Annotated in this window: 103 protein-coding genes, 1 other RNA gene and 1 riboswitch (2 of these 105 cut by a window edge); of the genes, 18 read left to right on the top strand and 86 right to left on the bottom strand. The window is 37.9% G+C overall.

The annotated features are described in order from the left end of the window. The 16 genes from AA0017_RS07935 to AA0017_RS07860 all read right to left on the bottom strand — a co-directional run. Positions 1 to 668: the 5' portion of an ABC transporter substrate-binding protein gene (locus AA0017_RS07935; protein ID WP_413380717.1), read on the bottom strand. 313 nt of this gene lie to the left of the window's left edge; the window shows 668 of its 981 coding nt (coding positions 1-668); it begins with the start codon at positions 666 to 668; the stop codon falls past the left edge of the window. 241 nt (positions 669 to 909) lie between these two features. Then, positions 910 to 1,305: RNase P RNA component class B (rnpB, locus tag AA0017_RS07930), an RNA gene on the bottom strand. A 70-nt stretch (positions 1,306 to 1,375) separates the two neighbouring features. Next, positions 1,376 to 1,762 (bottom strand): reverse transcriptase-like protein, encoded by a 387-nt coding sequence (locus AA0017_RS07925; RefSeq protein WP_413380715.1) that lies wholly within the window; start codon positions 1,760 to 1,762, stop codon positions 1,376 to 1,378. Positions 1,763 to 1,827: 65 nt separating this feature from the next. Further along, positions 1,828 to 2,139, bottom strand: coding sequence for a cell division regulator GpsB (gpsB, locus tag AA0017_RS07920; protein ID WP_003323694.1), 312 nt, complete (start codon positions 2,137 to 2,139; stop codon positions 1,828 to 1,830). Positions 2,140 to 2,254: 115 nt separating this feature from the next. Then, positions 2,255 to 2,809 carry a DUF1273 domain-containing protein gene (locus AA0017_RS07915; protein ID WP_413382473.1) on the bottom strand — a complete coding sequence of 185 codons (555 nt, stop codon included), beginning with the start codon at positions 2,807 to 2,809 and terminating at the stop codon, positions 2,255 to 2,257. Positions 2,810 to 2,913: 104 nt separating this feature from the next. Further along, a complete protein-coding gene (locus AA0017_RS07910; RefSeq protein ID WP_413380712.1) occupies positions 2,914 to 3,306 on the bottom strand; it encodes a spore coat protein in 393 nt (130 codons plus the stop codon). A gap of 300 nt (positions 3,307 to 3,606) precedes the next feature. Next, positions 3,607 to 4,905 (bottom strand): ribonuclease H-like domain-containing protein, encoded by a 1,299-nt coding sequence (locus AA0017_RS07905; RefSeq protein ID WP_413380710.1) that lies wholly within the window; start codon positions 4,903 to 4,905, stop codon positions 3,607 to 3,609. Positions 4,906 to 4,910: 5 nt separating this feature from the next. Further along, complete coding sequence (locus AA0017_RS07900; protein WP_413380708.1) at positions 4,911 to 7,193, bottom strand: DEAD/DEAH box helicase; 2,283 nt, start codon at positions 7,191 to 7,193, stop codon at positions 4,911 to 4,913. Between the two features lie 248 nt (positions 7,194 to 7,441). Continuing rightward, complete coding sequence (locus tag AA0017_RS07895; protein ID WP_413380706.1) at positions 7,442 to 8,077, bottom strand: pyridoxamine 5'-phosphate oxidase family protein; 636 nt, start codon at positions 8,075 to 8,077, stop codon at positions 7,442 to 7,444. 74 nt (positions 8,078 to 8,151) lie between these two features. Further along, the gene (locus AA0017_RS07890) at positions 8,152 to 9,435 is read right to left on the bottom strand and encodes an aminotransferase class I/II-fold pyridoxal phosphate-dependent enzyme (RefSeq protein ID WP_413380704.1); all 1,284 of its coding nucleotides are present in this window, start codon (positions 9,433 to 9,435) and stop codon (positions 8,152 to 8,154) included. A 297-nt stretch (positions 9,436 to 9,732) separates the two neighbouring features. After that, positions 9,733 to 10,926, bottom strand: coding sequence for a cytochrome P450 family protein (locus AA0017_RS07885; protein ID WP_413380702.1), 1,194 nt, complete (start codon positions 10,924 to 10,926; stop codon positions 9,733 to 9,735). Positions 10,927 to 11,314: 388 nt separating this feature from the next. Then, the gene (locus AA0017_RS07880; RefSeq protein WP_413380700.1) at positions 11,315 to 11,818 is read right to left on the bottom strand and encodes a cytochrome P450; all 504 of its coding nucleotides are present in this window, start codon (positions 11,816 to 11,818) and stop codon (positions 11,315 to 11,317) included. A 51-nt stretch (positions 11,819 to 11,869) separates the two neighbouring features. Continuing rightward, positions 11,870 to 13,057, bottom strand: coding sequence for a serine hydrolase domain-containing protein (locus AA0017_RS07875; RefSeq protein WP_413380698.1), 1,188 nt, complete (start codon positions 13,055 to 13,057; stop codon positions 11,870 to 11,872). Positions 13,058 to 13,100: 43 nt separating this feature from the next. Beyond that, positions 13,101 to 14,054, bottom strand: coding sequence for an NAD(P)H-binding protein (locus AA0017_RS07870; RefSeq protein ID WP_413380696.1), 954 nt, complete (start codon positions 14,052 to 14,054; stop codon positions 13,101 to 13,103). Between the two features lie 34 nt (positions 14,055 to 14,088). Beyond that, a complete protein-coding gene (locus AA0017_RS07865; RefSeq protein WP_413380694.1) occupies positions 14,089 to 15,546 on the bottom strand; it encodes a DHA2 family efflux MFS transporter permease subunit in 1,458 nt (485 codons plus the stop codon). Between the two features lie 345 nt (positions 15,547 to 15,891). Next, the gene (locus AA0017_RS07860) at positions 15,892 to 16,410 is read right to left on the bottom strand and encodes a TetR/AcrR family transcriptional regulator (protein ID WP_413380692.1); all 519 of its coding nucleotides are present in this window, start codon (positions 16,408 to 16,410) and stop codon (positions 15,892 to 15,894) included. Positions 16,411 to 17,137: 727 nt separating this feature from the next. Here AA0017_RS07860 and tnpA (AA0017_RS07855) point away from each other — a divergent pair. The 3 genes from tnpA (AA0017_RS07855) to tnpC are packed head-to-tail and all read left to right on the top strand — an operon-like array spanning position 17,138 to position 19,436. Beyond that, positions 17,138 to 17,455 carry an IS66 family insertion sequence element accessory protein TnpA gene (gene tnpA / locus AA0017_RS07855; protein ID WP_413378284.1) on the top strand — a complete coding sequence of 106 codons (318 nt, stop codon included), beginning with the start codon at positions 17,138 to 17,140 and terminating at the stop codon, positions 17,453 to 17,455. Continuing rightward, positions 17,452 to 17,808: an IS66 family insertion sequence element accessory protein TnpB gene (gene tnpB / locus AA0017_RS07850; RefSeq protein WP_413378286.1), complete on the top strand. Its 357-nt coding sequence runs from the start codon at positions 17,452 to 17,454 to the stop codon at positions 17,806 to 17,808. The genes tnpA (AA0017_RS07855) and tnpB (AA0017_RS07850) overlap by 4 nt, the downstream gene beginning before the upstream one ends. A gap of 47 nt (positions 17,809 to 17,855) precedes the next feature. Beyond that, positions 17,856 to 19,436, top strand: a complete 1,581-nt coding sequence (gene tnpC / locus AA0017_RS07845) for an IS66 family transposase (RefSeq protein WP_413382470.1) — start codon at positions 17,856 to 17,858, stop codon at positions 19,434 to 19,436. A gap of 330 nt (positions 19,437 to 19,766) precedes the next feature. Here the strand turns inward: tnpC and AA0017_RS07840 are convergent, their stop codons facing one another. The 14 genes from AA0017_RS07840 to AA0017_RS07775 all read right to left on the bottom strand — a co-directional run bounded on the left by AA0017_RS07840 (position 19,767) and on the right by AA0017_RS07775 (position 39,475). Continuing rightward, on the bottom strand, positions 19,767 to 20,201 hold the full coding sequence (locus AA0017_RS07840; protein WP_413380690.1) for a hypothetical protein: 435 nt from the start codon (positions 20,199 to 20,201) through the stop codon (positions 19,767 to 19,769). Positions 20,202 to 20,402: 201 nt separating this feature from the next. Next, a complete protein-coding gene (locus tag AA0017_RS07835) occupies positions 20,403 to 23,165 on the bottom strand; it encodes a VWA domain-containing protein (RefSeq protein ID WP_413380688.1) in 2,763 nt (920 codons plus the stop codon). After that, positions 23,149 to 24,954: a BatA domain-containing protein gene (locus tag AA0017_RS07830; protein WP_413380686.1), complete on the bottom strand. Its 1,806-nt coding sequence runs from the start codon at positions 24,952 to 24,954 to the stop codon at positions 23,149 to 23,151. The genes AA0017_RS07835 and AA0017_RS07830 overlap by 17 nt, the downstream gene beginning before the upstream one ends. Before the next feature lie 33 nt (positions 24,955 to 24,987). Continuing rightward, a complete protein-coding gene (locus AA0017_RS07825) occupies positions 24,988 to 25,851 on the bottom strand; it encodes a DUF58 domain-containing protein (protein WP_413380684.1) in 864 nt (287 codons plus the stop codon). Next, positions 25,848 to 26,846: an AAA family ATPase gene (locus tag AA0017_RS07820; RefSeq protein ID WP_413380682.1), complete on the bottom strand. Its 999-nt coding sequence runs from the start codon at positions 26,844 to 26,846 to the stop codon at positions 25,848 to 25,850. The genes AA0017_RS07825 and AA0017_RS07820 overlap by 4 nt, the downstream gene beginning before the upstream one ends. A gap of 15 nt (positions 26,847 to 26,861) precedes the next feature. Continuing rightward, positions 26,862 to 28,436 (bottom strand): hypothetical protein, encoded by a 1,575-nt coding sequence (locus tag AA0017_RS07815; protein WP_413380680.1) that lies wholly within the window; start codon positions 28,434 to 28,436, stop codon positions 26,862 to 26,864. Positions 28,437 to 28,466: 30 nt separating this feature from the next. Continuing rightward, positions 28,467 to 29,333: an ABC transporter permease gene (locus tag AA0017_RS07810; protein ID WP_413380678.1), complete on the bottom strand. Its 867-nt coding sequence runs from the start codon at positions 29,331 to 29,333 to the stop codon at positions 28,467 to 28,469. Continuing rightward, positions 29,330 to 30,259: an ATP-binding cassette domain-containing protein gene (locus AA0017_RS07805; RefSeq protein ID WP_413380676.1), complete on the bottom strand. Its 930-nt coding sequence runs from the start codon at positions 30,257 to 30,259 to the stop codon at positions 29,330 to 29,332. Before AA0017_RS07805 ends, AA0017_RS07810 begins: the two co-directional genes overlap by 4 nt. Beyond that, a complete protein-coding gene (locus AA0017_RS07800; protein ID WP_413380674.1) occupies positions 30,256 to 32,649 on the bottom strand; it encodes a hypothetical protein in 2,394 nt (797 codons plus the stop codon). The genes AA0017_RS07805 and AA0017_RS07800 overlap by 4 nt, the downstream gene beginning before the upstream one ends. Positions 32,650 to 34,488: 1,839 nt before the next feature. Beyond that, a complete protein-coding gene (locus AA0017_RS07795) occupies positions 34,489 to 35,037 on the bottom strand; it encodes an N-acetyltransferase family protein (RefSeq protein ID WP_413380671.1) in 549 nt (182 codons plus the stop codon). Positions 35,038 to 35,114: 77 nt separating this feature from the next. Then, positions 35,115 to 37,154, bottom strand: coding sequence for a penicillin-binding transpeptidase domain-containing protein (locus AA0017_RS07790; RefSeq protein ID WP_413380668.1), 2,040 nt, complete (start codon positions 37,152 to 37,154; stop codon positions 35,115 to 35,117). Between the two features lie 276 nt (positions 37,155 to 37,430). Beyond that, positions 37,431 to 38,033, bottom strand: a complete 603-nt coding sequence (locus AA0017_RS07785; RefSeq protein ID WP_413380665.1) for an alpha/beta hydrolase — start codon at positions 38,031 to 38,033, stop codon at positions 37,431 to 37,433. A 24-nt stretch (positions 38,034 to 38,057) separates the two neighbouring features. After that, positions 38,058 to 39,038, bottom strand: a complete 981-nt coding sequence (locus AA0017_RS07780; protein ID WP_413380662.1) for a ring-cleaving dioxygenase — start codon at positions 39,036 to 39,038, stop codon at positions 38,058 to 38,060. Beyond that, complete coding sequence (locus AA0017_RS07775; RefSeq protein WP_413382467.1) at positions 39,038 to 39,475, bottom strand: MarR family winged helix-turn-helix transcriptional regulator; 438 nt, start codon at positions 39,473 to 39,475, stop codon at positions 39,038 to 39,040. The genes AA0017_RS07780 and AA0017_RS07775 overlap by 1 nt, the downstream gene beginning before the upstream one ends. 177 nt (positions 39,476 to 39,652) lie before the next feature. Between AA0017_RS07775 and AA0017_RS07770 the strand changes: the two genes are divergently transcribed. Together AA0017_RS07770 and AA0017_RS07765 are read left to right on the top strand one after the other, a co-directional pair. Further along, positions 39,653 to 40,468, top strand: a complete 816-nt coding sequence (locus tag AA0017_RS07770) for a PRC-barrel domain-containing protein (protein WP_413380659.1) — start codon at positions 39,653 to 39,655, stop codon at positions 40,466 to 40,468. A gap of 364 nt (positions 40,469 to 40,832) precedes the next feature. Then, positions 40,833 to 42,374: an AbgT family transporter gene (locus tag AA0017_RS07765; protein WP_413380656.1), complete on the top strand. Its 1,542-nt coding sequence runs from the start codon at positions 40,833 to 40,835 to the stop codon at positions 42,372 to 42,374. Between the two features lie 129 nt (positions 42,375 to 42,503). On the opposite strand, the gene cspD is transcribed toward AA0017_RS07765, so the two are convergent. Continuing rightward, positions 42,504 to 42,704 (bottom strand): cold-shock protein CspD, encoded by a 201-nt coding sequence (gene cspD / locus AA0017_RS07760; protein ID WP_413380653.1) that lies wholly within the window; start codon positions 42,702 to 42,704, stop codon positions 42,504 to 42,506. Between the two features lie 1,037 nt (positions 42,705 to 43,741). Beyond that, complete coding sequence (locus AA0017_RS07755; RefSeq protein ID WP_413380650.1) at positions 43,742 to 43,897, bottom strand: hypothetical protein; 156 nt, start codon at positions 43,895 to 43,897, stop codon at positions 43,742 to 43,744. Between the two features lie 119 nt (positions 43,898 to 44,016). On the opposite strand from AA0017_RS07755, the gene AA0017_RS07750 reads away from it, so the two are divergent. Next, the gene (locus AA0017_RS07750; protein ID WP_413380647.1) at positions 44,017 to 44,574 is read left to right on the top strand and encodes a hypothetical protein; all 558 of its coding nucleotides are present in this window, start codon (positions 44,017 to 44,019) and stop codon (positions 44,572 to 44,574) included. A gap of 139 nt (positions 44,575 to 44,713) precedes the next feature. On the opposite strand, the gene tnpA (AA0017_RS07745) is transcribed toward AA0017_RS07750, so the two are convergent. Together tnpA (AA0017_RS07745) and AA0017_RS07740 are read right to left on the bottom strand one after the other, a co-directional pair. Continuing rightward, positions 44,714 to 45,175 (bottom strand): IS200/IS605 family transposase, encoded by a 462-nt coding sequence (gene tnpA / locus AA0017_RS07745; RefSeq protein ID WP_413382362.1) that lies wholly within the window; start codon positions 45,173 to 45,175, stop codon positions 44,714 to 44,716. A 281-nt stretch (positions 45,176 to 45,456) separates the two neighbouring features. Further along, complete coding sequence (locus AA0017_RS07740; protein ID WP_413380644.1) at positions 45,457 to 46,140, bottom strand: YhcN/YlaJ family sporulation lipoprotein; 684 nt, start codon at positions 46,138 to 46,140, stop codon at positions 45,457 to 45,459. A gap of 256 nt (positions 46,141 to 46,396) precedes the next feature. Here AA0017_RS07740 and AA0017_RS07735 point away from each other — a divergent pair, with 256 nt between their 5' ends. After that, a complete protein-coding gene (locus AA0017_RS07735) occupies positions 46,397 to 46,549 on the top strand; it encodes an aspartyl-phosphate phosphatase Spo0E family protein (protein ID WP_413380641.1) in 153 nt (50 codons plus the stop codon). A 106-nt stretch (positions 46,550 to 46,655) separates the two neighbouring features. After that, a riboswitch (Lysine riboswitch) is annotated at positions 46,656 to 46,839 on the top strand. A gap of 133 nt (positions 46,840 to 46,972) precedes the next feature. Further along, positions 46,973 to 47,860 (top strand): 4-hydroxy-tetrahydrodipicolinate synthase, encoded by an 888-nt coding sequence (dapA, locus tag AA0017_RS07730; RefSeq protein WP_413380639.1) that lies wholly within the window; start codon positions 46,973 to 46,975, stop codon positions 47,858 to 47,860. A gap of 265 nt (positions 47,861 to 48,125) precedes the next feature. Here the strand turns inward: dapA and kapB are convergent, their stop codons facing one another. The 6 genes from kapB to gltB all read right to left on the bottom strand — a co-directional run bounded on the left by kapB (position 48,126) and on the right by gltB (position 56,676). Next, on the bottom strand, positions 48,126 to 48,500 hold the full coding sequence (gene kapB / locus AA0017_RS07725; protein WP_413380637.1) for a sporulation phosphorelay system protein KapB: 375 nt from the start codon (positions 48,498 to 48,500) through the stop codon (positions 48,126 to 48,128). 365 nt (positions 48,501 to 48,865) lie between these two features. Continuing rightward, a complete protein-coding gene (locus AA0017_RS07720; protein ID WP_413380635.1) occupies positions 48,866 to 49,117 on the bottom strand; it encodes a hypothetical protein in 252 nt (83 codons plus the stop codon). A 109-nt stretch (positions 49,118 to 49,226) separates the two neighbouring features. After that, positions 49,227 to 49,568: a hypothetical protein gene (locus AA0017_RS07715; RefSeq protein WP_413380632.1), complete on the bottom strand. Its 342-nt coding sequence runs from the start codon at positions 49,566 to 49,568 to the stop codon at positions 49,227 to 49,229. 201 nt (positions 49,569 to 49,769) lie between these two features. After that, positions 49,770 to 50,405 (bottom strand): YpjP family protein, encoded by a 636-nt coding sequence (locus tag AA0017_RS07710; protein ID WP_413380629.1) that lies wholly within the window; start codon positions 50,403 to 50,405, stop codon positions 49,770 to 49,772. Between the two features lie 116 nt (positions 50,406 to 50,521). Further along, positions 50,522 to 52,009, bottom strand: coding sequence for a glutamate synthase subunit beta (locus AA0017_RS07705; RefSeq protein ID WP_413380627.1), 1,488 nt, complete (start codon positions 52,007 to 52,009; stop codon positions 50,522 to 50,524). A gap of 74 nt (positions 52,010 to 52,083) precedes the next feature. Further along, positions 52,084 to 56,676 (bottom strand): glutamate synthase large subunit, encoded by a 4,593-nt coding sequence (gene gltB, locus AA0017_RS07700; protein WP_413382464.1) that lies wholly within the window; start codon positions 56,674 to 56,676, stop codon positions 52,084 to 52,086. 610 nt (positions 56,677 to 57,286) lie between these two features. On the opposite strand from gltB, the gene AA0017_RS07695 reads away from it, so the two are divergent. From AA0017_RS07695 to AA0017_RS07685, 3 genes are all read left to right on the top strand, one after another. Beyond that, a complete protein-coding gene (locus AA0017_RS07695; RefSeq protein WP_413380625.1) occupies positions 57,287 to 58,306 on the top strand; it encodes a toxic anion resistance protein in 1,020 nt (339 codons plus the stop codon). Between the two features lie 33 nt (positions 58,307 to 58,339). Continuing rightward, positions 58,340 to 59,245: a hypothetical protein gene (locus tag AA0017_RS07690; RefSeq protein ID WP_413380623.1), complete on the top strand. Its 906-nt coding sequence runs from the start codon at positions 58,340 to 58,342 to the stop codon at positions 59,243 to 59,245. 239 nt (positions 59,246 to 59,484) lie between these two features. Continuing rightward, a complete protein-coding gene (locus tag AA0017_RS07685; protein ID WP_413380621.1) occupies positions 59,485 to 60,456 on the top strand; it encodes a DUF2777 family protein in 972 nt (323 codons plus the stop codon). A 262-nt stretch (positions 60,457 to 60,718) separates the two neighbouring features. Here the strand turns inward: AA0017_RS07685 and AA0017_RS07680 are convergent, their stop codons facing one another. The 3 genes from AA0017_RS07680 to AA0017_RS07670 all read right to left on the bottom strand — a co-directional run bounded on the left by AA0017_RS07680 (position 60,719) and on the right by AA0017_RS07670 (position 62,773). Continuing rightward, a complete protein-coding gene (locus AA0017_RS07680) occupies positions 60,719 to 61,153 on the bottom strand; it encodes a GNAT family N-acetyltransferase (RefSeq protein ID WP_413382461.1) in 435 nt (144 codons plus the stop codon). Positions 61,154 to 61,404: 251 nt separating this feature from the next. Continuing rightward, positions 61,405 to 61,614: a hypothetical protein gene (locus AA0017_RS07675; protein ID WP_413380619.1), complete on the bottom strand. Its 210-nt coding sequence runs from the start codon at positions 61,612 to 61,614 to the stop codon at positions 61,405 to 61,407. A 16-nt stretch (positions 61,615 to 61,630) separates the two neighbouring features. Further along, a complete protein-coding gene (locus AA0017_RS07670; protein ID WP_413380617.1) occupies positions 61,631 to 62,773 on the bottom strand; it encodes a conserved virulence factor C family protein in 1,143 nt (380 codons plus the stop codon). Positions 62,774 to 62,965: 192 nt separating this feature from the next. On the opposite strand from AA0017_RS07670, the gene AA0017_RS07665 reads away from it, so the two are divergent. After that, the gene (locus tag AA0017_RS07665) at positions 62,966 to 63,688 is read left to right on the top strand and encodes a metallophosphoesterase family protein (RefSeq protein ID WP_003323254.1); all 723 of its coding nucleotides are present in this window, start codon (positions 62,966 to 62,968) and stop codon (positions 63,686 to 63,688) included. Positions 63,689 to 63,845: 157 nt separating this feature from the next. On the opposite strand, the gene AA0017_RS07660 is transcribed toward AA0017_RS07665, so the two are convergent. The 5 genes from AA0017_RS07660 to ilvA form a co-directional block, all read right to left on the bottom strand. Then, the gene (locus AA0017_RS07660) at positions 63,846 to 64,277 is read right to left on the bottom strand and encodes a BrxA/BrxB family bacilliredoxin (RefSeq protein ID WP_413380613.1); all 432 of its coding nucleotides are present in this window, start codon (positions 64,275 to 64,277) and stop codon (positions 63,846 to 63,848) included. 13 nt (positions 64,278 to 64,290) lie between these two features. Beyond that, positions 64,291 to 64,638 (bottom strand): thioredoxin family protein, encoded by a 348-nt coding sequence (locus tag AA0017_RS07655; RefSeq protein ID WP_413380611.1) that lies wholly within the window; start codon positions 64,636 to 64,638, stop codon positions 64,291 to 64,293. Positions 64,639 to 64,780: 142 nt separating this feature from the next. After that, positions 64,781 to 65,698 (bottom strand): ribonuclease Z, encoded by a 918-nt coding sequence (rnz, locus tag AA0017_RS07650; RefSeq protein ID WP_413380609.1) that lies wholly within the window; start codon positions 65,696 to 65,698, stop codon positions 64,781 to 64,783. 190 nt (positions 65,699 to 65,888) lie between these two features. Continuing rightward, entirely contained in the window at positions 65,889 to 67,022 is a 1,134-nt protein-coding gene (gene tnpB, locus AA0017_RS07645; RefSeq protein WP_413380607.1) for an IS200/IS605 family element RNA-guided endonuclease TnpB, read from the bottom strand. Between the two features lie 222 nt (positions 67,023 to 67,244). Then, on the bottom strand, positions 67,245 to 68,492 hold the full coding sequence (ilvA, locus tag AA0017_RS07640; protein WP_413380605.1) for a threonine ammonia-lyase IlvA: 1,248 nt from the start codon (positions 68,490 to 68,492) through the stop codon (positions 67,245 to 67,247). Positions 68,493 to 68,865: 373 nt separating this feature from the next. On the opposite strand from ilvA, the gene AA0017_RS07635 reads away from it, so the two are divergent. Next, positions 68,866 to 69,075, top strand: a complete 210-nt coding sequence (locus tag AA0017_RS07635) for a hypothetical protein (RefSeq protein ID WP_413380603.1) — start codon at positions 68,866 to 68,868, stop codon at positions 69,073 to 69,075. Between the two features lie 47 nt (positions 69,076 to 69,122). On the opposite strand, the gene AA0017_RS07630 is transcribed toward AA0017_RS07635, so the two are convergent. The 3 genes from AA0017_RS07630 to AA0017_RS07620 all read right to left on the bottom strand — a co-directional run bounded on the left by AA0017_RS07630 (position 69,123) and on the right by AA0017_RS07620 (position 71,338). Beyond that, the gene (locus AA0017_RS07630) at positions 69,123 to 69,503 is read right to left on the bottom strand and encodes a YppE family protein (protein ID WP_413380601.1); all 381 of its coding nucleotides are present in this window, start codon (positions 69,501 to 69,503) and stop codon (positions 69,123 to 69,125) included. 123 nt (positions 69,504 to 69,626) lie between these two features. Next, positions 69,627 to 70,163: a chromosome-anchoring protein RacA gene (gene racA / locus AA0017_RS07625; RefSeq protein ID WP_413380599.1), complete on the bottom strand. Its 537-nt coding sequence runs from the start codon at positions 70,161 to 70,163 to the stop codon at positions 69,627 to 69,629. 197 nt (positions 70,164 to 70,360) lie between these two features. Beyond that, complete coding sequence (locus tag AA0017_RS07620; RefSeq protein ID WP_413380597.1) at positions 70,361 to 71,338, bottom strand: DUF2515 family protein; 978 nt, start codon at positions 71,336 to 71,338, stop codon at positions 70,361 to 70,363. A 154-nt stretch (positions 71,339 to 71,492) separates the two neighbouring features. On the opposite strand from AA0017_RS07620, the gene recU reads away from it, so the two are divergent. Beyond that, positions 71,493 to 72,095, top strand: coding sequence for a Holliday junction resolvase RecU (gene recU / locus AA0017_RS07615; RefSeq protein ID WP_413380595.1), 603 nt, complete (start codon positions 71,493 to 71,495; stop codon positions 72,093 to 72,095). A gap of 70 nt (positions 72,096 to 72,165) precedes the next feature. After that, positions 72,166 to 74,793, top strand: a complete 2,628-nt coding sequence (locus tag AA0017_RS07610) for a PBP1A family penicillin-binding protein (protein WP_413380593.1) — start codon at positions 72,166 to 72,168, stop codon at positions 74,791 to 74,793. 427 nt (positions 74,794 to 75,220) lie between these two features. Here the strand turns inward: AA0017_RS07610 and AA0017_RS07605 are convergent, their stop codons facing one another. The 7 genes from AA0017_RS07605 to AA0017_RS07575 form a co-directional block, all read right to left on the bottom strand. Next, positions 75,221 to 78,817, bottom strand: a complete 3,597-nt coding sequence (locus tag AA0017_RS07605; RefSeq protein ID WP_413380591.1) for a dynamin family protein — start codon at positions 78,815 to 78,817, stop codon at positions 75,221 to 75,223. A 40-nt stretch (positions 78,818 to 78,857) separates the two neighbouring features. Then, on the bottom strand, positions 78,858 to 79,349 hold the full coding sequence (locus tag AA0017_RS07600) for a YpoC family protein (RefSeq protein ID WP_413380589.1): 492 nt from the start codon (positions 79,347 to 79,349) through the stop codon (positions 78,858 to 78,860). A gap of 1 nt (position 79,350) precedes the next feature. Further along, positions 79,351 to 80,001 carry an endonuclease III gene (gene nth, locus AA0017_RS07595; protein ID WP_413380587.1) on the bottom strand — a complete coding sequence of 217 codons (651 nt, stop codon included), beginning with the start codon at positions 79,999 to 80,001 and terminating at the stop codon, positions 79,351 to 79,353. A 25-nt stretch (positions 80,002 to 80,026) separates the two neighbouring features. Beyond that, on the bottom strand, positions 80,027 to 80,731 hold the full coding sequence (locus AA0017_RS07590; RefSeq protein ID WP_413380585.1) for a DnaD domain-containing protein: 705 nt from the start codon (positions 80,729 to 80,731) through the stop codon (positions 80,027 to 80,029). A 755-nt stretch (positions 80,732 to 81,486) separates the two neighbouring features. Then, a complete protein-coding gene (gene asnS / locus AA0017_RS07585) occupies positions 81,487 to 82,779 on the bottom strand; it encodes an asparagine--tRNA ligase (protein ID WP_413380583.1) in 1,293 nt (430 codons plus the stop codon). Between the two features lie 114 nt (positions 82,780 to 82,893). After that, positions 82,894 to 83,376: a DUF5590 domain-containing protein gene (locus tag AA0017_RS07580; protein WP_413380581.1), complete on the bottom strand. Its 483-nt coding sequence runs from the start codon at positions 83,374 to 83,376 to the stop codon at positions 82,894 to 82,896. A 13-nt stretch (positions 83,377 to 83,389) separates the two neighbouring features. Further along, entirely contained in the window at positions 83,390 to 83,560 is a 171-nt protein-coding gene (locus AA0017_RS07575) for a YpmA family protein (RefSeq protein WP_413380579.1), read from the bottom strand. A 122-nt stretch (positions 83,561 to 83,682) separates the two neighbouring features. Between AA0017_RS07575 and AA0017_RS07570 the strand changes: the two genes are divergently transcribed. Beyond that, positions 83,683 to 83,838: a hypothetical protein gene (locus tag AA0017_RS07570; protein WP_413380577.1), complete on the top strand. Its 156-nt coding sequence runs from the start codon at positions 83,683 to 83,685 to the stop codon at positions 83,836 to 83,838. Positions 83,839 to 83,892: 54 nt separating this feature from the next. On the opposite strand, the gene AA0017_RS07565 is transcribed toward AA0017_RS07570, so the two are convergent. The 13 genes from AA0017_RS07565 to AA0017_RS07505 form a co-directional block, all read right to left on the bottom strand. After that, positions 83,893 to 85,212: an amidohydrolase gene (locus AA0017_RS07565; protein ID WP_413380575.1), complete on the bottom strand. Its 1,320-nt coding sequence runs from the start codon at positions 85,210 to 85,212 to the stop codon at positions 83,893 to 83,895. A gap of 6 nt (positions 85,213 to 85,218) precedes the next feature. Next, entirely contained in the window at positions 85,219 to 88,035 is a 2,817-nt protein-coding gene (gene dinG / locus AA0017_RS07560; RefSeq protein WP_413380573.1) for an ATP-dependent DNA helicase DinG, read from the bottom strand. A 36-nt stretch (positions 88,036 to 88,071) separates the two neighbouring features. Beyond that, on the bottom strand, positions 88,072 to 89,037 hold the full coding sequence (locus AA0017_RS07555; RefSeq protein ID WP_413380571.1) for a tetratricopeptide repeat protein: 966 nt from the start codon (positions 89,035 to 89,037) through the stop codon (positions 88,072 to 88,074). A 64-nt stretch (positions 89,038 to 89,101) separates the two neighbouring features. Then, a complete protein-coding gene (panD, locus tag AA0017_RS07550) occupies positions 89,102 to 89,485 on the bottom strand; it encodes an aspartate 1-decarboxylase (RefSeq protein ID WP_413380569.1) in 384 nt (127 codons plus the stop codon). Between the two features lie 2 nt (positions 89,486 to 89,487). Beyond that, complete coding sequence (gene panC, locus AA0017_RS07545; protein ID WP_413380567.1) at positions 89,488 to 90,345, bottom strand: pantoate--beta-alanine ligase; 858 nt, start codon at positions 90,343 to 90,345, stop codon at positions 89,488 to 89,490. A gap of 4 nt (positions 90,346 to 90,349) precedes the next feature. Beyond that, entirely contained in the window at positions 90,350 to 91,180 is an 831-nt protein-coding gene (gene panB / locus AA0017_RS07540) for a 3-methyl-2-oxobutanoate hydroxymethyltransferase (protein ID WP_413380565.1), read from the bottom strand. Positions 91,181 to 91,431: 251 nt separating this feature from the next. Further along, entirely contained in the window at positions 91,432 to 92,415 is a 984-nt protein-coding gene (locus tag AA0017_RS07535) for a biotin--[acetyl-CoA-carboxylase] ligase (RefSeq protein ID WP_413380563.1), read from the bottom strand. Further along, entirely contained in the window at positions 92,412 to 93,545 is a 1,134-nt protein-coding gene (locus AA0017_RS07530; RefSeq protein WP_413380561.1) for a CCA tRNA nucleotidyltransferase, read from the bottom strand. The genes AA0017_RS07535 and AA0017_RS07530 overlap by 4 nt, the downstream gene beginning before the upstream one ends. Before the next feature lie 14 nt (positions 93,546 to 93,559). Next, a complete protein-coding gene (gene bshA, locus AA0017_RS07525) occupies positions 93,560 to 94,684 on the bottom strand; it encodes an N-acetyl-alpha-D-glucosaminyl L-malate synthase BshA (RefSeq protein WP_413380559.1) in 1,125 nt (374 codons plus the stop codon). A 15-nt stretch (positions 94,685 to 94,699) separates the two neighbouring features. Then, positions 94,700 to 95,398: a bacillithiol biosynthesis deacetylase BshB1 gene (gene bshB1 / locus AA0017_RS07520; RefSeq protein ID WP_413380557.1), complete on the bottom strand. Its 699-nt coding sequence runs from the start codon at positions 95,396 to 95,398 to the stop codon at positions 94,700 to 94,702. Then, the gene (locus AA0017_RS07515; protein WP_413380555.1) at positions 95,391 to 95,807 is read right to left on the bottom strand and encodes a methylglyoxal synthase; all 417 of its coding nucleotides are present in this window, start codon (positions 95,805 to 95,807) and stop codon (positions 95,391 to 95,393) included. Before AA0017_RS07515 ends, bshB1 begins: the two co-directional genes overlap by 8 nt. A 22-nt stretch (positions 95,808 to 95,829) precedes the next feature. Beyond that, complete coding sequence (gene dapB, locus AA0017_RS07510) at positions 95,830 to 96,630, bottom strand: 4-hydroxy-tetrahydrodipicolinate reductase (RefSeq protein ID WP_413380553.1); 801 nt, start codon at positions 96,628 to 96,630, stop codon at positions 95,830 to 95,832. Continuing rightward, entirely contained in the window at positions 96,627 to 96,953 is a 327-nt protein-coding gene (locus AA0017_RS07505) for a nucleotide pyrophosphohydrolase (RefSeq protein WP_413382458.1), read from the bottom strand. The genes dapB and AA0017_RS07505 overlap by 4 nt, the downstream gene beginning before the upstream one ends. A 155-nt stretch (positions 96,954 to 97,108) precedes the next feature. Here AA0017_RS07505 and AA0017_RS07500 point away from each other — a divergent pair, with 155 nt between their 5' ends. Together AA0017_RS07500 and AA0017_RS07495 are read left to right on the top strand one after the other, a co-directional pair. Then, on the top strand, positions 97,109 to 97,981 hold the full coding sequence (locus AA0017_RS07500) for a YitT family protein (protein WP_413380551.1): 873 nt from the start codon (positions 97,109 to 97,111) through the stop codon (positions 97,979 to 97,981). Between the two features lie 290 nt (positions 97,982 to 98,271). Continuing rightward, positions 98,272 to 99,489, top strand: coding sequence for an IS110 family transposase (locus AA0017_RS07495; RefSeq protein WP_413376313.1), 1,218 nt, complete (start codon positions 98,272 to 98,274; stop codon positions 99,487 to 99,489). 671 nt (positions 99,490 to 100,160) lie between these two features. On the opposite strand, the gene AA0017_RS07490 is transcribed toward AA0017_RS07495, so the two are convergent. From AA0017_RS07490 to trpB, 15 genes are all read right to left on the bottom strand, one after another. Beyond that, positions 100,161 to 100,835, bottom strand: a complete 675-nt coding sequence (locus AA0017_RS07490) for a zinc metallopeptidase (RefSeq protein WP_413382455.1) — start codon at positions 100,833 to 100,835, stop codon at positions 100,161 to 100,163. A 128-nt stretch (positions 100,836 to 100,963) separates the two neighbouring features. After that, a complete protein-coding gene (ypjB, locus tag AA0017_RS07485; RefSeq protein ID WP_413380549.1) occupies positions 100,964 to 101,761 on the bottom strand; it encodes a sporulation protein YpjB in 798 nt (265 codons plus the stop codon). Positions 101,762 to 101,832: 71 nt separating this feature from the next. Continuing rightward, positions 101,833 to 102,435 (bottom strand): DUF1405 domain-containing protein, encoded by a 603-nt coding sequence (locus tag AA0017_RS07480; protein WP_413380547.1) that lies wholly within the window; start codon positions 102,433 to 102,435, stop codon positions 101,833 to 101,835. Between the two features lie 381 nt (positions 102,436 to 102,816). Further along, positions 102,817 to 103,599, bottom strand: coding sequence for a c-type cytochrome (locus AA0017_RS07475; RefSeq protein WP_413380545.1), 783 nt, complete (start codon positions 103,597 to 103,599; stop codon positions 102,817 to 102,819). Positions 103,600 to 103,651: 52 nt separating this feature from the next. Continuing rightward, entirely contained in the window at positions 103,652 to 104,323 is a 672-nt protein-coding gene (qcrB, locus tag AA0017_RS07470) for a menaquinol-cytochrome c reductase cytochrome b subunit (RefSeq protein WP_003323144.1), read from the bottom strand. Positions 104,324 to 104,326: 3 nt separating this feature from the next. Continuing rightward, complete coding sequence (locus AA0017_RS07465) at positions 104,327 to 104,839, bottom strand: ubiquinol-cytochrome c reductase iron-sulfur subunit (protein WP_003323145.1); 513 nt, start codon at positions 104,837 to 104,839, stop codon at positions 104,327 to 104,329. 144 nt (positions 104,840 to 104,983) lie between these two features. After that, positions 104,984 to 105,451 (bottom strand): YpiF family protein, encoded by a 468-nt coding sequence (locus AA0017_RS07460; RefSeq protein ID WP_413380542.1) that lies wholly within the window; start codon positions 105,449 to 105,451, stop codon positions 104,984 to 104,986. Between the two features lie 304 nt (positions 105,452 to 105,755). Beyond that, positions 105,756 to 106,301 (bottom strand): ReoY family proteolytic degradation factor, encoded by a 546-nt coding sequence (locus tag AA0017_RS07455; RefSeq protein WP_413380539.1) that lies wholly within the window; start codon positions 106,299 to 106,301, stop codon positions 105,756 to 105,758. Between the two features lie 135 nt (positions 106,302 to 106,436). Continuing rightward, the gene (locus AA0017_RS07450; RefSeq protein WP_413380536.1) at positions 106,437 to 107,696 is read right to left on the bottom strand and encodes a tetratricopeptide repeat protein; all 1,260 of its coding nucleotides are present in this window, start codon (positions 107,694 to 107,696) and stop codon (positions 106,437 to 106,439) included. Positions 107,697 to 107,731: 35 nt separating this feature from the next. Then, on the bottom strand, positions 107,732 to 108,631 hold the full coding sequence (locus AA0017_RS07445) for a hypothetical protein (RefSeq protein ID WP_413380534.1): 900 nt from the start codon (positions 108,629 to 108,631) through the stop codon (positions 107,732 to 107,734). A 1,127-nt stretch (positions 108,632 to 109,758) separates the two neighbouring features. Then, positions 109,759 to 111,048 carry a 3-phosphoshikimate 1-carboxyvinyltransferase gene (gene aroA / locus AA0017_RS07440; protein ID WP_413380531.1) on the bottom strand — a complete coding sequence of 430 codons (1,290 nt, stop codon included), beginning with the start codon at positions 111,046 to 111,048 and terminating at the stop codon, positions 109,759 to 109,761. Between the two features lie 17 nt (positions 111,049 to 111,065). Further along, entirely contained in the window at positions 111,066 to 112,163 is a 1,098-nt protein-coding gene (locus tag AA0017_RS07435) for a prephenate dehydrogenase (RefSeq protein WP_413380526.1), read from the bottom strand. A gap of 107 nt (positions 112,164 to 112,270) precedes the next feature. Then, positions 112,271 to 113,374, bottom strand: coding sequence for a histidinol-phosphate transaminase (gene hisC, locus AA0017_RS07430; RefSeq protein WP_413380523.1), 1,104 nt, complete (start codon positions 113,372 to 113,374; stop codon positions 112,271 to 112,273). Between the two features lie 43 nt (positions 113,375 to 113,417). Continuing rightward, a complete protein-coding gene (gene trpA, locus AA0017_RS07425) occupies positions 113,418 to 114,230 on the bottom strand; it encodes a tryptophan synthase subunit alpha (RefSeq protein WP_413380520.1) in 813 nt (270 codons plus the stop codon). Further along, positions 114,211 to 115,343, bottom strand: the 3' portion of a protein-coding gene (gene trpB / locus AA0017_RS07420; protein ID WP_413380518.1) for a tryptophan synthase subunit beta. The gene runs 79 nt beyond the window's last position; only the last 1,133 of its 1,212 coding nucleotides appear in the window; its start codon lies off the right edge, out of view; its stop codon occupies positions 114,211 to 114,213. Before trpB ends, trpA begins: the two co-directional genes overlap by 20 nt.

Raw genomic sequence — 115,343 nt, 5'->3', positions numbered from 1 at the left:
TCTGTAATGATATAAAAGACATCGACATCACCTACTAATGATGCAGCTGCTTGTTGGACTTCAGCCGCTGTTGCCACCGATCTTGTGACAATCGAAAGACTCGTTCCTTCCACAGCCTCTTCAACTAAATTAATTTGGGCGACTGAGTTTGCCTCACCCGCGTTATAAATCATTCCGACACGCGAATTTGAAAAATATTCTTCAATGAAGCTGACCGTAAATTGAATTGTATCCGGATGTAAGTCGACCACTCCTGTAATATTTTCACCTGGTTCATTCATTGCTGTGACTAACTCACCTGCTACAGCGTCAGTAACGGAAGTGAAGATAATCGGAATATTATCTGTTGCTTGTAAAGCACTTTGGGCACTTGGTGTGGAGTTTGCAAAAATTAAATCGACATCATTAGATACGAGGTTACTTGCAATCGCTGCGTTATTATTTGGATCGCCTTGTGCCGTATTATAATCATAGTCAACATCTAAACCAGCATCTTCAAGAGCTTGCTTAAACCCTTCATAGGCGGCATCAAGGGATGGATGTTCGGCTATTTGTGTGGCTCCTACCTTAAAGGTCTCTCCATCGCCACTACTTTCTGAAGTACCACAGGCTGCTAAGGTCATTCCTAGTAAAGTAATTGCTGTCCATTTTTTCCATGACTGTTTCATCTTTCAGACCCCTTTTTTATAATTTTCTAATAGTTATGTATTATCTTAAAACAATAAATGAGGAAAGTAAATAGAAAAATTTAACCCTTTAAAGCGGTTTTCGACAAAATAATATTAGATTAATATAAATATTCTGATATTATGTTAGAGGAAAATTTAGAACTCAAATCAATTTTAATGGAAAATAAAAAACCCCTTAAAAAAGGAGTTTCCAATATCGCTACTATTCATCTCATAAGTGTTTGATAAGCCATGTTCTGTACCTTTGTACTACAAACGGTGATGAACCTCGTACTCCGGTGGTAACCATCTATCTACAAGGAATTTTCCTTGTTCTTCACATTCGTTCATTTCCGAATTAGAAGATGCCCCTACCATATTTTGGGTTTCTCGCTCGAGGGGTTTACCTCGTTCCACTCTCATTGTTTCCAATCAGACTACGTCACTGTGGCACTTTCAAGGACTTCACACCATATCTTTAAAAAGACTTAGGTGTTTATCCTGCCGTTAGTCCAGGTTGATAAGACCCAAACTACCCTAGCTTATGAATTCGCTAGGCACGAACACTACAAGCATCTCAGCTTGTGCGAGCATGGACTTTCCTCTACACAATAAAGTGCAGCGATTACCTAAACACTTATTTGTTGTATGCGACCTTATTTATTATACATGCACTTAACGATTAAATCAATATCTAATCTTATCCGTTATCTTTTAATGGCTTTCTTCGCTAATTTATCCGCATTTTTATTCGCCTTACTTGGAATCCATTTTATAAAAAACAGATCAAATTGTTCAATTAATTTTAATGCCTCATTTAAATAAGATTGATATTTTTTATTTTTCACGAAGCCTTTTTCAATCGCTTGATCGATGAGTTGCGAATCGGTTCGAAAAGAGGCTACTTTTATACCTTTTTCGATACAAAGCTTTAAAGCAATGAGTAGAGCTTCATATTCCGCCTCATGATTGGACATCGCCTGCAAAGGAAATGAGTACTCTTCAATTGTTCCATTTTTAAAATTGATAAAAACACCTGCACCAGACGCACCAGGCTCCCCGGCACTTGCTCCATCAATGTACACTTCTACCAAAAGAATTTCCCCTTTTCAAAATAAAATAAGAAAAAGAGATTAGGATCTCTTCTTCTTTAACAAGCTTATTCGTATAATTTACTTCCAAAGACCTCTTTTTCTAAATTAGAAAGTCTTTGTAAAATATCGTAATTAGTACTTCCGACAGATGGTGTTGTCGCTTGTCTTGTCGGTCTTTCACTGGCTGTTTTTACTTGCATTTTTAATTGCGCATTTTCTTTTTCTAAGCGCTCGATAATCGTTTGAAATGCTTCATAATCTTGAATAATCGAATCTAAAAACTTGTCAACCTCATCTTGATTGTAACCACGCATGCTAGATTTAAAATCTTTATTTAAAATCTCATTTGCTGTAAAACGAATTTCATTACTACTCAAAGTCATCCACCCCTAGGAAATACATTAATAGTTATATTTTTTCAAAACTTATCTAGAATGTCAATTTGAAATCTCCATTTTAATTTAAATTAAGAGGTTTTTTATCATTTTTTTGTTATTGTTCTGAATTATATTGTTCATCTTCTATGATTACATTTAAATCATCTGGGGTTATCACAGAAAGGTAAAACTCTCTTTTTTCTCTTTCTCGCTTTGCTGCCTCTAAATAATATTTTGGGGAGCCTTGTTTTTCTTCGTCATATAAGACGATTAATCCTTCAACTTTTTGAATAATAAATTCGTTTTTTTGTTTGAGTTGGTGTGGACTTTCATATGGACGCTTCGTAATACTATCCACAAAATCCGCTTTGGCGATAATTTCGCGATAATAGGATTGTGTCGCTTCCTTCCACCCTGACTCTTGTTCTAAAAAAGGAGTCAATACCGCAAGTTTGAGGTGTGGACTCTCTTCTTTCAAGGCGAATACCTCTTCAGCGACCCAAAGCTCAACACCGAGCTGTCCGCTTATAATGACCCATTCAAGCCCTTCCTCTATTAAAGAAAGGAGTCTATGCCTAAATGCCTTTCTTATATATGTAATCCCAATATGCTTTTGATCAAAAATACCTAATTCAAATGCTTTGTAGCCAGTAACGGCAACTGTTTTTATCAAAATCATGCCTCCTTTAAAAGGGAAGAAGCGGGCTTATTGCCCACTTCTTTGACTGAAGACAAACGAGCCTTACCGTTTGCTGTAAATAAGTTCGTTATCCTTTAGCGATTACAGCCGCAACCGCCACCGTGCTTATGTCCCCACTGAGGGCCAAAGCCTGCAACTGGACCACCGAAACCAGGAGACATAGCACCTGCTACTGGACCACCAAAACCAGGAGACATAGCACCTGCTACTGGAGCACTTGGACCACCTACAAATTGTTGGTTTGTAACAGTTTGTTGTTGTGAAGTCGTATGTGGGAAGCTATGCACATGTTTATAAACATGGTTTGTAACATTTGTTGTGTGTGTTGGATGAACTTCTGGTACGATATATTCACAAGTTTTTTGAACGATGTTTTGTTGCGTTGGGTGCACCACCGCTGGCATTACTTGTGTAGTTGTTGGCTTCTGACATACATTTGCTGGTTTGTGACAATGATGATTCATCATTATTAATTCCTCCTTTTTATTTGAGTCACTAATAAACTATGATGAAAGCCAATTAGTTGTACTAGTTGTTTCGTCTATTTCTAGGTAGAAACTTACCAAAACAATCTAAATGGGTATAAAACCATTAGCAAAAATGTAAATAATGTTCTCGCTCTTAACACAAGATGACAAACAGCCAGATGAGCAGACAAAAACAGACAATAACCGCCTTTTAAATCTGTTGGATTTTGTAGACAATCCTCATTTTATGCGCTTGCTCGGGAAATAATCGTCGTCCTAATGACGTTCCTCGGAAATATTTTAATTTTTTCCCTTTAATAATTTTATTTCCAACCTTTGTTTTCTTTTTTGCAGTTCCATTATTAATTTACTTATTTTTTGGTTAGATATAAAACTTTTTTCTTCTAATACCTTCAATGCTTGATTGGTAAGTGTTAAAGCCCCTTGTACATCCTTCTCAAATCGCTCCTTTAATTTAGCTGCTTCGATTAGGCAATCGATTTGATAAGGTTTAAAGTCAATTAAAGCGAGGAAACACTTTAGTGCTGATCGTTCATTTTTTTGCTTTTTCTGGATAAGTCCATACTGATACAAGCTTGCCTTTGCAAGATGAATATCCTCTTCCCTTTGGCTCAATTGCCAAAACATTTCGGCTGACCGTTCATTGTTCCCAATGTATGCGAACCACCTCGCTATTTCGTACTCTTCCTTGTTTTGAATCGTGCTCTTATCTGGAGATGTAATTAAGTTACTTAAATGAATATACAAAGTAATTAAACTTAAAACATCTCGTTCATGATGTCCAATAATCCCTTCTAAATAGAGCGGATCTTGTTCATTTAAATAATCAAAATACATCATAGGAGCTAAATAACCAGGAGTGTCTTGCTCTCTTTTTAAATCAAGAATTTCTTCTTCAATAATCGCTAATTTACAAGATGGAAGGCTATCTTTCCATAACCTTCTGGCCGCATGTAGTAAATCAAAATGACCGACTTTAGGAAGCATAGGAACTTGTTCTCGAACAAAAGTATGTCTCGTTTTTACTTTTGGCCAATCAAAAGCTTTTCCATTATAAGTAACAAGCTTTTTATTTGAACCAAGATCATGTAAAAAATAATGATAAAAGGCTACTTCTGCTTCTGGTCCAGGTAAAATATACTGCTTGACAATTACATTGGAACCAATCACTTGACTAAACCCAAGCAAAAAAATCGAATGGCCCGCACCACTACTTAACCCTGTCGTCTCTGTATCAAAAAAGAGTAGGTTTTCTATGTCCGTATCGGCACTTGAAAGTGGGTGCGGTGTGTTAAATTGATTCCATTGCGTGAGCGCTTTTTCTAAATCAGAAAAAGGGTAAAGTCCATGTTGTCGTTCAATTGGATAAACAGTCTCCCTAATAAAAATATGCTGACCGTCAAACCAGTATGGCTTTGCTCCAAGCTTTTCCCATTTTCCAAATAAGTCTTGTTCGTTTTGAGAAGGCAGAGAATGTTCGGTAATAGGTGATTCGAGCACTGACTGTTTGTCAGCTGACGTTAATGATTCGTTTAAGCTAAGATGAGATTTCATCCTGTTTAATTTATTTTTTAACACGGTCATCACATACCTTTGGATTTTTCAAGTTCATGAATTAATGACAAGACGACTCGTTTTGAATTGTGGCTATTCGTATTAGAAGCCCCAACACACGCGGGACAACCAGCTTCACATGGGCAAAGCTCAATTAATGACTTCACTTGTTCTAAGATAAAGTCGATTTTTTTATATACCTCTTTCGCAAGTCCAATACCACCTGGGTAACGGTCATACATAAAAATGGTCGGCAATTCTGAGTGGTCTGCTTTAACTTGTGGAATGACATGTAAATCAGAACGATCACACATAACGAATACTGGGGCAACATGTTGAAAAACGTTCGCTAAACCCATAAGCGCTTGTTCAAGTAGATCTTCTCCGTATTTTTCTAGCAGCTGCACAGAGAAACTTAACCACATGGCATTTGTATGAAGCTCTTCTTCTGGTAAATGAATGGGGCCAGATCCGATGTTTTCAAAAGTTGTTAGCTTAATCTTTTTAAAAATCGTCGCTTTGGCGTTGACCATCACATCTCCAAAAGAAAGGCTGGCATAGTCTTCTTTTTTCGTTTCATCCTCTTCTAATACTTTAAGATTGACAGCTAAATTCGCATCGGTAAAGTATTCCACACCAACTTGACGAACAAAGGCTTTTTTCTCTTCCCAATCTAAGTATTCGACTTGATATTGAATACCTTGATGTAAATAAATCGCTTCATCATGGAGAAGAGTCATCGCACTAAAACGATCCATCTCCCCAATAACGTTCGGCTTGGCTTGTTCAGATTGATCAATAATTATGACATTTTCTTGGGAAGCTGAACGGAGACTAATTCCGTGTGCTGGAAAAGCATCATTCATCCAATACCATTTATCAACTCTTTGATGTAACACTTGCTCTTCTGCTAAAAATTCAAGGATCTCCTGGGTTTCAACCCCATCAAATGTTTCCCCTTTTTTAAAAGGAAGTTCATAAGCCGCACATTTAATATGGTCAACCAATATAATCAAATTGTCCGGGTTAAGTCTGGCTGATTCGGGTGAACGCTCAAAAAAGTAATCAGGATTCGAAATAACATATTGATCAATCGGGTTTGAATTGGCCACCATAATAATAAGCGACTCTGTATGTCTTCTCCCCGCTCGACCAGCTTGCTGCCAAGCACTCGCTATGGAACCTGGATAGCCATTCATAATACAAACTTGTAATTGGCCAATATCGACCCCTAATTCAAGAGCATTTGTGCTGACGACACCAATAATGTCTCCATTCCGTAATCCTTGTTCAATCTCCCGTCTTTGTTTTGGCAAATAGCCCCCGCGATAACCACGAATCGATTTCGGTCCGAGCTCTTTTTGTGTTAATTGCTGCAAATGGCTAAGAATCAATTCAACACGAACTCTTGATTTTGCAAAAATTATCGTTTGAATTTTATTTTCTAGAAAATGTTTTGCCAACGAATTCACTTCAAATGTAGAACTTTTTCTAATATTTAATGCTTGATTTACAATTGGTGGATTATAGAAAAGAAAATGTTTTTTACCACGCGGAGCCCCGTTATTGTTAACGAGCCTCACCTTCTCTCCAATAAGCGTTTCCCCTAATTCCTTTGGATTGGCAATTGTGGCCGATGTCATGATAAACACTGGATTACTTCCATAATAGTTCGCAATTCTTTTCAAACGACGAATGACGTTGGCAACATGACTACCAAATACGCCACGATACGTATGTAATTCATCTATAATGACATATTTTAAGTTCTCAAAAAAAGAAACCCATTTTGTATGATGGGGCAAAATAGCCGAATGGAGCATATCTGGATTAGTCATGACGACATGTCCTGCTTTTCGAACAGCTTGACGAATATTAGGTGCCGTATCACCATCATAAGTAAAACATTTCACAGCTACACCCATTTCTTCTATTAGTTCATTTAATTCACTTTTTTGGTCTTGGGCTAATGCTTTTGTTGGAAACAAATAAAGAGCACGACTTTCTTCCTTTTTCAAAATTTGTTGTAAGACCGGAAGATTATAACAAAGGGTTTTTCCAGAGGCTGTTGGTGTGACTGCGACAAAATGTTCATTACGTGATGCGTATTCAAAGGCAGAAGATTGGTGTGTATACAATTCGGAAATTCCACGATTGATTAAGGCCTTTTGAATTCTTTCATCTATTAATTCTGTAAAAGCGATTGTTTTCGCTTCTTTTCCTTCGATTTGATGCCAATAAGCAATTTGTTCTTTAAAGCCTTCGTGTTCTTTTAAGTTCTTAATTAATTCCTCTAATGTTTGTTTAAACAAAAGATTCACCACTTCCTGTCATTCTTTCTAACTATCGATTGACGTATCAAAGATATTCTTTATAATGCTTTTATTGTAGCGAATGTTTGTTTGTTTTTCTAGTCATGTTGCTAGATTTATAGAATTAGTTTAATGTTTTTGTTTTTTTATGGTTTAAATTTTTATAAACATTATGGTACGTGAAATTATTTATTCCGTTCAAAACAAAAAGCACCTATCGAAATAAAATGCTCTTTGTTTTTATGTACTTAATATAGGCGATTTTCATAACTTTCCTTTAATCTTTTGGCTACATTTTCTTCTGTATAATCTTGTTTTTTTACATGGGCTGCTAATACTTTTGCAGCATTAGGTAACTCTTCTTTATCAAACCAAGTTTCTGACTTCCATAAACTTGAACGTTTTATCGCTTTTGCACAATGAATAAAACATTCTTCCACTTCCACAGCAATAGCCATTTCTGGGACTTTATTACGAACGGCCATCATTTCTAAATAGTTTAAGTCCCTAATAATCGTAGCTTTCCCGTTTATTCTTAATGTTTCACCCAGTCCAGGAATTAAGACAAGTAAACCAATTTGAGGATTGGATAAAATATTCGTTAAAGAGTCCATTCGTTTATTTCCAGGTCTTTCAGGGATTAACAGTTGTTTGTTGTTTAAAACTTTTATAAAACCTGGTCCATCTCCTCGTGGCGAAACATCATTTTCCCCGTCTTGATTGGATGTAGCGACTAAAACGAATGGTGATTGCTTGATAAATCGAACGCAATGTTCGTCTAAAGAATCACGCACTTTATTTTTGACGAGCTCACTAGGCTCTCCCGAAAACTCACGCAATTGCTGTGACGTTGTGATTAAATCGTTGAAAATAACCCTTTCCATTTAAACTTATCCCCCCGTCATAAAAAAGCTGTCTCAAAGGCTGATAACGCCTTTAAAACAGCCTCCTTGCAAATTTATGCTGCTAACTTCTTTTCGATTGAAACAATTTCTACACAAAGGCAGAAAATTTCAATCGCTACTTCTAGCTCGTCTAAACTTGGGAATGTAGGGGCTATCCGAATATTACGGTCATATGGATCTTTTCCATATGGATACGTCGCTCCTGCACCTGTTAAGGTTACGCCTGCTTCTTTTGCTAAAGCAACCACTTGTTTCGCACAACCTTCTAACGTATCAATGCTAATAAAATAACCACCAACAGGGCTTAACCAAGTTGCTATTTCTTTTCCACCTAAAAACTTTTCAAAAAGTTCGATTGTTTTATCAAACTTCGGTTTAATCAGTTCAGCATGTTTTTTCATATGTTCTTCTAAAGAACCTTCTTTTTCAAAAAAGCGAACATGACGTAGTTGGTTCATTTTATCTGGACCAATCGTTTGAATACTTAATTCGCTTTTGATTTTTGTCACGTTGTCTGGACTTGCGGCCATTGCTGCGACACCGGCACCTGGGAACGTTACTTTTGATGTCGAAGCAAAAAGGAGTACACGGTTCTCATTCCCTGCTTCTACACAAGCATCGTAAATATTTTCTAACTTGTCATGAACAAGCGTTAAATGATGAATGGCATAAGCGTTATCCCAGAAAATCCGAAAATCATTTGCTTTTGTTTCCATTTTCGCTAAACGGGTCACGACTTCATCTGAGAAAGTATTTCCCATTGGGTTGCTATATTTAGGAACGCACCATATTCCTTTAATCGCCGCGTCTTCTTTCACAAGTTCTTCTATTTTATCCATATCTGGACCATCTTCTAATAAATCGACCGTAATCATTTCGATTCCAAATAATTCACAAATCGCAAAATGACGGTCATAGCCTGGACTTGGGCAAATGAATTTGACTTTTTCTAATTTTGACCATGGTTTTTCACTATCAACAACCCCAAAAAGCATCGCTCTAGCAATCGTATCATGCATCATCGTTAAACTTGAATTCCCACCGATAATAACTTCAGCTGGTTGTACGCCTAAAATCGGGGCAAAAAATTCCTTTGCTTCCGCTAAACCATCAAGACCTCCGTAGTTTCGAACATCTACACCTGAGTCTGTTTTAAGTAAATCTTCTGACGTTACTAAATCAAGCATCGGTCTAGATAAGTCAACTTGTTCAGGGCATGGCTTTCCGCGTGACATATCTAACGCCAGTTCTTTTTCTTTGTACGTTTCATACCTCTTTTTTAATTGCTGCAATTGTTCTTCTAATTCTGTTTTGTTTAATTGATTTACTTCGGTCACATCAATCTTCTCCTTCTCAAATACATTGAAATGAGTCTCCGTATCCATTTTAAAATAAAATAGAGAAAGATGCTACAGGCAAACCCGAGATTTATAGACTGATTTACAAAATGGGTATTCGTTGACCGGCGTAACCCTTTATTACTTAGCTTCTGATTTCATTTACTAGTCTGAAATTAATTCGTGATGAAAACTCCGACTTCCGGGAATTAGATTGCTTATTAACTCGAATTGGTAATGAAAACTCCAAAAATAAATAATCAATGTCTTCATCTCTCTGGACAATAAAACGTTGGACTAATTTCGGTTCAGGAAAAGCGGGATTTCCTTTACGCCCCGAACAATCATACCAGGTCTCCATTCCAGTTCTTCTATGTCTCCTTGAAGCTCGAAATGGGGATAGCAGCGCAGCAATGAGTTAATTGCAATTTCACCCTCCAAACGTGCTAGAGGAGCTCCTAGACAGAAATGAATACCTTGTCCAAAGGCTAAATGCTTGCTTTTCTCCCTCAGAATATTGAACATTTCGGGGTCCTCAAACTGCTTCGGATCCCGATTGGCGGAATTCAATGCAACTATAACTAAATCTCCCTTTTTCATTAGTTTTCCTTTGAACTCAAAATCCTCTCGTGCCCAGCGAGAGGAGCTGAATTCAACAGAACCATCGTAACGAAGCATTTCCTCAATAGCGCCGTGAATGAGGTCTGGTTGTTCAATTAACAATTTGCGTTGATCTGTATACTCCAATAAAGCCAGTACACCATTGCTGATCAAGTTGACTGTGGTTTCATGACCTGCAATGATCATCAACGTAACCACACCGTATAATTCCTCTTCAGTTAAACGATCACCTTGATTTTCTGCAATGACCAACTGACTGATCATATCATTACCTGGATTTTTACGAACGATAGCAAACCATTCTCTAAGATACTCTATAAATTCATTCATATACTGTTTTGCTTCTTCACTAAGTTCACTGTTTACGGCTTCAATAATAGTGTTGGACCAAATTCGGAACTTATCCTGGTCTTTCGCAGGCACGCCGAGTATTTCACTAATCACTATTATTGGTAGTGGAAATGCATAATCGTCGATAAGATTTATTTGATCCTTGGTAGACATAGCTTCAAGTAGTTTATCTGCAATATCTTGAATACGACTCCTCATGCCTGCAATTCTCTGTGGGGTAAAGCCTTTCTGTACCAACCCACGAAGCCTTTGATGATCTGGCGGATCAGCTAAAAGCATATTTTTTGAGAAAACGCTGTCGTGTTCATACCCTACTTTAGTCATGTCTTTAATAAATCTTGGATCCTTTAGTACAGTAACCGCATCATCATAACTGCTAATAAGCCAACCAAACTGGCCATTCGGAAACATAAGTTTTATGATAAAATCACTTTTTCTTAATTGTTCGTAAACTGGATATGGATTATTTATAAATTCATCTGTAAATATGGTATTTATCGAATCTTCATTTGCTTGCATTTTACGTGGTCCCCTCTCAATCAGGATATAGATTTACTTTACATTCAAACTTGTATTGTTTATCTAGACACTAAACTCAATGTTTTTATGATTGCTGCGTTTTCCTCTAAGTTAAACCTTCAGTCATCTCTCTATCACGGATAACTCTAAACTTCTTTGATTCTGATTCGATAACGCCCGAAGCGTACAGGAAACAACTTTTCCACTTCAAAATTCTGTTAGCATACAAAAATTCCGATGTTGGCGGTACTCCAATAAACAAATAATCAATGTCTTCATTCTCTCTGGACAGTGAAACGTATGGACTACTTTCGGTTCAGGAAAAGTGGGATTTCCTTTACGCCCCAACAATCATACCTGGTCTCCATTCCAGTTCTTCCGTGTTCCCTTAATACTCGAAATGGGAATAGCGGTGCAGCAATGAGTTAATTGCAATTTCACCCTCCAAACGTGCTAGAGGAGCTCCTAGACAGAAATGAATACCTTTTCCAAAGGCTAAATGCTGGCTTTCCCCCCTTAAAATATTGAATATTTCGGGGTCCTCAAACTGCTTCGGATCGCGATTGGAGGAATTCAATGCCACAATAACTAAGTCGCCTTTTTTCATTGGAGGTGCTTTGAACTCCAGATCCTCCCCGGCCCAGCAGGAGGTGCTGAACTCAACAGGACCATTGAAACGCAGCATATCCTCAATAGCACCGTGAATAAGGTTTGGTTGATCCATCAGCAGCTTGCATTGCTTCGGATACTCCAATAACGCAAGCACATCATTACCGATCAAGTTGACTGTGGTTTCATGACCTGCAATGATCATCAACGTAACGCTTCCGTATAATTCCTCTTCAGTTAAACGATCACCTTGATTTTCTGTAATGACCAACTGACTGATCATATCATTACCTGGATTTTTACGAACTTCAGTAAAAGCTCTTGTTTTGAACGGCTATTTCAAATGTTGGTAAACTGCCGATTCAAATTCCAGGCATCCTAAGTATGAGGATGGATCTTGATAGGGGAACATTTGAGTCGCCCAAAAACCACCAATACCATTTTCGCGATCAATCCAGTAATAAAGATTGGCTAAACCTGCCCACATCAATTGACCAGCTGGACGTCCTGTTGGGAGGGGCTTTTCATTTACTTGGAATGTGTACGACCACGATTTTTGAAAACCTGGGAAGAACTCTCCATCATTTACCAATGTTGGATCAGATGAGACCCATCCGCCACTCGTTAAATCTCCTAGCCCGTTTTGAGTCATTTTGGAAACAGTTTCCGGATTTAGAACACCTGAACCCTCATTAAGAATCATTCTTATAAATCTCATGTATTCCCCTATACTCGCATATAACCCGTGCCCACCCATGTCCATTTCAGGAGTCTGAGGCAATAAGATGTGTGGATTAGGTGTAAGTTGGCCATCTTGGTCACGAGTGTGTATAGTGGCACGTCTCTCCATCATTGATGACGAAAGCACAAAACCAATATCTGACATATTCAGAGGGGTAAATACTTCCCTTTTCATTGCTTCTCCCAATCTCATGCCGTACACATTCTCAACAACCTTGCCAACCCAGTCAATGTTGGCCCCATAGTTCCATCTTTCACCCGGTTCAAATAGCAATACACTTTTGACGGAATCAAAAGAGCTTGTCATAATGGATGGCATCTCTTTAACTTGCCGATATTTTCGATCTTCGGGGCTGAAAAATTCATATCCAAAGCCTGCTGTATGAAGCATTAGCATATTTATGGTAATATCCGTCTTTGGTTTCCTTAATCTAGGTTGCCCATCTGGATCAAACCCTTTGAGAACCATAATATCGGCAATTTCTGGAACATATTCCTTAACGGGGTCATCAAGACGAACCTTTCCTTCCTCTACCAATTTCATCAGCACTGTACCTGTTAATGCTTTAGTCGTTGATAATAAGGAAAATACAGTGTCGGTAGTCATAGACTGCTGGGTACTGGAATCACGAACACCTACGGCTCCCTCATAAATATTTCCTTCTCGGTCTGTTACCATGGCAACAACTCCAGGAACACCTCCTGCTCTTTTCACAGAATTGGCAAGAATACGATCGAGTGTGTTCTTTAGTGTTTCATTCCGAATTTCTTTAGTCGTCATTAGTTTTTCTCCTCCATTTTCAATCGGGCTTGTAATGTCCAACCTAATTTTTACCTTGTATATAAAAATGTAACGTATTCTTAATTCCTTGCCTGTAAGAAGTAGTAGGTATGGGGCCGATGCGTTTCTCATATTTGTCTCCGCTCAAAACAAATCCTTCCTTCGTAAGGTACATGATTTCAACTACTTCTCTCATAAATGAATTAATCAATCCCATACAACGAACCATATTTTTAGTTAAAGGAATAACCATTTTTCGATTTCCAGTTATCTCACGAGCTATCTGGATAATTTCTTGTCCTGAAATCACCCCCCCTCCAGGTATATTCCAGTTCTCTCCGTATGAATCATCTTTCTCCGCTATATTGACAATCATTTTGCCTGCATCAGGCAAATAGACATATTCCCTTGGCGTTTTCAAGTCCCCAAAAAAGAAGGATAGTTTTTGAGCAGCCATTCCTTCTAAAGTTGGCTGTAAGTAAGAGCCTTGGGAGGTTGCCCCATAGTAATCTGGAAGTCTCACAATTAATGCTTTAGCATTTTTCCATTTGTCACTAAATATTAAATTCTCATATTCTACCCTTAACTTTCCCTTTTTGGTATGGGGTTGCTTAGGATGATTTTCGTCCCCCTTACCAGTTTGATATCCATAGACGTAAATCCCATCAACAACAACGATTTTAGCTCCTAATATCTCTGTAGCTTTCATCGCACTTTCCCCAAACAAGAAAAGTTTTTCTCTCATATCTTGATAGGAAACACCAGAACATAGAAATATAATCTCTGAGCCTTCTGCTGCTTCTACAATTTCTTCATAATTAAATATGTCACCTACCTTGTAGGACAACTTCTGATCATAATGATGTTTTTTCATTAACTCTTTTAGTTTTGTTTCAGTGCGCGCAAAAGCAATGACCTGGACTTTCTTAGCTAGTAACTCAGTTATTATCACTTGCCCCGTAGCACCTGTGGCTCCTAAAACAATCGCTTTTTTCAATTTAATACCCCCTTTATTAGTGATTAATCAATAATTAATTTAGTATATTAATTTTTGCTGATTTAGTCTGTACTAGTTGCTTACGTTGAACAAAAGTGACTAATACTGCTCCAGCGATAGCAAAAACGGCCGCTCCAATGAATACCCAGCTTAATCCCCCAGTAAGCGCATCAGCCGAATTATGGCCAGAAGAAGCAAGCGTTTCTGTGCGAATGGCAGAAAGTACAACAAGGATAGTAATACCTACAGCACCACCGAATTGTTGGCTTGAATTAACTAGACCACCTGCAAGTCCTTCTTCTTGTTTGGCAACTCCAGTGACTGCTAGCGCTGTTGTAGCAACAAGTGCTCCGCCAAGACCTATCCCTAAGACAATGGTAGGACCAAGTAAGTGAACAGCAAAGGATGCATTGCTAGGTGCAAATGAAAGCCAGATTAATCCTACGGCAAATAGTAGTAGAGAAACCACTAACGCTCTTTCTGTACCGAATTGATTCATAGCGACCGGAATAAGTCCAGCGCTAACAACTAACGCTCCGACTAATGGTAGCTGAGCTAATCCCGTTGTAAGCGCATCGTATTCTAAGACACTTTGCATATAAACAGAAATACCAAAAAACAGTCCAATAGTTGCCCCACCAAGCAACAGCATAGCTAAGTTTCCTCTCGTTACTGATGTATTTTGAAAAATACTAAAAGGCAGAAGAGGTTCCTTGATCCGTTTTTCAATAAAAACAAAAGATATAAGTAATACAATCCCTACCACAGCAAGAGACACCATCGTTATAACACTCACTTGATTAGCTGCTGAAAGAGCGGTAACAAGAGCTGCCAATCCCGCTGTAACCGTCACAGCGCCTAATACATCTGTTTTCTGATTCTGAGAAGGTGAATCTTTTGTTATGAGTTTAGGTATTGCAACAATGACAAGAATACCTAAAGGAACATTGATAAAAAAGATTGCTGCCCATCCCAAAAAGGAGGTTAAAATACCACCCAGTAGAACCCCCACGCCACTTCCAAGACCTGCTACCACACCCCATATTCCTAATGCTTTGGCTCGTTCTTCTGGCTCAAAGAAAAGTAGTGTAACTAGTGCAAGGGCGGATGGTGCTAAAAATCCCGCTGAGGCGCCTTGTATTGCACGTGAGAATAACAACCATTCAACGGAAGAAGACACCCCTGCTAAAGTTGAACCTACAATAAAACCTATCACCCCAATCATAAAAATGCGTCTATGGCCAAATCTGTCTGCTAAACGACCACCCAATAAAAGCAATCCGCCCATTGGAACAATATAAGCTGTGATCACCCACGTCAACGTATCCGTACTTAGAAGAAGATCATTTCCTATTGATGGCAGAGCAATATTCACTATCGATGAATCTAATACGACTAAAAATTGAGCTAAAGCTAGAAATATAAGTGCTAGCCACCGTTTAGAGCTACGATGATTTAATTTTTGATGATGATTATTAACTACATTATTCATTCTTTCACGCTCCTATTTTATATTTATTGATTGAACACTAACTATAATGCATGTTATCAAAGATGTCTCCTGATAAAAGGGGGTTAACCAGCATTATCGCCACCTGCAGCTTACTCTAGGTTTTGACAGTGCATCATCTAAAGTCTAGGATTTTCAAGTAAATATGCTGTTTCATATGTCTCGCCTCCTCAATTAGTAAGGTATCCATATAAATCTTTTGTTTAATTTATTGAAGAAAGTAATAGAACAATAAAAATTCTAATCTATAATCTTATATCTTAATAGAATTGTAATTGATTAATCAATAACATCTGTATAAAAATAAATACCGTTTATATCGGTTATTTATTTTTGAAAGCTATCAAAAAATTCAGGAAGGTCTAGAAAATATGTGATATTACACATCATTCCCATTGCAATTGAGACTGTAGCATTTCGCTCTGCGTTCTCTATACCTGCTTGTTTAAATCTTTCTAAAATTTTATTCCTCATTTGGACTAATCCAGATTTCGTTACATTTTGAATAGCTTCTTCTGTAATTGAAATTCCTATTACTTGCAAAGCAACTTCGTTAGGATGTGATACCATTAATTCTTCATAGGCTTCCACGATCTTTATCCCCAGTTCTTCCGAATTCGCTTGTACATTATCAATTGTTTGAATGATCCTTTCAAACGCCCTCCCTAAAACAGCTATAAATAATTCTTCCTTGGTTCGATAAAATCTAAACACATAAGGTTGCGATATCCCGGCTTTTTCTGCAATATGTGCGGTCGTTGTATTATAATATCCCCTCTTTGCAAATACTTCTAAACCTGCTTCAAGGATCTCTTCCTTACGATTTTTTGATGTACTTCTTGCCAAATATAACACCTCTTAAATTAGTTATTGATTAATCACATAATATCTAATTTAGATCTTTAATGCAAGCATTAATTTTTAAACTTCAGCCCACACGCCTGAAGGTGGTAAATGATATAAAGATTGACCACGTCTAATTATTAATCAGATTTGAGAAAAGAATTAGCACATTAAATGAAGTCATTCATGGGTTGTTCTAATTTGCCCCCTCTTACACGATTCCATAAAGCATACCTTGCCCCATTCTTTATCTTATTCTTGGTATGTTAGCAAACCCATTTTGTACTTTATAGGCCAGATTCGAAATGGTTTGATGATTCAGATCTGTAAAATCATGTTACTCGAGTACGCTGATCATTCTACTTATGATAAAGGTAACAATAAAAGGGTCCATTCCATGATTTCGATCCTGTTCATCCACCTTTTCCAATACTTTCTCAATGATTGCGTTTTTCATAAAACATAAACTGTATGAAAGGCTTGCAGATTTAAGAAAAGACTTATTCATCCGATGAAGACGAGTTCCTCAGCGAGCAAGAACTTCTTTATTATAAAATCGATCAAAAGATGTTGGAATGCTCATTACCACGGCTCTCTCTGTTTCTGTAGGTGGGCACGGATTTTTCAATCATGTTTCATTGGATTCAGCGTAAGCGTCAAATAATACCCACATTCCAATAACCCTGGTCCCATGCGATACTTTAATCAATAATGATGAAAGGGTGTCGCTATGAAGCGTAAAGAAAAACACGATTTGTGGAAAAAACGCATGGAGGCATACGAAGACAGCGGGGAGACGATACAAGAATGGGTATCTAAACAAGATGACATTACAGAATATCAATTCCACTATTGGCGAAAGAAGATCAAGGCAGAAGTAAACTCAGATTCAAGTGATGAGGCAAGCCAGATTTGGACATCTTTTGATGTCCCTACCTTCCCCACCACATCCATTGAAGTGAGAATAGATGACCTGTCTGTCTATATTCCTGAAAATGTGAGTGAAGACCATTTATCTCGTGTACTACGCGTGCTGAGACATGGATGATCAATCAACGCTCCATTGATAAAGTCTACCTTGCAAAAGGAAATACAGACTTACGAAAATCCATTGATGGCCTCGCGGCTATCGTACAAGAAAATTTTCAATTAGATCCATTTTCCCCGTGTTTATTTGTTTTCTGTAATAGACAACGAGATAAGATCAAAATCCTTCACTGGGAACATAATGGATTTTGGCTCTATTATCGCCGTTTAGAAAAAGGTACGTTCCCTTGGCCAGAAGATTCATCTTCTTCTCCGCAAATGATTAGCCATCGTCAGTTCCGTTGGTTACTTGACGGCCTTTCAATTGATCAAAAATCAGCACATCCAAAAGTTACTGCACAACGTGTCATTTAATGAATAAATGATAAGCAAATGGATGAGAGGTAATGTATAATGAAGCTATGAAAACAACAGAAACCACCTCTCAACCTACAACTGAAGATTTAGAAAAACGTGTCTCATCACTTGAGGAACAAAACGCAGAGCTGACGGCAAAAATTAAATGGTATGAAGAACAATTCCGTCTCAGTAAGCAACGCCAATTTGGTACTTCAAGTGAGAAGACAAATGCTGATCAGTTAGAATTGCCTCTTTTTAATGAGGTAGAAATTACGGCTGACCCATCGATTGAAGAACCTACGGTTGAAACCATTACGTACGAACGTAAAAAAACCAAAGGTCAACGTGATAGTAAACTTGAGAACCTTCCGAAGGAAGTTATTGAGTATCGATTACCTGAAGAAGATCAGGTTTGTTTGTGCTGCAATGGAAATCTACACGAAATGTCGACGGAGGTACGTCGTGAATTAAAAGTTATTCCAGCGGAAGTGAAGGTCATTGAACATGTTCAACATGTCTATGCGTGTCGCCATTGTGAACGCGAAAGTACAGAGACTCCTATTGTTAAAGCTTCCATGCCTAAATCAGTATTCCCTAAAAGTCTAGCTTCGCCATCTGCGATGGCCTACATCTTAAATCAAAAATATGTAGAAGGACTTCCATTGTATCGTCAAGAACAACAATTCGCTCGTTTAGGTGTCTCTTTGTCACGCCAAACATTAGCTAATTGGGTTCTTTATGGTGCTAATACATGGTTAAACCTCATCTATGATCGAATGTATCAATTTCTGATGAAGCTTGATATTGTTCATGCGGATGAAACGACGCTGCAAGTGCTACGAGAGCCAGATCGACCATCAACGGCAACTTCTTTTTTATGGTTGTATCGTTCGGGACAGGAAGGTCCCCCAATTGTATTGTTTGACTACCAGCAAACACGAGCAAGTAAACATCCTAGAAAGTTTTTATCCCCTTTCCGAGGGTACTTACATGTAGATGGATATGCTGGATACAATGGAATTCCAAACGTAACGTTAGTTGGTTGTTGGGCACACGCTCGTCGAAAATTTGATGAAGCTTTAAAGGCCTTGCCTAAAGAACAACAGTCGAAAGATGTCACAGCCAAAGAAGGCTTGAAATTCTGTAACCAACTCTTTGCGATTGAACGAGAAATCAAAGGTTTATCATTCTCTGACCGCCATCAAGTACGTCTAGAAAAAAGTCGACCACTTCTTGACGCTTTTTCAGCATGGCTTCGCATGCAAACGCCAAAAGTGTTACCAAAGAGTGCACTCGGAATAGCGATCAAATACTGCCGTAATCAATGGGATAAGCTAGAGGCTTTCTTAGAGGATGGTAGACTAGAGATTGATAATAATAGAAGTGAGAGATCCATTAAGCCGTTTGTAATCGGCAGAAAGAACTGGATTTTTGCCAACACTCCGAAAGGAGCAAAGGCAAGTGCTGTCACTTATAGTATTGTAGAAACAGCCAAAGAAAATGGCCTCAATCCTTATCAATACTTAATGCACTTATTTGAGGAGCTTCCCAATATTGATGTGAGTGATGAAAACGCCATTGATCAATTGCTTCCTTGGTCAAACAGTCTTCCGGCTCACTGTCGTATTCAACATGATAAGTAGATTATAAGTTAGTCCCCATCTCTTTAATAGGTGGGGACTATTTGACGCTTACGATTCAGCTCGGAATGTTACTCGATTAGGTGAATTTACTGCAAATAAGGCCCTTAAATAAAAACTAACCAAAGCAAAAGCCAAATTCCATAACGTACAGGTATTTGGCTTTTCTTATGTCGAATTTTTCTTAAAAATGTTGGCGGTACTCCAGCTTTGAGGAATTAGAGTGCTTATTAACTCGGATTGGCAATGAAAACTCCGGCTTCGACGAATTACGGTACGAATCACTTCAAACAAAAAAACATGGCACAAAACCGTCCATGTTTTCAAAAGTCTTTATGCATGCTCACTTAATTCTTCTACTAACTCCGCTAATAGTCGTTTTACTTTTTTGACTTTTAATCGTTCGCCTTGCTGGATGTACCAATGTAACCGTCCCAATTCATTGTCAATATCCGTTTGAATGTCCATTTTCGGTCGGTCTTTTTTTGCTTTTTTCTTGATCGCCTTTTTAGTTGCATCTTTAGTAGATTTCTTTAAAGCTTTTTCTACCGTTGAACTTTTTAAATCAACATCAATTAGCTCCATTGAACCACTACGTTTAATAAAGGTTAGTTTATTGTTCACTTCCTTGTTGTAAATATTTAAGATCATTTTCCCTTCATTAAAGCCCCAAAAAATTCGATAGTTATCACTCATCACTTCATAAACCATTTGATTCAACTGCTCTTTTGACATGTGTACCGAGAAATCATTGAAGTTTGTTTCCATCGTTTACACACCCTTTACAAGAATAATTAAACTATCGTTATCACCATTATAATGTAAGCCCTTACATAATGCTATGAATTTTTCTTAATTTTCATTCTATTTTTTTATTTATTTTCTATTTTAATTAATTGCTCTTGATATGACAGGATTTTCCGACAAAAAGAAGCCGTATATCCTTATATTCGAATATACGACAGGATTCTATCGTTTTTTATTCTTTTTCGCTTCTAATAATCGTTTCATCATATCTTGTTTAGCTAATTCTGTCGGTTTTTCTTTTACAGATTCTTTCCTTGCCTTCATTTGTTTTGAAGTATCTCGTTTTTGATCCATCGTTGTTTTTTCTTGAAGGGCCGTTTTTGCTTTGGCCTCTCTTTTCGCTCGCTGATTTAATGAGGAAAACGTCGATTTTGGAGCTGCCTTTTCTGTCGCTTGTCTTCTTTTCATTCCTTTGAGACGTGGTAAACCAAAACGACGAATGACGATTTCACTAAAAAAGAGGGCTAAAGCAAGAAGAATCAACCAATGACCAACAGCTTCCCGTTCTTGTTTCGGGTTTTCTAACGGTCGAAATACTTGTTCTGGCTCTAACAGTAATTCCCCTCCTCCATTCGACGCAAGTTCTGCTAAAAAAGCTTCATCCGCTTCTTTTGACTCATATTCAGCCGAATAAGGTACGGAAAGACTCGTTTGATAAATAGACGTCGATTCCTCTAACTGATCAGTGAGCTGTAAATAATGAATGCCCGCATCCGCTTCAAATGACAATTCATAATTTCCTGGTGCGACCATTCTAAATTGACTTTCAACTTGCTGACCAGATTCATTCACGAGTTGGGCATCAAGTAAGGAGGCTATCTCGCTCTCTGTCGTTAACTCTAGCTTTGTAGTGGACCCATGTTGTGTTTGTTTGACATGAAAGGATTCCGTTTGGGCTGAAGGTAACATCCAAGTGACTAGCTGATTAAGAAACGTCGGCCACTCTTGCCAAGAGGCCCAATTTCCAGCCCATTGGCCTTGTAAATCAGAAGTCCAAGCAATCGTCTTGCCTAATCCATATTGCCACCTCGATAAAACAGGATCGCCTTTTTCACTTTCTAAAATGAGCTCGGCCCGAGGTTTGTTTGTCGTTGCAATATACGCGTTCATTTCTGCTATCCCATTCGACCATAACGGTGTCCATTCTGAATCCCTTACCACCGTCGGATAAAATGGATGATCTTCAATATAAGTTCTCGTCATCATAATCGTTTCTCTTGATAAAATACTCGGAATCGTACTTTCATCATAGACGGAGTAAAAACGCCCAGACCCATATTCAGCGAGTTCTTCCAACAACTGATGATTCGCCCCTGAACTAATCGCAACCGTTGAGAGGGTAACAGATTCCTCTAGGCCACCTTCAATTAACGTTTGGTAATCGCCCCCTGAATAAGACTCTCCATCCGTTAGCAAAATGATATGCTTTCGCTGAAGCTCCTCCTCTAATAACTGAGGATAGGCAAAGTCTAAAGCACCAAAAATTTCTGTGCCCCCACCTGGAGTGATTGAGGCAATTTGGTCAGCCACTTCTTGGACGTCCTCAATTGGACCCGTTTCAACGATTTGCCACGGCGTGTCATCAAAGGCAATTACTCCTACCGTATCTTGTTCTCTTAACAACTCAACCGACCGAGCAGCAGCTTCTTTGGCTAATTGTAGCCGGTAGCCGTCCATCGAACCAGAACGGTCAATAACAAAAATGATTCCTAACGAAGGAAGTTCTTCTTCCCCTTTTACTTCCATCTCAACAGGTAAGATATCTTCAATCGGCGTTTTAAAATAGCCACCAAGTCCAAAACTTTGTTCCCCACCTGTCATCATAAAACCAACACCAAATTGTTTTACTGCTGTTTCCATTAACTCCATTTTTTCTTCAGATAAGGAAACAGCGGAAACATTGGCAAAAATAACCGCTTCGTAGTTTAAAAGATGATTGAGATTGGAGGGAAATGATTCCACGCTCATTCTTTCGTATTGAAAACCAGTCAATGTTAACGCTTGGACAAGATTTTCAGCTGCCCCCACTTCCCCTTCTACGATTAACACCTTTGGTTCTCCCATGACTTGTGAAGTAGCCATTAGATGATTATTTTCAGAAATTTGATCTCCTGTTGCGTTGATTTCCACACTAATTAAATTAAGACCTGGTTCAGAAGCAAGATAAGCGTATTGAAAGGTATTCATCCCTTCTTTTAAAGAAAGTGTCTCATCAATGATGACATCACGATTTAAACGAATTCTTAAATCACCCTCTATGTCTGTAGAACTGGTCACATCAAATGTAATATTGGCTTTTTCCCCACTATACACCTGCTGTGAAACGCTCAAATCACGGATAGCCACATCCATTTTTTCTTCTTGGTCTATTAAATAAGTATCTACTGTCACACCTTGTTGTTTAGCTATATTCGTTACTAAAGTCGCATCTCCTTTTGTCTCAAGTCCATCACTGATTAAAACAATTCGGCCAGTTCGTTCAGGAAATAAACTTAAAGCTACTTGTAACCCCGCTTCCATATTCGTTTGTCCAGCTGCTAGTTTTTCATTTAAAGTAAAAGGAGTCTGGGTGCCTGGCAACCGTTCAACAACCGCTTCATTAGCAAACGAGACAATCGAAAAGGTGTCCTCTTCCTTTTTCCCATTAACAGCGTCAACTATAAATCGCTCCATTTCCAGTTCCCTCTCTCCAACTGAATCCGATCGATCAAGGACAAAGACGGTATCAATGACCTTAGATGTTAACACAAGAGATGGGTCAGCTAATGCAAGTATAATCAGAGCGAATACTAGAGAGCGGATCCCAACAATGAGTTTGGTTTCCCCTTTCTTCTTTTCTTTTAGTGGCCATAAAAAAAAGAGGAGAGCCGGAATGACGAGGAGAAATAAGAGAAAATAGACAGGTTGACTAAACTCGAAGCTCACGTCGGTACACCTCCCATTCCACTAGCAATAATCCTAAAGCAATCAGCAATAACCAATGACCAAATTCCTTTAAATTCAACTGATGAGCTCCCGAACTTCCTTGACTTTGTCCGATTTCAAAAGAAGGCTCAACAGTGATTTGATTGTCGCGTTCTGGCAACTGGACAAATAGTTGTTGTTCCACTTCACCATCTTGATGTTTAAGCTGATAGAGACCTGGTTTTTTCGGTGCTTGTATAAACGGCTCTTCTGAACTCCATTCATTTAAAATTCTTCCGTTTTCATCGATCAATTGATAGATTCCTATATTCGGAAAATGAATTTCTCTTCTTTCAGATGGGGAGAAATAACCTAATAATGTCGTGTCCCCCGCTAAATAATCTATCGCTTGATACATAAAAATTGGGAAATCAGGCTTTAATGGCCAATCGGAATCATGTAAATCAAAGTTAATCGAAAGAAACGGCTCGTTATCCAATACCCCACGCTCAATTAAAGCGACGGAGTCACTTTGAACAAGTGCCTCTGTCAATAATTCTTCCTCTCTCTCCCTAGCTAACGAGACAAAAACAGAAGAAAAATCGAGATAATTTAATAAAGCTTCACCTGTTTGCTGGGTTGGACGTACCGTTAATTCTCTTTTATCTGAAAACCGCAATGGTCCGCCTTCGTTTACTGCAATAAACAAGGTCGGTTTCCCTGGCCATTCTCCCTCGTTTGAATCGGTAACAATAACAGAATTCGGTTCAAATTCATGAATCGACTCATATGAATCAGCCAAGACAATTTGCTCGCTAATCTGTGGCAATAGCTGCAGCAAAAATGGACTTAAATGACCAACTGCATAGACGGTCGGTTGCTCAACGATTTGACTAAAGGTAACGATACGATTATCTAATTCGTAATCATCTTCATTTTGAATGACCGCTTCATACGTAAAACCTGCTGGAATCGATTCGATTTCGATAAACGTTGATTGCGCTCCTGCTAATGTTGCCGTTTCCGTTAATAACCATTCCCCATCCACTTTCACTTGATATTCGACTACTTTTTCAGCGGCAGATTCATTATATAGTTGTAAAAAACCCTTTTGTTCACTTTCCAGCATCACAAATGCCCCGATGCCAGCATTATTACTATTTTCTTTTCCGATATTATGAACATAAAGTGGATAATCTCCTTCTATTGCTAACTCTTCTTCTTTTAATTGATCCGAATAAATATGTACAGAAAGATTTTGTTCAACGGAAAGAGCATCCACTAAGGATAAAGCATACGGAAAATTAGCTTCCTCAAAACTCAATTCACTTGATTGAAGCACCTCTTTTATTTCATTTGAATTCGTCGTCTTTGTGACCGCTAATTCAGACGTTTGTCCAACTAAAAGGAAGCTTACTTGTTGGTTGTTTTGTACTTTATCTAATAAAATTTCAATCTCTGCTTTCGCATGCTCAAATCTTGATTGCTCTTCATTGGACTTAGCTGACATCGAAGCAGACGTATCTAATAAGATAATAATATGTTCTCCTTCTACTTCTTGCTGTACTTCTGAAAAGGGGCGAATTAAGGCAAATATGAGTAATAAAATAATCAGAAATTGCAAATAAAAGAGCAGATGTTTTTGTAATTTATGCCACCATTTTGTTGCTTGCCATTCATTCATTGCTTCTCTCCAAAATAAATCCGAAGCAATCTGTTTATCTTCATATTGTTTTTTAAACATATAAATCGCCACTAATCCAGCAAGAAAAATGAATGTTGTTAAAAACCATGGTGAAACGAATCCCATATCGCACCCCCTTACAAGTGAGAATGATTGACGTTATAAAATAAACCGTTCTTTTTTTAATAACATGAGCATTTCTTCTAATGGAGCATCGGCATTTATTTGGACAATCGAAATGCCTCGCTTGACAAATGTATTCTTTATTTGCTGAAAATGTGTATTCATCCGCTCTTGATAAGCCTGGACAGTTGATTTTCGTACCGTCACATTGACATAACCCTTTGATTCACTATCGATCAATTTTTTATCGCCACGTATCGACGGATTCAGCTCTTCTTCAGTCGTCATTTGAATGACCATTAACGGTTGATGCGATTGAAACTGACTCACTTTTTCGATGATGAGATGACTTTCCTCATAACAATCCGTAATTAAAAAATGAACGGATGCTCTGCTCTGACGAAAATGGACGAGTTGCTCAAAAAAAGAGCCTGTATCGCCGGCTTTGATTTGGTTTAAAAAGGAAATCATTCCTTCCGTATAACTTCCCCCTTTTTTATGAAGAAATGGTTTTTCTTTTGGTGACACTGGAATTACACTTACTCTATCACCACTAGAAAAACCGATATAACCTAAAAGGGCGGCAAGTTGTTTCATTCGATGCCATTTCGCTTCATTAAAACCCATCGATAAAGAGCAGTCGATATAAATCGCCACATGCATTTCTTTTTCGTCTAAATAACGTTTAATATAATGTTTATTTGTCCGAGCATAAACATTCCAATCAATTTGCCTTAAATCATCGCCAGGGTGATACATCCTATAATCAGAAAAATCAAGGGTTCGACCAAATCCGGTTGCGCTTCGATTCCCTTGCTGCCCCGCTGATAATCGTTTTTTCGTTGTAAATTGAACTTTTTTTAGACGAGCCTCTAATTGAGAGGAGAGCAGCGGTTTCATACCCGCCCACCTACCTCATGCAATTGAGTAATAATTTCAGCTAAAATCGAATCTGCATCATACCCATCTGCTTCCCCTTCAAATGTTAAGAAAATTCGGTGACGTAATACAGGGGTGCACACTTCTTTAATATCGCCAATCGAAACATGAACACGTCCTTCTGTTAAGGCACGGGCCTTGGCTAATCTAATCATACTTTGCAGTCCTCGTGGCCCTGCTCCATACCTCACATATCTTTTTACCTTATCAGAAGAAAGTTCCGAATGTGGTTGTGTCGCTTGAATAAGCGTAATCGCATAATCCAACACTTCATCTGCGATCAAAATGTCCTTGACTAAATGTTGCAAATGAAGCAATTGCTGTTCGTCCATCACTTCTTTTAAGGCAATATCAGTCTGATTCACGGTCCTCGTTACAATCAGTCTCAATTCATCCGTTGTTGGATATTCCATTTTGATTTTACAAAGAAAACGGTCCATTTGAGCTTCAGGTAACGGATACGTCCCTTCTAGTTCCACTGGGTTTTGTGTCGCCAAAACAAAAAATGGTTGGGGTAAAACCTTTGTGTCTCCCATTACGGTCACCGTTTTTTCAGCCATTGCTTCCAATAAGGCACTTTGTGTTTTCGGAGTCGCACGGTTAATTTCATCTGCTAAGACCATTTGCGAAAAAATCGGTCCTTGATGAAATTGAAAACGATTTTTTTGATCATCTGATTGGTTAATCATCATCGTTCCCGTAATATCAGATGGCATTAAATCCGGTGTAAATTGAATTCTTGAAAAAGATAAGGATAAAACGTCAGAAAATGTTCGAATTAACATCGTCTTCCCAACTCCTGGTAAACCTTCCAGCAAAGCATGCCCTCCCGCTAACAACGACCAGAGCACTTGTTTTTTCGCTTTTTCTTGTCCGACAATAAAGGAAGACACCTCTTCATACACTTGATCGATTTTTTCTTTTGCTTGCTCATAGGACTGGATTTTTTCTTCCATCTTTTTACCCCCTTCTTATTTTAATTCAGAAAAATAACTTTCAATAATCGCTTCCAAATGAGTTGGGAGTGCTTGACGCTCAACACTCTGACGATAAGCCGCTTCGTATTCTCCTAAAACTTCTTGATAAGATCGGACCTGCCCCCGCATCGTTGGCACTTGGTCGCTTTCTTGAATTTCCGCATCTCCTTCGCCGAGTTCTGAGAAATCATTTTCCGCGTTGTCGTCACTATTGATTCTTTCAGGTATCGTCAGCTCTCTTGTTCCTGTCCCTTGTCCAGCACCACTACCCATTCCTGTTCCATTACCGGAACCACTACCTGCTCCACCAGTTCCTGCACCTGCTCCCGCTCCATTACCAGAGCCACTACCAGAGCCATTGCCAGAGCCATTGCCAGAACCCTCGCCTTCACCATTTTGATAAGAAGAATTGTTTTCATTCCCCTCTTGACTAGATGAATCTCCATCTGAATTTGAGCTAGAGCCATTCGATGGATTCGATTGGACCGTTTCATTTGAATTCGTTTGGGATGGATTAAAGGACAAGTTGCGATTTCCCCCAATACCAGCTTGAGACATCGACTGATGATGGGAGAGGGCAAGCTCCTGTAAGTTTTGTTGTAATTCTACCAGCTGTTCCAAGTTCTCCATGTTTTCTAACCATTCGTTTAATTGCTCTTCTAGATTCGCAAGAAATTCATCTTTTTCTTCTTCTGTCATCGCCTCAAAATCGACATACTCATTTTGAAGAGCTTGCTGCAGTTCATCAATCGCAGCCGTTAATCCTTCGTCAACTAATTGCTGCAAATGTTCTTTTAAAGAAGGTGAGTCTTTCTTTTCTAACGTTTCTTTAATTGCTTGTAAATCATCGGATTCAAGTCCATCTAAAGTTTGTTTTTCCTCTGTAGCGAGCTGCTGCTTTAACTCTTCTATCTTTTGTTCCGCATTCAAAATTTCGTCAAGCACTTCATCCGTTGTTGCTTGCTCTTTCATCTTCTCTTTTAACTGTTCGATTATTTCTTCATCAACATTTCCAACCAAGTCTTGAAGCTGCTCTTCGGTTTCATCATTGATCTTTTTTTCCGTTTCTTTCTCTTTTGCTAGCAACATCGATTGACTTGGAATGAAAAAGGAGAAAGTCATCAGCACGACTGCAAGGAAGCCAACTAATGTTTTTTTTCCATTTATTTGGAGCTTCGTCGCACTCCACACCATTTCTTTTTTTTCCTTCATCCGTTTTATCGCATCTTGACGCTGCCAACTAGTTATCGGACGAATGTCATCCAAAAAAGAATAAGCAGTAGTCGCTCGTTCTTCTCCAACCTGTTCATCAAATCGATGGATGGCTTCTTCTCTCTTCGGTCTTGTTCGGATGAACCAGACCAAACATACGAGAGCGACAATTCCAAATAAACTAAAGTAGTAATACTGGATAAAAGGGATCGCGATAAAACGCGAAAGAACCGTTACACATAAAGCCGCAATTAATGTATAAAATACGGTCAGCCCGATAAAACGATAAAGATGGAAACGAAACAATCGCTTCACCAATGGCTGTAATAATTTTAAAAATTGCTCCTTTTCATTCATCGTTTCTCCCCCTTTTTATCCACGATTCTTTTATTGTTCATGTTTACTTTCAGGAAAAGGTTTTGTTTTCATTTTAGGCCTTAATTTCTTGATAGCGACAATGATAGTACTAACAAATAATAGACCGTAAAAAATAAAAAAGACGATCCACGGTGAAAAGCTTAATCCAGCAATCCGTTGAAGTTCTGGAAGCACAGTTGGTTCTAATATATGAAAAAACATTATCGGAATATTAATGGACGCGATTAAAAACGGCCATGGATACCCTTGATTAACATTCGTATAATAATAACTAAAATCGACTAAGATCACGGCCAAAACAGCTAAGCCTCCAGTTAAGAAAAACGCTAAACTATAAGCCGTGACAATCGAAATAATCGTCTTTCTTAAAAGGGTAGAAGCTAAAATACCAATCGCCCCAATCACAAACATCGTAAAAATATACATTAAAAAGCTAAGCACGACTTTGTTTGGTGAAATCCCCCCATATAAAAAGACAATCATATATAAAGGTAAACTAGAACAAACGATGACGAGTAAAAAGGCAATCGATGAAAATAATTTACTTAGAATAATCGAGGCCGACGTTTGATCGGTCGTTAATAAAATCGGCAACGTTTGCCTTTCACGCTCACTGCTAATCACTCCAGCTGTTAAACCAGGCGTGATAAAGATTATTAAGGCAAGCTGAAACATACTTAAAAAGGTAAACATTAACTGGCTCTCATACGGTCTAAATGTTCCGTACATATCATTACTTAACTGAATGCCGATAAAACCTAATGATAATAACGCTAAAATTCCTAAATATGCGGCTAGACCGATATAGCTTTTAATAGAGCGGAAGCGAAGTTTTATTTCCTTATTTAAGACAGGGTTTATGAGTAAAGATTTCAATAATCCTCCACTCCTTTCGTAATCTCCATAAAGACATCTTCTATATTCGATTCAACATGTTTAAAACTAACAAGTGATAAATGATGAGCTACAGCTTTTCTTAACAATTCAATTTGATTATCTTCCGTACCTGTAAAAAGAAATTCAAGTTTGCCATCCTTGACAACGAGTTCACTCACAAAGGCTTGGTCTTCAAAAAAACGTCTGGCCTCATCCATCGCATCAGCAACTTGAACTTGAATGAGTCTTTTCGTTTGGAGCTGTTTTTGAATTTCTGCTACAGTTCCACGTGCTTTTAATGAGCCATGATCGATGACACCAATTTCATCACACATCTCTGCAAGTTCAGGCAAAATATGAGAAGAAATAATAATCGTTTTGCCCATTGTCTTTAACTCTTTTAAGATTCCTCGCATCTCAATTCTAGCTCGCGGATCCAATCCTGATGCTGGTTCATCCAAGATTAATACTTTAGGATCATGGATTAAAGAACGGGCTAAACAAAGTCTTTGCTTCATACCTCGCGACAAAATATCGACATAAGAGTCCGCTTTATGACTTAAATTAACAAGCTCAAGTAATTGCGGAATTAATTCTTTTCTTTCTCTTGCTGAAATTCCATAACTCGCCCCATAAAAGTCTAAATATTCTTCAGCTCGAAATTGATCGTACACACCAAAAAAGTCGGGCATATAACCAATTTTTCTCCGTACTTGACTCGGTTCTTTACAAACATCAATCCCATCAATATAAGCAGTCCCATAAGTTGGAGCCATTAACGTCGCTAAAATTTGAAAGGTCGTCGATTTTCCTGCCCCATTTTGTCCAACAAAACCAAAAACGGTCCCTTCACCAATTGAGAGGTTTAAATCATCTAATGCTGTAAATGTTCCATATTTTTTCGTTAAACGGATCGTTTCAATCATTGTTCAAACACTCCCTTTAATTGAATAGTAGGAAGAGGGACGTCATGCGGCATATCCGATTTAGTCACCTTAAATAACAAATGTCCATTCTTATTAATATAAGGACCAGGATCATCCATTTCTGTGACATGATCTAATGATTCGTAGTCTCCACTTTCTTCATTCCATATTTCATAGGTTAGTTGATCTTTTACCGTGATTTTTAAACCTGTGTACTGAACGTTATCATTAAATATTTCATGTGGTAATTGATAGTCCATCATAATTGTGCCTGCATCAGCATAAAAGAAGTTCTCTCCTTCTTCTAATGGATATGTATCTAAATAACTATATCCACTTTCCATATAAACATCTGGTCTAATCTCACTTAGATCAATATCAAAGCTTTCGGTCATTTTCCTCTCAATATGAGCTGATTGAACGAGTAGATGATAAGCTGATTTTTTGGACGATTTCCCTTTAATTTCTACATCAAATAAGGAGTCATTAGTTATCGCAATCAAGGCTGGTAATCCTTTGTCAAAAAGGCCATTTTCTGAAGCCGCATTCATTAAAGAATCTTTACGGTACGAGTCCAAGTCATCATCAACATTTGTTCGATGATAATAATTGCTCGTAGGCGTTGCAAAAATTTGATTTTTTGCCTCAAATGCAACTTCAATGGTTTCCCCGCTCGCTACCCGACCAAGTAATACTTCGGTATTTCCTGTTTTAAAAAATAATTCTTCAATCTCAAAGCCCGTATCATTCGTAATCGTACCTGACACTTCTTTGTCAACAACAACTAAATCATGAGTAAGCGTCATCTGAGAATCTTTTTCAATTGGTCCTGTCACATTACGCACAGCCCAATACTCGACATCCTCAAATAAAACATCCAACTGACCGGCATTTTTATAAAGAACATCCTGACCGGCTTGTTCAAAACCACCTCTATAAGAATATTGATTTGTTGAATATGGAAATCCTGCAAATGATTCTTCATTAATCGATAACATATAATCACCACTATTATTGCTAAATAAAGCAAAGCTAGCAAAACCATAAGTTTGTTCGTTCGGCTGCAATTTCATGACTGACATTTCATTCAATTGCGGTTGCCCGATTCGATCTTTAGCACCAAAACCAAACAAACCTATAGCAATCACAATCGATAAGGATGGTAAAATCCACCATGCATATTCTCTTTTATCAAGCTTTTTCAAAAGGATAAAAAGAAACGGAAAAATTAACACAACATATACAAAAAAGACAGCAACGAGAATACCAAATGGAATCGTTGAATTAGCAAAGATATTATTCACTTCAGTCATCGTGTAATTAAGCTTGTCATAAATGGAAGAATTATAATGATGATTTCCTTGCACAAAAGCTTGATTAAATAAGCTTTTCCAAACGTCTGTATTCCCTTCCCAATTAATAAAAGCACTTTCACTTGGTGAAAAGGCTAGTTGAATAATCTCCCCACTGCCATACCGTTTTTGAACAGCAACTGGATAGTTTTCGGCTGACGTGTAATTTACTTGGCCACCCTCTTCTACTTCACCAATATATAAAGAAACCGTTTCTTCTGGATAAGATTCCTCTTCGTTAAATTGCTCAAATAAAGACGCATCTGCACGCACAGTTGAAATCATAGCCCCCATTGGTAAGGCGTCTTTTAATAATCCACTCTTTTGCACGATCGCTGGATCTCCTCCAACAATTAGCTGTCCGCCAAACTGAATCCACGATTCGATTGCTTGTTGCTGACGTTCGCTTAAATCAGCTAATGAATATTGATCAACAAGTAAATAGTCTAGCATCGTTAAACCAATAAAATCTTCTGGGATCATTTTAGGGTCGACATTTACAAATTGTGGCTTTGTAACACTTGGTGAGACTGTCATCGACTTTAATGAATTTAATGAATCTGGATCATTAGACAAAATCCCCATAACCGTAGCGTCATCGGTTAAATGTTGACCTGTAATCGTCTTTTTACCTGTTATGTTAATTTCCTTCCCTTTTGACCAACCCGACTCATAAAAAGATATATCACTTGGCTGATTTTGTCCGTAATGATAACTAGACTCATAACCAGGAATCGTTACTAATAACGTACGAGTTTCCCCTGCTGGAATGTCTAATGGAAAAATGAGGTTTCCATATGTATCGTATGTAGGTGAAACTCGAATAACGAGCTCACCTGAAAGATCCTCTCCTTGGTTTGTGATTGTTAATTCAAGCGGAAACCCTCCTGCTCTTGATATTTTCCCTTCAAAACCGACATTTGTTTCAATATGTAATGACTCTTCTCCCTCTGCATTCGCAAATGTTATCGGAATAAATAAAACGACTAAAAAAAATAGAACTAAAATCCAGATTGCTAGTTTTGGCTTTCTATACACGAATACATCTCCTCTCTTGAATATAAAGCGAAGCCTGTTCGGTCAGAAGCGAGAAAAAATTAGGAGCGGCTGATGAAGACGCTTTTTGTCTTCACTCAGACGAACCGATTTTTCTCGAGCTTCTAACAGGCGTAGCTAGATTGAAAATAAAGCGAAGTTCGTTTGCTCAGAAGTGAGAACATTAAGGAACAACGCTAAATTCGCGACGTCCTGTCGCAACGCCTTGTACTCACATCCTGTGGGCAGGGCTGACTAAAAAGTCGCTTTTTGACTTTATAGGCTGGCCGATTTTTCTTGAACTTCTAACGGACGTAGCTAGAATATACGTTTAACCAAATAGCTATTTCACCTCAACAAATATACCATAATTTCCATTTTTATGAACTGATATTTGTCACTTTATTTGCTATCTATTTATTAGACGACGTAAAGCCAAAAATCACTTCACTTTTTTTGAAATTATTTGCAAAAATATTTAAATCGGTCATTCAATTGAATGCTTACTATCTGAAATGTGAATAAAACGACCAACGTTTAAGGTCGTTTTAACTTTCAACAAATTTTATATCCTTCTATAGCGAGTTATCCCTCAGCCTTTTTCTAAAGATTGAATTAGACTAGTTATAGCTGTTTGACAAAATACTATATATACAAATTTTTAGATTCTCTGTAATTTGTTACGTTTTTTTTCTATATTTTTTATTTATAACTCAACTTTCGCAGCGTATAATTGCTCCTTAACCGTTGATAGAGAATAACTTTAGGGCGATACAAGACTCAAATGGACTTTACATGAACGGTTCAATCGTTGACAGTCTGAACACATCTCTTCGTAGGCTGTTGAAGGAAATTGTTTACTAAAATGAAGCGCTTCGGCTGTCGCTACCAAAACCATACTCCGCGTCCTGCGGGAACCTGGCGAGCCTCCTCGGCACACCTGCGGGGTCTCGCTCCACGGTTTATTCCCGCGGGAGTCTCCGTATGGTTTTGTCCGCTAAGTGTAGGGGAGTGCTTGATGATAGGGCCATTCTCAATCAGCTATTTTTAACGCAGAAGGACCTTCTTCTTCACTTTGTTGGTTATGAAACTAAATAGGGAGTTGCCACCTATTTTTTCCTAAGTCTGTAGTCATGAAAAGATATGATTCAAATCGAAACAAGCTCGATCATCTAGCTAACGTACAGAGCATCCACACTGATTTGTTTACAACTGTAACGGAATTAATCATTGAAGGAGAAAAAATCATTCTCAAGCTACTGTACTTTGAAGTAAGGACTATTTTTTTATTCAATGAGAAAACCGAACCTAGATTCGATTCCATGATCTAGCGGACAAACAGACACGGAGACTCCCGCCGGAATAAACCGTCCAATGAGACCCCGCAAGCGTGAAACGCTGAGGAGGCTCATGAGGTTCCGGCAGGACGCGGAGTGTCTGTTTGGGAGCGATCGCCGAAGAAGAGCATTGTCTATTTTTTCTTAATGCACAGTTTATCCGTTTGGTGTGATAGTGCGTTCTCGCTTTTCAAACGTGTCAAGGGCATTTGTTTAAGAGCTTCCCTTTCGCTCTGCCAACTAGTTGAACGGATTTTCTCGATGCGAAAGGTGAGTTTATAATTATTATGGTACATGAAATTGTATGAAGAAGCTTGATTAAAATGTTTTTTACAACTCCCCCCCTTTTATTTTTAAAAAAGGCAAAGTAATGAAAATTAAGCAGGATCTTATTCTAAAAGTTTGTAAACTCGATACTCTCACTACCGTTTTGTTAAAAAAAGAATTTGTTGTACTTCTGTCCCAAATGTACAATAAAAAATAACCCCTTAATAGCTATGTATTTCTAATTATCAGTATTAATCCTCCCCATTAAGATAGTATTGTAATAACCATTTGTAAGTTGTTTATCTTCTTTCAAGACACCTTCAATTTTGAACCCTAAACTTTTATAAAGCTTAATTGCTTTTTGATTAGTTTCAAGAACTTGCAGAGATATTTTCCTTATTCCATTGGAATCCGCCCAATTTATCATTTCTATTAAAAGTTTTTTCCCAATAGAATATCCCCAAAACTCCTTTAGAACTGCGACTCCAAATTCAATTCTATGAGAGGTTCTTTTTAGATTATTTCCTTTCGCTCTAATAAATCCAACAATCTTATCATCAACATCAGCAACTAAAAATAGACTATTGCTATCATTTGTTTCAGTTAAGATAATATTAATAAAATCATTTTCAGATAGAAAATCTTCACCACTTTCTCTATCAAAGTTTTCGGTTTCCCTATCAACTATAACTCTTAATTCCGATAAATGTTTTCCATCTGTTTCTACAGCAGCTCTAATTTTAAAGTTTAAATCTTTGCAAGAAAACGATTTTGGTTTAAATGTCATGATCTAACCTCCTATCTGCAACGACAAAGTGCCTCTGAAAAACTTCAAAGACACTTTGTCGACGGCTTAAATATGGATTAATTAAACGCTTCTAATACTTGTTTCACTTTTTCAGCTACATAACGACTGCCGCCTTTATTTTCTACATTTTCAATCATCATTAGTGATAAGACTTCTGGTTCTCCGTCATTAAGAGCGATAAACCAACCTGTTTCTGGGCCTTCTTCTTCTTGGCTCGACTTATGTTCGGCTGTTCCTGTTTTGCCGGCTAAATTCATCGCTGAAATATTGGCCGCATGACCAGTCGCATTTTGATTTTGAACAGCGTCGATAATCGTTTGTTTGACCGTGTTTGCCGTTTCAGCAGAAATGACTTGCTCCTTCCAGAAAGAGCCTGATTGCTCACTCGCCACTAACCTCGGCTGTATCATCGAACCTTCATGAAGAAAAGAGGTAAACATAACTGCTAAATGTAATGGATTCACGAGGAGTTCTCCTTGCCCATAACCTGTATCAGCTAAAAGGGCATCACGATTTAAACCATTCTCGTTTGCGTAAGTAGAAGTTGCTAAATTCGTACTAAAATCTAGCTTTTCTCCGAATCCAAACGCTTCGAGACCTGATGCAATATCCGCCTCTCCTGTTTCTAAAGCAAGTTTGGCAAAATAAATATTATCAGAATAAACCATTGCTTCACTTAAATTAAGAGAGGTTAAAGGGATACCAGAAACACGGGTGATAAAATGATTCCCCCAAGAATCATCTTTTTGCCACCGGTCATTTTCAGGTACGTCAATTTTAGCATTCGGATCCCAGCTATTTTCTATGGCGATCGCTGCTGTAATCGGCTTTATCGTAGATCCTGGCGTAAAGCTTTGATTAAACTTCGCAATAAATGGTTTACCTGGATGATTATTTAGTTCCTCAAATTGATTATTTGACATCCCAACAATAAAATCATTCGGATTATAAGTTGGCATACTTACTAGTGCCAATACTTCCCCTGTGACCGGATTCATCGTCACATTTGTTCCATGTTCATTTATTAATTGGTCATAAGCCTTCTTTTGAATATTCGCATCAATCGATAAAGTAATTTGTTCACCGTCAACTGCCTCTTTTTCAATCAGAACGTCCTTTTCTTTACCATCCTCACTGACGATGGAAATCTTTCCTCCTAATTGCCCTCGTAACTCTTTTTCAAATAAAGCTTCCAAACCCGCTCTTCCAATTTTTGAGCTTTCGGTATAGCCTTCTTCCTTTAATTCTTCGAGTTGTTCAGCCTGAATATTTCCAAGATACCCTGTTAGATGGGCCGCAGCTGCACCTAGTGGATATTGGCGACCAGGAATGGTTTGAAAGGTTAACCCTTCCTTACTCGTCTCTTGCAAAATTTCCATTAGCTCTTCATTTCCATCATAGACTAATTCGACAATTGGAACTAAGTGGTCCGGCTGTACCCATGATTGATTAAGCTTTTCCTCAATAAATTCTTCGCTTAAATCAAGCAGTTCTGAAGCTTTTTTTACCATTTCTTCTTCTTTTCCTTCCATTCGCCCAAGGACCATTGCCACTTGAAGGAGCTTTCCATTAACTGCTAACTCTTCACCATTTCGGTCATAAATTTCCCCACGCGTAGGGTTTATTGTCGCATATTGAACGCCATCGCCATAATCGATTTGTGGCAATAATAATCCCGGAGTCCAATCGATTTTCCACTCCTTCTCCTCTTCCATTTCAACTAATTCGAATTTAACTCTGCCTTCATTCGTTAACACGCCAATATTTGTTTCTACTTCTAATGAATAAAGGTAATATTGTTCGCCTTCCGGAGCCTCTTCATCTTCAGGCACTTCCACTTTTTCCAATGAGAGCACTCGATTTAATGCCTGAATGGTTTCATCTGCCTCTTCATACCAGCTAATAAAATCCTCTCTAGAAATTTGAGTATGTACATCATCTGTTAACATTTGATAAATCGCTTCATAGTTTTGATTCTCGTAATCTTCTAAAAATTGTTCCGCTAACATGTCCGGATCAGGTGTATCATTGCCACAGCCAACCAATCCGATCGAAATAAAAATGAAAATAAAGAGCTTTGATATTTTGAGTTGCACCGTCATCTTCCCCCTCATTGTATTTAGTTATATTTTACCATATGCTTTTTGTCGTGGTTAGAGGATTTTACCTTTTGTTCCTGTTTATTTATGATCATGAATTAATCAAGAGGCTAGAAGCTCTTTTGAACCCTCAGCATAGCCAGGAGTTTTCTAAACCATAAAAAAGAGGCCGTCAAAAGATCCATTTGCTGACCTTATGACAACCCCTACTTTTCAATTGATGAGGCTTAACAATGTTTATTACTTCATTGTCACTTCATGCTCTTATTTATCTTACACTAATTTTCCATACCACTCTTTTGCCGCTTCAACTTCTTCGCGAGTGAGCTGATGACCACCATTCGTCCAAAACGCCTCCAGATGAGCCCCTGCTTTTTCTAAATCTAAGATTAATTGTTGTGTATTTTCTTCTGGAATAATCGGATCGTTTTTTCCTGCCCCTACAAATACTTCGGTTCCCTTTAATGAAGGCAACTCGATATTTTTTAATGGTACCATCGCATGAAATAAAATCGCTCCTCTAAACGCATCATCATAGTGATACATCAAACTCGCGGCAATATTGGCCCCATTTGAATAACCAATGGCGATTACATTTTCACGATCAAACTCATATTCATCTGCTGCTTGCGTGAGATAATCGCTTAATTCGTTCGTACGGAATTTTAAATCCTCTTCATCAAAGACTCCTTCTGCTAATCGTTTAAAAAAGCGTGGCATGCCATTTTCTAACACGTTTCCACGTATCCCTAAAACACTTGCTTCTTGGTCAATCATTTCGGCAATAGGTAATAAATCATGTTCATTCCCACCCGTTCCATGTAACAAAACAAGGGTCGGTTTGTCTGGATTTCCTTTTTTGAAAATATGATTCATTTATGTCTCCTCCTCTTCTACTTTTTATTGCTTTGTGTTTAATGGCACTAGTTTAGCTTCAATTTCTTTTCGTTTATCTTCAAAAAATGGTGGCAAAGCTAAATTCTCTCCTAAAGTCTCAAAAGATTCGTCTCCTTCAAAACCTGGACCATCTGTTGCTAGTTCAAATAAGATTCCATTAGGTTCTCTAAAATATAAGGACCGGAAATAGTAGCGTTCAACTGTTCCTGAGTTCGGAAGACGTACACCGGAAATAAACTTCGCCCATTTGTCTAGTTCCTCTTGATTTTCGACTCGGAAGGCTACATGGTGAACACTGCCTCTCCCAGGTCTTTCACGTGGAAGATCGGTTCTTTCTTCCAAATAAATTTCTGCTCCTGTACCACCCTCACCCGTTTCAAATACTTGAATATTTGCCTGCCCTTCGACAAAAGGAGCGATTTCGCCAACTAACTTAAAGCCAAGAACTTCTTTTAAAACCGCTGCTGTTGTCTCTTTTTTTGGTACTGTTAACGCCACCGGTCCTAATCCATAAATCGCGTATTCCACTGGAACGGGGCTTTTACCCCATGCTTTCCCACCAGCGACCCCATGATTATGTTCATCCGATACGAGCATTAATCGTTGTCCTTCAAAATCCCAAAATTTAATCGTTTTTCGTTTGTTCACTTCTGTAATTGGCTCGAATTCAACTTTAAATTTCTCAAATCGCTCTTGCCAAAAATTCAACGCTTGATCATTTGGTACCCTTAAAGTCGTTAATGTAATCGCATTATTGCCATAGTATGTTCTACCCGCATGAGGAATTTCAAAAAAAGTTAAATCTGTTCCAGGGTTTCCTCGTTCATCTGCATAAAATAAGTGATAAACCGATGTATCATCTTGATTGACCGTTTTTTTCACCAATCGCATCCCTAATACTTCTGTATAAAAGTGGTAATTTTCCTTGGCATTCGCTGTTAGAGACGAAACGTGATGAGTTCCGATTAAGCTCTTTCTTTCCATTATAAATCACTCCCGTTAAGTTGGTTTTTTTCGACCTTTTTTAATAATTCCAATAAAATCTTCTGTTCTTCCTTTGTTAAAGAGGAAAAGATTTGAGCTTGCTTTTCTTCTTGCTTCGGAACGACTTCTTCGTATAATCGTTCCCCTTTATCCGTTAATTGAATATACTTTGTACGCCATTCTTGTTTTCTGCTAACAAAACCTGCATTTTCTAAAATTCGGAGCGAGTGAGTTATGTTTCCTTTTGTTACAAACAGCTTTTCCGCCAAATCTTTTTGGGCAATTGGCTGGTGGGCTCCAATTTGAGCTAATAAATCTAGCTGAGACACCGTTAAGTTCCATTGCGATAAATACTTGGACGACATTCGGTTGCTTTTATTATAAATACGGGCTAAACGAAACCATAATAAAAGGGGTAACCTCTGCTTTCGAAACACCATTTAATCACCTCCACTATCATCAGTTTAATATTAAACTTATAATTTGTAAATAGTTTTTACTTACTTTTTTTTATTTAATATAATTTAGTTTGTTTAAATGAATGTTTTAAATAAAGAAAAGATGGTTATAGAAGAATAAGCACGATAATAAATCACTCAAGGAGCTGAGCCCTTATGTTAATAGAAGCTAGTAAATTGAAAAAATATTCTATGAAAGCATTAGATGATGAATTAGGGTCAATTGATGATTTTATTTTTGAAAGTGATACATTTAAAATTCGTTATATCGTGGCTGATACGAGAAAATGGTTTATCGGGGGACATGTGCTACTTAGAATGGCCGCCTTCGAAGAACTTGACTTTATTGAAAGAACGATAAGCGTTAATTTGACAAAGGATCAAATTAAAAACAGTCCGAAACCTGAAGATCATGAACCATTTTCACGTTCGTTTGAAAAAAGGTTAAATGACCACTATGGCTGGGATCATTATTGGCTTCATGCACCAGGAGCTATTCCAACGGGAACCGGACCTTCCTTTGTTGGACGGGCTGCTTATACACCAGCAACACCTCCTATAAGAGAACTGGATAAAACAAGCTTAGGTGCAGATGAGAACGAAACAAAATCAATAACTGAAGAACCTACTTTACAAAGTTTTGACCATTTAAACAAGTTTCAGATTCATGCCAAAAATGGCCAAGTTGGTCAATTAGTAGATTGTATTATGAATTATGACACATCAGAAATACGATACTTTATCGTTAATGTAGGCGGTTTTTTAGCAAAGGATCTAGTTGTCGTTTCCATTGATATGTTAAAAGAAATCTCACATTTCGACCGTACAATAACGGTTTCCATCGAGAAAGAATTAATTGAAAATGGACCTGATTATGATGCCGACCGACCATTTACACGTGAAAATGAAGAACAAATTTATAGTCACTACGGTTTAACCCCGTATTGGGAAATCAGCTCATCTACAAAGTAAAAGTTAAAAAGATAAGGTTGAACGAGGTTGTCTCAAAAGGTCATTTTTATCCCCTTTTGCGACAGCCTCTTTTGAATGTTATAAAGTGAGAGAGACCCTAGGAGCGAAGCCAAAGTGGCGAATTTCCATAATGACACCTTTAACAACTAGCACCAAGTCTATATGTCTCTCAATTTCTCTTTTCGCCGAATTATCAAATTTTTAATAAGATTGCTAAAACTTTTACTTTATTTTTTTATAAAATTTAAACGTCAAAAAAGTTAAATTATAGTACAATGGTTCACATGTCATTTTCAGACATTATCTCAAAATAATTTATATTAGTCTGAAAATATTATCTATTATGAGGAGTGTTTTTATTACGATGGACAACCAAGAGAAAAAATCGCTGTTTAACCGATTTTTGACCTTTGTAGAAGTGGTCGGAAATAAGCTTCCACACCCGATAACATTATTTGCTATTATGGCACTTATTGTCGTCGGTCTTTCTGCTGTTTTATCTAGCTTAAATGTCTCAGTTGTTAATCCGGCTGAACCAGGAGATATTTTAGAAGTTAAAAACTTACTTTCTGCAGATGGTATAAACTATATGGTTAGTGAAATGGTTAATAACTTCATTAACTTTGCTCCGTTAGGGATTGTGCTTGCCACAATGCTCGGAATTGGAATTGCCGAAAGAAGCGGGCTTATTAGTGCCGCCTTAAGAGGGCTCGTCACCTCTGTCCCAAAACGTTTAATTACAGCTGCTCTTGTTTTTGCTGGAATTATATCTAGTTTAGCAGCTGACGCAGGTTATATTGTCTTACCACCTTTAGGAGCCTTATTATTTATTGCAATCGGACGGCACCCACTTGCTGGGATGGCTGCCGCGTTTGCGGGAGTATCCGGCGGTTTTGGTGCAAATTTATTCATTACGGCAACTGATCCAATGCTTGGAGAATTAACTCGACAAGCAGCAGCTACGTTTGATCCAGCTTATGCCGCGGATATAAACATCGCGATGAACTGGTATTTCCTCATAGCCTCCGTATTTGTAATTACTGCAGCCGGAACCTATGTAACCGAAAAAATTGTTGAACCTCGCTTAGGAAAATATAAAGCAAACAAAGACCAAGAAGCCGAGGAAAACATTCAATTTTTATCAAAACCTGAAAAACGTGCCTTAACATGGGCTGGACTTACGATGCTTTTAACAGTAGGAGTTCTTTCTCTTTTAGTTGTTCCAGAATGGGGACCGATGCGTGGTGATGGAAATAATCCGATTGTCCAATCACCATTTATGAACTCTCTTGGAATCCTCATTTTATTCGTCTTCTTAATTCCTGGTCTAGTTTATGGGATCTTAATGAAAAACATAAAAAGCGATAAGGATGTGGCAAGTCAACTTTCCGATACAATGGCTTCCATGGGAATGTTTATCGTCTTAGCTTTTACAGCTGGTCAATTTGTTGCCTTTTTTAACGAAACAAATATGGGCATCGTTCTTGGAGTTTATGGAGCAGAATTTCTTGATAGCATCAATTTAACAGGAATCCCACTTCTACTCGGCTTTATGGCCATTACGATGCTAATTAATTTATTTGTTGGAAGTGCTTCTGCAAAATGGGCAATCATGGCCCCTGTTTTTATTCCAATTATGATGGGCTTAGGGTATTCTCCTGAATTTACTCAACTTACGTATCGAATAGCAGATTCAACAACAAATATTATCTCACCATTAATGCCATACTTTGCGATTATTATAGCCTTTGCTCAAAAGTATGATAAAAAAATGGGAATTGGTACGTTAATTTCAGTTATGCTACCGTATGCGATTGTTTTTACTATCGTTTGGACAGCGATGTTATTTATATGGATGGCACTTGGAATTAATATTGGACCAGCTTCCCCTATTTATTATCCTTAATAAATAAAAAGCATTCACAAGCAGTGAGTGCTTTTTATTTTACCCTGCTATTTTATACAAATACGGTACGTGAAATTATTTTAATAATATTTAAAAACACGACCTCGGATGAGATCGTGTAAAAGTTAATTATAATTTAACAACGTTAGCTGCTTGTGGTCCACGATCGCCTTCAACGATTTCGAACTCAACTGCTTGGCCTTCGTCTAAAGATTTGAAACCATCACCAGTAATCGCACTAAAGTGTACGAATACATCGTTTCCGCCTTCTACTTCGATAAAACCGAAACCTTTTTCAGCGTTAAACCATTTTACTTTACCTGTTTGCATGTAAAAAACTCCATTCTGTTTGTTTACTTAATATGTTCATCGTCTTTACAATCTGGGTAAATCAGCATTTCACATATTATAACGAAAAAAGACGCTTCTTTTCTCCTTATAAAATGTGAACAATATTCAAAAAAATGTTTAATTAATATAGCCATATTAGCATAATCAATCATGAAATGCAAATTTTTTCCCAACATAAATGATTGCTGGAGAAGGCTATCCCCAGCAATCATTTAATTAATTTTTACTATAATAGTCATTAATCATCTCTAAAATCGTCGGTTCCTTTTGTTCATTTTTTGGATTTTCTTGATTATGATTCATGATAAAACCTCCCATTTTTTTATATTTCATTTTATTCTGTTTATTTACTTAATTACATTATACACAGTTGTATTATAAAAGTGAAGTATTTTTTTATCTGTTTTAATACAGTTTTAAATTAAATAAAAAAGGTAGGGACAAAACGATCTAAATGAGTTAGAAAAATCCTCTATCTTAGCGGACGAAAACATGAGGAAACTCCCGTGGGAAGTAGTGGCAGAGCCAAAATCCGCTAGCTAAGCTAGCTAGTTCGACGCCACTCCACAGGACGCGGAGGTTGCTGAAGAAGTCTCAAGTTTAACTTTGGCGAGAAAGCCCCCTAAGAAATCAGATTATTTGTTAGAGTGTCAATCATAGCATCAACCGTGTTTTGGTGACCCAAAACGGAGCCAGCGCAATACCCGGAGACTCCTGCGGGAGAAGTGAAACACGGGAGACCACACAGCGGAGCGAGGAGGCTCCCGGTTCACCCGCGGAAAGCGTAGGGTATGGAGCTGGCGGAGTACAACTAATTCATGAAACCCTATTTTAACGAGTAGACTTTTTCAGTAACCTCTAGGACGAGGAGCATGATTTTCGGGAACGGTGAGTAGAACGCTATCCATCGACTTCCATTCCAATAAATATAATGAAAACCGGTGACATTTTAAACGAGTAAAATGTCACCGGTTTTCATATCAGAGGAGTGGTTTTTCCAGCCTCCCTCAGCTTTTCTATTTCTTCATTTTCTCCTCAATTATTCTAAGCATTTCATCGGCTTCTTTTCCAGAACGAGCTTCAATTCCTTCTATTATTCGATTCCCCCATAACAGTGAACAGGCAAATAAACAAAAAAAGAAAGCAATTAAAACGAGAAAAAAAGCAATCATGGCACTTCCTCCTTATATCATCACTTTTAACAATTTATGAGTTGCTAAGAAGAAAGATGCATAAGTTCTGTTTCTTTATTTCATACTATATTTATCTATTGTTATGAGGAGGATTTACCTTGAAAAAAAGCTTCACTTTTCTACTTATCGCCTTCTTGCTCCCTTTGGCTGCCTGTCAAGTCGATTCTGAATCACAAATTATCGAGGATTCTCAAAAAAATGAACGCCCATTAGGTTTTCAAGGTGTAGCTAGTGATAAGGATCAAAACCGACGAAAAGGGTTAGCGGATGAACAAATGATGATTTACGCTGACAAATCAGGACAGTACTTAAGTAATGTCATTTCCTATCTTGAAAACCATGCATTCTTTTTTGAAAACCCTAATAATGAAACAGAAGCTCTACAATCGTTTCAACAAGCATTAGCAGAAATTAGAAGTCAAACCGTAGAGTTAATCAATACAGAGCGCCCTAAAACTTTTAATGGTTTCCACGAAATTCACCTAAGTCTACTCGTTGAATTAGACGTATTAGACCGAATTTTAATGGATATGCGTGCTCCTATTGATGAGAAACAGTATCATTCTGCTCGGGTACATTACGAAAACGCGATTATTAGCTATAAGTCATTAGAACGTGAATGGTTTTCTATCACCGAAGAATATGGTATTTATTAATGAAAAAATCAAAACCACCAGTGTGAACTGGTGGTTTACTCTGCGGCTGAAAGCCTTTCTTACCGGCCTAGGCCTTAAAGGCCCACTGAACCGGTTTCCCTTTTGCACCACATTCACCCACTAATTCTAAAGAATTTCTTTATCTCTTCTTATTTTTCTCTCCGGTAAACGGGTCATAGTCTTCGAACAATGATAACTGATCACCCATATAGTCTTCTTTTAGCTGATTCCTAATGTATTCTTGTATCTGCTTCTTGTTTCTTCCCACTGTATCAACATAGAAGCCTCTACACCAAAACTTCCTGTTCCCGTAGCGATACTTCAAATTGGCATGTCGATCAAATATCATGAGACTACTTTTCCCTTTTAAGTACCCCATGAATTGTGACACACTTAACTTCGGCGGAATACTTACTAACATATGGATGTGATCCGGACAAGCATTTGCTTCATGAATCACGACCCCTTTTCTTTCACATAAATCTCTTATGATCTGTCCGATACTTTTTTTGTATTTTCCATAGATGATTTGTCTTCTGTATTTTGGTGCAAACACGATGTGATACTTACAATTCCATGTTGTGTGTGCTAAACTATTCATGTCCTTCACAGGGCATACCTCCTTCTTTGGTGCGATGAAGCGGTCGGGAAACCAACTTTATCCTACCATGAAGTGAGGTTTTTTTTTAATACCACGCTTGAAGCTTTTTAGAACCCCCGGCATAGCCAGGGGTTTTCGAAACCACTAAATAAAACAACCACAATTTGGTACGATGACCATTGTGGTTGTTTTATGTCCATTAAAAGCTTTTCCCCCTCTTTCTACTAAAAAAGAACCAACCCAAATAATCTACCGCTTATCATCGGGTGGTCCTTTTTTATTTATCTAAACAACTCTTGCATTTCGGCAACCATTCCTTTAAAAGAGCGAAATGGCCAGCCAGCTTGTTCCCCATTTTCAAATGCTTCCATTCGATTAATAATCGAACGTTTTGACGTAATCAACACTTCCTTATCCATTGAATCCGCTTCGGTTGCTTCACGGATACTACGAATTAACTTATCATTATTCGCTTCACTTGATTCAATTCCAATTAACATTTGCTCAGCTGTTTCAATAATATGCACATCTTCTACTGTTTCTAACGATAAAATGGACGATTTTAAATGTTCGGTTGAATCTAATCCCATTTGTTGAATGCCTGTGCCTGGTTTTCTCTCTAATAAATAGCTTTGATCGGGTGCGTACAATTTTTTAATTAGACCTGGACGATTATTCATTAGCCCATTCCAATTTGTCCCTTTTTCAGTTATTCCTATATTACGCTTATACCCTAATGAGCCTGTTTGATAAGGTACCTTGTCCTTTGTTAATCCTAAGACGGTATCATCGGGAACAAGCATATCTGTAATCGGACCTTCATGACTTCGCATTTCATTAGTGCCAAGACCGCTAAATGTAAGATCGGGGTCGCTTTTAGCTCCAAGCGGTCGTTGTTGTTCCAACACACAACCTGTTAGCACAATGAGTAATAATATTGACATCATCAAGATAGTTGCCCTCAATTTATCCCTCCTCTCTACCTTTATTTTGCTCCAATTATCTATAAATCAGTGAGGTAAATTAAGGCTATAAAAGCACCGGGCATTGTCGAATCACTTCTAATTTTAGCAATTAATGACTTTTTTTTTAGAAAGTCTTTCTTTTCAATTTTTATCGCTTATAATAATGTTTGTGTTAATTATTCATAAATGTATTTATATTTTTTTCAAAATTATAAAAAGAATGATTACACATAAAAATTAAATGGAGTGGAAATGAATGATTAAGTTAAAAATTGAGTCAAAGCGAAATCAAATGTTACGTTTAGCCGAAAAGTACGGATTCACTTCAGATGAAACCGTACGATGTAGCCAGGAATTAGACGAGCTACTGAACACTCTCCAAATTCCAATTATTAGAAATAAAATTTAAATTTTTATGATTTGAATCATAAAAGTGAAATGAAATCATTGCAATGAGTAAAATCTTTTGATAAGGTAGAGTCACTATAGTGAATAATCTTTACTTCATCAGTTGAAGTGAGGCTAGAGGAGCAAACTCCATCAGTAAGTATGTGTAGAAGGTTGAGCTTTGATGAAGCATACTAAAAGGGGATTTTGCCGAAGCTAAATAAGAATCTCATCTTTTATTTAGCTGGGACTGTATTAAATAAATACAGGACTGTCATATAGCACGAGGCTATATGGAGGGCTATCTCACGCATTGGAATGATTGTGTACACACAGTATTGCCATGCAGCAATGAGGATCCTTCATTGTTGTTTTTTTTGTGTTCAATCGGAGATAATAGATATAGCCCATTTTATTGATAATAATGGAATTGAGGGTGAGTAAAATGAATTTAGGACGAGTTATTACCGCAATGGTGACCCCGTTTAACGAAGAAAACAAAGTAGATGTAAATAAAACAAAAGATTTAATTGAGCATTTAATTAGTAATGGCACAGATGCCGTTGTTGTAGGTGGAACGACCGGAGAATCTCCAACCTTAACATACCAAGAGAAATTACACTTATTTGAAACCGTTGTTCAAGCTGTTAATGGTCGCATTCCTGTTATCGCCGGAACTGGCTCTAATTCAACCGCAGCATCTGTTGAGTTAACCTTGCAAGCAGAAAAATTAGGTGTAGATGCGATTATGCTTGTTGCTCCATATTATAATAAACCTTCTCAAGAAGGCCTTTATCAACATTTTAAAACGATTGCTGAAGCAACAAACTTGCCAATCATGCTATATAATATTCCTGGTCGTAGCAGTGTGAATATTAGCGTAGAAACAACACTTCGCTTAGCAGTACTACCTAATGTCATCGCAACGAAAGAAGCCAGTGGTGATTTAGACGCAATGACAACGATTATTGCAAGTGCACCAGATGGCTTTGCTCTTTATAGTGGTGATGATAGTTTAACTTTACCTGTATTAGCCATTGGTGGTACTGGTGTAGTATCCGTTTCCTCTCATATTATTGGCAATGAAATGCAACAAATGATCCAAAATTTCTTTGCTGGACAAGTACAAGTTTCAGCGATACAGCATAGAGAGCTGTTGCCAATCATGAAAGCCCTATTTGCTGCACCAAACCCAACCCCGGTTAAAGCAGCACTTAATATGAATGGTGTACAAGTTGGCTCTGTCAGACTGCCTCTAGTGCCGTTAACAGAAACCGAATTCAATGAACTAAAAGTTCAGCTCAGCCCTTCATTAAGCTTTTTTGTTAGTTAATAAAAACGAAACAAAAAAAGCATTCCAAACTCCTCTAAATTCAAAAAAGGGCTGTTCCAAAGCTCAGAAAAAGCCGATGGATTTTACTCGTTGTAAAATCCATCGGCTTTGATTATTTTGAATGGTCATTTTCATGACTTTTAGGAAAGCCCGATTTTTTTAATATTAAGCCTATCTATCCTAATGTGTAAAAAGGACTGTACTTATTAAGTCCAATAATTGACTTTATCGCACAGCCCTACTCCCTATTCATAAAAAAACCTTATTAGAAGTGATATTCCTTTTTTAAATCCTTTAATTTTTCCATACTTTTTAAATTAAAATCAGTCTCTTCACTTTTAAGCTTCTCATATAACTGATTCCATGCAAGGCTTAGTGATTCTTTATACTCTAAAACCTCTCCATCAAAGCTTTTTAAAGAAGAAAGCGGCATCCATGCTTTCTCATACTGAGCTAACGCCTTTCTTTCATGAAAAAAAACACCTTCTGTTTGCTTCGGGTGATGTAAATCCCCTTGTTGTGGATGTTTTTTGACAGCAACCACTTTCACAAGTGCTTTATTTTCTGCCTCTTTCACTTGTAAACATTCGCCTATATAAACGCCTGTTTTATATACAGCCTGCACAATTTGTGCTTCCATAATAAGCTCCCCTCTCTGTGTATAGAGTCCCTGAATTTAGCCAATTTCGTATCCCCCTACCAACTACACACGAAGTGACTGAAAAGTCTCATTTTCACCTTTAACCGGAAAAAACTTTAACAATTAGGTGATTTATTAATGATCAATAATAGTTCAGCTGGTTTTTTAATGACCAAAACGGAGCCAGTGGAATACCCGGAGACTTCCTATTCACCCGCGGAACGCGTATGGTATGCAGCTGGCGGAGTAAACGAAATCATCCATACTTCTGTTACACTAGCCTGCCTTTTTCAGTTACTTCCCAATGGAATCACCAGAGTCTCCTGCGGGATAAGTAAAACAGTATGTAGCTTGCCCCGATTTATTTATAAACCTGGAACTAATAGTGTAAATAAATTCCACATAAATTCAGAAATAGGCACTAAATTCTCTTCAGCATACCCTTTTAAACTTTCTGAACCACTAAAGAAATCAATAATAATAAAAGTGAAAGTCACCAATACAACAAATATTGTTGATGCTAATATGATTGCTAATAATGCGATATAAGCCATCACTAATCGAAATACCCACTTTAACCAAGTAGGAACTTCCTTTATCTTTTTTAATAATTCCACTTAGGCTCCCCCTTACGTTCAAAACTCACTATGTTTCTATCGTACCAAAAAAGCCCTAAATAATGTGAAAAAATAAATGAAGATCAAGTGAATATTCGATCAAATACCTCTATTTGGATAATCCAATTTTTTCCAAAATCCCGTCGATCGGTACACCATCGGGAGTTGATATGTCACTAAAATCAAACATTCTTAAATCAATCTTTCCATTACTCGATACGCTAACTGGTTGCTTGTCCTCTTCTTGTTTAGACGGATCGACGACATTTGTTTCAACTTCTAACTGCTCTTCTTCTGTATCATCTAATTGAGCAATTTCCAACGTTAATTCTTTATCGATTGGGGCTGAGATTTTTTGCTCATGATTGCTAAATTGTATGAATGCTATAGTCCAAACCGCAATAAAAATGAAACTAGTCACACTGATGAACCATATTTGACGTTTTTTCACAGATTGAACCTCCTTTTTTATTACTCATCACTCTTATAGGTCTATACTACCACACACTATCCATGTAGTCAGTAAGTCTTATTAACTGAAAACAGGTTCTATCTAGTCAAATAGAAGGGTTTCATTCAAAAATAAAGCTTTATTTAAGCAAAAAAACCACAACAATGGTCTTATGAACCTAATTGCTGTAGCCTTTTAAAGTTAAGCCATCCATTTTGGCGGCATATTTTTTCCCCAATATACATCCCCTAAATTATGATGACCTTCATGACCATCTAAGAATGTATGATAATGAAAATTAAACCAATGCCCTTTTTTCGGTGGTTGATCTCTTCGAACGTGAAAACGTAATATATCTTCTCCACTTTCTTCATTATATAAGTGAAAAATCTTTTCACCTGAACCATTCGTTGGTTTGGATGATAACTTTACTTGTTTCCACTCATTTTCCGTTAATTGATTAGTCGTCTCGACAACGACTTCTGACAGTTTTGGTAAAATCTCTTCTTGAAACGGTTTTTCAATTTGCTTGGATATTGTTTCACCAAATTTAAGCATGCTCATATCATAAGCAAATTGCAAAAGATAATTAGTATAAACTTCGGCAGATGAAACATCTCGATGTATGTATTTATCCGTACTTGAAGGAAGAACGGCATGGAACAGAGCATATTCACTTTCATCTACTTTATAAATATTAGCTTTTTCATATACTGATTTTGACAAACGTAATGGCTCTTCGGCATAAACCTCTCGATAATCGGTTCCAGGCGTAACAAGACCAATCGACAGAAGCGCTGTGGAGACTAATAAGCCACGTTTTATCCAAGAAAACATAAAAAAACGCCCCCTCACCAATTAATAGATAATTCTATCATCTCATAATATTAGTGAAAAGGCTATGACTTTTTATTACTTATTATACGTTAAAAAAAGATAAATTCCCATATTACTTATGGTAAATTTGAAGCTCCCATTAAATAACGGTCACATTCTCTTGCGGCTTCTCGTCCTTCGTGAATAGCCCATACGACTAAGCTTTGACCACGACGGTTATCTCCAGCTGCATAAACTCCTTCAACACTTGTTACGTATTGACCATATTCTGCTTTAATATTAGAACGTTTATCCGTTTCTAACTTAAATTGTTGAATGATCTTTTCTTCAGGGCCCGTAAATCCGACCGCTAATAATACTAAATCAGCTGGCCAAACTTTTTCTGAACCTACAATAGGATGACGAGTCTTTTGTCCATTTTCATCAATTTGGGTTTCAACAGAAATGGTATGAAGCTCTTTTAAATTTCCATTTTCATCACCAACAAATTGAGTTGTCATTAATTGATAGGCTCTTGGATCATCACCATAAACAGCCTTCGCTTCTTTATGGCCATCATCTATCGCGTGAACAATTGGGAACATCGGCCATGGGTTATTAGCTGGCCTTTCCTCTAATTTTGTTTTATTAATATCAAATTGAGTGATCGACTTCGCCCCGTGACGGACTGATGTTGTAATACAGTCTGTTCCAGTATCTCCGCCACCGATAACAATAACATGTTTATCTTTAGCATCGATATAGTTTTGATCTTGAAAGTTTGAATTTAATAAACTTTTTGTATTGGCTGTTAAGAAATCCATTGCGAAGTGAATACCATTTAATTCACGGCCTTCCACTTCTACATCACGAGGTTTCGTAGCACCGGTACATAATATAACAGCATCAAATTCCTTGTCTAACTCAGCTGCTGTAATATCTTTCCCAACCTCCATATTAGCTTTAAATAGAATTCCTTCTTCCTCTAAAAGTTTTACACGACGTTCAACGATATGGTTCGCTAGTTTCACATCTGGAATTCCATATGTTAATAGTCCACCGATACGATCCTCACGTTCAAAAACCGTAACTAAATGTCCAGCTTTATTTAATTGTGCCGCCGCTGCTAATCCTGCTGGACCTGAACCTACAACAGCTACTTTTTTCCCTGTTCTTGTATTAGGTGGCTGGGGCGTAATCCAACCTTCCTGAAAACCTCTTTCGACAATGTGATACTCTATACTTTTAATGGATACGGCATCATCACTAATCGCTAATGTACAGGAGCCTTCACATGGAGCCGGACATACCCTTCCTGTAAATTCTGGAAAGTTATTTGTTTTGTGGAGTCGGTCAAGTGCTTCACGCCATTTTCCACGATAAACGAGATCGTTCCATTCTGGAATGAGATTGTAAACAGGGCAACCCATTTCTCCTGAGCCAGCCATTGTTGTCCCCGTCTGACAAAACGGTACGCCACAGTCCATACATCTTGAACCTTGCTGTCTTAAAGAAGCTTCAGGCATAATGATTTGAAACTCCTGCCAATTTTTTGTTCTTTCAAATGGATCCCGCTTCGTTGGGTTCTCTCTTTTATATTCTAAAAATCCTGTTGGTTTCCCCATTCATTTCACTCCAAACTGCATTCTATTGTTCTGAATTCATATGGAGAGGGGACGCTACTCACGCGTCCCTTCTATTATTTTCCACTAACCCTAGATTTATCGTTTTTATTCTCATCAAATGCAGCCATCACCGCATCAACGTCTGCTAATCCTTCTTGTTTAACTCGCTCAATCGCTTCAAGCATTCGTTTGTAATCTTTTGGAATGACTTTTACAAAATTCTTGATTTCGTTCTTCCAATTTCTAAGAATACTTTTCGCGACTTGACTATTCGTATATGACTGATGTTTTTCAAGCATTGATTTTAATAACGATAAATCTATATCTGTTAAGACCTCTTCAAGTAAAACCATTTCTTTGTTACATTTATTAGCAAAATCACCTTTTGGATTATAAACAAAGGCAATCCCACCTGACATACCAGCAGCGAAATTTTTACCTACTGTCCCTAAGTTTACGACGACACCACCTGTCATGTACTCAAGACCATGATCCCCTACACCTTCAACAACAACAGATGCGCCTGAATTTCTAACTGCAAAACGTTCGCCTGCATTCCCATTAATATACGCTTCTCCACTAGTTGCTCCGTAGAAAGTCGTATTACCAATCAAAATGTTTTCTTCTGCTTTAAAGGTAGAATTTTTAGGTGGATAGATAACTAATTTACCGCCAGACAGCCCTTTTCCTGTATAGTCGTTTGCATCACCTTCTAACGTGATGGTCATTCCTTTCGGTAGAAAAGCTGCCAAACTTTGACCGGCAGATCCGTGCAATTGAATATTGATCGTATCTTCTGGTAATCCTTTTAAACCATAACGTTTACTAATTTCACTTCCAACAATCGTTCCAACGACCCGGTCAACGTTTTTCACTTCTGATTCAATAAAGACTTTTTCACCATGTTCAATGGCCGCTTTACTTTCTGGTAATAGTTTGCGGTGATCAAGTGAAATTTCAAGTTGATGATCTTGCTCAACCGTTTTATAGTTTTTGTCTTGTGATTTTACTTCTGGTTTATAAAGCAAATTCGATAAATCAATCGTTTTCGCTTTATCATTTTCAATGTTTGGATTCACTTCCAATACGTCCGTACGTCCAATCATCTCATCAAACTTACGGAATCCTAACACAGCCATAATTTCACGAATTTCTTCTGCTATAAAGCTCATAAAATTAACAACATGCTCAGGCGATCCCATATATTTTTTTCTTAACTCAGGATTTTGTGTCGCAATTCCAACTGGACACGTATCTAAATGACAGACACGCATCACAATACAACCTAAAACGACTAATGGAGCGGTAGAAAAGGCATATTCTTCAGCACCTAATAAGGCAGCTGTGACAACATCTTTTCCTGTCATTAACTTTCCATCTGTTTCTAAAGTGACACGGCTCCGTAAATTATTTAATAGTAGTGTTTGATGTGTTTCCGCTAGCCCAATTTCCCAAGGCAAACCCGTATGCTTAATGCTTGTTCGGGCAGCTGCACCTGTTCCGCCATCATATCCACTAATAATAATTCCATCGGCCCTACCTTTAGCCACACCGGCAGCAATCGTTCCTACACCTGTACCAGCAACTAATTTTACACTAACCTTCGCAGTTGGGTTTGCATTTTTTAAGTCGTGAATTAATTCAGCTAAATCTTCAATTGAATAGATATCATGATGGGGTGGTGGTGAAATAAGACCAACCCCAGGTGTTGAACCACGAACTTCGGCCACCCATGGATAAACTTTGTTACCAGGTAATTGTCCACCTTCTCCAGGTTTCGCCCCTTGCGCCACTTTAATTTGGATTTCATCAGCATTGACTAAATAATGACTTGTCACACCGAAACGACCAGATGCTACTTGCTTAATCGAACTTCTCCTCAAATCGCCATTTTCGTCCGGAGTAAAACGTTCTGGGTGCTCTCCACCTTCACCTGTATTACTTTTCCCACCAATTCGGTTCATCGCAATCGCTAATGTTTCATGAGCTTCTTGAGAAATCGAACCAAAGGACATTGCCCCTGTTCTAAAACGTTTAAAAATTTCAGAAGCAGGTTCAACCTCTTCTAATGGAACAGAAGATCTGCCCCCTTTGAACTTTAATAAGCCTCTTAAAGAAGTTTGCTGTTTCGTTTGTTCATTAATGGCAGTTGAATACTTTTTAAAGAGCTTAAAGTTATTTGATCGACAGGCATTTTGAAGCATATGAATCGTGTGAGGATTGTATTGATGCGGATCACCATCACGTCTCCACTGCAAATCATCACCTGCATCAAGCGTTTGATCAACACCTTCTTGATTCGAGTAAGCCCTAGCGTGTCGTTTTAAAACTTCTTGTTCTATAACCTTTAGACCAATTCCGCCAATCCTAGTCGTTGTCCAAGTGAAATATTTATTAATGACCTCATCTGATACACCGACCGCTTCAAAAATTTGGGCTCCTCGATAACTTTGAATCGTCGAAATACCCATTTTTGATAAGACTTTCATAATCCCTTTTGTTGCCGCTTTTACATAACGATTAACAGATTCGACATAGGAATACTCCTCAATTAGACCGTCTTGAATTAACCCATCAACAGAATCAAAAACTAAGTAAGGGTTAATCGCTTCAGCGCCATAACCTAATAAAACCGCATGGTGGTGAACTTCGCGTGGTTCTCCAGATTCTAATAGGATACTTACTTTTGTTCTTGTCCCTTTTCGAATTAAATGATGATGTAACCCACTAACGGCTAACAAAGAAGGAATGGCAGCTAAATTCTGATTCATTCCTCTATCACTTAAAATAATAAGAGAATAGCCTGTTTCAATCGCACGGTCCGCTTGCTCAAATAGTTGTTCTAATGAAGCTTCCAGACTTCCTTCATTCGCCACTTTAAACAAAATCGATAACGTCGTTGCTTTAAAGCCAATCATTTTATTATGACGAAGTTTTGCTAATTCTTCGTTATTAATAATTGGATAAGGTAGATGAATATGTCTACAGCTTGAAGGCAAAGGGTTTAATAAATTTTGTTCAGCACCAATTGTTGTCCCCATCGCTGTCACAACTTCTTCACGAATCGCATCAATTGGCGGATTTGTCACTTGTGCAAACAATTGTTTGAAATAATTATATAAAAGCTGTGGTTTTTTCGATAAAACCGCAAGTGGTGAATCATACCCCATTGAACCAACCGGATCAACACCATCTTTAATCATTGGTGTAATCATTTTAGAAAGTTCTTCATACGTGTAACCATACGCAAGCTGTCTCTCTTTTAATTTAGAAAAATCGGTATTTTCAACATTCGATGTTTCTAATACATCCTCTAATTGCATCAAATGTTCAGCTACCCACTCTTGATAAGGGTGCTCTTTGGCAATTTCTTCTTTAATTTCTTGATCAGGAATAATTCGACCTTCTTCTGTATCAACTAAAAGCATATGCCCTGGGTGTAAACGTTCTTTATATAATACATTTTCAGGGTCTATATCTAAGACACCAACTTCAGATGACATTAAAATATAATCATCCTTTGTCACATAATATCTCGAAGGTCTTAGGCCATTACGATCCAAACAGGCACCAATTTGTTTCCCGTTTGTAAAGACAATCGCCGTTGGTCCATCCCAAGGCTCCATTAACGTACTATGGAATTGGTAAAAAGCTTTCTTTTCCGGACTCATCGTTTGATCATTTTGCCAAGGTTCTGGAATCATCATCATCGCCGTATGTTGCATGGAACGTCCAGCTAATGAGAGGAATTCTAGAGCATTATCAAACATCGATGAATCACTACCATTTTGATCAATGATTGGTTTAATTTTATCCATATCATCGCCAAACAAAGGAGATTCAAATAATTGTTCCCGAGCATGCATCCAGTTCACATTCCCTTTAACGGTATTAATCTCACCGTTATGGATCATGTAACGATTCGGATGTGCTCTCTCCCAGCTAGGGAATGTATTTGTACTAAACCTTGAATGAACAAGCGCTAAAGCTGATTCAAAATCAGGATCATTGATATCTAAATAAAATTGATTTACCTGTTCCGTTGTCAGCATTCCCTTATACACAATGGTACGACTAGATAAACTAGTGAAATAAAAAGACTGCCCATCAGAAACGAATTCAGCCGTTTCATTTTCCGCACGTTTTCTAATCACATATAATTTCCGTTCAAATTCTTCTGTCTGTTTCATTTGTTTTGGCTTTTCAATAAAAATTTGGCGAATGTATGGCATCGCTGATTTTGCTGCATTTCCAAGCATTGAATCATCAGTTGGCACAGTACGCCAGCCAAGTAGTTCCACATTCTCTTCTCTAATAATTGTCTCTAATTTTCTTTCTGCAAGTTCTCTTTCATGAGCATCTTGTGGCAAAAACAGCATCCCTACACCATATTCATCTTCATTCGGAAGAGTCATTTCCTCTGCTTGGCAGACCTTTTTAAAGAAACGATGTGGAAGTTGTAAAAGAATACCGGCACCATCACCTGTATTCACTTCGTCCCCCTGGCCACCTCGGTGTTCCAAATTACGTAAAATATGAAGTGCATCATCAACAACTTGATGTGATTTCTTTCCTTTCATATGAGCCAAGAAACCGATACCGCAATTGTCGTGCTCAAATTGCGGGTCATACAGGCCTTGTTTCTTCGGGTATCCAGCGTTCCGCATTGGCATCAACCTTTCTCCAAAAAATAAATTCAATCAACTCTCCCCAAATAATTTCGAGCTAATATACAGGATTATATCATTTTTCTGACATTTCGGCAAATTAAAAATTAAAAACCCGTCACATGAAAACGCTTTCTACCAAGCATTAACAGTTATTCACCCACACCCTCCCTATCACTCATATGAACATTTAATGTATATTAACAGCTTTAAATTGAATAAAAATACACACACTCTTTTTTCTAATCATTTTATTATAAAAGTATAATACCAGCGTACAGATGTTCAATAACGAACAAAACGCATTAAAAACACTATATTTATTCGCTTTTAGAAAAGTGCGTTTCCTTATATATGTAATAAAATCAGCCTTTGGTCTGATTCCTTTTCGACAATTATCTTTTTAAATAGTTTAAGGATACAAAAAAGGGGCATGTAATCTTTTTGAATGCGTAGGTACGAAGATTGTAAATTGCTATGAATTCATTCATAATAAAATCAAGGAATCTTACCATTTAAACAAGTTTTTAATCCGCAAAACGGAAATGAAACTTTCTTCTAAATAAATACGTAAATAAAAGAAAGAACAATAAAAATCGGAGGTATTCTTATGACAGAGCAATCGACAAATTCCCCATTGATTAAAGAAGAAATCGAAAAACATATAAAGCAAGAAAAAAATATTGATGAGCTTCTTGAAAAACTACAATCATTAGGTGAAGATGAACAAAAACAAGCGGGTGAATCTTTAGAAGCTTTAAAACGTCCGGTCAAAGAAATGATGAATGACCAATCCAACCAACTACCTAACCAATTATTCCAATTAAAAGAAATGGTTAGTCAATTAGAGCCTGATTATTTAAATGATGGCCAGCTAAAAAAATGGGTTAATAAATTATTAAAAAGAAGCCCCATTGAGGCCTATACAAAAAAATATCAAACAGTCGAAGCACAGGTAGAGCAAGTGATCGAAGGGTTATTGAGCGGGCGAGATAAACTTCAAGAAGACAATGTTATGCTACTGCAATTAAAGGAAGTCGCTAAACAACGCATTCATAATTTAAACGTTCAAATTGATAACGGCAATCAACTGCACGAAATGCTAGAGCAAGAAATGGATTCAGAACAGTGGAAAGACAACCCGAATGAATTAAAAAAGGGACAAGTGAAAATTGTCACAAGGGTCAAAAATATGTCTCAAGCCGTTATGGTTCTTCAGCAATCATTAGCTTCTGTTGATTTAATTATTGATAATAATGATAAACTTGAAGAAGCGATTTTTAATGCCATTACAATGACAAAGAACATCATTACTGTGACAGCTTCTATTCAATTAGCTTTAAATAATCAACAAAAAGTGATCTCTGCTGTTCGAAATGTTAATGAAGCAACAGAATCTATGCTATTATCTAATGCTCAATTATTAAAAGAAAATACCGAACAAACCTTAAAGACATTAGAAGAGCCCGCGATTGCGATTGAAGCTTTTAGAAAAGCCTACAATCAAGTTTTTGAAGCCATTGAATTAACTGAACAATCAAATGAACGAATTGTCACAAGCGGAAAAAAATTCATTGAAGAAATGGACACTCTTAATAAAGAGATGAAAACGAAATTAATCGGAAAATAAACGAAAATAGATGCAGAAAAGGAGGAGAAAAAAATGAAAGATTTAATGGATTCACCATGGCTACGCTTTTTTACCCCCGCCCACAAAAGAGCTGTGGATGAACATCTCCTTCGTGATGAAGCAACGACTAAATTAATCAAAACTGGCGAAAAATTAATTGATCATTTAATCTCAAAAGCACCAGGGTATAATCAAAAAAGAAGTTTACGTCGCAAGCAAAAACAATCAGTCGTCCGTTTAAAAATCAACCATAAATTTATTAAACTTCAATTGCTAGATACAAAATATTCGGTCTCACCGATTCAAAAGCGTATTACGATTATTTGTTATCGTCATTATGTACGTGCCAAAAACGGTGTAGGGATTTGTAAGGAAGCTTCCATTAACTATATGAAAGACGGAACATGGCATGTCAGATCTTTAAAGCAGTCCTCTCTCTTTCAAGGGATATTTTTTCGAATTCACCGACTTGATGAAGCTTTTTCTCAGGGTCAAAACCAAACAGAAGGTTCACTTGAATTATTAGATAAACAAAAAGAACTGCTCGGAACTTCCAAAACAGACCATCTTCCTTTGTTATTGGAGGAATCCAAACGATTTTTTGATTCGGTTGAGCAATTCTCAATCAATCCATTAATTCAAAATCGTTTAGAGCGTTTAATCAAACAAGCGAGTAAATTAAGTTCAGATTTTGACTTACTTGATTATGAGGAAAAACATATTGTGAGAAGGATGTTTAAAGAGGATGTCCCGAAATTATTAAATACGTTTTTGTCGTTATCACTAAAAAACCAACTCGAGCAAAAGGAAAACATTTTTGTGACCTTATCCAAAATGGAACTCACCTTAATTGATTATCATAATCAATTAGAAAAAGCACGCGTGGAAAAAATGAATCATCTCATCCGACTCCAAGAAATGAGATACAATCGAGATTAAAGGATCTGTTTTCATTTTATTGTCAACAATCCTCATCATAATCATAGATTGTTAACATACAGGATAAAAAGAAATGAACGTCGTTTGCGTTCATTTTTTTAAAACGTTTCATTTTATGGTAAAATGAGGGGACCATTTGTTTTTTAGTTTTTTATTGACCGTTACAATTTTTGCGGAAAAGTTAAACTGACGAACAAATGGATAAATGAATGACCGATAGAAAAGGAGTGAAAATCTAAATGGATCGTAAAGAAGCACAACAATTAATTGGGTTTACCGTACTATATACCGATCAACATAAAGGTACATATTTAGCCCGTTTAGATGATTTAATTCTGGAACCCCGAAAACCTTTTCGTGGACAAATTACCATCCTTGCCCTACTATCTTTACCGACATTAATTGTCGACAAACAGAAAGATACTTTTTATCCCTTAATTAAAGAAGGGTTCAGTTTGGAATGTTCCGGTCAATCTTTAGAAAAAACAAGTATAAAAAACGACTTGTCCTATAACGAGTCTTTACTTCTCGCTTACGAAAGCAGAATAAAACAATTATCGTATAATGAAGATTTTTTTGAGATAGAATTCCTTAATTCAGAAAAGCAACAACTCCTTACTAAGTGCTTAGCTACTGAGCCAACTATTGAACTTGATAATTATATTAAATACACATTTGAAGAACGTAACGATCATTTTGTATTAATTGATGAGCATGGTGGTATTCTTGAACTCGATGACTGCCCTTTTGAATTAATGTGGCAAATCGATTCAACTAATTATACCGGTTATTATATCGGGGCTGGTCAATTTGAATCAAATGACAAACAGATGTATTCGCCAATCGATGGGGATTGGATTTTTATTCACAAAGATCAATTTGATCCTTATATGATCTTAAGACAGGAACTTGAACCGCAAGCACTCGAAGCGTTTGAAAAAAGCTTAGCCAGCTATGGACTGGCACATGATGATTTAATTGAATGCCATAACACATTATTACGTCAATTACTCAGTCAGGAACAAACATCTGACTTTTTCGGCACCAACTTCTTAACTTATAAAAATAATCAAGGGATTACAATGGTGTTACATCATTATGATCGCAAATTAAAAAAAGGAAAAGAAGACATCATTTACGATCGCTTTGAATTCACGACAGAGAATGGCAAACGTTCCATTTTCACGTATACAAACGAATATTCAGTTTAAAAAAAGAGGCAAAAGCCGGTGACATTTCACTCGTTGTAAAATGTCACCGGCTTCCGTTATATGTACTGGAATGAAGGTGGAAGGCGTTCTTCTCATCGTTCCCGAAAACCATGCTCCGCGTCCAGTGGGGTGGTGCCGAACTAACTAGTTTCACTAGTGGATTTCGGCCCTGCCACTAGATCTCGCGGGAGTCTCCGCATGTTTTCGTCCACTAAGATAGAGGGTTCACCTGAATTAAACATAAAAAATGCTTGGATAATATCTACGCGTTTTTGTCTATTCTTAATTTATTAAAACTTCCCGATTGCATTTTATAATTTCTTAAAATCATTCCGTTTGATTTTTGCATATTAAAGTTCTCGTAATAAGAAACTAATTCATCATCACAGCATAAATCAATCATATAAATATGTTCAAGTTCTTTTAACATTTGCTTTACTAATTCGTTGCCAATGCCTTTATTTTTATACTCTGGCAAAACTTCAAGGAAAGGAATGTAGGCAGAAAGTACTCCATCACTAATTGCTGTTATAAACCCAACTACTTGATTCGTATTATCATCTACTGCCACAATCCCTTTACTACTATTTTGTAACAATTTTAAATGAGTCTGAGCATTAGGAGGATTAGGCCAATCCACAAAGAAACCTTTCAACATATCCGCAGTAATACCCTCAAGACAAGCTTTGTATATCACCATGTAACAGCTCCTAAATGAAAATTAATTCAGAAAAAATAAATCAGCAGTAAACTAACAATATAAAGACCTCAACCCAATTAAAGTTGTGTGGCTCAATATGATGTTTCATTACCGTTAAATATACAGACGATTAAAATGGAGCGAAGTCGGAGCACCTATCCTGTGAATCTCTCCAACAAAAATGGTTGATAAAATCTCATTTAACCAGACTTTATCAACCAACAATACTTTTTTAAAGCGTTTTTTCTTTACTCTTCATCTTCTACATATATGATTTCGACACCACAGGCTTTTAATGTCTCAATGATTTGTTCATTAAGTTCTCGATCATAACAAAGTCCAATCGATTCGACTAGTTCTAACTCCTCTAAATAGCCTTTTTCAGCATCTTCGACAAGCTCTAGTAAATCGTCCATGTTATCAGCTGACAACTTTGCTTTTAATTGTTCTATATTCATTTGTTTTTATCCCTCATTACTTTTGTTTTGATGATAGCGAATCAGTCATTTGTTTCCATACGGAACCTTTTGCTTCTTCCCCACCTTCAATTCTTTCTAACGCCATTTTTACTTGAAGAGCTACTTCAAATTCTGGATCATTTTCTGCTTCTTTTAAGGCTTCAATCGCCGATGTGTCACCTACTTCATTTAAAAACATCGCGGCTCTCCAACGAACAAGTTTATTTTTGTCTTTTAAAGACTCAATTACTTCTGGCATAGCTGCAGGATCGCCTATATCGGATAAACAGTCGCCAGCAGTACGACGAACCGTTACAGAAGAGTCTTTTAAAGCTTTATATAAAAGTGGCAATACAATCGGCTTTTCGATCATCCCTAAGTACATCGTAGCCAACCTTCGAATCGATGCTTTTTCATCATCTAGTGCTTTTTCTAAAACTAGTAAATCTTCTTCACTCGGGTCCATCCGGTCTAGTATTTCATAACGCTCACGCCAGTCTTCTTTCTCAAGCATCTCAAGTGTCACTTTTATATAACGATTCGTCGTAACACGCTCTGCTCCGGACTCTCCTTCTCCACGGTTAGCAGCTTGTACTAATTCTTTTAATCGTTCTTCTGAATAAGCAGCTGAGACTTCTTCTCGTACTTCCTTTGCAATCTCATCTAACTCACCATATCGTACCCCTTGATCGACCCATTTTCGCTCTAAAACGACATTATCAGAATCAGATTGAGCTTTAGCTAACGCCTCAACAAAACGTTCTGGTAAACCTTCACGCTTTTCTTGCTCACCATCTGTTAGTTTGATTTGCATTGGAATCCCTTTAAACATTTGCAATTGAACCGTCACTTCACCAAAATGCTCAGTCGCTTTTTCTTCCTCTGCTTTTAATGATTCAGCGTTCTCGCCAAAAACCTCTCTTACTTTAGGTAAAATAAGTTTCCAATCCACTTTTGGATGACGATCAATGGCAATAAAGTCAGCTACATGATAGACAGCCTTTACCCCTTCAACCTCAAATAACTCTTGTATATTTTTCGGTGCTGTATCTTTATTTTTCACTGTATAACTATGACCTGACTCCCCGCCTAAACTTTCACTTAATGTAAGTTTCATTGTATTTGGACTAGGTGTTGGTTCGATTGATTGAATATACAATCTATCCAGCCTCCTTCTGATTGAATTCTTTATTGATCTTACCATATTCAGCCTGAAGCTGCCAATTTAACAGTAACAATGATTCCCTTAATTTAGTAGTTGACTACCTTTAAATTCTATATTATTTCACAAAATTAATTCAGAAAATTGGGTGTTTGTCTGTTATACTATAGAAAAGGGAGGTTATAAGACATGCGTTTTGCGTTTTTATCAGATATTCATGGCAACGCCACTGCACTAGAAGCAGTCATACATGATATTCGCCAACAAGAAGTTGATCAAATTTTTATTCTAGGAGATATTTGTTTCCGTGGTCCTGAGCCAAAACGTTCACTTGATCTAGTTCGTTCCCTTGATGCAACTGTTATCAAAGGAAACGCAGATGAGTGGCTTGTAAAAGGTATTTCTAAAGATGAAGTTCCAGAAGAAGCACTTGCCATTATGAATGAAGAACGTGAATGGACTCTACAAAGACTTGAAGACGAAGATTTAGAATATCTAGCAAATCTTCCTACAGAATTAGTCATTGAAGATGGCTTAGACATTATTATTCATGCCTTTCATGCAACACCAAATGATTTACTAGGTGTCGTATTGCCTGACGAAACAGAAAAAATTGAAAATGAGATTATGCAACGTGATGAAGCGGATTTATTCGTATATGGGCATACTCATTTACCATTTGTGCGTTCATTACTCGGCAAAAATGTCGCAAACACAGGTAGTGTTGGAATGCCTTTTGATGGACACCCACTCGCTTCCTACTTAATTGTTGAGATTGAGGATGGTCGACACCGTCTTCACTTAAACCGAGTACCATATAATCGTGAACATGTAGTTGAATTATACAAACAAGGTAGCTACCCTAATATTGAAACAATGGGACGAGTTATCTTTTACGCGGTAAAACCGTAATATTGCCTTCAAAAAAACACTGGAAGTCCAGTGTTTTTTTGATGACCAAAGCGGATAAAGTGAAGTAATTACATTTTTACGAGTAAACTATTACTTTACAAATGAAAAAGCACTTCAAACGCTCAAATTGTGAACGTCTGAAATGCTTTTAAATCGCTTAACAATGATCGTTATACGCTTGAGCAAGATTGCGAATAATATTTTCTGGAGCTTCTCCTTCAATATGCTCTCTTGGAATAAAGTGAACGACTTCTTTTCCTTTTAATAAAGCCATTGACGGTGAAGATGGCGGAATATCACCAAAGAAGCTTCTCATAGCTACAGTCGCTTCTTTATCTTGACCAGCAAAAACGGTCACTAGATGATTCGGCGTTTTATCATGTTGTAACGACGTAATCGCTGCTGGTCTTGCTAACCCAGCTGCACAGCCGCAAACAGAGTTCACAACAACAAGCGTTGTGCCTTTAGCATTTTCCATATACTCCTGAACAGCTTCGTCTGTTGTTAATTCTTTAAACCCTGAATCTGTTAATTCTTTTCTCATCGGTAAGACCACTTGTTTCATATACTCTTCATATGCCGTTGACATCGTATCGACTCCTTTATTGTTCCTTTAAATTTAATTCTAATTGTTTTTTCACAAAATATGGCTTTAATGTATCAAATAAATAAGCAACCGATTGAAAGGCATACAATCTTTCTACTCCTAAGCCATTTTGAAACACGAGTAAACATGGAACACTTTCAATCTTCCACTTTTGAGCAAAATGAGCGGCATGATTAATATTCAATTGATTGATTGTCATCTGCTCATTTGTTGCTTCAACAATCTCTATCATTTTAGAGGCCAATTTACACGTACCACATAAAGGTGTGTATACATATAAAAACTCAACAGAGTCTCTTTGATGTAACTTTTGCTCAAATCGTTCAATCGATATTTCCTTCATTTTGTTCCCTCATTTAAATGCTATCTAGATTCTTATCTATTTTAACAGATTATCTCTCATCTCGCACGGGTTTGTGACTTTTGCAGACAAAAAAACAGCTTCTCTTTTTCTTTTGGCCACAAGCTCGTTTCGATTCAACCATTTAAGTTAGTTTATAAATCATCTGATCAAACGCAATAAGTGTCGGTGTAAAAAACTGGTTCGCCTCGTCTAAAAGGGAGTCTTCCGCACCTGCATAACGAGAGCTAATATGAGTCATAATCAGTTGTTTCACATCGGCTTTTTTCGCTAATAAAGCAGTATCTTCTATCGTTGAATGACCAAATTGTCTGGCATGTTCACGTAAGTCACTTCTAAAAGTAGCTTCATGAATGAGCAGGTCGGCCCCTTCGGCAAATTCGACTAATTTTTCGGAAGGTCTTGTATCTCCGGCAATGACAACTGTACGCCCTCGTTTTGGTTCACCAACATAGTCTTTTCCATTTAGAATCGTTCCATCTTCTAAACGAATTTGTTCCCCCTTTTTGATTTGCTGATAAATCGGACCTGGTGGAACTGCAAATGGTTTTAATTTATCGATTAGAAGCTCTCCTGGTTTATCGGCTTCCACTAGCTTATAAGCAAAACTCGGCATCACATGATCCAGTTCAAGAGCTTCTACTTTTACACCATTTTCATCAAACAACGCTCCACTTTTAGTCACTTCAACAAACCGAATCGGGTATTTTAAATACGTATGGGATACTTTTAAAGCTTGTGTCACAAAGTCTTCTAGCCCTGGAGGCCCATAAATCACTAATTCAGATAGAGCACCTTGAAAGGAACGTGAACCGATAATTCCTGGTAGGCCAAAAATATGATCCCCATGGAGATGGCTAATAAAGATCTTCTCTATTTTTGATAAAGAAATAGGCGTTTTTAAAATTTGCTGCTGTGTCGCCTCGCCACAATCAAATAACCATTGAATGCTTCTTCTTTTTAAAAATCGTAACGCAAGGGCGCTAACATTTCGTTCCGTCGACGGGATTCCAGCCCCTGTACCTAAAAAATAAAATTCCAAACTTATTCCTCTTTTCCTAGCTAATCATATTAACTAGTATACCATGTCTTGAACTACTCGCCACTTAGCTAACGCTTGAAGTGGGAGATTCTTGGGAACAGAGCGTACTTGCCAGCGGATTTCTTTGCCAACAGAGGTTTCTCTTATGGACCAAGCTATCCCCGTCGATTCCTACGGTTCTGTATGTTGTTTAAGCCAAGTCGAAGGTTCTTACCCCTTCGGCTAGAATATTTTGGCTGGCATTGATATCTCGATCGTGATGTTTATGGCAAATAGGACACGTCCAATCCCTTATTTCAAGAGATTTCTTACCCTCTTGATGTCCACATTCGGAACAGATTTGACTAGATGGAAACCACCTGCTTATTTTCACGATGGTTTTCCCGTACCATTTCGCTTTGTATTCTAATTTTGATACAAAAGCAGACCAGGATACATCCGAGATGGATTTGGCTAATTTATGATTACGCAACATTCCTTTGGTGTTCAAATCTTCGATACAGAGCAGATCGTGGTTTTTGATCATGTCTGTACTTAACTTGTGAAGGAAATCGTCACGTTGATTCCTGACTCTTTCGTGCAATCTAGCCACTTTGCGTTTTTGCTTCTGATAGTTTTTGGCATCAAATAGATGAATACCCTTATTTTTGGCCTGTAACGCACGTCTTGAAAGTTTTCGCTGTTCACGTCTTAATTTCTTTTCCATTTTGGCTGTGAATGTATGATTGTCCATCTTACGACCATCCGAAAGAACCGCAAAGTCCGTGATGCCTAAATCTATACCGATAGATGAATCCGTTTTCTTCAAGGGCTGTACGTCTGTTTCGACTAGAATGGATACAAAGAACTTTCCGCTTGGATTTCGTCTGACTGTAGCGTTCAGAATACGCCCTTCAACCTCACGACTTTTGGCCAAGCGAACATACCCTAGTTTCGGCAATTTGATTTTGCTGTTTACAATGGCAATGTTATGGTTTGTTTCTTTCGTGGTGTAGGATTGTACCTGATTCTTTTTAGACTTGAAGCGCGGTGCTTTATTTTGTTTCTTGAAGAATCGAGTATAGGAATCAGCAAGGTTTTTCAGGGAGGATTGAAAGGCAATGCTGTCCACTTCTTTTAGCCATAGGAATTCCTTTTTTAGTTGGGTTAATTCAGCCGAACAAGAAGAATACGTTAATCCTTTGCCTGTTTCTTTGTATGTATCGTTCCATTTCCCTAAAAAGCGATTAAATACAAAACGAGAACAGCCGATGGTTTTGGCAATCAGGGTTTCTTGTTCTTTGCTTGGGTAGATACGGAACTTATAGGCTTTCTTGACTAGCACGGCTCTCCCCCCTCACAAAACGAACATTTGTTCTTATTTTATCATGAAAAGGAGCGTTTTGGCTACCACCAACCGACATTCATCTCCCACCTATCGTTGGGCTTTGCCCTTCTCACGATGGAGGAAGGAGTCTTCTGTCTGAAAACGATAAAAAGGACAAACATCAAATAATGTCGCCATACAAAAAAGAACGTACTTGAATTGTACGCTCTCTACTCCTATTCAAATGAGAAGATTAAACAAGCTCTCATTTTTATTGATCTCGTGATATCCGAAACCTTTCTTTTCTAAACGATGGATAAACTGTTCATAATCTTGATTACATTTGAGTTCAATTCCAATTAACACCGGTCCATTGGATTTGTTATTTTTCTTCGTATATTCAAATCTTGTGATGTCATCATTTGGTCCTAATACTTCTTGAATAAATTCTCTTAATGCACCAGCACGTTGTGGGAATTGAATAATAAAATAATGCTGTAATCCTTCATAAATTAAAGAACGCTCAGACATTTCCTGCATTCGGCCAATGTCATTGTTTCCTCCACTAACGACGCAAACAACCGTTTTGCCTTTAATTTCTTCTTGATAAAAATCTAAAGCGGCAATCGGCATCGCTCCTGCTGGCTCAGCGACAATCGCATTTTTATTATAAAGCTCTAAAATGGTTGTTGAAATCTTCCCTTCAGGAACAAGAATAATATCATCTAATAATTGCTGACAAATTTGAAAAGATAAGTCACCGACTCGTTTAACAGCAGCCCCATCCACAAATTTATCAATCGTTTCTAACTCAATCACTTTTCCTTGTTTAAGTGATTCTTTCATTGAAGGTGCTCCTACAGGCTCACATCCAATAATTTGTGTTAAAGGACTAATGCTTTTAATATAAGTGGCAAGCCCACTTACTAGACCTCCACCTCCAATGGATGAAAAAACATAATCAATATTTTCATCAATATCGTTCATAATTTCCAAACCAACTGTTCCTTGGCCTGCAATAATATTTTCTTGATCAAATGGATGAATAAAGCTCAAGTTTTCAGCCTCACGTACTTTCATGGCCTCATTAAATGAATCATCAAAAGTATCGCCGGTTAAAATAACCTCAACAAATTCTTTTCCGAAAAACTTAACTTGGTCAACTTTCTGACGTGGGGTTGTTGATGGCATAAAAATCTTCCCGTGAATTTTCAACTTGTAACAGGAATAGGCGACACCTTGAGCGTGGTTTCCTGCACTTGCACAAATAATGCCATTTGCTCTTTCCTCATCTGTCAAACAAGATATTTGATAAAAAGCACCTCTCAGCTTAAAAGAACGGACGACTTGTAAATCCTCTCTTTTTAAATAAACTCGACATTGATATCTTTCTGATAATACTTGATCATATTGTAAAGGTGTATGGGTTACAATATCTTTTAAACGTTGATTCGCGATGATGATATCTTCTAATTGTACTAATTCCATGCTGAATGTCCTTTCGAATTGTCATTTATAAGTATTTTCTGAATTTACGAATAAAACAATCTTATCATATGGTTATCCATTTGATAAGACTTTGTTCACAAATATCTTATATCGCTTTAAAGTTTTACCACTTGCCATCAAGAAAACTTAAGTAAGATACGAAATATTTTAAAAAGGCTTGGGGAAATTAATCTATTTTGAAAAGGAAAATATCGCCACCCCCTCGAAAATTCCTTTCCTTTAACAAATTAGTCGGCTTTTAAAGGTCAATGAAGGCGTTTATTTTATTGATTGTAAGCGATTATCTGTTGATTATTTATGCTTGCAACACTATAATAGAATCGATACTTGACGGTGTCTTAATGAAGGAGGGTTGATAATGATAAAGAAAACAATTGCAGCCGTAACAGCTTTCCTTGCCATGTTACTGCTACCATTACATACAGTTTTAGCTGCAGGAGCCGATAGCGGTGCTACTGAAGCCGCATCAGGTGGTATGGGCATGACGAATATTCTTCTACTGGTCTTATCAGTAGCAACACTTGTTACAATGGCTTATCTACTTATTCGTGATAATGGTTAACGAAAATAAAAACGTGTAGATTCCTATAAGAGGAACTACACGTTTTTTTAATTCATTAGGTTATTCAATGCCTCATCCACTTGAGAGAGTACATATTTAATCGATTTAAAGGTCTCTAACTGTCGCTTTAAACTTGTATTCCCATAAAAGGATTTAATCGCCACCGTTTCAAAATTATCGACGGTTTGCGTAATTTGATTCGTATAAAGTTGATTTGGCTTATATTCCTGTACAAATGGCTCAACCAATTCCTCCCATCGTACGGTTAATTCAGTAACTTCATCTGTGAAAGGTTTAACCGTCCCAAAAAAATCAGGTTCATAACCTTCCTCTCTCGCTTGATTTATAAAAAAATCACGGGCAAACTCATTTTTATCTCTTAACTTCTCATTAACATCTCGTAGTTGCTGTAGTTGTTCCTCCGTCATTTTACACCTCCACAATGAGCTTATCAAAAATAAAGCATTGTGAAAAGGAAAGAGCGTTCTACTAAGCATAACTCTCATAAAAGATCGATTAAGGAGACTTAAGCAATCTGTTAACAGGCTTTTTTAACTTGGGATGAACATTTGAACAAAGGTCCGCCATCTTTTTTTCGGTTCCCCACCTGCTGCTAATGGTAGTTCAGCTTCCTCAAATTCTTTGGCTACTTTTGATTCCATACTTTCTAGTCTCGTTTCCAATCGATTGAGCATTTTGACCATATCCTCTATCTCAGCACGGTGTTTTAATAACTGGTAACTCACAACCTCGTCGGCTTTTTGTGAAAGACGTTGTTCTAAGTCCATCACTCGCTCAAGAACCTGTTCTAACTTTTGCTCATATTCATCCGTAGCAATACGAGGTTTATCTGTCTTTGTTGCAATCATCGCACCTTCTATTTGAATTTCAACATCACGTAGTTTTTTCCCATTGTTTAATTGACTTTTGATTGACTGTAATAATTCCACATGTTCGGCCGTAAAGAAATAATGACCGTGCTCATTTGTTTCACATGGTAAGGCAAAGTATTTTACCCAGCGTTGGACGGTCGTAGGATTGACTGAAAGCTCTTCAGAAACTTCCTTCGTTTTAAATAATTTACTCATCATTTATCCCTCCGTTTATAACTTTGTACTTCCCAATTCAACTTCAGGAGAGCACTTCCCTTCACGGCTGACAAAACTAGAAGGCTTTCGCCAAAGAAAGTCCAAAACTAACACAATTCCTCTACAGGATGAAAAAAACCGCTAAATGATTCCTAATTCTGTACTTTCTTTTCGTTTTTTGTAAAATGGGATTTGTTTTATGTCAGAAGATCTTTTTTCGAAAGCTGACAAGAATAAATAAAAGCTAATTCGCTCTCTTTCCACTTCAACCAATTTGTTCGTTCTTTTGGTTTTTTTTCTTTAACTGATTTATATAATTTGCGGATTTGCTTAGGTGTTAAGCTCCACCTCATAATCTTTGGTTGTTGATGCTTAAATTCTTGGTAAGCTAAGCGGAGAATGGGGGTTCGGTTATTAGTTGACCACTTTTTGCTTAATCGTTCATAATCAAGCCGCGAACCCGTATGTTCCGTTCCTATTAAAAAACTCTTAATGACCTCATGACAATCTGGATGGTAAAGAATTTGTGCCAGTTTTTTCCCGAGCTCGATTCTTGCTTCCACCTTTTGAAAGTTCGTGACCGATAAACCATAGATTTTCTCTTCTAAAGTAGGAAATAACACATAACTTAGATGAGCATGGTCTTCCAAAAGAAAAGGAAGTTGTGACAAAACTCTTTCTTTTGCAAACGCCGTTTCTATTAACGTATGTTGTAAATGATGCTGTTCATTAATAATGAGTGAAGTCATTAAACGCTCCTCATCTTTTTTAAACCAAAAAAGCTGCCATTCATGCTCACTAAAGCTTGAAATATTTAAATCTGTCAATACTGAAAATAAAGGGACCTTCATCCTTTTTGATAATTGGTACAATAACAATTGTGGATAGGCATCAGCAAATATAAGCCAGTTTGCTCGTTCAAAAAAAACAAATAAATGAGCTCGTACCTTCATAGACATCAAAGATTGAAACCTTTTACTTTGTAAACTCGTCATATTATAACCAGCATTTCTAGAAACAGCAGAGGCTAGTAAGCTCCATTTTATTTCTGGGTTTTTGCAGTAAAATTTTAAATAAGCTGAAGTTCTGGACAAGTTATCACGATTATATCTTTTCGTTTCCGCCTTTATCCACGACAACAAGATTTCTTTTTGCATGTGCGATAGATGCACCATTAATTTCACCATCTTTCACAAAACTTTATAATCTTATCACTTTTCTTCCGTTAATTAATTGCTCATTTATGGTAATATGGTTTGATGGGATCTGTATTATTATGTACATATTCTCACGCTTAGAATATTTCATTTTAGAAAGGGTTGTGATTAGATGACGATTCGCTACCCAAACGGAAAAGTGTTTAAACGAGAGACCACCGTCAAAAAACAGCGCAAAGCAAATGAGACGACCTACAGTAATCGGGGCATGTCGTTAGAAGAGGATATTAACGAAACAAATGAATATTATTTACAAGTAAAAAAAGCCGTCATCCATAAAAAGCCAACACCTGTTCAAATCGTTCAGGTCGATTATCCAAAGCGAAGTGCTGCAGTGATTAAGGAAGCTTATTTTAAACAAGCATCAACAACAGATTATAACGGTGTATACAAAGGTCGTTACATAGACTTTGAAGCAAAGGAAACGAAAAATAAAACATCCTTCCCTTTGCAAAATTTTCACGACCACCAAATTCAGCATATGCAAGCTGTATTAGCTCAAGAAGGAATTGCTTTTATCCTGATCCGTTTCTCTATAACGGACCAAGTTTTTTTGCTAGATGCAAGCTACTTAATTACATGTTATTTAGCTCAAAAGAATGGTCGTAAATCGATTCCAAAAAAAGAGATTGAAAAATACGGCCATTTGGTTAAAATAGGATATCAACCACGCATTGATTATTTAACGATTGTGGAGCATTTATATTTTTCGTAATATACTTCAACCTTTTTCTGCTAAATAGAAAAAGATAAGGGTTGATTTTATTTGAAAGGGAGAAAACCATATGTCAGATCATAATAAATCAAACCCACCGTCGCCGAAGTCGCGTGTGGAAAAAAGAAAGCAAACTCAAAAAAGTCAGACGAAACCAAAAAAGAAGGGCATTTGGAAAAAAATATTTATTACACTCGTTGCCCTCTTTATGTTAGCAGTAGTCGCTGGTGGGATTACCGTCTTTGCCATCGTGCAAAGCTCACCTGATCTCGACTCCGATAAACTTGTTTTAACCCAAGGTAGTGAAATCTTTGACCAAAGTGACCAATCAGTGTCGATGTTAAATTCATCAGAGAACCGAATTAATATTGATTATGCCGATATCCCACCTGTTTTAGAGGATGCTTTTTTATCAGTAGAAGACGTTCGCTTTAGAGAGCATTTTGGGATGGATATGCGTCGTTTCTTCGGAGCCGTCTTAGCGAATATTACCGATGGTTTTGGCGCAGAGGGTGCCAGTACGATTACACAACAGCTCGTCAAAAATCTGTTTTTAACCGATGAAAAGAGAATTTCTCGAAAAATTCAAGAAGCCTATTTAGCGATTCAATTGGAACAAAAATATTCTAAAGATCAAATTTTAACGATGTACTTAAACCAAATTTATTTAGGTGGTGGTGTCTACGGTGTCGAACTTGCTTCGCAACGATATTTTGGCAAATCCGTTGCTGATTTGAACCTAGAAGATGCGGCATTACTTGCGGCCATACCACGCCGCCCCAGCTTTTATGACCCAATCCAAAATCCTGAAAATGCGGAAAGTCGCCGTAATGTGGTTTTATCCTTAATGGAGCAACACGGAAAAATCTCAAGTGAGGAAGCAACAGCTGCTAAAGAGATTCCGATTGCCGACCAAATGAACCCAACAGAATTTGAGTCCTATCCATATGAAGCGTATTACAACTTTATTATGTCTGAACTTGAGAATATTGATGGAATTACTTTAACGGATGTTTATAATTCTGGTCTAAAAGTGTATACAACATTAGATGTTGATGCCCAAGAACATTTAGAAGAAATTTTAGCTTCTGATGATTATATTCCTTACTTCCCGGACCATGAGCTGTATCAAGCTGGGGTGTCAGTGCTTGATACACAAACAGGAGCGATAAAAGCCTTAGGAAGCGGGCGTGAAGATACGGGGTATCAATTAGGTTTAAACTTTGCTACAGATGTAAAAAATCAACCAGGTTCAACGATTAAACCGATTTTAGATTATGGCCCAGCGATTGAACATCTACAATGGTCGACCGGAAGAATTATGAATGATAAACCGACTACTTATAATGACCGTGACCAAACGCCCGTTAATAACTTCGACAGAAGACATCTTGGCAATATGACGATGCGCGAAGCCCTTGCCCGTTCAAGAAATACGACAGCAATCCAAGCTTTACAAGAGGTTGGCGTTGATAAAGCGGCAGAGTTTGCTCAAGGCTTAGGACTTGATACCGAAAATGGAGATGACCCGATGCATGAATCGTATGGAATTGGTGGCTTTAGACACGGGGTTACTTCTTTAGAATTAGCCGGAGCATTTGCGGCATTTGGAAATGGTGGCACCTACACAAAACCGTATGCGATTCGTAAGATTGTCTTCCCAGACGGACGCGAACTTAATTTAGAGCCAGAAAGTCAAAAAGCGATGGAAGATTATACGGCTTATATGATTACCGATATGCTTAAATCTGCCGTTACATCTAGTTATGGTACAGGTGGGGCAGCTAATGTGAGTGGTGTTCCGCTTGCAGGAAAAACAGGGACAACTAACTTTCCTCCGGAGCTAAGAGAAAAGCATAACTATCCAGATGGGGCTGTTCCGGGTTCCCTTTTTGCCGGCTACTCTTCACGTTATACGATTGCCGTTTGGACTGGATTTTCAAAATTAGATGAGACGACCTATTTAGGTACACGCGAGCAAAGAAGTGTCCCTCAACTCATCTTTAAAGAAATGATGGAGCACTTATCGGCTAATATTGATACACCTGATTTCCAAATGCCAGACTCTGTCGTACGTGTTGGTGTAGAGAGATCGACTGGTTTATTACCAAGTCCTTTCACTCCTTCTAGCGAGATTATTCAGGAACTGTTTGTCAAAGGGACTGAGCAAACGCAAGTATCCGAGAAATTTGTTGATATCGAAGCTCCTTCTGGGGTACGTGCTGTCTACCAAGAAGATCAGGATCAAATTATTGTGACTTGGAACTACCCACAAGACTTGGTTGATGACGTCAATTTTGAAGTAAGGCTTTCTATAAACGGTGGCAGCAATGAAACGGTTCAGGAATCAAATGATATGCAATATATTTATTCCAATCCAGAGCCTGGCTCCACTTACGAATTCTCAATCGTTGCTAAGTATGATGGGGAAACGAGTGACCCAGCAAGAGCTTCTGTCGAGATTCCGGACGCTATTGAAGAAGAAGAGCCAGAACCTGAAGAAGAAGATGTTGAAGAAGATACTGAAGAAAACAATGATGAAGACCAAACAGAGGACGGAAACGAAAACGACTCTGGAGAAGATACAGGTTCAGACGAAAATGAAGACGATAATAGCGGCGAAGAAGAAACTAACAACGAAGGAACTCGCCCTGAAGACGAAGAACAAGAAGAAGATATTGAAACAGAAGAGGAATAGAAAAATATTATAAGCAAAAGTTAAAAAGCAGATGGGATACTCTCTCATCTGCTTTTTTCTTATGATTAAATGCTACTCAAACCTAAAAAAGATACTTCGGTGGCTTCTCCTCCTCCACATACGCCGCTTAAGTTCTCTTTGCTGCTTTTATTCACTGGCTTTTGGAATCATTCGCACGCTTTGATTCCCTTTGTCGCTCTTTTACAATGGCTTCTGGCTTCATTCGCACGCTTTGATTCCCTTTGTCGCTCTTTTCCGCACTCTTTTGGCATCATAGCTTCCCAATCTACCCCTATCATTCCCTTCCTGCCTCTTATTCAACAGCTTCCGACTTCATTGCCCCTATTCTAGCACCCAACAAACCAAATAAAAAAGCCATCTCAATTGGGCAAAACTCCCTTTTGAAACGACTTTCTATTAACAATACTTAAACAAACTTTAATTCCAACAATCTAGACATCTCTTTTTCTAATCTTAATTGTTCCTCTTTTGAAAACAACGATTCAAACCGTTCAACTTCTTGTTGCATAGCTTGACTAATATGTTGAATACCTTGTTCATGGAGGATATTGATTAATGATGCCAAATTTTCTATGACTTGTGCTTCAATATCTCGAATCGTTTCACGTGCTTTTTTTGCTCCCGTATCGACTAAAACATCTTTTAACTGCCTTGTGCCGCCTTCTTCAAAAAAATGCTTCAATGATTTGAATTCTTGTTTATATTCATTTGGCTCCATCTCAATTAAAGAATCTAATGAAAGAGGTTCAAAACGGAATTCTCTTTTGTCTGTAAGCAAGTTAAAATGTTGGATGCTCTTTTGGATCGTTTTTTCCATTTCCTTTTGCCAACGGACATAGCTTTTAGAAACAGCTAATTCTAAACGAACAATCGTTGCCTCAAGCTCTTTTTGTAAAAACCATTCCGCTTCACTTTTCCACTCACGAATACTTTCGACTAATTTCGTTTGTTGTTCTTTTTTTGTTTTTCCATTCACTGAGGTAATATTAATCGATTCTGTATATCCATCCGAGAGAATAAATGCCATTCTTTCACGTAAATAAACCATCAATTCTTGCAGTTCTTGTGTCACTTCCGTTTGAAGCGAATCCATAGATTGCGCTTCAATAAATGCCATGAGCGTTTTAGTATCTGTTTTTAATTGAGATAATTTTTGCTGTCGTACATCTATTTCACTGCTCATAAAAGCGATACTATCCGTTACTTTTTGTTGATACTTTACTAATTCTTCATATAAAAGCTGATTATTAAGAGCCTTTAATTCCTCAATCGTTTCTTGATAAAATTGTTGTTCAAATTGGATAAAAGACTGTCCCTCACTTGTCTCACTCTCTCCTCGTTTATCTGATAACCCTCGTTTGCTTGATAAGTGATAAAGCCTCGGTTCAGCCATCCCATTACGTTTTAACTCATCATAAACATGTTTTTTAACACCATTTAATTCACGTTCACTACTCGCGAGGTCGGCTGCATTTAAGACAAAATAAATCTTATCTTCATTGAATCCCTCGTTCACTTTCGCTACCTGTTGTAAAAACCATTGATCAGCTTTGGAAAAAGCATGATTATAATAGGTTAAATAAAAGACCGCATCAGAGTTTTTTAATTGCGTAAAAGCAACATTTGTATGACGCCCATGGATTGAATTTACTCCTGGTGTATCAATGAGTTCAATCCCCTTTTCCGTTAACGGGCAATCATAATAAATATCAACGGCATGCACAAGACAGGCCTTTGATTCATCCGCAATATAAGCAGCCGCTTCCTCTTTAGCAACACTCGAACTCGTATCCAAAACCGCTTCATATTGTTTTAAACTGTTTTTTAACGTTAATAAATATTCCACAAACGTTTTTTGAGAGCTTCTTGTATATTGAGCTACATTTGCTCGCCACTTCGTTAACTGTGGCAAGGAAACAATTTCTTCTCCTAACTGCTTACTCACATATTGAATCTCCGCCTCAACGCTATCTCGTGACTTAAAGTGTAAAACGGCTGTGTTATGAGCATGCTCTCCATTCGAACGTTTAATCGTATTAATCGTCGCGGTCGTTGGATGCGGTGACACTGGTAAAACATAATCACCTAATAGAGCATTAGCAAAACTTGATTTCCCGGCACTAAAAGCTCCAAATAGAGAAATTCGGAACGTTTCATTTTTATGTCTTTTAATACGGCTTAAAAGATTCTCTCTCTCTTTTTTTAAAGAATAAGAATGCTTACCTGTTAAGAGCCAATCTTCTACTTCTGCAAGTAATGTTTCACTAAGTTTTTCTTTCTCCCGTTCTTGAGTTTTCTCCACCTTCCATTCCCAACTCGTATCAATTACACTTTCTTCCGGCAAAGCTAACTCGATAAATGGAGACGCATCTAATGTTTCTGGATATGTTTTTTGGGAGGCTGCTTTTAAATCTTTTTCAAAATGATTCTGGTTATAACGCTTCGACTCGTCCACTAATATTTCAGCTTTAGTTGAATAATCACGCTTTAATTGTTCCATGTCCTTTAATTCTGCCTGAATTTGAGAAAAGGAGTTTAGTTCACCCTCAATTTGTTCTTTTTTTAAAGACCAGCTGTTTTGCAAGCCTTCTACAAGTAAAAGAAGGGCAGATTGGGCTTTTTGTTGTAATCTCTTTTTGATTTCTGCTTCTCGCTCTTTTGTAAAAGTAAAAACATAATCTCGGTTAATATGTTTTGGAATTGCGACAGACTCAAATAAGGAACGATCGATTTCGACATCAATATTCTCAATCGCCGCTTCCACTTCCAATCGATTCGTTAAATCACTTTTTTCTACTCGCTCAAACGACCTTTTTAAATGAAAGATGAGCATACTTTTTACTTTATCTTTTAACTCGTCTAATAAAGCTTGAAGTCGTCTTCCTTGTTCTTCCTCTGTTTTCTTTTTCGCAAAAAGAAGTCCTACTTTAAAAGATTGGTCTTTACTTTCCAGCCATTGGCGTGCTAGGTCGGTTGTCGAATAAGGAAAAACGGTTACTTGTTGAAAAAGCTTTTTCCAATCCGCTTCTAACGTACTTTGCAGTTCTGTCGATTCCAACTCCACTGCTTCTAACTGTTGAAGTAGTTGTGCTTTTCGTTCAAAGGCATCTTTAGGAAAACCTAATCGCTCAAGCCCTTCCTCTTTTTCAGTTATTTCTTCCTCTAAGTCTTGTTCTATTCTCGATTTCACATTCAATAACAAACTTTGAACCATCCGGTCATTAGAAATTTCGGCTAAGGAATCTCCATGAAACAAAATCGCTTTCATGGCATGTTCAAACTCAAAAAATTGATTATTGGGATCATTTTTTACTTTCATACTTGTATAATACAAATCAAGAAACTCAATTTTCCAACTTTTAAACGTTTCTCGAACAGAAGAATCAAATTGGGCAAAGGAAAGTTCCTGCTCATTATGCTTATCCACTTGATTAATGACAAGCATTAACGGTTTATGTTCTTCTGATAATTGTTTGAGAAAATATAAATTTGTTTCTGATTGGACATGATTATATTCCATAACATAAACGATTAAATCTGTTGTATATAGGGCTTCAACCGTCATTTTTTGATGGGTTGGATCAGTCGAATCAATACCTGGTGTATCATATACCACACTGTTATTTAAGAACGGAAGTGGGGCATAAATTCGCATATCGGTAATATTGTGGCCGTCCATTCCCCATTTGCGAATTTGTTCCCACGGAATATCCCCTGTCCATTTTTTTGTTTTTTGATCCGAACTTGTAACCGATACACCAAGCTCCCCTTGCTGAATGGAAACGATGTTAGCACTCGTTGGGATCGGGCTCGTTGGCAATACTTCAGCCCCTAATAATGTATTCATGATCGTTGATTTCCCGGCTGAAAAATGGCCACAAAAAGCGATTTCAAAAAAGGGATTCTCTTTTTTTTGTTCAATGATTTGAAATCGCTTTAATTCTTGCTCATTTAATAATGATTTCGTTTGCAATAATGTAGTGTTTGTCTCGCTTCTTGACATTTTTCTCCACCCCTCGTTCACATGCTCCAATACGATACACTCATTTTCGTTCGATAATTTTTACTCTTGCATACAGCTTTTTTAATTCTTCAAAGAGCATTTCCATTTGAACAAACCCTTGGTAATGACTTAAATGTGTCAAAATAAAATGAATTCTTTCGCCAGAATTAACCGGTGTATACACTAGTCCCTCTATATCGGTTATTATACTTGTTAATTTACGAACTTTTTCTTTATTTAACCAAAACAAAGCATCAATTAACAAAGCAGACATGGCCATCATAAGCGGTTTCGCTTTTTGGGGTTTTCTGTTATGAAAGTACGCTTTTAATTGATTCACATTTTTATTCCAATAATGAAAAATCTCCGCTAAAAATCGTTCATAGTCAAGCCATGGTTTAACCTCTTCAGTTAAATCAAAATAAAAATAAACAGAAAGCCATTTATCTTCCTCTGACCTTAGATTTTTTTCATCGATTTCGGTTTGGTTTTCATAAAAGGGAGCCATTTGAAAAGAAGATGGAAGCTTCATATTAAAGCTTCCCCTTCATTCGTTTTTTGCCTTCCCGACACATAGACAATAAAGGACATTCTGGACACTGTGGTGATTGAGCTTTACAATGATACCTACCAAAAAAGATTAATTGGTGATGAGTATCAGACCAACGCTCTTCAGGTATTTTTTTCATTAATGTTTCTTCCACTTCCCGAACATTATCCTTCCAACGACAAATCCCTAACCTTTTGCTGACACGTTCAACATGTGTATCGACCGCAATAGCTGGAACGCCAAATGCAACAGAAGTGACGACATTGGCTGTTTTCCGACCGACTCCTGCTAACTTCACAAGCTCATCACGTTCTTTAGGTACTTCTCCTTGGAAATCATCAATTAAGGAACGACAGAGCTTTTGAATATTTTTCGCTTTACTACGGAATAAACCGATTCTACGGATATCTTGCTCTAATTCTTCTTGCGGAACCATTAAGTAGTCTGTTGGGCTTTTATATTTATCAAATAATCCAGGCGTCACCTTATTGACTAATGCATCTGTACATTGGGCCGATAAGACGACAGCGATTAGCAGTTCAAATGAATTCGAATGCACGAGCTCACACTCCGCATCAGGAAATAAATAGGCCATTTCATCTATAGCTTCTAACGTTTGTTTCTTCGTTAACACGATTCATTAACCCTTTCTATATCAACTAACTTTCCAGCCAATTAAAACTTGGATAAGCATCTGAACGAACACGCTCCTGCTCCTTTGCTTTTGGCTGTTGTTGGTATTTTCTAAATTTCTCTCCATATACTTTTGCTTGCTGTAATGTTTGCACACCATTACGTTTCCACTCAAATAAAATACGGTCAATATAACGGAAATTTAGCTTACCCGAGACAACCGCTTCTCGTAGGGCCGCTATAATCAATTCTGGCTTATGTTGATCTTGATCAAGCCACATGGACAAAGTCTCTGCTTCAATTGGTGATAGCGGCCTTGAGAATTCCTGTTCAAACTTTTGATACAGTTTTCCTTCTTCTTCTGCCTCTGTTTCCACTTCTTTTTCCATCTCTTGCTTTTTTATGATTTGAAATAGTTTTATCCAAAGGGGCTCTAGAGAATAATCCTCATACATAATCCCTTGCTCATCCCAATCTTTCTCTAAAGATAAATAACCTCGTTTGCATAAGGAACCAAGCATCTTTGCACAATCATCTGGATTTTTAGTCATTCTTACACTTAACAGCTCTGGTGTAGGAAAATGATCTCCTTGTTCTATAAAGGCTTGCACGTGTAATAAACCGACTAATTCCGTTTCCGTTAAACCAATTTTCGTGTAATGCTCCATTAACAATTTTGGCACAGAAATCGAACCAAGCTTCATCCATTTTACTAATATATTATGTTCCATCCGTAAACACCTCTATCCGACATTATAACATGATGTCAGTGGAAAAGGCTTCGTAAAAAGTCTTTTCCCATAAATATCTTCTTGGAATTTTGGTTATGTTTGGATAGCGCTCGCTCTATTATTTGAGGCGAATGATGCCTGCTTCCTCCCTCGATAGAAAGCCAATGAAAAATGGGCTACTCTTTATAAATAGGGTTACATTAGTTTGCTTACTCCGCGAACGGAATGCCGGCAAAATCGGGAGCCTCAGTAGTGATTAGTGAGGACACTGAAAAACGGTTTACTCGTTAAATTATGGTTACATTAGTTTGCTATACTCCGCGAGCTGCATGCCCTACGCGTTCCGCGGGTGAGTCGGGAGCCTCCTCGCTCATCGCTGCGGGGTCTCCCGTTCCTCACTATTCCCGCAGGAGTCTCCGGGCATTCCGCTCGCTCCGTTTTGGTTAATGAAAAAACAGCTTGATGCTGTGATTGCCGATCTAATGGATAACTTAATTGTCTAAGATCATCCCTGTAAAGGTTGTTCATGAGACTTCTTCAGTGGCAATATTAATCGCTGTATAGTCTCCGTTTTTTTACTTCTCTTGCAGAAATATCCCACTAGTTTGCCCACACCGTTTTGGTCCTTTGTTTTTTTATAAGTAGTGAAACTTCATTTGGATCCACGTATCAGGATGATTTATTTCAGGATACAAAAAAGCCCGGGGCACCATCTCATTGACGTTCCCCGAACTTTGACTTTTCCTTTAATAATCTTAAGGATATAAACGATTTAATAAACGTGGGAATGGAATTGTTTCACGGACATGCTCGACTCCAGATAACCATGCAACGGTACGTTCTAATCCAAGTCCAAAACCAGAATGTGGCACAGAGCCATATTTTCTTAATTGTAAATACCACTCATATGCGTTTAAATCAAGTTGATGCTCAGCAAGTCTTTGCTCCAGTAATTCCATATCATGAATACGTTCTGAACCACCGATGATTTCTCCATAACCTTCTGGGGCGATTAAATCGGCACATAAAACCACTTCAGGTCGGTTTGGATCAGGCTGCATATAAAACGGTTTCAGCGATGTTGGGTAATGGGTAATAAACACTGGTTTATCATAATGGTTAGCGATCGCTGTCTCATGCGGAGAACCGAAGTCATCGCCCCATTCAATATCATCAAAACCTTCTTTGTGTAAAAATGTAACGGCATCATCATACGTAATTCGAGCAAATGGAGCTTGAATTTTCTCCAATTTTTCCAAGTCTCGACCGAGTGTTTTTAATTCAATTTGACAATTTTTTAACACAGATTTTGCAATATAGGAAACATATTGCTCCTGCACTTCTAAATTTTCTTCAAATTCAACAAAAGCCATCTCCGGTTCAATCATCCAAAACTCAATTAAATGACGGCGAGTTTTCGATTTTTCGGCACGGAATGTCGGGCCGAAAGAGAAAACACGGCCTAAAGCCATGGCGGCTGCTTCCATATAAAGCTGTCCACTTTGAGAAAGATACGCATCCTCATCAAAATATTTGGTCGCAAACAATTCACTAGTGCCTTCTGGTGCACTACCTGTTAAAATGGGCGGATCGACTTTGACAAAGCCGTTTTCATTAAAAAATTCATATGTAGAACGAATGATTTCATTTCTTATTTTCATCACCGCATGTTGACGTTTAGAACGAATCCATAAATGACGATGATCCATTAAAAATTCAGTGCCATGCTCTTTCGGTGTAATCGGATAGTCGACTGCTTCGTGAATGACTTCCACATCTGTTACCGTTAATTCATAACCAGATGGGGCTCTTTCATCTTCACGAACAATTCCCGTTACATAAAGAGACGATTCTTGTGTTATCGCTTTTGCTTTTGCAAAAATCTCTTCGCCTACTTCTGCTTTCACAACGACTCCTTGAATAAAACCTGTACCGTCTCTTAGTTGTAAAAAGGCAATTTTTCCACTTGAACGTTTATTGGCAATCCAAGCTCCGATTGTCACGGTTTGGTCAACAAATTGTCCAACTTTTGCGATTGTAGTTTTCAATATATACCCTCCATTACTTCAAACATTTCCTTTTATCACGCTTTTCATTATACAGTTGGCCGAATTTTGAAGTCAATTGTTTTCCTATATTAACATAGAATCTTCGCTACTTTGTTAATCACGATTTAAGTGATACCTTTTCATAAACGCTCCATCTTCAAACGTCACATAATAATAGCTTTGACGATTTTCATCATCAATAAACATGACTTCATAGGCAGGCATTTTTCGTTCATATCCTAACCGAACTTGAACCACTTCTTCTGCCCCATAATCTTGATTCACAATGGCCATTGCCGCCTCAGCTGTAATACCATCAGACTGTTTATAAAGGTCATAAAAGCTCAAATCCTCTTTTAACCATAAATACGCCATATCACCATCTTCATCTTCACCCGTTATCACATAATAGGTTTCTGTGCCATGGTAGTAGCTGATATCACTAATATCATTTAATAATTGTTCATTTTCAACATAGACAAGAACTTGCTCATACGCTTCGGTCAAAGGCTCTCGCACGAGTTGATACATATAAAAAGCGACACCTAAAAACGTGATAAAGAGGAGGAAGATACTTGATATAATCCACTTTTTCATTTTGATCCCCTACCTAAGTTTTATAAATCGTGAACACCATTTGTTCTTCATTCTCTTGGTCAAGAGCTAATCCAAACATTAAATCTTTTTCTTTTAATGTACGATTTAGAGAATCGACAATTTTGTATAAATCAGCTGATTTTTGCACCCTAACTGTTGATAAAACTTCAATTTTATTATCCATTTAAATCCACCTTTTTTTGTATGATTCCGTTATAAATATATCCTGTTTCAGAAAGTATTGCTAGTCATAGTTATGTCCATTCATCCCATACTAATAGTATACTCAAGCAAGGAGGCGGAATGATGTCGAAACAAACAAAATCGATTTCTGCTTTATTCCAAGAACAAAAACAACATATTTCGCTTCTAAGTCGTAATGGGTTGGATACACGTCGTGCTTTTCCAATGTCCATTAGACAAACCAATTTCCCATTACGGTTTGAGCAAGAGAAAAAATAAAATTTCTATCCACACCTCACTCGTACCTACACAATTCGTTTGTGTGGGTATTATTTATAGGCGTGAAATCACCTGCCGAAACTCGCGGTTTGCTTCATAAATAATCTTTTCCTCATCCAATGTTAGTAATTGTTTATTTTCCATTAAGGCGACACCTTGAACGTAAACGTCGGTAATATCCTGACTATTTAATGCGTAAACAAGATGAGAAAAGATTTGTTTTTCTGGCTGTAAATGAGCTTGATTTCCATTTATTAAGACAAAATCAGCCTCCCCTCCTTCTTTTATTCCTTTCACTTCTTCAAATTGTAAAGCATTGATCCCATTTAATGTCGCCATATGTAAGGCATCTATACTAGGCACCGCCGTTGGATCACGCTCAATTCCTTTATGAATTAATGCAGCCATCCGCATTTCCTCAACCATATCAAGTGTATTGTTAGAGGCGACACTATCTGTACCTAAACAGATGTTCAAATCATATTGTTGCCATTTAGAAACCGCTGCTATGCCTGATCCTAACTTCAAATTACTTATTGGATTATGACTAATGGAAACACTTTTTGCTGATTGTAATACTTCTAAATGCTCATCTTCTAGAAACACACCGTGAGCAAATAACCAATCAACTTCCTTTAACACGCCGAGCTGATCCAAATGATGAACCGGGTGTAGGCCGTACTGATTCATATGATCGTCGACTTCTTTTTTTGTTTCTGCTAAATGCATATGCACAGGTAATTGTAAGACAGCCGCTTCTTCGACAATCCGTTTTATAAAGTTCGGTGGACACGTATATGGAGCATGTGGAGCAAGCATCGTTTGAATTCTTCCTTCAGCTTTTTGATGCCAATTTATCGCGAATTCTTTTGCTTCTTTAAGCTTGGCTTCCTGCTCATCTGTTGGACATAAACCGATCATCGAACGCATTAATGTCGCTCTTATTCCGACATCTTGAATTTCTTCAGCAAAATCATCCATAAATAAATGATACATTTCTAAAAAGGTCGTCGTTCCTGATTTGATCATTTCAACTAACGCTAATCGTCTTGCGGCTGCAACAGAAGCTCGGTCTAATTTTGCCTCAAATGGCCACATTTTTTCTTGTAACCAGCGTTGTAACGGAAGTTCATCTGAGTACCCTCTTAATAAATTCATCCCAACATGTGTATGAGTGTTAACAAAGCCAGGAAGAAGCCATTTCCCTTTTCCATCGATAACTCGACTCGCTTGATTGACTATTTCAAGAGAAGGCTCACCTTCATGGACCTTTTTGATAATTTTTCCATCTATTTCAAGATAACCATCGATGACTGTTTTCTGTTCAATCGAGATTATTTTGACATTTTTGATGATAAAAGACAATGAAATCATCCTTCTTTACTTATTTTTTTGAAATTCTTGAACCTCTTCTAATAATCGCTCAAGCTTCCCTTTTAATATTGGGATTGGTGGCAGTGATTTAACAAAAGCAGAACCGTATCTAGTCGTTGAAATCCTTCTATCTAAAATAAAAATACAACCTTTATCATCTTTTGTTCGAATTAATCGGCCGAATCCTTGTTTAAAGCGAATAATCGCTTGGGGCAAAGAAACCGCCATAAACGGATTTAAACCAGCTTCCTTCGCTTTTTCAAGCTGGGCTTCAATATGCGGTTCCCCTGGAGGTGAAAATGGCAAGCGAACAATGACTAAATGCTCGAGCTCAGCCCCTGGCATATCAATCCCTTCCCAAAAACTGCTCGTCCCAAATAATAAGCCTGAATCAACCTGCTTAAACAATTTGATTAGTTTAATCCGACTCCCACTCGTCATTCCTTGAGCGATGATCGTTGTCGTTGTCTCGTCTGTACGTAAGTCCTTCATATATTCGTATACGGCACGTAACATTTCAAACGACGTGAATAAAACAAGAATCTTTCCATTCGTTTCTTGGGAAATTCGTTCGATTTTGATCGCGACTTCCATTGCATATTCTGTTTCGCTTACTTCTTTTATCGACGGCATATCGGTCGGTAAAAGAAGCCTTGCTTGTTTTTCATAATCAAACGACGTCGGAATGAGTAATCGTTTCACCCCAAAATCCTCCAGACCTAATCGTTCGACTTGATAATCAAATGATTGATTAACGGTTAATGTCGCTGATGTTAGCACAACGCTTTTTTTCTCAGTAAAAAAACGATCGGCCAACGTTTCTGCCACATCAATCGGCTTTTTGTATAAATAAGCGGCGTTTTTAGCCCCTTTTGCTTCGATTTCGATCCAATACACATAATTTAAATCGGCTTCTAAGAGCAGTTCATATAGGACTTGTTCATTTTCATATAACTGTTTAGCCATTGCATGTATGTCGGCTAATAAGGCCCTTTCTAGATAGGATAGTTCCTCTGAATCATTTAAAAGAGAACAAAAATTCATTAATGGAGTGAACATGTCCTTACATAACACATGTAGTCTCATACAGCTTTCTAAAATCGCATCCCATATAGGTCCACTTTCTTTAAAGCTTTGATAACGATAACGAACTCTACCAACATCAGATGTACTAACGCGGTAATGTTTTTCGACATAACGAAATAACATTCGAAACAGCTCATCCACTTCTTCATTCATCGCTTTTATCTTTTGTTCCATCTTAAAATAAAGGCTTGCCTCAAATAACTGATGCCGTTCTAACATGTCCTTCAATTTGTTTAACAGACCATTTTCAGTCCCCGCTGCTAAGCGCTGAAAGACATATGTAAATGATAAATAATCTGTCGATTGGCCTAAATGGTTGGAAGCCGCTTCTTCAAAATGATGGGCTTCATCTATAATGGCGTGTTTATAAGCAGGCAAAAGTGGTTGCTCTGTTGCTAAATCGGTAAATAATAAAGCATGGTTTGTAATAATGATATTCGCTTTCTGTGCTCTTCTTCTTGCCCGAGCATAATAACAACGGCTAAGCCATGGATTAAAAGAACCAAGATCGGTGTTTGCATCACTTTTGACATCATGCCAAAACGTTCTTCCACCTGTTGGTAAAGAAAGCTCTTCTACATCTCCCGTAGTCGTTTCAGTGATCCAAACGAGAATTTGGGCTTTTGTTAATTGGACATCGTATGTATTATCTTCAACGTATGTTAAGGACTGTTCGAATTTTCGTAAACATAAATAATGGTTTCGTCCCTTAAGTAACGCTACATTTAGCTGAAAGGGGAGCAACTTATTTAAGATCGGAATATCTTTTGTTAATAATTGTTCCTGTAACGGAATGGTTTGCGTACTCACAACAATCGGTACTTGATTGGTGACACTATAAAAAGCCGCCGGAAATAAATAAGCAATCGATTTTCCTGTCCCTGTCCCAGCTTCAATTAATGTATGCTCATTGCTCTCAAAAGCATCTGATATAGCTTCCATCATTTGTAATTGTCCCGCTCTTTTTTCATAGCGTTCAAATGCTTGCTCGGTATCTTTCAGTTGGCCATCTTTTAATTGCTGTAAAACGGTCTGTAAACGAGGCGGCTCTTCGTTATTCTTACTGCTTTCTTTTTCCATGCGTCGTAACGATAAGGAACGAAAGTGATCAAAACGATTATCCTGATCTTTTCGGTCCTGCTGCAATAATTTTTCAATATAGTGGTCAATATCACTACGAAAAGTTTTTGTGATTCTTTGCAAATGCTCTAATGTGGTGGTCGGTAAAGCATGCAGTTTTTCTAATAATAAAAGAAAGAGTTCACCTGTGACCTCTGCATCACTATCTGCTTGATGGGGACGCTCATGTTCAAACCCTAACTGCTCCGCTAAATGTCCAAGCTTATAGCTTTCTTCACTTGGCAATAAAATACGAGCAAGTTCAACTGTATCATATTGATGGTTCGTCTTTAATTCATATCCTTGTGCCTCTAATTCATGTTTTAAAAAGGAATAATCAAATAAAACATTATGGGCAACAAAATCAGCGTTTTCTAACATTGGCAAAAGAAAAGGAATAAGTTCCGAAAAGAGCGGTGCCTCCGTTACATGTTCATTGGTTATACCGGTTAGCTCTGTAATAAATGGTGGGATTTCTTTTTTCGGATTAACATAAGAGGCAAATCGTTCAACGATTTGCCCAGCTTCAATAACGACAGCTCCGATTTGGATAATTTTTTCTCCAAGTTTAGCGGAGTGGCCGGTCGTCTCTAAATCGATTACGACATAACGTTCCATTCTAAAACACCTCTATTTTACTTCCTAAAAAGAAGCTCAACTACAAACCCATATACTTGCTAACCATTTAAAAGAGTCAGCTCCAGCTGGATGAGTAGGATTCAATTGAAATAACTTTTTAAAATAGTTCAGCGAGAGCTCGCGTTTATTTAACATTCCATAATTCCACGCAAATCCGTGTAAACAAGCTTCTGTTTCTCGACCATCTGTATGCAATTTTTTATAACAATCCAATGCTGCTTCATGTTTACCATTCCATTCTAATAAATACGCGAGCCCTAATAAACTTTCCGTTGAATGTAACAAATGCATCGCTTGACCTAATGCTCGGAAACCGGCTTGACGTTCACCTAATTCGATTAAACAACAGCCTAAAAAATAATAAGCTTCCCCATCATGGTCATTTCGTTTAATCGCTTCATAAAAGTAACGGACCGCATGTTCAAAGGAATGATTTAAAAAATGACAGATGCCTAAATTATACACGACATCATCATCTTCTGGTAACCATTCTTTTGTTTGTTCAAAAAAGAAAATCGCTTCATCATATTTTGATTTTTTACAAGCAATACAAGCTAATCCAAAAAGAGTATGATGTTTGATTAAATGATCCTTTGTCAATTGTAACAAATATAGAAATTGATCCTTGGCTTGTATAAATTGATCACAATATAGGTAAGAATAAGCAAGATATAATAAACGTAGTTCGTCTTTTACATCTGCCTCTTTTTCTAACTGCAGATGCTCGGTCGCTTTTTCAAACATTTCTAATTCAAAATAAGTCGTTCCCGTTGAGCGATAACTGTACATTTCGTCATCGTTTTTTAAATGTTCTTTAAAATAATGCAATTGTTCTTCAATGCCAACCCAATAGTCTAAAATCGAATTGGAAAGGTTTTCGAGTTTGGCTAACTGCTCTCTTTGTCTTGATAAGGGCTGTTTGTCCCAACTCGCCTGTAGCTCCTCTACCCATGCCACATTTTCTAATAACCAATTATCCAAAAAAATCCCCCCTCTTCAACACTTCCTACTATCAGTGTTTACTTCAAGGGGGGATCTATGCACTTTACATAACGGTAGAAGCTGGTTCTGTTCCTAACATCTCAACGATTTTGTTATTCTCACCTAAAACAGCGACTTTTGGTTCAAAATGAGCTAATTCTGTTTCATCGACCATACCATAAGCGATAATAATCACCGCATCACCAGGTTGAACGAGCCTTGCTGCCGCCCCGTTCAAACAACAGACTTTGCTGCCTCTTTCCCCTTTAATGACATACGTCTCAAATCTTGCCCCATTATGATTATTGACGATTTGTACTTTTTCATTTTCAATAATTCCCACCGCATCCATTAGATCCTCATCTATCGTAATACTCCCGACATAATTAAGGTTTGCTTCCGTTACGGTTGCTCTATGAAGTTTTGCTCTCATCATTGTGCGTAACATTTTTATAACTCCTCTCCTACTCGTACAATTACATTATCAATTAATCGGGCCTGCTTAAATTGATAAGCTAAAGCAATAATCACTTCTCCCGTTAATTGTTTTTCCGCTTTTAAGCTCGGAAACGATAAAACGTCCGTATAATCAAGCTTACCAAGCGACAAGCCGTTTAATTCACTCGTTAAAAATGAGATGATTTGGTCTCGCTCTGTTGTGCCACCTAGCACGAGCTCGCACCCTTTTAACAGCGTTTGATAAAGTTGCGGAGCCAATTTCCGTTCCTCATCCGATAAATACACATTCCTTGAACTTTTCGCTAAGCCATCTTCTTCTCGTACGGTTTCACAGCGAATCACTTCTACGGGGATATCAAATGCTCGAACCATATTTTCAATAACGGCCACTTGCTGGGCGTCTTTTAAGCCAAAAAAGGCTTTATTTGGCTGAACAATTTGAAATAGTTTCATCACAACGACAGCCACACCATCAAAATGACCAGGACGGCTTGCACCACATAAGACATCTGTTCCTTGTGTAACACGAATTTCCATCATCTGTTCTTCTGGATACATCTCTTCGACCGTTGGATAAAACAAATAATCGACTCCAGCTTTTTCAGCTAGCTCTGAATCTCTCTTCTCATCACGCGGATAACGCTCAAAATCCTCATTTGGCCCAAATTGTAATGGGTTAACAAAAATGCTCATCACAACGACGTCACATTGTTCCTTCGCTTTTGCAACGAGCTGTAAATGTCCCTCATGCAAAAAACCCATCGTCGCGACATAACCAATCGTTTTACCTTTTACCTTTTGTAGCCCTATTTCAGTTAGAGTTTCTTTTTTTGTTCGAAACGTTCTCATTGAACTAATTTCCTCCGTATAAGCTAAGTTGTTTCACTTCAGATTGGAAGCTATGCTCTTTTTGTGGAAATTGTTCCTTTTTTACTTCTTCCACATAAGACGATATCGCTGTTTGAATCGTCTCTGATACATTGGCATATTTTTTGACAAACTTCGGCACATGACCTTCTCCGTACCCGATCACATCATGATAAACGAGCACTTGACCATCGGTATTTACACCTGCACCAATGCCAATTACGGGAATTTGAAGTTCTTCTGAGACCCAAGCTGCGACTTGCTCCGGCACACATTCTAATACGAGAGCAAACGCTCCTGCTGCTTCTACCGCCTTCGCATCTTTTAAAAGTTTTGCTGCGCTTTCTTCATCTTTTCCTTGTACTTTATATCCACCAAGAACACCGACTGACTGAGGCATTAACCCTAAATGGCCCATGACCGGTACTCCTGCTTTTGTTAATTTCGAAATCGATTCCACTAATTCATCGGCTCCTTCAAGCTTAACCGCATGTGCTCCTGCTTCTTGCATCAATCTTTTGGCTGCTTGAAAGGTCTCTTCAATTGAAGCATGGTAGCTTAAAAAAGGAAAGTCCGTGACGACAAAGGTATCCTTTGCCCCTCTTTTCACTGCTTTAGTGTGCATCACCATATCATCTAAAGTAACCGGAACGGTCGAATCATAACCGAGTACGACCATTCCTAATGAGTCACCAACTAAGATCATATCAATCCCTGCTTGCTCGACAAGCTTGGCTGCTGGTGCATCATAAGCCGTCATCATGGCAATCTTTTCCTTATTCTTTTTCATTTTCAAAAAGCTTGACGTTGTCTTCATGTTCATTTCCCCCTTCAAATTGAGAGGACGTCCATAATGAGCACAAAAAAGCATCCATTTTTCTATTCATAAGAAAGAAGGATGCTTAACAAATAAAACAAGAACATTCTTGTTTTGCTGTTATCATTATGAATCCCTCTGTCCTAGTCCTGATTGGATCAAGGCAGATCCTGTTCACATGTTATAATAAATACAGGTTGAATCGGTGCTGTTCCACTTTGGATACAGCCCATTCATTCAAAGTATAACAATTATTTTTCGATTTGAGAAGCCATTTCAATATCTGCCGAATAAATGGAATGGATTTGTCCTTCCTGATCCTCTAATAATAAGACGCCATCATCATTAATACCAGTCGCTAAGCCATAAATCGTTTCCTTGGCCGTACGAGCGTAAATATAGGAACCAAGGCTAATCGCATAAGATTCCCACAACGTTTTGACCACAGAAAATCCAGTCTCAAGATAAAGGTCATATAACCCTTCAAACTCATTTAACACTTCAGCAATTAACTCGGCACGCTTATACGTTTGTCCACTTTCAATTAAAAGTGAACTCGCCTTGTCGCTTAATTCATCTGAAAAATCAGCTTGCTCTTGATTGACGTTCATGCCAATCCCAATGACAACGGAATGAACAACATCAGGTTCCGCTTGCATTTCTGTTAAAATACCGACCATTTTTTTGCCATTTATTAAAAGGTCATTCGGCCATTTGATGGAAATATCAAGATTCGTTTTTTTTCGAAGGGCTCGAACGACAGCAACAGCTGTTAATAACGTCAGCTGCGGAACTTTCATGGGGCTAATATTCGGTTTAAGAATTAAACTCATCGCAATCGCCTTTTGTTCTGCAAAATTCCAAACCCGGCCAAGTCGACCTTTTCCATTCGTTTGGTTGCTAGTAACGACGAGCTCCCCTTCTGTTGCTCCATTTTGTATGTATTTCATGGCTTCTTTCTGTGTCGTTGGAACCGCATCAAAATAATGAATCGTATGACCGATATACTTTGTCGCCAAATGAATTTTAATATCATGGGCTTTCATCATATCAGGCATTTCGATGAGTCGGTAGCCTTTACGCGGTGCCGACTCTAATCGATAGCCATCCTGACGAAGGGCATCAATATGTTTCCAAATCGCCGTTCTTGAGCAGCCTAACTCCTCACTTATCTTCTCACCAGAAACAAAAGCTCCTGGCTCTTTTAATAAAAGTTTAATTAACTGCTCCTTCATCTGTTAAAACTCCCTTTTAACTCTTTGATGAGTGCTTCTTTTTCATTTTTTATTTGATTCGTCAAAACAAAATATTCGGCCTTCCTTAAATATTCTTCAATCCAAACACCTGGTTTTTGCTCAAACTCCTTGAGAAGAATTTTTCCATCAATCGCCAGTTCAGAGCGGTCTTGAATCATCAATTGGTGCCATTTCGTTTTTAAGCTCTGTTCCCCAATAAACGGTTCACCCAAACTTTCTTTTAACCATTCTACTTTTTGAGCGATTGGATAGCCAGCGTCATAAAGACTTTCAAAGCCCCAGTCTAATTCCTTTCTGAGATCATAAAAATGAAGAACTTTGTTTATTTCTTTTATAACAACCTTCGCTAGTGGCAATTTGGGTGCCGTTATATGTTCCCAGCCTTTTATATAATAAATAATCGACCAAATCAAACTTTGATCATGATTCGGTAACGGATTTAGTGTACTTAATACGGTAAGCTCTTTTTCAGTAAAAGATAAAAGCGGTAGAGCATGAAGGACGTTTTGATTGGTTTTGTTCTCGATCGTCTTTTGAAAGAAAGAACCGCAAATCCATTTTTCAATTTCTTTCACTATCCGTTCAATAGCTACCTGTTGTAATAATTCGCGATGTTCGGTAATAACATTGGCTAATTCGCCTTCAAGCCCAAATCCTAATTCACTTTGAAAACGAAGAGCCCTTAGCATACGCAAAGGATCTTCGGTCATACGCTCTACTGGATGAATCGAACGAAGGACTTGTTTATCCAAGTCTGATTTCGCTCCAAACAAATCAATGATTTCCTGATTCTTTGCCATCGCTAGGCTGTTGATCGTAAAATCACGTTTTTGTAGATCTTCTTCAAGTGAGCTACCACGTTCTGATGTCACTTCAAACAAATACCCATCCCACTTGATTAACACCGTTTGATGCTGATTATTCATTTGAAAGCTTGCTGGAAAAAGGTCGAGCATTTGCTCTGGAGTCGCTGACGTCACAAGATCGAGATCAGAAATTGTCCGTTTTAAATAAAAATCGCGGACAGCTCCACCGACAAAAAAAGCGCGATAGCCATATTCATTTAATTGTTGTAATAATTTTTGACCAGCTGAAATAAGCTCTTGCACATACAGCCCTCCTTTTATGATAAATTTTGATAAATACGTTCATATTGTTTGACGATCGTTTCTGAATAAAAAAGGGTTTTCGCTCGTTCAATTGAAGCCTGTTGAAAGGATTCATACTTGGATTGATCATTTAATAATTCAATCGTTTTTTCAGCAATACAATTAATATCCCCAACCGGGCATAAGTAACCCGTTACCCCATGTTCGACCACTTCAGGAATTCCACCAACCTCTGTCCCGATTACTGGAACCCCACAAGACATAGCTTCCAAAGCGACTAAACCAAAACTCTCTTTTTCGCTTAATAAAAACAAAAGATCACTCATCGAGAGTAGTTCAGCAATATGTTTTTGGTTACCTAAGATTAAGACTCGATCTTCAAGCTGATATTCTTTCACAAGGTCACGGACAATTGGCAAGTCTGGTCCATTTCCAATCAAAAGAAGCTTTGCATCGACTTTTTCAACAACTTTATGAAACGTTTTGACAATATCTGTTACTCGTTTAACAGGACGAAAATTCGAAATGTGAATAAACACTTTTTCCGTCTCTTTAATTCGATAATGGCTTCTTAATTCCGATACTTCTTTTCTCGTATACACACGTTCATCAATAAAATTATAAACCGTTTCGATTTCTTTATCAGTGGCAACTAATTCTTTCGTTTGTTTAATCAGGTCCTGAGAAACCGCGGTAACATAGTCCGATTTCTCAATCGCAAAACGAATAAGTTCAACTAAAGATGGATCGTAACCTAAAACGGTAATATCGGTCCCATGTAGCGTTGTGACGATCTTTAGTTCATCTCCAACCATTTGTTTCGCTAAAATGCCACAAATCGCATGTGGAAGAGCATAGTGAACATGTAACACATCAAGCTTTTCCCGTTTAGCGACCTCTGCCATTTTACTTGCTAACGTTAAATCGTATGGTGGATATTGAAAAACCGAATATTGATTGACTTCGACTTCATGGTAATAAATATTTGGATACACTCGATCAAGCCTAAATGGAACACTTGACGTAATAAAATGGACTTCATGTCCCCGTTCGGCTAGTAGTTTGCCTAACTCCGTTGCAATGACCCCAGAGCCACCGACCGTTGGGTAACAACTAATCCCTATTTTTAACGTTTTCATTTTTTTACCCTCTGTCTATAAAGTATCTAGTTTTAAAGGTTTTATCGTTTTAAACCCTTCCGCATACGTTACATCAACTTCTTTTCCGTATAAACGTTCCCTGGCCGAAACCACTTCTATATATCCATTCGTTAAAGGCGTCTCCACCGCATCATCGCCCCTTTTTTGAAACTGACTTTGATAAGCTTGGAGGGCGGCTTTTTTCTGGACATAAAAATCACTAACATCTAACACAAAATCTGGGTTCGGACTGCCATTGATAAAATATGTATAAAATTGCTCGACAATATGGGCTTGTAAGGATTGATTCGTTTCATATCGTCTAATTCTTGCATTAAATAACGCTTCTTGTACGAGTTCAAAACAGTGCCCATGATCGGGATGGCGATCAACATGATAAGGGGCAAAAACGATTCTAGGCTGATACTCTCTAATGACATCGACGATTTTACCTAACTGCTCAGTTGAAACATATTTTAAACCACGGTCTTTTAAATCAAGTTGAAGCAAATGAGAAACCTTTAAAATTTCTGCTGCCTTTTTCGCTTCTTCTTGGCGCTGTTCAACGGTTCCATTAGAGGATAATTCAGCATAAGTCAAATTACAAATCGCGACCGTTTTCCCTTCTTTTGCAAACTTGGCCAAAGTTGCCCCCATCCCAATTTCAACATCATCAGGATGGGCACCAAAAGCTAAGACGTCCACTTTATTCATCGTTTTTATCCTGTTCATGAATCACTTGACGCCATTTTAAATCGCCCCGCTCTAACCCCTTTATAAGAACTTCTGCTGTTCCAATATTTGTTGCAAGCGGCACTTCATTCACATCACATAAACGAATTAAAGCTGACACATCTGGTTCATGAGGTTGGGCGGTTAATGGATCACGTAAAAAGACAATTAAATCAAATTGATTCTCTGCAACTAATGCTCCGATTTGTTGGTCGCCACCAAGTGGACCCGATTTAAAACGGTGAACACTTAAATTCGTCGCCTCCATGATTCTCGTTCCTGTCGTTCCGGTTCCATATAGCTCATGGCTAGCTAAAATCTGTTCGTAAGCAATCGCGAATTGCACCATTCTATCTTTCTTTTTATCATGAGCAATCAAAGCAATCTTCATAAACGATCTCTCCCTCAACTATTTAATCAATAATATTTTCTAACCCATAAACAAGCGTATCTAAATTCACAACCGTCTCAACCGCTAATTGAACTCCTGGCATAAAGGACTCTCGATTAATGGAATCATGTCGAATCGTTAAGGTTTGGCCAACACTGCCAAATAAAACTTCTTGGTGAGCGACAAGTCCAGGCATACGAACACTATGAATTTTCATGCCTTCCATATCTGCCCCTCTTGCCCCTTGTAATTCTTCTTTTTCTTCAGGATGCCCCTGCGTTTTAGCTTCTCTTACTTCCGTAATGAGCTGAGCTGTTTTAATAGCCGTACCAGACGGAGCATCTAGTTTCCGATCATGGTGACGTTCGATAATTTCCACATCGGGCATATATTTAGCTGCCGTCTGGGCAAACTTCATCATTAAGATCGCTCCAATCGCAAAATTCGGTGCGATAATAGCCCCGAGTTGCTTGCTTTTTGCGATTTGACGAAGTTCTGCAATGTCTTCTTCTGTGAAGCCTGTTGTTCCTACAACAGGACGAACTCCATGATTAAAGGCACTTTCCATATGCTTTTTCCCGAATTTAGGATTCGTTAAATCAATCAGGACATCTGGTTCATGTTCTGCCAAACAACGATCCATATCTTCATAAATAGGTGTTTCTAAAGACATTAGCCCCTCAATATCTTTGATTTTTTTTCCCGCATTTTTGGAATCGACAACAGCAACTAATTCAAAACGGTCATGGTTTGAGACCATTTTAACGGCTTCTTTCCCCATATTTCCTCTATGTCCGGCAATAACGATTTTTAACTGACTCATTCTGATTCCCCTTCTTCTATTCGTGTCCAGCGATCTTTATCTCGCGTTTCAAATTTATTCATAACCAAGTCAAATGCTTCTTCTAAATCAATATGTAACGAATTGGCAAAACAAATGAGGACAAATAAAATGTCTCCCATTTCTTGCTCCATTGTTTTTTCTTCTTCTGATGTTTTTTTCGGCTTTTCACCATAATAATGATTCACCTCTCGTGATAACTCGCCGACTTCTTCTGTAATCCGAGCAAGCATCGCAAGTGGGCTAAAATAACCTTCTTTAAATTGACCAATATATTCATCGACCTGCTGCTGCATCTCTTCCATTGTCTTCTTTGTCAATTTAGCACCTCTCTTTCCCCTTGACTACATGTTAGCGAATCCTCCCTGTTTTGACAAATACAAAAGGTTCATTTGCCGAAAAATGGTCTTTTTTATATAATAAGTGTAGTTTTATGTTGGAAAATTTAGGAGGAGGGCTTTTGAAACTACGAATTAAACCATTAAATGTATTTATGATTTTAGTCGGCTCAGCCATTATGTCTTTTGGACTTGTTTTTTTTAATATGGAAAATAACTTAGCCGATGGTGGATTCACCGGTATCACCTTAATTCTTTATTTTTTATTTGATATTAACCCAGCACTCTCAAACTTAGTTTTAAATATCCCGATTTTAATTATTGGTTGGAAAATTCTTGGTCGACAAACGTTTATTTATACGGTTATCGGAACATTAAGCGTTTCCGTCTTTCTGGAATTATTTCAACGATTCCGTTTTATGGCGATTCCATTACATGACGATATGACCCTTGCCGCTTTATTTGCAGGCGTTTTTATTGGTGTTGGTTTAGGAATTGTTTTTAGATACGGGGGCACAACAGGTGGCGTTGATATCATCGCCAAACTTGGATTTAAATATTTAGGCTGGAGTATGGGGAAAACGATGTTCATGTTTGATGCCGTCGTTATTACAAGCTCACTCATTTATTTAAACTACCGGGAAGCGATGTATACGCTCGTTGCTGTGTTTATCGCCGCACGTGTCATTGATTTTATTCAACAAGGAGCTTATTCGGCGAAAGCAGCGATTATCATTTCTGAAAAAACGGAAGAAATCGCCAAACGAATTTTAGTAGACATGGACCGCGGAGCGACGCTTTTACAAGGAAAAGGTACCTTTACCGGGACAGATAAACAAGTGCTTTATTGTGTAGTCGGTCGAAATGAACTTGTTCGTCTCAAAACACTCGTTGAACAAATTGATCCACATGCCTTTGCTTCCGTTAACGATGTACAAGATGTTATCGGTGAAGGATTTACACTAGATGAGAACAAAAAGCCATTAGATAACTAAAAAACCGAATGCTATCCACGCTATTCAAAAAAAACATACTAAGATTAGTGGGTAAGATCATCGACGGATGATTTTACCCACTATTTTTCTTTTAGGAGTATAGTGAGAGGTGAAAGAAAGCTCGACCAAAGCCTCAGGGATTCAGAATCCGGAAATCAAACCGAGCTTCTTCACTTTCATTACTGAATCAGTTTTAAGTATGTTGGGGCCATTGAGCTCGTGTATAGGAAATGGGAATCGGAATGAATAAGTGAAGAACTTTCAACTTTCGTATGAAAAGAGGAGAAAACATGGAATTTGTAACTGCTTTAGATGTTTCAATGGGGAGAAGTTATGTCGTCATCTATCAAAATCAAACATGCATTTATGAACAAGAGATTGCCCATAATCTTAAAGGGTTTCAACAGCTGCTCCATCAAATTCAAAGCCTCCCTGGGAAGGTGACAGTGGTTTTCGAATCCACAGGTATTTACTCAAAGCCGGTTGAAACATTTTGCCAAAAGAATGCACTGCCTTATTGTCTCTTAAACCCCTTGGCAGCTAAAAAGCAACTCGAACAAAATACACTCAGAAGTTGGAAGACGGACAAGCACGATGCACATATGTTAGCTCAATCTCACACCCATCACAGAAGAGAAGAAAAGATCCATCCATCGGATGTCTATCAAAATCTGCGTGATTTCTCTCGCTTTTATCAAGAAATAGAGGAACAAATTAAACGTATGCGTATGTACTTACACAATGCCCTGCATATGAGTTTTCCAGAGCTTGAACAGTTCTTCTCAAATAGACTCACCCCATACGCGTTAACACTGATTGAACTGTTCCCTCACCCTGATCTTGTTTTAGGTTCCAGTATTACAAAGATTAAGGATCTTTTAGTGAATCACACGAAGAAAAAAATATCACAGGAACGAGCGAAACAAAAAGCCATAACCATTATGGAGTACGCACAATCATCGTATCCAGCTGTGCCGTCCAACAGTGTTCAAACTCAAAAAGTACAGTACTATGCACGTCAGCTACTTCACCTATTAGAAGAAAAAGAACACGTGTCCCGAGCGATGATTGCAGAAGCTAAAACCCTTCCTGAATTCGAACGGCTCATCAGCTTTCCTGGTATCGGTGAGATAAGTGCTGCCCTGCTCATGGGGGAACTAGGTGATGTATCCCGCTTCTCCACCCATAAACAAGTGAATGCCTTTGTTGGAATTGATATTCGAAGATATCAATCAGGTAAATATCATGGACAGGACCATATCAATAAACGCGGAAATCCCAAAGGGAGAAAGATTTTATATATAATTATCCGAAACATGATTCGCCAACAAAAGGCAGCTCCCAATCACATTGTCGATTACTATTACAAATTAAAAAAGCAACCTACCCCCAAGAAGGACAAGGTTGCCATTGTCGCTTGTATGAACAAGCTTATAAAGTGTATTCATTCCATGGTTAGAAATGATACAAAGTACGATTACTCGCACGCGGTCTCAACGGACCAATAAAAGTATTATATCACATGAACCTCATTTTAAATGAACTAGACTTGAGGTTTATTTCTTATGCCTAATCATACGTAGTCGTACTAGAAAATAAAATAAGTAGTATCCTCCTACGTTAGATTACCCAACAAAAAGTCTAATTTTATTCAGTTGATCAGCAAGTGCTTTTTAATTTCTGCAGGGCCCTCCGGGCCCTGCAGAAATTAATTACCTTAACCTACATGGATCAGAAACCCCTTGACTAAACGTAGGAAGAAGAGGCTGGAACAAAAAATCTCTGAAATGAAAAATCCGGTGAAAATTTCACCGGATTTCATTAATTTTATTCGAGAGATAATGAGTAGCCTTGTGTTGAGCTCTATTCACCGCTCCCGAAAATCATGCTCCGCGTCCTGTGGGGTGGCACCGAACTAACTAGCTTCGCTAGTGGATTTCGGTTTTGCCACTACTTCCAACGGGAGTCTCCGCATGTTTTCGTCCGCTAGGGCACAGGGTAATCTCCGTTCTCATTCTTGTAGAGAATAACATGAAGTGACAAGTTTCATAACGATGAAATATAGAACTGAAAAAAACTAAAATATGTCAACGGACTCGTTTTCTACTTTCTAAAGCTAGTTATGTCCAAGCCTCTTCTTTTTTTCAAAGGCTTTTGGTACAGTCGCTTTACATCATGATTAATCATTATTCATGCCAACATACATTAAAATAAAACGAACGAGTTCTAATACAGCGACAACAGCTGCTGCGACATATGTTAAAGCTGCTGCATTTAATACTTTTTTCGTTTCGCGCTCTTCATCGTTTCTGATGATGCCTGTCGAAACCATTTGGGCCATCGCACGATTACTCGCATCAAACTCTACTGGTAAGGTCACAAGCTGGAATAAAACAGCTGCCGCCATAAACACGATTCCGAGTAATAGCATCCCGCTCGCTCCCATAATAATACCCGCAAGAATAAAGAAAAACGAGGCATTCGATCCGAAGTTTGCAAAAGGAACTAAGGCGTGACGGAAACGTAAAAACGCATATTCTTCTTCATCTTGAATGGCATGACCGACTTCATGCGCTGCCACTGCCGCACCAGCAACAGACGTTCCGTGATAATTATCTGTTGATAAACGAACAACCTTTGAACGTGGATCATAATGGTCCGTTAATTGACCACGCGTTTCCTCTACTCGCACATCATATAAACCATTATCATTCAAAATCTTCCTCGCCACTTCCGCACCTGTCATCCCTGAGGAAGTATGTACTTGTGAATACTTACGATAAGCTGATTTTACTTTACTTTGAGCCCATAACGGGATAACTAATAACAAAATGAAATAAACAATAAACATCATACTCATGCTATGACTCACTCTCCTAATCCTTTGTTGCTTAACATTTTACAAATAAAGGTCAGTTATAGTCAAACAAAAAGCCTCTATTTAAGAGGCTTTTTATACAGTGTGTTCACAAAGCATTCACATTATTCTTTTGCCCTTATTTTGGCGGTCATCTCTTTCTCAGCCGTATATTTTCGCCAACCAACATAAATAAGCGTAAAGAAGATCATCCCACCTATCGTAAACATAACCCATAAAAAAGACGGGTCAGAACTTTCTTCTTTAACTTGTTGGTAGAGCTGCTCCCATTCTTGAACAATGGTCTCGAGATGATTAGTCAGGATATTAAGGTTATTCGCTTCTTTCCTCAGCGTTTCTAAATATTTAACTTGTGATTCCACTCTTGTTAACTGCTCAGGTGTTAAATCAATTAATAAGGCTGGTCTAATCATTTGATATTGCCTTAAAAATTCATTTAAACCTAATTGAAACTGCTGTCTTTCTTCCACCTGTAAGCTTTCAATCATTTTTTGTAACGCACCCATCACCGACTCTTCTGTATAAAGCCACAACGGATGGAATTCACTTGATAAGGCGTCTACCGCTAAACGGAAACTTGTCACATACATAATTCGGTCCGTAAATTCTAACTCAGCTGCGGTCAATGCTTCCTCCGCTTTTTCAATTGACAAAGTGACCGTGCGTAAATCATTCATCGTTAAACCTTCACCTTTAAAATCCATTTGCAAAAATTGCTCAGAAAAATAGTTAAGCTCCTTTTTCGCTTGCTCAAAGTTCTCTTGTTTAACAAGCTGTAAAATGAGATCGGATGTTTTGTTTAATTCTTTCCAAGGATCACCTGTGTCCGTTTCTGCACTAGTCGGATAAGGGATTATAAGTAGAATAGCGATACATAAATAAAACATGAAAAGACGACGCATCTTTGTCCCTCCTTCTTCTATTCCCATCCTATGAAGCATTGGACAAGGATAGACCAAAAAAGGGACAAGTTTTATATGCGAATAGATAATTTCAATGTTTTAGATCTGACTGATAAATAATAAACGGTCAAAATGGAAAAAACGCTCAAACTAACTGTGAAAACCATCACCGAATCAAGATGCGGCATTAAATGACTCGATAAATAAGGATGCATCCCAAAATAATAATCAATAAAATCATTATGTAAAGTCCAAATAGCAGCAACGACTAAATGCCACATTTTTATGCGGAAATATGGGCTATAAATAATAGCTTGTAAAGCCATTCCTGCATGGGAGAAAATGAGCATATAATGTTGCCAATTTAAAGAGCCACCAAGCATTCCTGTTGCTGCGTTCATCACAACAGCCCATATCCCATATTTAATAAGCGTAACCGCTGCTAACGCCTCAATAATCGGCCAATTTCTCTTCATTAAAAAGGCGATAAGAACGAAAACAAAAAACAAACTAGCCGTCGGACTATCCGGCACAAAAATATAAAACGAAGGCGGTGTATTTTGCAACTGCCCCCAATACCAATAAAACCCATAAATCGTCCCTGGCACATTAATAATTAGTAATAAAATGAGCATTGAACGATGCCCAAATAACGTTAACAATTGCCTAAGCATACTATGTCTCTCCTTTTATCATACATTTATTTCTGCGGGGTCTCCCATGTTTCACTTATGAAACCACTGAAAAAGACCTGTTTGTTAGAATCCGTTTAGATGATTTAGCTTACTCCGCTGGCTCCGTTTTGGTTAAAGAAAAAACAGCTGAAGTCATAATGAATCACCTAATGGTTAGAGATTCTTCCGATTTAAAAATGAGAATAAGCCTTTTTCAGTGACCTCACAAAGCTTCTTCCATTTTTCACTAAACAAGCTCGACTGTCAACTTCTCTCCTTTTCCAAACCTAAAAGTCTTCTGAATTAGCAACATTACCACTTTATATGTAAAAGAAAAAACCCGATGAAAAGGAATTCCCTTTCACCGAGTTTAGACATTAATTATTCACCTTCTGGTTGGCCATGAGCCGCGATGTATTCAGCTAAAATTTCTAGCTCTTCATCCGTACCTTCAAACATTCCACCAGGCATTGCTCCATTTTCACTACCATTTTGAATAATGTTAATGACTTCTTCAGGAGTTTTTTCCGTATCTAGAAGTGTCGGGCCACCAGCACCGCCTGCCATCGTATCACCGTGACAGCCAATACAAGATAGTTGTGTTTCATAAATCGCGTAACCTTGTGCATCAGTGTTAATATCGCCTTCTTCAACGATTTCACCTTGTTGTGCAGCTGCTTCCCAATCATGTTGGTCAACAGACTCCCAAGTTAAGAAAATAACGGCAACAACACCTAGCATCATTAAACTTGAAGCAATTGGACGCTTTAATGGACGACGCTCTTTGCCTGTATCTAACCAAGGTGCAAGTAAAAGAGCACCAAAAGCAAGACCAGGGATAATAACCGTTCCAACCACATCTGAAGCATACTCATACTTTAGAAGTTGATATAAGAATAAGAAATACCAGTCTGGTAATGGAATATAACCACCAGCTGCTGCTGGATCCGCCATTCTTTCAAGCGGTGCTGGATGAGCAATTGTTAAGCAAAGAAAACCCATAAGGAAAACCGCCCCAACCATCCACTCTTTTAGTAAATAGTTCGGCCAAAACGCTTCCGTTTTACCAGGGTATTCCGAATAATCTTTAGGAATATTTTTCATACGTCCGTCCGCTTTGACACGAGAGTCACCGACGAACTTCATCCCTTTACCACGTTTCATCTTATTCCCTCCTTATCTGCGAAGATTTAATTAATATTCTTTCATTATTAAATTAAAGTGGACCAGAAATACCTTGACGACGAATCATAATAAAGTGAGCCGCAAGTAGTCCAAGTAAAGCCGCTGGTAAGAAGAAAACGTGAATCGCAAAGAAACGTGTTAACGTAACCGCCCCAACAATATCTCCCCCTGCGAGTAACGCTTTGGCAAAGCCGCCGATAAATGGTACACTTTCAGCGATTTGTAAGGTTACAACCGTAGCAAAGTAAGCTTTCATATCCCATGGCAATAAGTAACCCGTCAAACCTAACGCAAGCATGACGAAGAAAATTAAAACTCCGACAACCCAGTTAAGCTCACGTGGTTTCTTATATGAACCCGTAAAGAATACACGTAATGTATGTAGAAACATCATGACAATAACTAAACTAGCACCCCAGTGATGCATTCCACGTACAATCACACCAAATGCCACTTCTTGTTGCAAATAAGCAACAGAGTTATAAGCATTAATAATGTCTGGTGCGTAATACATCGTTAAAAACATACCCGATAAAATTTGGATAACGGTAACAAAGAATGTTAACCCTCCAAAACAGTATACGAACGCTGAGAAGTGATGAGCAGGGTTAACATGCTCAGGTACCTCGTGATCCGCAATGTCGCGCCACATTGGCGTAATATCGAGACGCTCATCAACATAATCATAAATTTTTTGGAGCATCGATTACGCCCCTCCTTCTGTTCGTTGATAAATTGAACCTAAATAAACTTTTCCATCTTCTACTTGTACTTCAAAAGCATCAAGTGGTCGTGTTGGTGGCGTACCTTGAATGTTGATCCCTTGTTTATCAAACATTCCAAAATGACATGGACAGTAAAAACGATCAGGATGTTGGTCGTTTGTACCAAAAGCCACTTGACAACCAAGATGCGTACATGTTGGTGAAAGTGCGACTACTTCATCACCCTGTAACATCACATAAGCATTTTGAGTAACCTCTGACGTATACCATGCATCTTCTTGCTTAAAAGTAAACGGAAATAATTGTGGTTCCTCTGTTAACTCAGACAAATCACAGACAGCTACCCAATCTGAGGCTGCTCCCGCTTTTAATGCTGGATCAATGGCGAAACGTGCCATCGGCATTAACATACCAGCTGCCATAAAACCACCTACGCCTGTAAGCGTGTACGTTAAAAATTGACGTCTTGATACTTTGTGTTCTTTCTCACTCACTTGTTTTCCCCCCCTACACAATAAGGTATTCCTATAAAAGGACATAATTCAACACAGATTATACTAGGACATTTCCCATAATAGCTTAATGGACAAACAGTGTCAATTGTTTCACAGACTTTCTCGAAAGGCATTTTTCGTTCCTTAGAGTTTTTGCCACTTATTCGTCAATAAAGGTACAAGTTGTTTTATTTGTTCCGCAATTACTTGTTGTTTATTCGCTAAATCCATATGTTCTAGCGGAATGGTTGGCAACCAAATCAAACTAGCATCAAATGATTCTTCGTTCATTTTCCAATCGGCATCTGAAGTTAGTAGAAAGATATGTTTCATCTCTCCTTGTTGCAAGTCACTTACCCAAGCTTGCAAGCGTTGTTCACGTTCGCTTTCCTTTTCTGATTTTAAATATGTAAAAGCCGGAAATAATACAGCCCTACCTTGGAATTGTCTCTCAAGCTCATTTGTCATAATCGTAATAAATTCACCCATTGAAACAATCGTTTTCAATTGGTTATGGCTTGAAACTGGAATAAGTGGCAAAAATGCAGTGTCCACATATTCCTTTGCTTGCAAGAATTTGTCCATTTCTTTCACTTGCCATTTCATACTCATCACCCTTTCCCCTTTATCCTAGCAAAATGAAGCGAAAATGAACAGTATACTTAAAGCTTTCCCACGGAAAAGGAGCTTATGCAATATGACAATTTTGTGACAAGTGATATTAGAAGTTTAAAAAAAGGTTTGCGAGTCAAAAAGAAGCCTGCGTTCACTTTAAGGAATCGCGAATCATCAAAGCTCATTCTTCCCTTTCTATGCACTCCCCTTCCATTAACACCGCAAAAAAACTACCCTATGAGTTATCTAAAACTGATAAGGTAGTTTTTATTATATCATCTAGTAGTTGATTTAGTTTTTATCACATTTCATTTAATTCTTTTAGTTGCTTTGATAAGATTTGAAATTGCTCTTCATCGCGAGTGTCTAAAGCTTGATCAATTTTATCTAAAAGTTGCTGTTTTTTAAAGGTAATAAGCGATATCGATAAAATTTTCTCTGCATGCTGTTCCGCTAATTGCATCCGTTCTTTACTTTCAGGTAAATACGGATTATCTTCAAGAACAGCTAAGTATGGTGGATATGTTCTCGCTCCTAAAAAATGAAGTTCAATATAAATATCTTCTGTTTGATTTAAGCGAATATCATGAAAAGCCTTTTCAGCATCTGTTGTTATATGATTGAACTTATGGAAGGAAAAAGGAGGCTTATCAACCCCATTTGCTGAAATGATTAAGGACTTTGGTGCATTGTCTGCATATTCAACAAAATGAACTTTCTCCATCAAATCATCATCACTCATTAAATAATTTAACAGCCAGGCACATTCTCTTCTTTTCAGATCAAATTGTTTCAAAAAGTTTCGCAAAAAATCTTTTTTCTCAACGACCGGAACAATGCTACTCATGCTTTTGCCCTCCTTCACAAAAATCAAACGACTTTTTCACCAGAGAAGTATTTTTTGGTGAGAATTTGATACCATACTAATTCTCTTTAAAAGCCGTTACTCCCTTCTTTTCTAAGGAAGTTTTTTTGAAAAAGATTAATTCTCCAAATTTAAAAGTAATTCACGGACATCCTCTCGACTAGGTGCATATTGTAACAAGTTTCTGAAATAAACAATCGCCTTTTCTCTTTCCCCATTTTCTAGTAAAAAGTAAGCATATTCTTCTAAGAAGTCTGGGTCCTCTTTAAAATATTCTCGAACTTCTTGATATTTAAGAGCAGCTCTCTCAAATTGTTCATCGTGATTAAGGGCATTCGCCTCATACCAGGTTAACAGAGGGTCTCCACCTTCGCCTAATCCTTCGACATGGTTCAATAAATCTAATAATTCTTCAAATAGCTCTTGATCTTTATAAAAAGCCGCCAATGTTTGAATCGCTTCTAAATTAGACGGGTTAATCGCAATCGCTTGCTGTAAAAGTTGGACCGCTTCTTCTGGATTTTGACGTTTAAAACTTAGTTTCCCAGCAAGCAAATAAAGCTGATCATTATAATCATCCACAGTCATTCCCGCTTTTAAAGCGTCCATTGCCTCATCAATCCTTTGCTCAGCTTCAAATGCTTTCGCTAAATAAGGGTAGAGAGACGTAAAATCTGGGTCAAGTGCTTTTAGTGCCTCAAGCTGTTCAATCGCAAGGACCATATCCCCCACTTGGTAAGCCGTAAATCCGTAGCCAAATAAGGCATGAGGTTCAAAATAATCCTTTAATCCCTCTTTATAATATTGTAAAGCCTCTTCAAACTGTCCTCCCGCACTATAAGCTTCGGCTAATTTTAATTCGATATGCATTCCAGGTAGCTCTTCTTTTTTATGAACGGCCCGTTTTAAATGAGGAATGCTTTTTTGATAATCGCCACGCCCTAAATAAAAATCACCAAGTCCATAAGAGATGATCACTTCATCTGGTGCTTTTTTGGAAGCTGTTAATAATTTCTGTTCGGCCACTTCATCTAAAGCTTGCATCTGATACAAATCAGCTAATAATAACTGAGCTTGAAGATACGTAGGGTCGCTCTCTTTAATATCAAGTAAATATTCAATTGCTTCATCTTCTTCATCGAGATCAATTAAAATTTCAGCTAGTTGGATGAGGACATTCCCTTCATCAGGGTATAAAGCCATTAATTCCTCTAAAATCTTTTTCGCTTCTTGTAAATGACCGAGTTCATAATAGATTTCGGCAATTGTAAACAGCTGATCGTGGTTTGCCGTTTCTTTAGCTTGCTTTATTTTTTTTAATCCTTCTTCTATTTTTCCCTCTTCAATAAAAGTTAGTCCTTGTTGAATCTCTTTCATTTATAAGCCCCCAACAAACAGTGTTCATACATTCCTTATGATGAGCCCAATGCCAATAATCGTCCAGGCATTTTAATATAAATCGCTCTACCAAAACCAGGTCTGCTCAAAAACTGTTCATTTATTTTTAATAATTGTCCTCTTAATACGACAATACTTGGTTTCTTATAATGATAATCGAGATTTTCGATATCTTCAACTAATTGGTTTTCCGTGTTCTCATATAAAAAATAATCTAAGTCACTCCCGACCATTAAAGTTCCTTTTTCTGGGTATAGTCCAATTTTTTGAATCGCACACTTTGTCCAAACCTTCTCTTCCGTTATATAAAAATGCTCGGCTATCGCGTAATTTTCCGTTTCTTTTTTCCAAACCATCTGTTGCCACGCACGTTCTTTTTCATTTTCAGAGACGAAATGTGGCATTAAAACAACACGGTAGTTTCTTTGAACTTGAGCAATATAAAGCCAAGCAAGCGATGATGGGTCGTCCCCTTCTTTAATCACAACTTTTAAGGCAGGAATTTGTTTTCTTTTACACGTTAAAATAACGGATGGACGAAGTAGTTGGAGGGAGATTTCTAACCCGAGTACATAATCAATAGAAGCGAACTCCATTTTTTTCATACTCGTCTTATATACTTGTTCAAGACGGGATTCATAGGGAAGTTTTGCAAAAACAATCGCCGTCGTACAACCCATATTCACTAATTGCTCTTGCCTATGAAAAAAAGTTAAACTATCCGCTGTTTCAAGCAGTTGTTCTTCACTGACGACTAAACCTGCTTTTAAAGTCAAGCCACTCATATTCACTCTCCGTTGATTCCATTTTGCAAAATCTCGATTCACAAATTTGATTTTTCCATTGTCAATTAAATAGACCCGATCTTTTAATTGATTGCCGGACTGTTCTGTAACTTGATCAATTAAATACATGTTCCCGCCTCCTGCTCGACCTTTAATAGACCGTTTATAGACAAGCTATGTTTTAATTTAGAAAACAGAACAATGTACATAAAATTTGACCGAATTTCTTATTATAAAAAAAGTTAGAATTTTTGATTCTTTTTGTTGACACTTCCAATGTAAGCGCTATAATGAAATTAAGCGTATGGTTTCTCTCCACTCCTATCCATACAATATATCTTTTAGCTAATCGCTAAAACCTAATTTGAAAGCGCTTACCGCTTATATCGAATTAGGTCTTTTTTTATTGTAAAGAAAGCTCCCTACGTTGATGCGTTCTAAAATCTTAATTTCATAAACTATTTAAACTCATTTACTTTTGCACGCTGTGTTTGATTCCCTTTGTGGTTTTTATTCGGTCGCTTTTGGAATCATTGGAGGACTTTGATTCCCTTTGTGGCTCTGTTTCACTAGCTTTTGGCTTCATTGGCGGCCTTTGATTCCCTTCGTGGCTCTGTTTCACTAGCTTTTGACTTCATTGGCAGCCTTTGATTCCCTTCGCCGCTCTGATTCACTGGCTTTTGGCTTCATTGGCGCTCTTTGATTCCTTTTGCGGCTCTGATTCACTGGCTTTTGGCTTCATTGACGCTCTTTGATTCCCTTTGCCGCTCTGATTCGATCGCTTCCGGCTTCATTGGCAGCCTTTGATTCCCTTCGCCGCTCTGATTCGATTGCTTCCGGCTTCATAAGCGGCCTTTGATTCCCTTTGTGGCTCTGTTTCACTAGCTTTTGGCTTCATTGGCGGCCTTTGATTCCCTTTGTGGCTCTGTTTCACTAGCTTTTGACTTCATTGGCGGCCTTTGATTCCCTTCGCCTCTCTGATTCACTAGCTTTTGGCTTCATTGACGCTCTTTGATTCCCTTTGCCGCTCTGATTCGATTGCTTCCTGCTTCATAAGCGGCCTTTGATTCCCTTCGCCTCTCTGATTCGATCGCTTCCGGCTTCATAAGCGGCCTTTGATTCCCTTTCCGGTTCCTATGCTCTCTCTTTTGGCTTCATTGCCAATTCTCCCCACCGCAGTCATTGCCTCACCACTGTGAATTTAACTTTCCTGACACATAGAAAAGCTGCCCAAAAGACAGCTTTTCTTAAATCATTTAGTTTTTTAATTGCTCAACATGTTCAAAAAAGTTAGGGTAGGACACGGCTATCGCTTCTGTACGTTCAATAACAACTTCATCCGTTGCAATTAGTGCTGCTATGGCCATCGCCATGCCAATTCGGTGGTCACCATAGCTTTGGACTTGGCCACCTGAGAGTGATGTTTTTCCTTCAATAATCATCCCATCATCGGTTGCCGTTATATTAGCTCCTAATTTTTTCAATTCACTCACAACCGTATCAATTCGGTTTGTTTCTTTTACTTTTAACTCTTCGGCGTCTTTAATAATCGTTCTTCCTTCTGCTTGTGTAGCTAATACCGCTATAACTGGAATTTCGTCGATTAAACGCGGAATCATATGACCGCCAATTTCAATCCCTTTTAAAGAAGATGTCTTCACGATAAGATCGGCCATCGGCTCTCCGCCAACCATTCGTTCATTAATAAGTGATAGATCTGCCCCCATATCAATTAAGACATCAATAATACCTGAGCGGGTTGGGTTGACTCCAACTCCCTCCAGAATAATTTCACTATGAGGCACAATCGCTCCAGCAGCTAAAAAGAAAGCAGCAGAAGAAATATCTCCAGGAACTTCGATATGTCTTGCTTTTAATGTTTGCCCACCTTTTACAGTAACCGTTAATCCATCACGCTGAACTTCAACGCCATAAGCCTCTAACATCCGTTCTGTATGGTCTCGCGTTAAGGCAGGCTCTGTAACACTTGTTATGCCTTCACTTTGTAAACCAGCGAGTAACACCGCCGATTTTACTTGTGCACTTGCGACAGGCGAATGGAATTCAATCCCTTTTGTGCCACCGCCCCTTACGGAGAGTGGTGTATAATTGCCATTGTCACGCCCAGCAATGTCGGCTCCAAATTGTTTTAATGGATACGTCACACGAGCCATCGGTCTTTTCGCAATTGAATCATCGCCAATTAATACCGAATGAAACGGTCTAGTCGCTAAGATTCCAAGCATTAATCTTGTCGTCGTTCCTGAATTGCCAACATCCAAAATTTCGCTCGGTTCTTCTAAACCATCCCAGCCTTTTCCTTCGATGACAACATGTTCTCCGTCCTGTTCGATTTCAACACCCATTTTTCGGAAACAATCAATCGTACTTAGACAATCATCGCCTGCTAAAAAACCTTCAACCGTCGTTTTCCCCTCAGCTACGGCACCGAACATAATCGCTCGATGAGAGATCGATTTATCGCCAGGGATTTTCACGCTTCCTTTTAAACCTTTATTTATTTTAGTAACTGTTTTTGTCGCCATTTTTCTCTCTCCTTCATTTACAAAATTGACGTCTCATAAAGGGTTTGCTCTAGACAAACTTTCGCAAGCTCACGATCTTCTTCTGAACGAAAACTTAAACGTAAAACCCCCATAATATCTTCTCGTGTTTCTAAAATTCGAATATTCGTTATGCTAATTTCGTGGTCAGCTAAAATGCTCGTCACATCAGAAATGACACCTGGGTGGTCTGGAACATCAACAAATAAATCATAAAAGGAAGGAATCGCTCCCTTTTCACGGACAGGCATTCGATCACGGAAAGCTTTCGCCTCATAAAAATATTGATAAATGGTTTCTTTATCTTCCGTTTCTAACAACTGTTTTACATCTTCCATTTCATCAATCCAGTTTGAAATTAACTCTAATAAGACCGCTTTATTATGAATAAAAATATCCCGCCACATGATCGGACTAGCAGAGGCAATCCGAGTAATATCTCGAAAACCACCAGCTGCAAGCCTAGAAAGCAACGGCTCTTCGGACTCAAGTTTACGCACTTGGTGTACAAGGCTTGTTGCAATCACATGAGGAAAATGACTAATCGCTCCAGCTAAAGCATCATGTTCTCCTGGAGCCATGTTTACAAATTTCGCTTTCGTTCCTTTTAACCAATTTTGTAATTGAATCATCGCACGATTGTCCGTTGTTTCCGTAGGGGTTAAAACGTAAAAGGCATTTTCAAATAAATGAGCTTTTGCCGCTTCTACTCCTGTTTTATGTGAGCCTGCCATTGGGTGTCCACCAATAAACGTGACGTTACTCCCTAACAAAGCCGCTGATTTTTCAACGATACGAGATTTTGTACTTCCTACATCAGTCATAATCGAACCGGTTTTAAATGTATATTGACTCATTTCCTCAAAAATTTGTTCCGTTTTTGAGACAGGTGTGGCGATAATAATTAAGTCAGCCTCTTTTACCCCTGCTTCAATCGAATCACTAATTTGATCAATCACCTTTAATGATTTAGCAATCTTCAACTGTTCAGATTGGATGTCAAAGCCGGAAATCGTACAATTATGTTCTTTTTTTATCGCTAAGGCAATTGAACCACCAATTAAACCTAAACCGATAATAAACACGTTCTTTTTCATGATGTTCTCCTCTCCACCCTAATAAATGCTCCTTATTTCTCTCTATAATCAAACAAGCAGAAAACGTCCTTCATCCATAAAGATGAAAGACGTTTTTCATCTAAAACTTAGTTCACCGTAGCTACTGACGACTGTAATAACTTCTCTAAAGCAGAGAATAAATACTCATTTTCTTCCTCTGTTCCAATCGTAATCCTAGCATAACTTGGATAACCAAGTGCTTCTCCCGAGCGAACGATAACCCCTTGCCTTAACAAAAAGTCAAAGACATCGTTCCCTTTCCGTTTAAAATCAACGAGCAGAAAATTCGTTTGTGATGGAAAATAGGAGAGCTCGTATCGTTCGCAAAAAGCGACAAACTTGGCCATTTCTAATTTATTTTTCTCAACACAGCTCATAATAAACGCTTGATCATCAATCGCTGCACTTGCTGCTACGTGAGCAAGATTTGTATTATTAAAAGGTGGTCTAACTGGGTCTAATGAGCGAATAAATTGTTCATTCGCAACACCGTATCCGATTCTTAAGGACGCTAAACCATAAGCTTTCGAAAAGGTTCTTAACACGACTAAATTTGGATGCTGTTCTAATAAGGGAATCGTATCTGGATAATCATCAGCATCGACATATTCAACATAAGCTTCATCCGAAACGACGAGAACATCTTTTGGAACTTGATTCAAAAATTGCAGAAAACGCTCTTCTCCGACATACGTACCTGTTGGGTTATTTGGATTACAAACCCAAACAATTTTTGTATTTTCGTCAATCGCCGAAAGCATGCCCTCTAGATCATGTACCCCGTCGATTAAAGGGACTTCTTTAATTTCCGCCCCTTCAATGGTTGCGTTAAGTTTATATTGGGAAAAGGTTGGATCTGCTGTCACCGTATTAGATTCAGGTGTTAAAAGGGCCCTACATAAGAATTGAATCACTTCATCTGAGCCATTGCCAAAAATCAATTGCTCTTTTCGCACATTTAAAAAACGAGCCACTTTTTCTCTGACTGCAGCAGCATAACCGTCCGGATAAACGGCTAAACTTTCTAACGCATCTTGAATCGCTTTTTTAGCGTTATGTGATGCACCATACGGATTTTCATTTGAAGCTAACTTAATCACTCGCTCTAAGCCAAGCTCTTTTTTTACTTCTTCTATCGGTTTTCCTGGTTGATAACTTGGAAGACCTAATAATTGTCCTTTTATTTGCATAAGTCTTTAGCACCTCAACTTGTGAAAGTATCTTTCCTCTATGTTACGATGAAATCAGAGATGTGACAAATGTTTTTAACGAATTTAACGCATCTTTTCTGAATTTTTCACTTTTTAGTGATTGTTCTAGCTTTTCAATTTCGCTCACGAGTGCACTTCCAACAACGACTCCATCCGAATATTGATTCATTAAACGGACTTGTTCCGCATTTGAAATCCCAAATCCAACAGCAATCGGAATATTACTCACTTCTTTGACCGTTTGTAAAAATTCGTAGACTCGAGGATCGATTTCCTCTCTTGCTCCTGTTACTCCTAAAGAAGAGACGCAATAAAGAAAGCCTTGTGCTTGTTGGGCGATTTTCTCGATTCGTTGTTTTGATGTAGGAGCAACTAATGAAATGAGCGATAATCCGTTAGCAGCACATAATAACGAAAGCTCTTCACTTTCTTCAATTGGTAAATCAGGAACGAGTAATCCGTCGATTTCCAACTCTTTTGCTTGTTCCACAAAACGCTCCACACCATATTGTAAAACAGGGTTATAGTAAGTGAAAATAACGACAGGGATTGTCAGGCCTTTTTTTCTCATGATAGGCACTAAATGCATCGCCTTTTCTAATGTCATCCCACCTGCTAATGCTCGTTTGGAAGCGGCTTGAATTGTTGGTCCGTCGGCTAATGGATCTGAATACGGAATCCCTAACTCCAGTATACTTGCTCCCGCTTCTTCTAAAGCTAAAGCAATTTCGATCGTCGCCTCAGCCGTTGGATCGCCAGCTGTAATAAATGGGATAAAAAGCTTCTCATCTTTTTTTGTGATTTCTTCCATCCGATTATTCACTTTTGTTTTCATGATTTTCACCTCTGAAGTATTTCTGTAAAGTATGAACATCCTTGTCACCACGACCTGATAAACACACTAAAATGATATCGTCTTTTGTTAATAACTGTGCCCGTTCAAACGCTTTTGCTAATGCATGCGCACTTTCAACAGCTGGGATAATCCCTTCTTTTTCCGACAAAAATTTTAATGCATCCAAAGCTTCTTGATCCGTGACTGCTTCGTAATCGACAAGCCCGCTTTTTGCTAAATAAGCATGCTCTGGTCCCACCCCTGGATAATCGAGTCCTGCTGAAATCGAATAGGGCTCAATGATTTGTCCATGTTCATCCTGAAGTAAATACGTTAAAGAACCGTGAATTACCCCTTCTTTCCCTTTTGTAATCGTGGCGGCATGTTGAGTCGTCTCCACACCTAGTCCGGCCGCTTCCACGCCGATCATTTTTAAATTATCGTTTAAATAAGGATAAAACGTTCCGATCGCATTGCTCCCACCGCCTACACAAGCAATAATCTCTGTCGGTAATTGACCTTCCCTTTTTAAAATTTGTTCTCTTGATTCGTCCCCGATAATTCGTTGAAAATTACGGACCATTTTTGGATAAGGGTGTGGACCTACAACAGAACCAATTAAATAAAATGTGTCTTCTGCATTGGCAACCCAATAACGAATCGCTTCATTCGTCGCATCCTTTAATGTTTGACTCCCTGAGGTTGCCGGAATAACTTCAGCTCCAAGTAATTCCATTCGAAAGACATTTAACGCTTGTCTTTCCATATCCTCTGCCCCCATAAACACTTTGCATTCTAAGCCAAATCGTGCCGCAATCGTTGCGGAGGCTACCCCATGCTGTCCTGCTCCTGTTTCGGCAACAATTTTTGTTTTTCCCATTCTTTTCGCCAGTAACGCCTGACCGATCGCGTTATTTAACTTATGAGCACCCGTATGAAGCAAATCTTCTCTTTTTAAATAGATCTTGGCTCCACCTAATGCTTCTGAGACATTTTTTGCGTACGTTAAAGCAGTCGGTCTTCCTGCATATTCTTGTAAATGATCAAGATATTCATCTAAAAAAAGAGGATCATTCATGGCCTCTTCTAATGCGGCTTCAAGCTCCTCAATGA

The organism is Alkalihalobacillus phoenicis (genome assembly GCF_047302405.1).
Classification (GTDB): Bacteria; Bacillota; Bacilli; order Bacillales; family Bacillaceae_D; genus Alkalihalobacillus.
This window is presented reverse-complemented; position numbering and strand designations above follow the sequence as displayed.

Bases quoted from the DNA above. Each gene is read 5' to 3' on its own strand.
- AA0017_RS07535 (WP_413380563.1), bottom strand. From the start codon at position 92,415: ATGAAGGAGCAGTTAATTAAACTTTTATTAAAAGAGCCAGGAGCTTTT.
- AA0017_RS07705 (WP_413380627.1), bottom strand. From the start codon at position 52,009: ATGGGGAAACCAACAGGATTTTTAGAATATAAAAGAGAGAACCCAACG.
- AA0017_RS07785 (WP_413380665.1), bottom strand. From the start codon at position 38,033: ATGAATCATATTTTCAAAAAAGGAAATCCAGACAAACCGACCCTTGTT.
- tnpA (WP_413382362.1), bottom strand. From the start codon at position 45,175: ATGAATAGTTTAGCACACACAACATGGAATTGTAAGTATCACATCGTG.
- AA0017_RS07695 (WP_413380625.1), top strand. From the start codon at position 57,287: ATGACAGAGCAATCGACAAATTCCCCATTGATTAAAGAAGAAATCGAA.
- AA0017_RS07490 (WP_413382455.1), bottom strand. From the start codon at position 100,835: ATGATGTTTATTGTTTATTTCATTTTGTTATTAGTTATCCCGTTATGG.
- AA0017_RS07455 (WP_413380539.1), bottom strand. From the start codon at position 106,301: ATGAGTAGCATTGTTCCGGTCGTTGAGAAAAAAGATTTTTTGCGAAAC.
- AA0017_RS07475 (WP_413380545.1), bottom strand. From the start codon at position 103,599: ATGAAACGTGGTAAAGGGATGAAGTTCGTCGGTGACTCTCGTGTCAAA.
- AA0017_RS07770 (WP_413380659.1), top strand. From the start codon at position 39,653: ATGTTAATAGAAGCTAGTAAATTGAAAAAATATTCTATGAAAGCATTA.
- AA0017_RS07710 (WP_413380629.1), bottom strand. From the start codon at position 50,405: ATGTTTTCTTGGATAAAACGTGGCTTATTAGTCTCCACAGCGCTTCTG.
- AA0017_RS07655 (WP_413380611.1), bottom strand. From the start codon at position 64,638: ATGAAGGAAATATCGATTGAACGATTTGAGCAAAAGTTACATCAAAGA.
- racA (WP_413380599.1), bottom strand. From the start codon at position 70,163: ATGAGTAAATTATTTAAAACGAAGGAAGTTTCTGAAGAGCTTTCAGTC.
- AA0017_RS07515 (WP_413380555.1), bottom strand. From the start codon at position 95,807: ATGAAGATTGCTTTGATTGCTCATGATAAAAAGAAAGATAGAATGGTG.
- AA0017_RS07450 (WP_413380536.1), bottom strand. From the start codon at position 107,696: ATGAAAGAGATTCAACAAGGACTAACTTTTATTGAAGAGGGAAAAATA.
- AA0017_RS07840 (WP_413380690.1), bottom strand. From the start codon at position 20,201: ATGGAAACAAACTTCAATGATTTCTCGGTACACATGTCAAAAGAGCAG.
- AA0017_RS07880 (WP_413380700.1), bottom strand. From the start codon at position 11,818: ATGATCAGTCAGTTGGTCATTACAGAAAATCAAGGTGATCGTTTAACT.
- tnpC (WP_413382470.1), top strand. From the start codon at position 17,856: ATGAAAACAACAGAAACCACCTCTCAACCTACAACTGAAGATTTAGAA.
- bshB1 (WP_413380557.1), bottom strand. From the start codon at position 95,398: ATGAATAAAGTGGACGTCTTAGCTTTTGGTGCCCATCCTGATGATGTT.
- ilvA (WP_413380605.1), bottom strand. From the start codon at position 68,492: ATGGAATTAGTACAATTAGAAGATATCATCATCGCGAATCAACGTTTA.
- dapA (WP_413380639.1), top strand. From the start codon at position 46,973: ATGAATTTAGGACGAGTTATTACCGCAATGGTGACCCCGTTTAACGAA.
- AA0017_RS07820 (WP_413380682.1), bottom strand. From the start codon at position 26,846: ATGGAAGAAAAAATCCAGTCCTATGAGCAAGCAAAAGAAAAAATCGAT.
- hisC (WP_413380523.1), bottom strand. From the start codon at position 113,374: ATGCAAATAAAAGGACAATTATTAGGTCTTCCAAGTTATCAACCAGGA.
- aroA (WP_413380531.1), bottom strand. From the start codon at position 111,048: ATGGCGACAAAAACAGTTACTAAAATAAATAAAGGTTTAAAAGGAAGC.
- AA0017_RS07675 (WP_413380619.1), bottom strand. From the start codon at position 61,614: ATGAATATAGAACAATTAAAAGCAAAGTTGTCAGCTGATAACATGGAC.
- AA0017_RS07795 (WP_413380671.1), bottom strand. From the start codon at position 35,037: ATGACATTTAAACCAAAATCGTTTTCTTGCAAAGATTTAAACTTTAAA.
- AA0017_RS07620 (WP_413380597.1), bottom strand. From the start codon at position 71,338: ATGGTGCATCTATCGCACATGCAAAAAGAAATCTTGTTGTCGTGGATA.
- AA0017_RS07570 (WP_413380577.1), top strand. From the start codon at position 83,683: ATGTCGAAACAAACAAAATCGATTTCTGCTTTATTCCAAGAACAAAAA.
- AA0017_RS07575 (WP_413380579.1), bottom strand. From the start codon at position 83,560: ATGGATAATAAAATTGAAGTTTTATCAACAGTTAGGGTGCAAAAATCA.
- recU (WP_413380595.1), top strand. From the start codon at position 71,493: ATGACGATTCGCTACCCAAACGGAAAAGTGTTTAAACGAGAGACCACC.
- qcrB (WP_003323144.1), bottom strand. From the start codon at position 104,323: ATGCTCCAAAAAATTTATGATTATGTTGATGAGCGTCTCGATATTACG.
- trpA (WP_413380520.1), bottom strand. From the start codon at position 114,230: ATGAAAACAAAAGTGAATAATCGGATGGAAGAAATCACAAAAAAAGAT.
- panC (WP_413380567.1), bottom strand. From the start codon at position 90,345: ATGAGAACGTTTCGAACAAAAAAAGAAACTCTAACTGAAATAGGGCTA.
- AA0017_RS07805 (WP_413380676.1), bottom strand. From the start codon at position 30,259: ATGATTGAAACGATCCGTTTAACGAAAAAATATGGAACATTTACAGCA.
- AA0017_RS07910 (WP_413380712.1), bottom strand. From the start codon at position 3,306: ATGATGAATCATCATTGTCACAAACCAGCAAATGTATGTCAGAAGCCA.
- tnpB (WP_413378286.1), top strand. From the start codon at position 17,452: ATGATCAATCAACGCTCCATTGATAAAGTCTACCTTGCAAAAGGAAAT.
- AA0017_RS07590 (WP_413380585.1), bottom strand. From the start codon at position 80,731: ATGGAACATAATATATTAGTAAAATGGATGAAGCTTGGTTCGATTTCT.
- AA0017_RS07685 (WP_413380621.1), top strand. From the start codon at position 59,485: ATGGATCGTAAAGAAGCACAACAATTAATTGGGTTTACCGTACTATAT.
- AA0017_RS07660 (WP_413380613.1), bottom strand. From the start codon at position 64,277: ATGTCAACGGCATATGAAGAGTATATGAAACAAGTGGTCTTACCGATG.
- AA0017_RS07815 (WP_413380680.1), bottom strand. From the start codon at position 28,436: ATGAATGAAAAGGAGCAATTTTTAAAATTATTACAGCCATTGGTGAAG.
- AA0017_RS07895 (WP_413380706.1), bottom strand. From the start codon at position 8,077: ATGGAAAGGGTTATTTTCAACGATTTAATCACAACGTCACAGCAATTG.
- AA0017_RS07765 (WP_413380656.1), top strand. From the start codon at position 40,833: ATGGACAACCAAGAGAAAAAATCGCTGTTTAACCGATTTTTGACCTTT.
- panD (WP_413380569.1), bottom strand. From the start codon at position 89,485: ATGTTACGCACAATGATGAGAGCAAAACTTCATAGAGCAACCGTAACG.
- AA0017_RS07630 (WP_413380601.1), bottom strand. From the start codon at position 69,503: ATGACGGAGGAACAACTACAGCAACTACGAGATGTTAATGAGAAGTTA.
- AA0017_RS07735 (WP_413380641.1), top strand. From the start codon at position 46,397: ATGATTAAGTTAAAAATTGAGTCAAAGCGAAATCAAATGTTACGTTTA.
- ypjB (WP_413380549.1), bottom strand. From the start codon at position 101,761: ATGCGTCGTCTTTTCATGTTTTATTTATGTATCGCTATTCTACTTATA.
- kapB (WP_413380637.1), bottom strand. From the start codon at position 48,500: ATGGAAGCACAAATTGTGCAGGCTGTATATAAAACAGGCGTTTATATA.
- AA0017_RS07435 (WP_413380526.1), bottom strand. From the start codon at position 112,163: ATGAAAAAGAACGTGTTTATTATCGGTTTAGGTTTAATTGGTGGTTCA.
- AA0017_RS07830 (WP_413380686.1), bottom strand. From the start codon at position 24,954: ATGGGATTCGTTTCACCATGGTTTTTAACAACATTCATTTTTCTTGCT.
- bshA (WP_413380559.1), bottom strand. From the start codon at position 94,684: ATGAAAACGTTAAAAATAGGGATTAGTTGTTACCCAACGGTCGGTGGC.
- AA0017_RS07755 (WP_413380650.1), bottom strand. From the start codon at position 43,897: ATGATTGCTTTTTTTCTCGTTTTAATTGCTTTCTTTTTTTGTTTATTT.
- AA0017_RS07605 (WP_413380591.1), bottom strand. From the start codon at position 78,817: ATGTCAAGAAGCGAGACAAACACTACATTATTGCAAACGAAATCATTA.
- AA0017_RS07445 (WP_413380534.1), bottom strand. From the start codon at position 108,631: ATGTATTTAATTGATCAAGTTACAGAACAGTCCGGCAATCAATTAAAA.
- AA0017_RS07690 (WP_413380623.1), top strand. From the start codon at position 58,340: ATGAAAGATTTAATGGATTCACCATGGCTACGCTTTTTTACCCCCGCC.
- AA0017_RS07825 (WP_413380684.1), bottom strand. From the start codon at position 25,851: ATGAAACCGCTGCTCTCCTCTCAATTAGAGGCTCGTCTAAAAAAAGTT.
- dapB (WP_413380553.1), bottom strand. From the start codon at position 96,630: ATGAGTCAGTTAAAAATCGTTATTGCCGGACATAGAGGAAATATGGGG.
- AA0017_RS07610 (WP_413380593.1), top strand. From the start codon at position 72,166: ATGTCAGATCATAATAAATCAAACCCACCGTCGCCGAAGTCGCGTGTG.
- AA0017_RS07565 (WP_413380575.1), bottom strand. From the start codon at position 85,212: ATGATTTCATTGTCTTTTATCATCAAAAATGTCAAAATAATCTCGATT.
- tnpA (WP_413378284.1), top strand. From the start codon at position 17,138: ATGAAGCGTAAAGAAAAACACGATTTGTGGAAAAAACGCATGGAGGCA.
- AA0017_RS07865 (WP_413380694.1), bottom strand. From the start codon at position 15,546: ATGAATAATGTAGTTAATAATCATCATCAAAAATTAAATCATCGTAGC.
- AA0017_RS07505 (WP_413382458.1), bottom strand. From the start codon at position 96,953: ATGGAAGAGATGCAGCAGCAGGTCGATGAATATATTGGTCAATTTAAA.
- AA0017_RS07780 (WP_413380662.1), bottom strand. From the start codon at position 39,038: ATGGAAAGAAAGAGCTTAATCGGAACTCATCACGTTTCGTCTCTAACA.
- cspD (WP_413380653.1), bottom strand. From the start codon at position 42,704: ATGCAAACAGGTAAAGTAAAATGGTTTAACGCTGAAAAAGGTTTCGGT.
- AA0017_RS07875 (WP_413380698.1), bottom strand. From the start codon at position 13,057: ATGACGACTAAAGAAATTCGGAATGAAACACTAAAGAACACACTCGAT.
- AA0017_RS07885 (WP_413380702.1), bottom strand. From the start codon at position 10,926: ATGCAAGCAAATGAAGATTCGATAAATACCATATTTACAGATGAATTT.
- AA0017_RS07495 (WP_413376313.1), top strand. From the start codon at position 98,272: ATGGAATTTGTAACTGCTTTAGATGTTTCAATGGGGAGAAGTTATGTC.
- panB (WP_413380565.1), bottom strand. From the start codon at position 91,180: ATGAAGACAACGTCAAGCTTTTTGAAAATGAAAAAGAATAAGGAAAAG.
- AA0017_RS07460 (WP_413380542.1), bottom strand. From the start codon at position 105,451: ATGAGTATGAAATGGCAAGTGAAAGAAATGGACAAATTCTTGCAAGCA.
- AA0017_RS07665 (WP_003323254.1), top strand. From the start codon at position 62,966: ATGCGTTTTGCGTTTTTATCAGATATTCATGGCAACGCCACTGCACTA.
- gltB (WP_413382464.1), bottom strand. From the start codon at position 56,676: ATGCGGAACGCTGGATACCCGAAGAAACAAGGCCTGTATGACCCGCAA.
- dinG (WP_413380573.1), bottom strand. From the start codon at position 88,035: ATGGAACGTTATGTCGTAATCGATTTAGAGACGACCGGCCACTCCGCT.
- AA0017_RS07600 (WP_413380589.1), bottom strand. From the start codon at position 79,349: ATGAAGCTTCCATCTTCTTTTCAAATGGCTCCCTTTTATGAAAACCAA.
- AA0017_RS07480 (WP_413380547.1), bottom strand. From the start codon at position 102,435: ATGCTTAGGCAATTGTTAACGTTATTTGGGCATCGTTCAATGCTCATT.
- AA0017_RS07580 (WP_413380581.1), bottom strand. From the start codon at position 83,376: ATGAAAAAGTGGATTATATCAAGTATCTTCCTCCTCTTTATCACGTTT.